The organism is Brevundimonas sp. GW821-FHT10A07 (assembly GCF_059415785.1).
In genome coordinates this window covers 1-112,452 of record NZ_JBWKNX010000003.1, presented here as the reverse complement: position 1 = coordinate 112,452, position 112,452 = coordinate 1, and the positions used below count along the sequence as shown (strand labels likewise).

General features: G+C 66.7%; 109 protein-coding genes and 2 pseudogenes (1 of these 111 only partly in view). 65 read left to right on the top strand and 46 right to left on the bottom strand.

Translation table 11 applies throughout. The annotated features are described in order from the left end of the window. A protein-coding gene (ilvA, locus tag AC07NC_RS03490; protein WP_494568598.1) for a threonine ammonia-lyase, biosynthetic crosses the window boundary here: on the top strand, window positions 1-978 show its 3' portion. The gene continues 537 nt to the left of window position 1, outside the view; the window shows 978 of its 1,515 coding nt (coding positions 538-1,515); its start codon lies beyond the left edge, outside the window; the stop codon is at window positions 976-978. Window positions 979-1,036: 58 nt separating this feature from the next. Here ilvA and AC07NC_RS03485 read toward each other — a convergent pair whose 3' ends face one another. From AC07NC_RS03485 to AC07NC_RS03460, 6 genes are all read right to left on the bottom strand, one after another. Continuing rightward, window positions 1,037-1,435 (bottom strand): baeRF12 domain-containing protein, encoded by a 399-nt coding sequence (locus AC07NC_RS03485; protein WP_494568597.1) that lies wholly within the window; start codon window positions 1,433-1,435, stop codon window positions 1,037-1,039. Window positions 1,436-1,500: 65 nt separating this feature from the next. Next, the gene (locus tag AC07NC_RS03480) at window positions 1,501-2,031 is read right to left on the bottom strand and encodes a methylated-DNA--[protein]-cysteine S-methyltransferase (protein WP_494568596.1); all 531 of its coding nucleotides are present in this window, start codon (window positions 2,029-2,031) and stop codon (window positions 1,501-1,503) included. Then, the gene (locus AC07NC_RS03475) at window positions 2,024-3,094 is read right to left on the bottom strand and encodes a bifunctional transcriptional activator/DNA repair enzyme AdaA (protein ID WP_494568595.1); all 1,071 of its coding nucleotides are present in this window, start codon (window positions 3,092-3,094) and stop codon (window positions 2,024-2,026) included. The genes AC07NC_RS03480 and AC07NC_RS03475 overlap by 8 nt, the downstream gene beginning before the upstream one ends. A 69-nt stretch (window positions 3,095-3,163) precedes the next feature. Then, window positions 3,164-3,373, bottom strand: coding sequence for a helix-turn-helix transcriptional regulator (locus tag AC07NC_RS03470; protein ID WP_494568594.1), 210 nt, complete (start codon window positions 3,371-3,373; stop codon window positions 3,164-3,166). Continuing rightward, window positions 3,363-4,046, bottom strand: a complete 684-nt coding sequence (locus AC07NC_RS03465; protein ID WP_494568593.1) for a hypothetical protein — start codon at window positions 4,044-4,046, stop codon at window positions 3,363-3,365. The genes AC07NC_RS03470 and AC07NC_RS03465 overlap by 11 nt, the downstream gene beginning before the upstream one ends. Window positions 4,047-4,090: 44 nt before the next feature. Beyond that, window positions 4,091-4,792 (bottom strand): hypothetical protein, encoded by a 702-nt coding sequence (locus AC07NC_RS03460; protein ID WP_494568592.1) that lies wholly within the window; start codon window positions 4,790-4,792, stop codon window positions 4,091-4,093. Window positions 4,793-4,904: 112 nt separating this feature from the next. Between AC07NC_RS03460 and AC07NC_RS03455 the strand changes: the two genes are divergently transcribed. Beyond that, complete coding sequence (locus tag AC07NC_RS03455) at window positions 4,905-7,535, top strand: M14 family metallopeptidase (protein ID WP_494568591.1); 2,631 nt, start codon at window positions 4,905-4,907, stop codon at window positions 7,533-7,535. A 103-nt stretch (window positions 7,536-7,638) separates the two neighbouring features. Continuing rightward, window positions 7,639-7,968, top strand: a complete 330-nt coding sequence (locus AC07NC_RS03450) for a hypothetical protein (protein ID WP_008261145.1) — start codon at window positions 7,639-7,641, stop codon at window positions 7,966-7,968. Between the two features lie 39 nt (window positions 7,969-8,007). Here AC07NC_RS03450 and AC07NC_RS03445 read toward each other — a convergent pair whose 3' ends face one another. The 5 genes from AC07NC_RS03445 to AC07NC_RS03425 all read right to left on the bottom strand — a co-directional run bounded on the left by AC07NC_RS03445 (window position 8,008) and on the right by AC07NC_RS03425 (window position 17,880). Further along, window positions 8,008-9,783: an SLC13 family permease gene (locus AC07NC_RS03445; RefSeq protein WP_494568590.1), complete on the bottom strand. Its 1,776-nt coding sequence runs from the start codon at window positions 9,781-9,783 to the stop codon at window positions 8,008-8,010. An 88-nt stretch (window positions 9,784-9,871) separates the two neighbouring features. Next, entirely contained in the window at window positions 9,872-10,984 is a 1,113-nt protein-coding gene (locus AC07NC_RS03440) for an HAAS signaling domain-containing protein (RefSeq protein WP_494568589.1), read from the bottom strand. A gap of 26 nt (window positions 10,985-11,010) precedes the next feature. Continuing rightward, window positions 11,011-11,370, bottom strand: coding sequence for a PadR family transcriptional regulator (locus AC07NC_RS03435; protein WP_494568588.1), 360 nt, complete (start codon window positions 11,368-11,370; stop codon window positions 11,011-11,013). Window positions 11,371-11,513: 143 nt separating this feature from the next. Continuing rightward, the gene (locus AC07NC_RS03430) at window positions 11,514-14,543 is read right to left on the bottom strand and encodes a TonB-dependent receptor domain-containing protein (protein WP_494568587.1); all 3,030 of its coding nucleotides are present in this window, start codon (window positions 14,541-14,543) and stop codon (window positions 11,514-11,516) included. 427 nt (window positions 14,544-14,970) lie between these two features. Beyond that, entirely contained in the window at window positions 14,971-17,880 is a 2,910-nt protein-coding gene (locus tag AC07NC_RS03425) for a TonB-dependent receptor domain-containing protein (RefSeq protein ID WP_494568586.1), read from the bottom strand. A 404-nt stretch (window positions 17,881-18,284) separates the two neighbouring features. On the opposite strand from AC07NC_RS03425, the gene uvrB reads away from it, so the two are divergent. From uvrB to AC07NC_RS03405, 4 genes and pseudogenes are all read left to right on the top strand, one after another. Next, window positions 18,285-20,624 carry an excinuclease ABC subunit UvrB gene (gene uvrB / locus AC07NC_RS03420; RefSeq protein ID WP_494568585.1) on the top strand — a complete coding sequence of 780 codons (2,340 nt, stop codon included), beginning with the start codon at window positions 18,285-18,287 and terminating at the stop codon, window positions 20,622-20,624. Between the two features lie 342 nt (window positions 20,625-20,966). Then, on the top strand, window positions 20,967-22,295 hold the full coding sequence (locus tag AC07NC_RS03415; RefSeq protein WP_291548177.1) for a DNA cytosine methyltransferase: 1,329 nt from the start codon (window positions 20,967-20,969) through the stop codon (window positions 22,293-22,295). Next, complete coding sequence (locus AC07NC_RS03410) at window positions 22,288-23,085, top strand: endonuclease (RefSeq protein WP_291548178.1); 798 nt, start codon at window positions 22,288-22,290, stop codon at window positions 23,083-23,085. Before AC07NC_RS03415 ends, AC07NC_RS03410 begins: the two co-directional genes overlap by 8 nt. Before the next feature lie 151 nt (window positions 23,086-23,236). Beyond that, window positions 23,237-23,453: pseudogene (locus tag AC07NC_RS03405) on the top strand (DUF559 domain-containing protein); the annotation flags it as partial. Between the two features lie 223 nt (window positions 23,454-23,676). Here the strand turns inward: AC07NC_RS03405 and AC07NC_RS03400 are convergent. Together AC07NC_RS03400 and lepA are read right to left on the bottom strand one after the other, a co-directional pair. Further along, window positions 23,677-24,450, bottom strand: coding sequence for a hypothetical protein (locus AC07NC_RS03400; RefSeq protein ID WP_292149274.1), 774 nt, complete (start codon window positions 24,448-24,450; stop codon window positions 23,677-23,679). 328 nt (window positions 24,451-24,778) lie between these two features. Further along, entirely contained in the window at window positions 24,779-26,587 is a 1,809-nt protein-coding gene (gene lepA / locus AC07NC_RS03395) for a translation elongation factor 4 (protein WP_040349737.1), read from the bottom strand. A 185-nt stretch (window positions 26,588-26,772) separates the two neighbouring features. On the opposite strand from lepA, the gene AC07NC_RS03390 reads away from it, so the two are divergent. The 3 genes from AC07NC_RS03390 (at window position 26,773) to AC07NC_RS03380 (ending at window position 31,743) form a co-directional block, all read left to right on the top strand. After that, a complete protein-coding gene (locus AC07NC_RS03390) occupies window positions 26,773-27,915 on the top strand; it encodes an efflux RND transporter periplasmic adaptor subunit (RefSeq protein ID WP_494568584.1) in 1,143 nt (380 codons plus the stop codon). A gap of 9 nt (window positions 27,916-27,924) precedes the next feature. Next, a complete protein-coding gene (locus tag AC07NC_RS03385) occupies window positions 27,925-31,017 on the top strand; it encodes an efflux RND transporter permease subunit (RefSeq protein ID WP_494568583.1) in 3,093 nt (1,030 codons plus the stop codon). A gap of 90 nt (window positions 31,018-31,107) precedes the next feature. Beyond that, window positions 31,108-31,743, top strand: a complete 636-nt coding sequence (locus AC07NC_RS03380; protein ID WP_494568582.1) for a class I SAM-dependent methyltransferase — start codon at window positions 31,108-31,110, stop codon at window positions 31,741-31,743. A 75-nt stretch (window positions 31,744-31,818) separates the two neighbouring features. Here the strand turns inward: AC07NC_RS03380 and AC07NC_RS03375 are convergent, their stop codons facing one another. The 3 genes from AC07NC_RS03375 to nhaA form a co-directional block, all read right to left on the bottom strand. Beyond that, entirely contained in the window at window positions 31,819-32,304 is a 486-nt protein-coding gene (locus AC07NC_RS03375) for a hypothetical protein (RefSeq protein ID WP_494568581.1), read from the bottom strand. A 539-nt stretch (window positions 32,305-32,843) separates the two neighbouring features. Continuing rightward, the gene (locus AC07NC_RS03370; RefSeq protein ID WP_494568580.1) at window positions 32,844-35,480 is read right to left on the bottom strand and encodes a TonB-dependent receptor; all 2,637 of its coding nucleotides are present in this window, start codon (window positions 35,478-35,480) and stop codon (window positions 32,844-32,846) included. Between the two features lie 264 nt (window positions 35,481-35,744). After that, entirely contained in the window at window positions 35,745-36,938 is a 1,194-nt protein-coding gene (nhaA, locus tag AC07NC_RS03365) for a Na+/H+ antiporter NhaA (RefSeq protein ID WP_494568579.1), read from the bottom strand. A 216-nt stretch (window positions 36,939-37,154) separates the two neighbouring features. Here nhaA and AC07NC_RS03360 point away from each other — a divergent pair, with 216 nt between their 5' ends. The 10 genes from AC07NC_RS03360 to AC07NC_RS03315 all read left to right on the top strand — a co-directional run bounded on the left by AC07NC_RS03360 (window position 37,155) and on the right by AC07NC_RS03315 (window position 46,769). Beyond that, window positions 37,155-38,612, top strand: coding sequence for a protein adenylyltransferase SelO family protein (locus AC07NC_RS03360; RefSeq protein ID WP_494568578.1), 1,458 nt, complete (start codon window positions 37,155-37,157; stop codon window positions 38,610-38,612). Window positions 38,613-38,729: 117 nt separating this feature from the next. Then, a complete protein-coding gene (locus tag AC07NC_RS03355) occupies window positions 38,730-39,248 on the top strand; it encodes a DUF2975 domain-containing protein (RefSeq protein ID WP_035310772.1) in 519 nt (172 codons plus the stop codon). A gap of 10 nt (window positions 39,249-39,258) precedes the next feature. Further along, on the top strand, window positions 39,259-39,480 hold the full coding sequence (locus AC07NC_RS03350) for a helix-turn-helix domain-containing protein (protein ID WP_008264105.1): 222 nt from the start codon (window positions 39,259-39,261) through the stop codon (window positions 39,478-39,480). A 203-nt stretch (window positions 39,481-39,683) separates the two neighbouring features. Beyond that, window positions 39,684-40,100 (top strand): DoxX family protein, encoded by a 417-nt coding sequence (locus tag AC07NC_RS03345; RefSeq protein ID WP_372705105.1) that lies wholly within the window; start codon window positions 39,684-39,686, stop codon window positions 40,098-40,100. Window positions 40,101-40,281: 181 nt separating this feature from the next. After that, the gene (locus AC07NC_RS03340) at window positions 40,282-40,761 is read left to right on the top strand and encodes a MerR family transcriptional regulator (protein ID WP_008261152.1); all 480 of its coding nucleotides are present in this window, start codon (window positions 40,282-40,284) and stop codon (window positions 40,759-40,761) included. A gap of 3 nt (window positions 40,762-40,764) precedes the next feature. Next, window positions 40,765-42,549: an acyl-CoA dehydrogenase C-terminal domain-containing protein gene (locus AC07NC_RS03335; protein WP_008264142.1), complete on the top strand. Its 1,785-nt coding sequence runs from the start codon at window positions 40,765-40,767 to the stop codon at window positions 42,547-42,549. Between the two features lie 171 nt (window positions 42,550-42,720). Continuing rightward, window positions 42,721-43,884 (top strand): acyl-CoA dehydrogenase family protein, encoded by a 1,164-nt coding sequence (locus tag AC07NC_RS03330; RefSeq protein ID WP_494568577.1) that lies wholly within the window; start codon window positions 42,721-42,723, stop codon window positions 43,882-43,884. Window positions 43,885-44,123: 239 nt separating this feature from the next. After that, complete coding sequence (locus AC07NC_RS03325; RefSeq protein ID WP_494568576.1) at window positions 44,124-44,408, top strand: GIY-YIG nuclease family protein; 285 nt, start codon at window positions 44,124-44,126, stop codon at window positions 44,406-44,408. Between the two features lie 45 nt (window positions 44,409-44,453). Then, window positions 44,454-45,314, top strand: a complete 861-nt coding sequence (locus tag AC07NC_RS03320) for a 16S rRNA (uracil(1498)-N(3))-methyltransferase (RefSeq protein WP_494568575.1) — start codon at window positions 44,454-44,456, stop codon at window positions 45,312-45,314. 93 nt (window positions 45,315-45,407) lie between these two features. Next, complete coding sequence (locus AC07NC_RS03315) at window positions 45,408-46,769, top strand: glutamate--cysteine ligase (RefSeq protein WP_494568574.1); 1,362 nt, start codon at window positions 45,408-45,410, stop codon at window positions 46,767-46,769. Between the two features lie 2 nt (window positions 46,770-46,771). Here the strand turns inward: AC07NC_RS03315 and AC07NC_RS03310 are convergent, their stop codons facing one another. Next, window positions 46,772-47,533 (bottom strand): hypothetical protein, encoded by a 762-nt coding sequence (locus AC07NC_RS03310; RefSeq protein ID WP_494568573.1) that lies wholly within the window; start codon window positions 47,531-47,533, stop codon window positions 46,772-46,774. A gap of 115 nt (window positions 47,534-47,648) precedes the next feature. On the opposite strand from AC07NC_RS03310, the gene AC07NC_RS03305 reads away from it, so the two are divergent. Continuing rightward, the gene (locus AC07NC_RS03305) at window positions 47,649-49,220 is read left to right on the top strand and encodes an ATP-binding protein (protein WP_494568572.1); all 1,572 of its coding nucleotides are present in this window, start codon (window positions 47,649-47,651) and stop codon (window positions 49,218-49,220) included. A 37-nt stretch (window positions 49,221-49,257) separates the two neighbouring features. Here AC07NC_RS03305 and AC07NC_RS03300 read toward each other — a convergent pair whose 3' ends face one another. The 4 genes from AC07NC_RS03300 to AC07NC_RS03285 form a co-directional block, all read right to left on the bottom strand. Then, complete coding sequence (locus AC07NC_RS03300) at window positions 49,258-50,709, bottom strand: hybrid sensor histidine kinase/response regulator (RefSeq protein ID WP_494568571.1); 1,452 nt, start codon at window positions 50,707-50,709, stop codon at window positions 49,258-49,260. A 123-nt stretch (window positions 50,710-50,832) separates the two neighbouring features. Then, window positions 50,833-51,381: a hypothetical protein gene (locus AC07NC_RS03295; protein ID WP_494568570.1), complete on the bottom strand. Its 549-nt coding sequence runs from the start codon at window positions 51,379-51,381 to the stop codon at window positions 50,833-50,835. Between the two features lie 12 nt (window positions 51,382-51,393). Next, entirely contained in the window at window positions 51,394-52,242 is an 849-nt protein-coding gene (locus AC07NC_RS03290) for an aspartyl protease family protein (protein ID WP_494568569.1), read from the bottom strand. 84 nt (window positions 52,243-52,326) lie between these two features. Next, window positions 52,327-52,557 (bottom strand): hypothetical protein, encoded by a 231-nt coding sequence (locus tag AC07NC_RS03285; RefSeq protein ID WP_494568568.1) that lies wholly within the window; start codon window positions 52,555-52,557, stop codon window positions 52,327-52,329. Window positions 52,558-52,657: 100 nt separating this feature from the next. On the opposite strand from AC07NC_RS03285, the gene AC07NC_RS03280 reads away from it, so the two are divergent. From AC07NC_RS03280 to AC07NC_RS03230, 11 genes are all read left to right on the top strand, one after another. Then, on the top strand, window positions 52,658-53,641 hold the full coding sequence (locus AC07NC_RS03280) for a glycosyltransferase family 9 protein (RefSeq protein ID WP_494568567.1): 984 nt from the start codon (window positions 52,658-52,660) through the stop codon (window positions 53,639-53,641). Between the two features lie 102 nt (window positions 53,642-53,743). Next, window positions 53,744-55,075, top strand: coding sequence for a dihydroorotase (locus tag AC07NC_RS03275; RefSeq protein ID WP_494568566.1), 1,332 nt, complete (start codon window positions 53,744-53,746; stop codon window positions 55,073-55,075). 145 nt (window positions 55,076-55,220) lie between these two features. Beyond that, a complete protein-coding gene (locus AC07NC_RS03270; protein WP_494568565.1) occupies window positions 55,221-55,970 on the top strand; it encodes a prephenate dehydrogenase/arogenate dehydrogenase family protein in 750 nt (249 codons plus the stop codon). Window positions 55,971-56,236: 266 nt separating this feature from the next. Continuing rightward, complete coding sequence (locus AC07NC_RS03265) at window positions 56,237-56,857, top strand: DJ-1/PfpI family protein (protein WP_494568564.1); 621 nt, start codon at window positions 56,237-56,239, stop codon at window positions 56,855-56,857. 141 nt (window positions 56,858-56,998) lie between these two features. Then, window positions 56,999-57,430: a hypothetical protein gene (locus AC07NC_RS03260; RefSeq protein ID WP_494568563.1), complete on the top strand. Its 432-nt coding sequence runs from the start codon at window positions 56,999-57,001 to the stop codon at window positions 57,428-57,430. A 297-nt stretch (window positions 57,431-57,727) separates the two neighbouring features. Further along, a complete protein-coding gene (locus AC07NC_RS03255; protein WP_492071417.1) occupies window positions 57,728-58,021 on the top strand; it encodes a type II toxin-antitoxin system ParD family antitoxin in 294 nt (97 codons plus the stop codon). Next, entirely contained in the window at window positions 58,018-58,326 is a 309-nt protein-coding gene (locus tag AC07NC_RS03250) for a type II toxin-antitoxin system RelE/ParE family toxin (RefSeq protein ID WP_008263996.1), read from the top strand. The genes AC07NC_RS03255 and AC07NC_RS03250 overlap by 4 nt, the downstream gene beginning before the upstream one ends. Next, window positions 58,323-59,072: a DUF72 domain-containing protein gene (locus AC07NC_RS03245; RefSeq protein ID WP_494568562.1), complete on the top strand. Its 750-nt coding sequence runs from the start codon at window positions 58,323-58,325 to the stop codon at window positions 59,070-59,072. The genes AC07NC_RS03250 and AC07NC_RS03245 overlap by 4 nt, the downstream gene beginning before the upstream one ends. Window positions 59,073-59,157: 85 nt before the next feature. Further along, a complete protein-coding gene (locus AC07NC_RS03240) occupies window positions 59,158-60,219 on the top strand; it encodes an NAD(P)-dependent alcohol dehydrogenase (RefSeq protein ID WP_494568561.1) in 1,062 nt (353 codons plus the stop codon). Window positions 60,220-60,337: 118 nt separating this feature from the next. Then, window positions 60,338-61,063, top strand: a complete 726-nt coding sequence (gene phbB, locus AC07NC_RS03235) for an acetoacetyl-CoA reductase (RefSeq protein WP_035310400.1) — start codon at window positions 60,338-60,340, stop codon at window positions 61,061-61,063. A 99-nt stretch (window positions 61,064-61,162) separates the two neighbouring features. Then, a complete protein-coding gene (locus AC07NC_RS03230) occupies window positions 61,163-61,882 on the top strand; it encodes a DUF4908 domain-containing protein (protein WP_230307690.1) in 720 nt (239 codons plus the stop codon). Here AC07NC_RS03230 and gloB read toward each other — a convergent pair. Beyond that, window positions 61,872-62,600 carry a hydroxyacylglutathione hydrolase gene (gene gloB, locus AC07NC_RS03225; protein WP_494568560.1) on the bottom strand — a complete coding sequence of 243 codons (729 nt, stop codon included), beginning with the start codon at window positions 62,598-62,600 and terminating at the stop codon, window positions 61,872-61,874. The genes AC07NC_RS03230 and gloB overlap by 11 nt on opposite strands. Before the next feature lie 46 nt (window positions 62,601-62,646). On the opposite strand from gloB, the gene AC07NC_RS03220 reads away from it, so the two are divergent. The 5 genes from AC07NC_RS03220 (at window position 62,647) to AC07NC_RS03200 (ending at window position 67,329) form a co-directional block, all read left to right on the top strand. Next, window positions 62,647-63,396, top strand: coding sequence for a methyltransferase domain-containing protein (locus tag AC07NC_RS03220; protein ID WP_154726577.1), 750 nt, complete (start codon window positions 62,647-62,649; stop codon window positions 63,394-63,396). A 59-nt stretch (window positions 63,397-63,455) separates the two neighbouring features. After that, window positions 63,456-63,959, top strand: coding sequence for a SixA phosphatase family protein (locus AC07NC_RS03215; RefSeq protein WP_372705120.1), 504 nt, complete (start codon window positions 63,456-63,458; stop codon window positions 63,957-63,959). Next, complete coding sequence (locus AC07NC_RS03210) at window positions 63,956-64,300, top strand: DUF952 domain-containing protein (RefSeq protein WP_494568559.1); 345 nt, start codon at window positions 63,956-63,958, stop codon at window positions 64,298-64,300. Before AC07NC_RS03215 ends, AC07NC_RS03210 begins: the two co-directional genes overlap by 4 nt. Beyond that, on the top strand, window positions 64,297-65,364 hold the full coding sequence (locus AC07NC_RS03205) for a quinone-dependent dihydroorotate dehydrogenase (protein WP_494568558.1): 1,068 nt from the start codon (window positions 64,297-64,299) through the stop codon (window positions 65,362-65,364). The genes AC07NC_RS03210 and AC07NC_RS03205 overlap by 4 nt, the downstream gene beginning before the upstream one ends. A 72-nt stretch (window positions 65,365-65,436) precedes the next feature. Continuing rightward, window positions 65,437-67,329, top strand: coding sequence for an ATP-binding protein (locus AC07NC_RS03200; protein ID WP_494568557.1), 1,893 nt, complete (start codon window positions 65,437-65,439; stop codon window positions 67,327-67,329). On the opposite strand, the gene AC07NC_RS03195 is transcribed toward AC07NC_RS03200, so the two are convergent. Next, window positions 67,302-67,736: a very short patch repair endonuclease gene (locus AC07NC_RS03195; RefSeq protein WP_494568556.1), complete on the bottom strand. Its 435-nt coding sequence runs from the start codon at window positions 67,734-67,736 to the stop codon at window positions 67,302-67,304. The genes AC07NC_RS03200 and AC07NC_RS03195 overlap by 28 nt on opposite strands. Window positions 67,737-67,799: 63 nt before the next feature. Beyond that, window positions 67,800-68,285, bottom strand: coding sequence for a peroxiredoxin (locus AC07NC_RS03190; RefSeq protein ID WP_494568555.1), 486 nt, complete (start codon window positions 68,283-68,285; stop codon window positions 67,800-67,802). Window positions 68,286-68,401: 116 nt separating this feature from the next. Here AC07NC_RS03190 and AC07NC_RS03185 point away from each other — a divergent pair, with 116 nt between their 5' ends. Next, window positions 68,402-68,971: a YqgE/AlgH family protein gene (locus tag AC07NC_RS03185; protein ID WP_494568554.1), complete on the top strand. Its 570-nt coding sequence runs from the start codon at window positions 68,402-68,404 to the stop codon at window positions 68,969-68,971. 125 nt (window positions 68,972-69,096) lie between these two features. Next, entirely contained in the window at window positions 69,097-69,549 is a 453-nt protein-coding gene (locus tag AC07NC_RS03180; protein ID WP_035309906.1) for a chemotaxis protein CheW, read from the top strand. A gap of 64 nt (window positions 69,550-69,613) precedes the next feature. Here AC07NC_RS03180 and AC07NC_RS03175 read toward each other — a convergent pair whose 3' ends face one another. Beyond that, window positions 69,614-71,335, bottom strand: a complete 1,722-nt coding sequence (locus AC07NC_RS03175; protein ID WP_494568553.1) for a bifunctional protein-serine/threonine kinase/phosphatase — start codon at window positions 71,333-71,335, stop codon at window positions 69,614-69,616. A 134-nt stretch (window positions 71,336-71,469) separates the two neighbouring features. Here AC07NC_RS03175 and AC07NC_RS03170 point away from each other — a divergent pair, with 134 nt between their 5' ends. After that, a complete protein-coding gene (locus AC07NC_RS03170; RefSeq protein ID WP_292149643.1) occupies window positions 71,470-71,751 on the top strand; it encodes a hypothetical protein in 282 nt (93 codons plus the stop codon). A gap of 6 nt (window positions 71,752-71,757) precedes the next feature. Here AC07NC_RS03170 and AC07NC_RS03165 read toward each other — a convergent pair whose 3' ends face one another. Both AC07NC_RS03165 and AC07NC_RS03160 read right to left on the bottom strand, forming a co-directional pair. After that, complete coding sequence (locus AC07NC_RS03165; RefSeq protein ID WP_494568552.1) at window positions 71,758-73,425, bottom strand: putative bifunctional diguanylate cyclase/phosphodiesterase; 1,668 nt, start codon at window positions 73,423-73,425, stop codon at window positions 71,758-71,760. 13 nt (window positions 73,426-73,438) lie between these two features. Then, window positions 73,439-74,041: a GNAT family N-acetyltransferase gene (locus AC07NC_RS03160; protein WP_494568551.1), complete on the bottom strand. Its 603-nt coding sequence runs from the start codon at window positions 74,039-74,041 to the stop codon at window positions 73,439-73,441. 115 nt (window positions 74,042-74,156) lie between these two features. Here AC07NC_RS03160 and AC07NC_RS03155 point away from each other — a divergent pair, with 115 nt between their 5' ends. Further along, a complete protein-coding gene (locus tag AC07NC_RS03155; protein ID WP_494568550.1) occupies window positions 74,157-75,572 on the top strand; it encodes a DUF1800 domain-containing protein in 1,416 nt (471 codons plus the stop codon). Beyond that, entirely contained in the window at window positions 75,569-76,747 is a 1,179-nt protein-coding gene (locus AC07NC_RS03150) for a DUF1501 domain-containing protein (protein ID WP_494568549.1), read from the top strand. Before AC07NC_RS03155 ends, AC07NC_RS03150 begins: the two co-directional genes overlap by 4 nt. 25 nt (window positions 76,748-76,772) lie before the next feature. Here the strand turns inward: AC07NC_RS03150 and AC07NC_RS03145 are convergent, their stop codons facing one another. Further along, entirely contained in the window at window positions 76,773-76,967 is a 195-nt protein-coding gene (locus tag AC07NC_RS03145; RefSeq protein WP_008262034.1) for a hypothetical protein, read from the bottom strand. A gap of 237 nt (window positions 76,968-77,204) precedes the next feature. Between AC07NC_RS03145 and AC07NC_RS03140 the strand changes: the two genes are divergently transcribed. Further along, window positions 77,205-77,417: a cold-shock protein gene (locus AC07NC_RS03140; RefSeq protein ID WP_008260410.1), complete on the top strand. Its 213-nt coding sequence runs from the start codon at window positions 77,205-77,207 to the stop codon at window positions 77,415-77,417. Between the two features lie 115 nt (window positions 77,418-77,532). Here the strand turns inward: AC07NC_RS03140 and AC07NC_RS03135 are convergent, their stop codons facing one another. The 12 genes from AC07NC_RS03135 to coxB all read right to left on the bottom strand — a co-directional run bounded on the left by AC07NC_RS03135 (window position 77,533) and on the right by coxB (window position 87,348). Continuing rightward, window positions 77,533-77,994 carry a hypothetical protein gene (locus AC07NC_RS03135; RefSeq protein WP_426024812.1) on the bottom strand — a complete coding sequence of 154 codons (462 nt, stop codon included), beginning with the start codon at window positions 77,992-77,994 and terminating at the stop codon, window positions 77,533-77,535. Between the two features lie 106 nt (window positions 77,995-78,100). After that, the gene (locus AC07NC_RS03130) at window positions 78,101-78,658 is read right to left on the bottom strand and encodes an NADPH-dependent FMN reductase (RefSeq protein WP_292149653.1); all 558 of its coding nucleotides are present in this window, start codon (window positions 78,656-78,658) and stop codon (window positions 78,101-78,103) included. 121 nt (window positions 78,659-78,779) lie between these two features. Next, a complete protein-coding gene (locus tag AC07NC_RS03125; RefSeq protein WP_494568548.1) occupies window positions 78,780-79,994 on the bottom strand; it encodes a M16 family metallopeptidase in 1,215 nt (404 codons plus the stop codon). 50 nt (window positions 79,995-80,044) lie between these two features. Further along, window positions 80,045-80,758 (bottom strand): SURF1 family protein, encoded by a 714-nt coding sequence (locus AC07NC_RS03120; protein ID WP_494568547.1) that lies wholly within the window; start codon window positions 80,756-80,758, stop codon window positions 80,045-80,047. Then, window positions 80,755-81,213 (bottom strand): DUF983 domain-containing protein, encoded by a 459-nt coding sequence (locus tag AC07NC_RS03115; protein ID WP_494568546.1) that lies wholly within the window; start codon window positions 81,211-81,213, stop codon window positions 80,755-80,757. Before AC07NC_RS03115 ends, AC07NC_RS03120 begins: the two co-directional genes overlap by 4 nt. Beyond that, the gene (locus AC07NC_RS03110; protein WP_494568545.1) at window positions 81,210-82,118 is read right to left on the bottom strand and encodes a cytochrome c oxidase subunit 3; all 909 of its coding nucleotides are present in this window, start codon (window positions 82,116-82,118) and stop codon (window positions 81,210-81,212) included. Before AC07NC_RS03110 ends, AC07NC_RS03115 begins: the two co-directional genes overlap by 4 nt. A gap of 265 nt (window positions 82,119-82,383) precedes the next feature. Continuing rightward, a complete protein-coding gene (locus AC07NC_RS03105) occupies window positions 82,384-82,803 on the bottom strand; it encodes an NUDIX domain-containing protein (RefSeq protein ID WP_494568544.1) in 420 nt (139 codons plus the stop codon). Window positions 82,804-82,807: 4 nt separating this feature from the next. Beyond that, window positions 82,808-83,356, bottom strand: coding sequence for a cytochrome c oxidase assembly protein (locus AC07NC_RS03100; protein ID WP_494568543.1), 549 nt, complete (start codon window positions 83,354-83,356; stop codon window positions 82,808-82,810). Then, complete coding sequence (locus tag AC07NC_RS03095; RefSeq protein WP_494568542.1) at window positions 83,353-83,532, bottom strand: cytochrome c oxidase system small membrane protein; 180 nt, start codon at window positions 83,530-83,532, stop codon at window positions 83,353-83,355. The genes AC07NC_RS03100 and AC07NC_RS03095 overlap by 4 nt, the downstream gene beginning before the upstream one ends. A 3-nt stretch (window positions 83,533-83,535) precedes the next feature. Then, window positions 83,536-84,519: a heme o synthase gene (cyoE, locus tag AC07NC_RS03090; RefSeq protein WP_494568541.1), complete on the bottom strand. Its 984-nt coding sequence runs from the start codon at window positions 84,517-84,519 to the stop codon at window positions 83,536-83,538. Between the two features lie 87 nt (window positions 84,520-84,606). Continuing rightward, window positions 84,607-86,286 (bottom strand): cytochrome c oxidase subunit I, encoded by a 1,680-nt coding sequence (gene ctaD / locus AC07NC_RS03085; protein ID WP_292149667.1) that lies wholly within the window; start codon window positions 86,284-86,286, stop codon window positions 84,607-84,609. A gap of 15 nt (window positions 86,287-86,301) precedes the next feature. After that, window positions 86,302-87,348: a cytochrome c oxidase subunit II gene (gene coxB, locus AC07NC_RS03080; protein ID WP_494568657.1), complete on the bottom strand. Its 1,047-nt coding sequence runs from the start codon at window positions 87,346-87,348 to the stop codon at window positions 86,302-86,304. Window positions 87,349-87,620: 272 nt separating this feature from the next. Here coxB and AC07NC_RS03075 point away from each other — a divergent pair, with 272 nt between their 5' ends. From AC07NC_RS03075 to AC07NC_RS03055, 5 genes are all read left to right on the top strand, one after another. Continuing rightward, complete coding sequence (locus AC07NC_RS03075; protein ID WP_035309943.1) at window positions 87,621-88,007, top strand: PadR family transcriptional regulator; 387 nt, start codon at window positions 87,621-87,623, stop codon at window positions 88,005-88,007. Continuing rightward, window positions 88,004-88,609, top strand: coding sequence for a DUF1700 domain-containing protein (locus AC07NC_RS03070; protein ID WP_035309940.1), 606 nt, complete (start codon window positions 88,004-88,006; stop codon window positions 88,607-88,609). The genes AC07NC_RS03075 and AC07NC_RS03070 overlap by 4 nt, the downstream gene beginning before the upstream one ends. Further along, window positions 88,606-89,388 carry a GIN domain-containing protein gene (locus AC07NC_RS03065; protein ID WP_372705141.1) on the top strand — a complete coding sequence of 261 codons (783 nt, stop codon included), beginning with the start codon at window positions 88,606-88,608 and terminating at the stop codon, window positions 89,386-89,388. Before AC07NC_RS03070 ends, AC07NC_RS03065 begins: the two co-directional genes overlap by 4 nt. Before the next feature lie 727 nt (window positions 89,389-90,115). Then, window positions 90,116-91,147, top strand: a complete 1,032-nt coding sequence (locus AC07NC_RS03060) for a UbiA family prenyltransferase (RefSeq protein WP_494568540.1) — start codon at window positions 90,116-90,118, stop codon at window positions 91,145-91,147. A gap of 11 nt (window positions 91,148-91,158) precedes the next feature. Further along, the gene (locus AC07NC_RS03055) at window positions 91,159-91,992 is read left to right on the top strand and encodes an RsiV family protein (RefSeq protein WP_494568539.1); all 834 of its coding nucleotides are present in this window, start codon (window positions 91,159-91,161) and stop codon (window positions 91,990-91,992) included. Here AC07NC_RS03055 and AC07NC_RS03050 read toward each other — a convergent pair whose 3' ends face one another. From AC07NC_RS03050 to AC07NC_RS03040, 3 genes are read right to left on the bottom strand one after another with little or no spacing between them, the layout of a single operon-like run. Next, window positions 91,993-92,925, bottom strand: a complete 933-nt coding sequence (locus AC07NC_RS03050; protein WP_494568538.1) for an alpha/beta fold hydrolase — start codon at window positions 92,923-92,925, stop codon at window positions 91,993-91,995. Window positions 92,926-92,964: 39 nt separating this feature from the next. Then, window positions 92,965-93,162, bottom strand: a complete 198-nt coding sequence (locus tag AC07NC_RS03045) for a helix-turn-helix transcriptional regulator (protein WP_372705145.1) — start codon at window positions 93,160-93,162, stop codon at window positions 92,965-92,967. Continuing rightward, the gene (locus AC07NC_RS03040) at window positions 93,159-93,566 is read right to left on the bottom strand and encodes a hypothetical protein (protein ID WP_494568537.1); all 408 of its coding nucleotides are present in this window, start codon (window positions 93,564-93,566) and stop codon (window positions 93,159-93,161) included. The genes AC07NC_RS03045 and AC07NC_RS03040 overlap by 4 nt, the downstream gene beginning before the upstream one ends. A gap of 127 nt (window positions 93,567-93,693) precedes the next feature. On the opposite strand from AC07NC_RS03040, the gene AC07NC_RS03035 reads away from it, so the two are divergent. The 7 genes from AC07NC_RS03035 to AC07NC_RS03005 all read left to right on the top strand — a co-directional run bounded on the left by AC07NC_RS03035 (window position 93,694) and on the right by AC07NC_RS03005 (window position 100,735). Continuing rightward, window positions 93,694-94,671, top strand: a complete 978-nt coding sequence (locus tag AC07NC_RS03035; RefSeq protein WP_494568536.1) for a fatty acid desaturase family protein — start codon at window positions 93,694-93,696, stop codon at window positions 94,669-94,671. A 206-nt stretch (window positions 94,672-94,877) separates the two neighbouring features. Beyond that, the gene (locus tag AC07NC_RS03030) at window positions 94,878-95,198 is read left to right on the top strand and encodes a hypothetical protein (RefSeq protein WP_494568535.1); all 321 of its coding nucleotides are present in this window, start codon (window positions 94,878-94,880) and stop codon (window positions 95,196-95,198) included. Window positions 95,199-95,202: 4 nt separating this feature from the next. After that, window positions 95,203-95,853 (top strand): class I SAM-dependent methyltransferase, encoded by a 651-nt coding sequence (locus AC07NC_RS03025; RefSeq protein ID WP_494568534.1) that lies wholly within the window; start codon window positions 95,203-95,205, stop codon window positions 95,851-95,853. A gap of 55 nt (window positions 95,854-95,908) precedes the next feature. Beyond that, window positions 95,909-96,307, top strand: coding sequence for a hypothetical protein (locus AC07NC_RS03020; RefSeq protein ID WP_494568533.1), 399 nt, complete (start codon window positions 95,909-95,911; stop codon window positions 96,305-96,307). Between the two features lie 66 nt (window positions 96,308-96,373). Then, a complete protein-coding gene (gene ypfJ, locus AC07NC_RS03015) occupies window positions 96,374-97,228 on the top strand; it encodes a KPN_02809 family neutral zinc metallopeptidase (RefSeq protein ID WP_494568532.1) in 855 nt (284 codons plus the stop codon). A gap of 103 nt (window positions 97,229-97,331) precedes the next feature. Beyond that, the gene (pgm, locus tag AC07NC_RS03010; protein WP_494568531.1) at window positions 97,332-98,969 is read left to right on the top strand and encodes a phosphoglucomutase (alpha-D-glucose-1,6-bisphosphate-dependent); all 1,638 of its coding nucleotides are present in this window, start codon (window positions 97,332-97,334) and stop codon (window positions 98,967-98,969) included. 233 nt (window positions 98,970-99,202) lie between these two features. After that, complete coding sequence (locus AC07NC_RS03005) at window positions 99,203-100,735, top strand: DEAD/DEAH box helicase (RefSeq protein WP_494568530.1); 1,533 nt, start codon at window positions 99,203-99,205, stop codon at window positions 100,733-100,735. Window positions 100,736-100,850: 115 nt separating this feature from the next. On the opposite strand, the gene AC07NC_RS03000 is transcribed toward AC07NC_RS03005, so the two are convergent. Further along, window positions 100,851-102,197: an OmpP1/FadL family transporter gene (locus AC07NC_RS03000; RefSeq protein ID WP_494568529.1), complete on the bottom strand. Its 1,347-nt coding sequence runs from the start codon at window positions 102,195-102,197 to the stop codon at window positions 100,851-100,853. A 325-nt stretch (window positions 102,198-102,522) separates the two neighbouring features. Between AC07NC_RS03000 and map the strand changes: the two genes are divergently transcribed. Both map and AC07NC_RS02990 read left to right on the top strand, forming a co-directional pair. After that, window positions 102,523-103,341 (top strand): type I methionyl aminopeptidase, encoded by an 819-nt coding sequence (gene map / locus AC07NC_RS02995; protein ID WP_492071477.1) that lies wholly within the window; start codon window positions 102,523-102,525, stop codon window positions 103,339-103,341. Window positions 103,342-103,395: 54 nt separating this feature from the next. Further along, window positions 103,396-103,848, top strand: a pseudogene (locus AC07NC_RS02990) (JAB domain-containing protein); the annotation flags it as partial. A gap of 105 nt (window positions 103,849-103,953) precedes the next feature. On the opposite strand, the gene AC07NC_RS02985 reads toward AC07NC_RS02990, so the two are convergent. Then, window positions 103,954-104,553 carry a hypothetical protein gene (locus AC07NC_RS02985; protein ID WP_494568528.1) on the bottom strand — a complete coding sequence of 200 codons (600 nt, stop codon included), beginning with the start codon at window positions 104,551-104,553 and terminating at the stop codon, window positions 103,954-103,956. Between the two features lie 1,309 nt (window positions 104,554-105,862). On the opposite strand from AC07NC_RS02985, the gene AC07NC_RS02980 reads away from it, so the two are divergent. The 3 genes from AC07NC_RS02980 to AC07NC_RS02970 all read left to right on the top strand — a co-directional run bounded on the left by AC07NC_RS02980 (window position 105,863) and on the right by AC07NC_RS02970 (window position 107,572). Next, window positions 105,863-106,414: an SOS response-associated peptidase family protein gene (locus tag AC07NC_RS02980; protein ID WP_494568527.1), complete on the top strand. Its 552-nt coding sequence runs from the start codon at window positions 105,863-105,865 to the stop codon at window positions 106,412-106,414. Between the two features lie 136 nt (window positions 106,415-106,550). Further along, window positions 106,551-106,694: a hypothetical protein gene (locus AC07NC_RS02975; RefSeq protein ID WP_494568526.1), complete on the top strand. Its 144-nt coding sequence runs from the start codon at window positions 106,551-106,553 to the stop codon at window positions 106,692-106,694. Between the two features lie 482 nt (window positions 106,695-107,176). Next, the gene (locus tag AC07NC_RS02970) at window positions 107,177-107,572 is read left to right on the top strand and encodes a cupin domain-containing protein (protein ID WP_494568525.1); all 396 of its coding nucleotides are present in this window, start codon (window positions 107,177-107,179) and stop codon (window positions 107,570-107,572) included. A gap of 395 nt (window positions 107,573-107,967) precedes the next feature. Here AC07NC_RS02970 and AC07NC_RS02965 read toward each other — a convergent pair whose 3' ends face one another. After that, window positions 107,968-108,405 carry a hypothetical protein gene (locus AC07NC_RS02965; protein ID WP_494568524.1) on the bottom strand — a complete coding sequence of 146 codons (438 nt, stop codon included), beginning with the start codon at window positions 108,403-108,405 and terminating at the stop codon, window positions 107,968-107,970. Window positions 108,406-108,430: 25 nt separating this feature from the next. Between AC07NC_RS02965 and AC07NC_RS02960 the strand changes: the two genes are divergently transcribed. The 5 genes from AC07NC_RS02960 to AC07NC_RS02940 all read left to right on the top strand — a co-directional run bounded on the left by AC07NC_RS02960 (window position 108,431) and on the right by AC07NC_RS02940 (window position 112,392). Next, window positions 108,431-109,423, top strand: coding sequence for a hypothetical protein (locus AC07NC_RS02960; RefSeq protein WP_494568523.1), 993 nt, complete (start codon window positions 108,431-108,433; stop codon window positions 109,421-109,423). Continuing rightward, window positions 109,414-109,650: a hypothetical protein gene (locus AC07NC_RS02955; RefSeq protein ID WP_494568522.1), complete on the top strand. Its 237-nt coding sequence runs from the start codon at window positions 109,414-109,416 to the stop codon at window positions 109,648-109,650. The genes AC07NC_RS02960 and AC07NC_RS02955 overlap by 10 nt, the downstream gene beginning before the upstream one ends. 80 nt (window positions 109,651-109,730) lie before the next feature. Further along, window positions 109,731-110,990: a DNA (cytosine-5-)-methyltransferase gene (dcm, locus tag AC07NC_RS02950; protein WP_494568521.1), complete on the top strand. Its 1,260-nt coding sequence runs from the start codon at window positions 109,731-109,733 to the stop codon at window positions 110,988-110,990. Window positions 110,991-110,994: 4 nt separating this feature from the next. Further along, window positions 110,995-111,471, top strand: a complete 477-nt coding sequence (locus AC07NC_RS02945) for a very short patch repair endonuclease (protein ID WP_494568520.1) — start codon at window positions 110,995-110,997, stop codon at window positions 111,469-111,471. 108 nt (window positions 111,472-111,579) lie between these two features. After that, window positions 111,580-112,392, top strand: coding sequence for a hypothetical protein (locus AC07NC_RS02940; protein ID WP_494568519.1), 813 nt, complete (start codon window positions 111,580-111,582; stop codon window positions 112,390-112,392). Window positions 112,393-112,452 lie beyond the last annotated feature (60 nt).

Below are 112,452 nucleotides of genomic sequence, written 5' to 3'. Positions count from 1 at the left end.
GGCCTGGCCGCCGGCGTCGCGTCCATCATCAAATTCCTGCGCCCCGACACCCGCGTCATCGGCGTGGAACCGGTCGACGCCCCCACCATGAAGGCCGCCATCGACGCCGGCGAGGTCGTGACCCTGAACGAGGTCGGCCTGTTCGCCGACGGGGTCGCCGTGCGCCGCGCGGGGACGGAGACCTTCCGCCTGTGCAAGGACCTGCTGGACGAGATCGTCCTGGTGGACACCGACGCCATCTGCGCCGCCATCAAGGACATCTTCGACGACAGCCGCGCAATCGCCGAACCCTCGGGCGCCGTGGCCCTGGCCGGGCTCAAGGCCTGGGCGGCCGCCCACCCTGGCGCAGGCACGCTGATCGCCATCAACTCGGGCGCCAACCTCAACTTCGACCGGCTGCGCCATGTCGCCGAACGGGCCGAGATCGGCGAGGGCGCCGAGGCCCTGCTGGCCGTGGCGATGAAGGACGACCGCGACGACTACCGCCGCTTCCTCGACAGTCTCGACGGCCGCTCGGTCACTGAATTCAACTATCGCTGGTCCGGCGACGGCCACGCCCAGATCTTCGTCGGCGTCGCCCTGCGGAACGGCCCGCACGAGCGCGACGACCTGATCGCGACCCTCCGTTCCGGCGGCTACGCCGTCGAGGACATGAGCGACAACGAGACCGCCAAACTGCACGTCCGCTACATGGTCGGCGGCCGCACCGTCGGCCTGCCCCACGAACGCATCCTGCGCTTCCAGTTCCCCGAACGGCCCGGCGCCTTCCTGCGCTTCCTCAACAGCCTCCAGCCCGCCTGGGCCCTGACCCTGTTCCACTACCGCAACCACGGCGACGACGTCGGCCGGGTGCTGGCCGGCGTCAGCGTCCCGCCCGAAGAACAGGCCCAACTGTTCGCCGCCCTCGCCGACCTGGGCTACCCCTATGTCGACGAAACCGCCAACCCCGCCTGCCGCCTGTTCCTGGACGGCGTCTAGACACGCCGAGGGCGGCGACCGTCTCCGGTCGCCGCCCTCAAACCCGCCCTGATTCAGCTCAGGCCTTTTCGATCGCCGCCGCGATCTGGTCGCTGGAGTGGCCGGTCAGGTCCTTGGCGATCTCGCCGGCCAGCTTGGATTCCAGATCCTTGTGCCAGTGCTTGCGCAGCTCCCCCAGAGTCTTGGGCGCCGCGATCACCAGCAGTTCGTCGATCTTGTTCGTGACCGACCATTTGTTCAGCACCTCGGCCACGCCCATGGCGAAACCGTCCTCGGCCTGGGTGTCGTTGTCCGGGTTGGCCTCGCTGGAACGGCGGCCGGACGAGCCGGAAACCCGATCCTCCATCGCCGGAATCTCCAGCGGCGACAGCCGGATTTCCTCGGCGTTCGTGTTCTTGAACAGGACCAGCTTCTCGCCGTCGACCACCGCCACCAGGGCGCCATTGGATAGTTTCATCGTCGATACTCTTTCGGTCTGTGGACTTGGGTAACGGTCGGGGACCGATGCCGTTGCCTCGCCGATCAGAGCAGCCGGCCGCCGGCCTCGTGCGCCAGCAGCCAGCGCTTCCGCTCCAGCCCGCCCGCATAGCCGGTCAGGGTCCCGTTCGCCCCGATCACCCGATGGCAGGGCACGATCACCCCCACCGGGTTGGAGCCGTTGGCCAGACCCACCGCCCGCACCGCCCTGGGCGACCCGATCGCCGCCGCCAGCTGCCCGTAGCTGCGCGTCTCGCCCGCCGGAATGGCCCGCAGCGCGGCCCACACCGCCTGCTGGAACACGGTCCCGCCGGTCTTGACCACCACCGCATCGAACGCCGCCAGATCACCTTTGAAATAGGCCTCGACCGCCCGACGCACCGCCTCCGGCGCCCGCCCCTCGACCAGTTCGACCGGGCCGTAGTGGCGGTGCAGCAGCCGGCGCATCCGGTCTTCGTAATCATGGAAATCCAGCGCCCGCACCGCCCCCTCGGCGTCGGTCGCCACCAGCACCTCGCCCACCGGCGAGGCGATCCGATCCAGGGTCAGGGTCATCGGCGTTGATTGTCTAGGCATCGGCCGTCTCCGTCACACGGTTCCAGTACAGGGCGCCATAGGCGCGCCAGGGGCGCCAGGCTTCGGCCCGCGCCGCCAGGGCCGTATCCACGGTCGCAAGCCGGTCGCTGGGCGCATCCTCTCCGGCGTCGATCCAGTCCCCCGCCGGCCTCAGCCCCGGCCAGGCCTCAAGCGCCGCACGCAGGTCCGGATCCGCCGACAGGTCCCGCCGGATCGCCCTGGGATCAGCCGCCAGATCGAACACCCGCCGCACCCGCGCCAGCACGCCGGGCAGGGCTTTCAGTTCGTCCACCCGCGCCTCGACCGCCGCCTTGCCCTCAGACCCCAACCGCACGGAGACCTCGCCGTCCGTCCCGTCCGTCGCCGCCCGCAGCCTGCGCCGCCAGACCCCGTCGGCCACCGCTTCGTCCGGGGCGGCCCGCGCCGCCAGGGCCGACATCATCGCGCTCCAGTCATAGGGCGGGCGATAGGCCAGGCCCAGCTTCACCGGGCCTCCGCCCTCGCCTTCCGCCTTGCGCCGCCGCAGTTCCGACGGCGGACGGCCATACAGGGCCTGGAAGGTCTCGTTGAACCGCCGCACGCTGCCGAAGCCCGACGCCATCGCCACCTCGGCCATCGACAGGTCGCTCTCGTGGATCAGCTGTTTGGCCAGCAGCACGCGCCGCGTCTGGGCCACGCTGACCGGCGCCGCGCCCAGGTGCTGGCGGAACAGCCGCCGCAGATGCCGCTCGCCCACCCCCAGCCGCGCCGCCAGGGCGTCTGCATCGCCCCCGTCCAGCGCCCCCGCCTCGATCAGGGCCAGGGCCCGGCTGACGGTGTTCGACGTGCCGCGCCACGCCCCCATCTCGGGCGCCGTCTCGGGCCGACACCGCAGGCAGGCGCGAAACCCCGCCGCCTCCGCCGAGGCCGCCGTGGGATGAAACACCACATTCTCGCGCCGGGGCGTTCGCGCCGGACAGACCGGCCGGCAGTAGATCCCCGTCGAGGTCACGCCGGTAAAGAACCGCCCGTCGAACCGGGCGTCCCGCGCCCCCAAGGCCCGCCAACAGGCCTCCTGATCCAACGACTGTTCCATAACCCGCAGGATGGCGGCTCAGCCCGGCGATGTCTCGCGGTTTTCGGACATGGATGCTCAGTCCTTCAGATAGAAGATCGCCTCGACCGTCGTGTTCAGCGCCCGCGCCAAATCCAGGGCCACAATGGTCGAGGGGATGAAGACCCCGTTCTCCACCGTATTGATCGTCTTGCGCGACACCCTGGCGGCGTCGGCCAGTTGAGCCTGGGTCAGGCCGGCCGCCGTGCGGACCTCCTTCAGCCTCAACCCCAGCCGACTACTCCCCATCGCCGGACGCCTCTCGATCCAGAAGCGCGAACCGCAAGGCCGCCGCCCCCGCCGAAGCCAGCAGCGAGAAGGCCAGCACCAGCGGCGTCCAGTTCGGCGCCCACACGCTGGCGGCCAGCGCCAGGGTGGCGCCCGCCATCAGGACGATGAAGGCCAGGCCCGTCGCGCGCGCCCGGATATGACGGGACAGTTCGTCGTCGAGGAATTTCTTCACTTTCCGCGAACCGCCGTCCCACTCCATCACCGTCATAACAATGATCCAGCTAACTGTGACGGCCATCAGCAATGGAACCACAGCCTCACTGACACGCCCGGCGAGCAGATTGTCCGAGAAGCCAATGATCATGATCACGTCGATCAGAACCACCAGGCTCATGGTGAACAATTGGATGGTTCGATTCCGTTGAACGCGATCCCGATACGTCATGATCGCATCCAGGCGTCGCCGATCTTCGCCGGGCTTGCTGATCCAGGCCAGGATCGCCCCGACCAGCATGGCGACGCCGCCCGCCGCCGCGACCGCCGTGGCCCATTGCGCATCACCACTATCTTCGCTGGCGGCCAGCGCGCCGATCCCGACGATGCCCAGCGTGAAGACCACCAGGGCGAACCCGTACCGCCGGCGGCGGCGACGCTCACGCGCCAGGGCCGCCTCCTTCTCATGCTCATCCATAGGCGACGCTCCTCAAGACTCTCCGCCCGCACTCCGATTGCAAATCAGCCATCGCGCCCGGCCTCCCGATCCAGCCAGGCGAACCGCAGCCCCGCCGAGGCCCCGCCCAGAGCCAGGACATAGGGCAAGGCCATGACCCCGTACTGGGGACGCCACAGCCCCAGGCCCAGCGCCACGGTCAGGCCCGCCATCAGCACGACGAAGGCCAGGATCATAGATCTGGCCCGCATGAGCTGGGTCAGCTCGTCTTCCAGGAACCGGCGGTTCTTGCGTGTGTGTGCGTCCCAGCCCATGACGATAAGCGGGATCAGCCAGCCGTAAAGAACCGGCAGAAGAACCTGCACATAGGCGCCCAGATTATGGTCTCCACCCAGGATCCGCTCCATCGCCCGATGCGCCTGAGCCATGAAGAGAAGTAGCACCACGGGCAGCATCACCAGCTGTTGGGTGCGCGCCCGCTCCAACTTGTCACGCCGCGCCCCTTCTCCGCTCGCCGCCACGATGATTGACTGGCCTGGACGCGCGCTCCACGCCCAGATCGCCCCGATGAGCGTCAGAGCAAATCCGATCCCTGTCGCCACGCCCGCCGCCGTCGCCTCATCGCCTTCTACGCCGGAAACCATCGCGAACCCCGCGCCGCCGACCATGGCTACGGCGCCGACGACGGCCAGGGCGAGCGCCGTCCACCAGCACCGTCTTCTTTCCAGTTTCACGCGCTGGATCGCTTGATCGTCGCTGTTGCTCATGTCGCCCTCCTGACGTAACCTTGAGGTGACATATCACCTATAGGTTACACGTCAAGACCGTTTTCTTTTTCCGTGCCCCGACTAAGGTGTCCGCCTCCCGGGGGGTCAGTTCATGTCCAGTCATCGTCGTTCCGTGCGTCCGCTCGCCTTCAGCCTGGCCGGCGCCTGCGCCGCCGCCTTGCTCGCGGTCCAGCCCGTCTCGGCGCGCCAGACCGCCGCCGACATCCCCACCGTCCGCCAGACCCTGGGCTATGACAGCGGTCAGGAGATCACGCGCGCCGCCGACGTCCGTCGCTATTTCGAAGCGCTGAAGACCGCAGCCCCCGACCAGGTCGCCATCGGCGACTATGCGACGAGTTGGGAGGGCCGCCCCCTGTTCTGGGCCGCCGTCGGCTCGCCCGCCAACATCGCCCGGCTGGACCAGATCAAGGCCGACGCCCGCGCCCTGGCCGATCCGCGCCGCACCTCGCCCCAGCAGGCCGCCGCCCTGATCGCGGATCAGCCGGTCCTGGTCTGGATGGCCTATTCGGTCCACGGCAATGAGATCAGCCCCGCCGACGCCGCCATGCAGGCCGCCCGTCGCCTGCTGACCGACCCGACCGCCCAGGCCTGGCTGGCCAACACCGTCGTCGTCTTCGTCCCGACCCAGAACCCGGACGGGCGCGAGCGTTTCCTCAACAGCTTCGCCTCGGGCCGCGGCTCCCTGCCCAATCCCGACCCCGCCTCGGCCGAGCGGGACGAGCCCTGGCCCAGCGGCCGCTACAACCATTATCTGTTCGACCTGAACCGCGACTGGTTCATCCAGACCCAGCCCGAAACCCAGGGTCACGCCGCCCTGGTCCGCGACTGGCGGCCCCAGGTGGTCGTCGACAGCCACGAGATGGGCTCGGACGAGACCTTCTTCTTCCCGCCCGAGGCCGAGCCGCTGAACCCGTGGATCTGGCCGCGCACCCTGGAGAACCGCGCCCTGTTCGGCCGCAACACCGGCGCCCGGTTCGATGCGGCGGGTCTGGCCTATTTCAACCGCAAGGTCTTTGACGCCTTCTATCCCGGCTATGGCGACGGCTGGCCGGGTTATCTGGGCGCCGTCTCCATGACCTACGAGGTCGGGTCGGCCCGGGGCCTGGCGGCCCGCCGCAGCTCGGGCGAGGTCTTCACCTACGCCGACACGGTGCGCGCCCACCTGACCGCCACCCTGGCCACCATCGAGACGGCCTCGCGCAATCACGACCGGCTGCTGAACGACTTCTACGCCTATCACCGCGACGGCGTGGCGGGACGGGGCGCCTATGTTCTGTCGCGTGCGTCGGATCCGGCGGCGGCGGACCGTCTGGCGGGCCTGCTGGTCCGTTCGGGCATCGAGGTCTGGGTCGCGCGCCAGGCCTTCGCCTGCGCCGGCCAACACCGCGCGGGCGACTATGTGATCAACCTTGCCCAGCCCCAGCGCCGGATGGCCGAGGTGCTGCTGACCCGCGACGTGCCTGTCCCCCCCGACTTCCTGGCCGAGCAGGAGCGCCGTCGCGCCCGCGGCCTGGGCGACGAGATCTATGACGTCACAGCCTGGTCTCTGCCCTTGATGTTCGGCGTCGATGCGACCCGCTGCGACAGCGCGCCGAGCGTCGCCGTCGAGGCGCGCGGCCCCGAACTGGTCACCCCCGCCGCCGTCCGGAACGCCGAGGCCCGCTACGGTTTCCTGGTCGCGCCCGGATCGGCCCAGCCCCGTTTCCTCGCCGCCGCCTTGCAGGCCGGGCTGACGATCAGCTCCGCCGACCAGCCCTTCACCCAGAACGGCCGCGACTGGCCCGCCGGAACCCTGATCCTGCCGAAGGCGGGCGCGCCCGCCGACCTGATCGCCACCCTGAACCGCCTCGCCGCCGACACGGGCGCCGAAGTCGTGGGCGTAGACGAATCCTGGGTCGAGCGCGGCGCCGGCTTCGGCTCCAGCGACGTGGTGCGGCTCCGCGCGCCCCGCATCGCCCTGGCCTGGGACAGTCCGACCGCCCCCGACGCCGCGGGCGCGACCCGCTGGCTGCTGGAACGCGACCTGGGCTATCCCGTCACCGCCATCCGCACCGCCAGCTTGGGCGAGGCCGACCTGGCCCATTATCAGGTCCTGATCCTGCCCGAGGGTCGCGACTACGCCTCCGTCCTGGGCGAGGCCGGGGTCAAGGCGTTGCACGACTGGGTCTCGCGCGGCGGCACCCTGATCAGCCTGGGAACCGCAACCCGCCTGCTGGCCGACGCCGACAGCGACATGCTGGCCTCGCGCCGCGAGGACGGCGCCTTGGACAAGGACGAGGACAAGCCCGCCGCCCCCGCCCGGATCGCCAACCAGACCGACTACGCCGCCCTGCTGGCCCACAGCGACCACGGCCCCGACTCGGTCGCCGGCGTCCTGGCCCGGGCCCATGTCGATCCCGACCACTGGATCGGCGCCGGCCTGCCGTCCGAGTTGAACGTCCTGGTGCGCGGCGCCGACATCTACGCCCCCCTGAAGCGTGGCGAAGGGACCAACGCCGTGCGGTTCGAAGGCTCGGACCGCCTGCTGGCCTCGGGCCAGCTGTGGGCTGAGAACCAGGCCCAGCTGGGCTACAAGCCCGTGGTCATGGTCGAGTCCCTGGGGTCGGGCCAGATGATCGCCTTCACCCAGGATCCGACGGTGCGCGGCTATCTCGAAGGCCTGAAGCCCCTGTTCGCCAATGCGGTGTTCAAGGGGCCGGCCCATGTCTCGCCGCGCTGGTGAAGTCCCTGACGCCTGATCGCGATCAGGACTGGACACAGGCTCAGACGCGCATAACCTCGTTTTTCGCCCGCAGAGGCGCAAATAGAAAAATGGGAGTTACGCCTTGGTTCGTCTGTCTGTTTCCAAACTCGTCTCGATCGGCGCCTCGGTCGGGGCCGCCGCCGCCCTGTTCGCCGTGGGCGCCGTCGCTGTCGCCCAAACTCGTCCCGATCCCCAGCCGGCCGTTTCCGGCCGCGCCCTGCCGGTCGGCAGCTATCGCGAGACCTGCCGCAACATCTCGCTGAACGGGGATCGGCTGCGCGCACGCTGCATCGCCAAGGACGGCCAGTCGGTGGCCTCGACCCTCAGCGTCCGCGCCTGCCGCGGCGCCCAGGTCCGCAACGACAACGGCCGCCTGACGTGCGACGCGGCGCCCGCCGCCCGCACACGCTGACGCCCGCCCCGGCCCCGGATACGCCGGGGCCGGGCCCGATCACATGGGCCAGAACAGCAGGATCGCCGGCGGCCCAATCACCAGCACCAGCAGGCTCAGCGGCGCTCCCAGCTTGGGATAGTCCGAGAACTTGTACCCGCCCGGCCCCATGACCAGCGTATTGCACTGGTGCCCGATGGGGGTCAGGAAGTCACACGCCGCCCCGACCGCCACGGCCATCAGGAAGGGGTCGGGCCGATAGCCCAGTTGCTGGGCCAGGGTCGCCGCGATGGGCGCCACCACCAGAACCGTCGCCGCATTGTTCAGGAAGGGCGTCACCGCCATCGCCGCGAACATCATGCCGGCCACCGCCACCACGGGCGGTATGCCCTGGAAGATCGACTTCAGCCCCCCGGCGATCAGATCCGCCCCGCCCGTCTGCTGGATGGCGTCCGACACCGGGATCAGGGCGGCGATCAGCACCAGCAGCGGCCCGTCCAGCGCGGCGTAGGCCTCGCGCATCTTCAGCCCGCCCAGGGCCACGATCACCACCGCTGCGCCGAAGAAGGCGATGGCCACGGGGATCAGGCCGAACCCCACCATCACCATGGCGACAGCCAGAACCACGGCGGGCAGGAACTTCCGCCGCTGGCCGCCCAGCCGCATGTCCCTTTCCGCCAGGGGCAGCAGGCCCAGGGTCGCCAGCCGCCCCGGCAGGCCGGCCTCGGACCCCTGCAGCAACAGCACATCCCCCGCCTGCAGCTTGGCCGTCCGCAGATGCTGCGTCAGCTCATAGCCGCTGCGCGACACCCCCAGCAAGTTCAGCCCGTATTGGCCGTACAGGTCCAGCGACCGCACCGACTGTCCGGTCAGGGACGAGTCCGCCCCGATCACCGCCTCGACCAGATGGACCTCGTCCTTGGCCTCCTCCAGCAGCACCGGCCGGTCGCCGCGCACCAGCTTCAGCTTGGTGGCGACGATGAATTCCTCCAGCGCCTCCTGGTCGCCCTTGATCAGCAGGGTGTCCCCGGCCCGGATCAGGGTGTTGCCGCGCGGCCGGGCCTTGCGCTTGCCGTCGCGGATCAGGGCCATCACCTGGATCTCGTCCGGCGCCATGGCCTTCAGGGCGCTGATGGGCTTGGTCGCCAGCGTCCAGTCGTCGGGCACGCGCGCCTCGGTCAGATAGGCGTTGGCCGACAGGGCCGCCGACAGACCTATGGTCCCCGTCCGGTCCTTGGGCAGCAGCCGATAGCCGAACGTCAGGAACACCAGGGCGGCCCCCGTCAGGATCAGGCCCACCGGCGCATAGTCGAACATCTGGAACGGCGCCCCGACCATGTCCTGACGCACCTCGGCGACCAGGATGTTGGGCGCGGTCCCGACCAGGGTCACCATCCCCCCCGCCATGGCCCCAAACGCCATGGGCATCAGCAGCCGCGACTGTTTGGTCCCGGTGCGCCGGCTGACCTGCAACGCGACCGGCATCATGATGGCCAGGGCGCCGACGTTCTTGGTCACCATCGACAACAGGGTCACGGCCGCCGTCAGCACCGGCACCTGGCTGCGTTCGGTCTTCAGGTGCGGCAGGATCCGCTTCAGGGCCAGTTCGACGATGCCCGACTTGGCGAAGGCCGCCGACACCACCAGGGCGCAGGCGATGATCACCGTCACATCGTTGGAAAAGCCCTCGAACGCCGCCTCGGCCGGGATCACCCCGATGGCCAGACCCGCCACCAGGGCCGCCACCGCGACTAGGTCATACCGGAACCGGCCCCAGATGAAGGCCGCCACCGTCAGGCCGACCAGGCCGAAGGCCAAACCCTGTTGTAGTGTCACTCAGTTGCTCTCGCCCCCGGCCGCCCAGCGCCGCCGACGGACAGCAACGGCGGAAACGGCCGGAGGTTCAACACATCGCCGGCGTCCGCTATCGGCCGACGACCAGCCGCCCCGCCGCCCGCAGGATCCGCCAGATCTCGGCCAGGAAGGCCCAGACCACGATGATCATCAGGATCGCCGCCAGACCGCCCGCGTCGTCCGCCGTGGGATGGAACAGCGCCCGCGCCCGTTCGGCGAACTCCGTCACCGTCCCGACCCAGATCACCGGGCTCAGCGGCGACCAGAACCACAGCCACGCCACGCCCCAGGCCGCCGCGGCGCCGAAGGTCATGTCGCCCAGGGCCGTCAGCCGCACATTCCCCCCCGACGCCGCCCGCGTCAGGTCGAACAGGATTCGCGCCACGACGAACAGGGTCACGGGCCAGTAGGCCGCGTCGACGACCTGGACCAGGACCCGGCCATAGTCGACGCCGTCCACAACGCCGGCCAGTTCCTCCGGCCGGATCGAGGCCATCGGCAACAGGCCTGTCCACCACAGCAGCAGCACGCCCCAGGCGATGGCGCTGGACACCGCCCGCGCGGCCGGCGACATCTCGGCGCTCTTGCGCACCGCCGGCCCCGACTTGGCGGCCGCGTCTTCGCGCAGCGTCGCCCCGCCGCGCGCCAACCGCTCGCCCCAGGTCTCGGCGTCGATGTCGCCGCCCAGTTCGAACAGGCCCAGATCCTTGACCCGCCATTTGGCGATGAAGTCGGGCTTCTTCTCCTGCCGCTCCAGCACGAAGCCGATCAGGGTCACCACCCCGATCACCGACACCGCCCCGCTGAACAGGCTGGCGAAGGCCTGGCCTATCGCCTGACCCGCGTAGATGTCGCCGGCCAGCACCCGCGCCGCCAGTCCGATCAGGGTGACGCAAACCATCACCAGCAGCGCCGTCTTCACCGCGAACAGCCACCACGGATACAGCTCCGGCCCGATCAGCGCCTGCGGCCCCGACCGATACCGCGCCGCCACCGTCAGCGGATGGCCGACCTCGCGTAGCAGGGCCTCGACCTCGTCGTCGCTCGGCGCCCGGCCCAGCCGCGCCTCCAGCGCCTCGAGCCGCCCCATGATCTCGTCGCGCAGCTCGGCGACGATGTCCTCGCGCGTCGCCTTCGGCAGCTGGGCCGCCACCGCCTTCAGATAGGATTCAACCAGGTCCATCCCACGCTCTCCCTCTTTCCCGATGTTCACAGCATCTTCTCCAGCGAGGCCGACAGGCCCCGCCATTCGGCCGCCAGCCGCGCCAGCATGGCCTCGCCGCGCGGCGACAGACGGTAGAACCGCTTCCTGCGCCGCTCCTCCTCGCGCCACTCGCTGTCCAGCAGCCCCTGGCTCTCCAGCCGGCGCAGCAGCGGATACAGGGTGCTCTCCTCCATCTCGACCCCGACCTCGCCCAGGGCGACCCGCAGCGAATAGCCGTATTGCTCGCGCCGCAAGCTCGCCAGCACGGCCAGGATCAACGACCCCCGCCGCAGCTCCAGCCGCAGACTCTCGAACAGCAGTTCCTCATCCTGACTCACCCGCCTGCTCCAACCGACGCGCCACATAGTGTGTGATACACAGTGTATGAGACATACTGTGCGAGAGTGTCAAGCGGCGGCGGGGGGCTCTCTAACGTCATGGGCACAAAAAAGGGCGGCGGACCGAAGTCCGCCGCCCCTATTTCAGCCCGGGAAAAAGGGCGTTCGACTTAGAACGACTTCGTCAGGTTGATGAAGGCCGAGCGGCCAAAGTAGTCGTAGCTCGAAGACAACGGCACATTACCGACGCGGCTCGCGTACCCGGTCGTGATATAGGGCGGATCTTCGTTAAGCAGGTTGCGGACACCCGCCGTCACAGACCATTCTTCAGTGCGGTACTGTATGGATGCACTGTGCAGGTAGTAGTCGTCAACTTCAGTATCGATCCCGTAGTCATTGATCAGGGATGCGCCGTAACGGTTCTGGTAGTAGTCTTCGTAGCCGGACGCTGCGATCCACTCAAGCCCGTAACGAACGCGCCAGTTATCCCACGAATAGGTGGCGTCGAAGGTGGCCGAAAACTCGGGCGTGCCGATGGTGCCGACATCATCATAGATGGGGTCGTCGGCAAACAGCGTGCTGTAGCGCTCGGTCATCTGAGTTACGTTCAGATTGAACAGGGCGGTGCCCGGTCCGAAATCACGGCGATACCGAGCCGTGTAATCCAGGCCCTTCACCACATCCGTCGCGACGTTGACGTAGCTGTCATAGACGGTGAGAGAGTTGGTGCTGGCATTGCGATCAACCAGGGCGCAATAGCCCGAGTCCGAAGCGAAATCAGACGCCGACGAGTTATAGCAGAAGCTCATGATCGCGCCGGAGCCGATCCGAGACACGCCATTGTCGATCTGGATTTCATAATAGTCGACTGCGAACGACAGATCGCCCCATCCCGACGGCAGGGTCGGCTGGAAGATGGCGCCAACAGTCATGTTGTCGGAGGTTTCCGCCTCAAGACCGGCAGCCGCGCCGCCCGAGGTGACCACGCGAACGCTGCTGGTTTGAACGAAAGTCGACCCCAGACCTTCGGCGGCGCAGTTAGCGACAACAGCGGCAGGATCGTTCGGCGTCAGTTCCGAACAGGGATCGTTCGCCCCAGAGATAAAGCCACTGGTGGCGCCGACAAACTGTTCGAACAGCGCAGGCGCGCGATACGACGTGCCGTAGGTGCCGCGCAGCGAAAGCCAGTTCACCGGCGTATAGACCAGACCGACCTTGTAGGTCGTGTCTTCGCCATACGATTCATAGTCGGTGTAGCGGGCCGAAGCGCTCAGGGTCAGGGCCTGAGCGAAGGGCAGGTTGGCCAGAAGCGGCGCCTCCAACTCACCGAACACTTCCCAAACCTGATCCGAACCGCGCGTGATGCCTGCGGTCGAGAAGCCATAGATATTGGAATTCTGCATATCCAGGGCGGGCGTGTCGTCGATTGAGGCTTCACGCCATTCTGCACCGATGAAGGCCGAAACCTCACCAGCAGGCAGGGTGAAGAGCGGACCATCCAGACCGACGCTGACGACCTTCTCAGTATATTCCGTGGTGCCGGTGATCGGGCGGAAGACATAGTTCTTCCAATCCTCCGGCAAATCGCCGCCGACCGTGGCCGACGTCAGGAAGGGCGCCGGAATACAGCCCGCCGTCGGATCGGTGATGTTGACCCGGCAGGTCACGGTCCCGGTCACGCCGGTGGACAGAACGCCCGTGCGCGTCAAGCTCGCCGGGGTGCCGGCCGGCGCGATGACCACGTCCAGCGAGTTCTGCAGCAGGTCCGTGATGAACTGCTCGTACATGTACTCCGACTTGGACTTCGTATAGCTGGCATAAGCATCATATCGCCAGTTGGGCACGATGAAGTCGCCACGAATGCCCACGACTTCCTTATTGAAATCGACGGTCTGTTCGCTGTCGTACGTGCCATAACCGATGAAGGCGCGAACGCCGACGCGGGCGTTGGCCGCCGGACCTGTGGTTGGGCTCAGGCCCTGATTGGCAGAGAAGTTCGAAGCCGTCAGGCTGGACGGGATCAACAGGTTACCGCGGTAGTAGTCGAGAGCGAGTTGACGATAGCCGACTTGCGACGACTCACGGCGGTTGAACAGGACTTCGCCATACAGCTCCGCATTGCCCAGAGCCTGCAAATCATAGGCGCCTTCGGTGTACAGCGTCGTCACCGTAACCGGCGACATCAGCGACTCCTTCAGCATGTCCTCTTCGAAGCTGTCGCGGTCGTAATAGCCCACGCCTTCGAACCCGACGAGGCCCGTCGTTACAGCCGAGTTCGGCCGCCAGCGCGTGAAAGTACTGGCTGTCGAGGTATTGCCCGGACCAGCGACGCCGGCCAATGCACTGGTGCCGATGGTGTTGATGGTGACGCCGCCACCGTCGATCGTGTAGCATTTCGGCTTGCCGGTCATCGGATCGATGAAGTCCGAACCGTCAGCGTAGCCATCGACCGCGCAACGCGCCCAGTCGCGCGCGCCCAAGGTCATTTCCTCGCGGTTCATATACTCGGCCGAACCGGCGACGTGCCAACGATCACCGTTGGTGCCGGCGACGATCGATACGCGACCTTGCTGGCCTTCGCCATCTGCGTCGAGCGGGGCGTTATACTGCGCCTCAAGGTTGATCCCGTCGATGTTGTTGCGGGTTATGATGTTGACGACACCGGCGACGGCGTCGGAACCATAGATCGACGAGGCACCGTCCTTCAGGACTTCGATACGCTCGACCATGGCCGAGGGCAGCACGTTCAGGTCGGCCGAACCCACCGAACCGCGCGAACCCGCCGGCGCAACGCGACGGCCGTTCAGCAGGATCAGGGTGCGGGTGGCGCCCAGGCCGCGCAGCGACAGGGTGTTGGCACCCGGACCGCCGTTGGTGACATAGCCGCCGTAGGCGTTGTTGATCTGGTCCGTACCGCCGGAGATGGCGGTGCCCTGCAGGACATCCGTGGTCGAGGCGAAACCAGCCAGCGTAGTTTCGTCGCGCGTCACCACCTGAACCGGCGAGGGCGAGTTATAGTTGTCGCGGCGCAGGCGCGAGCCGACGACCACCACTTCTTCGACAGTGGCGGCTTCATCCACCTCATCTGTGGTGGTTGGCGTCGACTGTGCGAACGCCGTCGGCGCGAAGCCGATCACAGCCGCAGCCGCTAGGCCCGCGACCATGGTCGAACCCAGCAATTGGTTCTTGAATTTCAGCATACTCAGTGCGCCCCTCTTTCAAATCATCACGCGTCGCCTCGTCGAAACGGGCAGACCGATGACGCTCTTATAGGGCGGCCGACACAATGCGACAGAGATATGGTCGCCTTCTCGCCACTTTCCACGCAACAAAGTTACATTTTCGCCACACAATCGTGACAGAAGCGTGTTGAAAATTTGACGTCAAATCAGGCCATTCATCGAACGTCATTGCTTGCCAGCTGGCCAAGTTAGAAAATTAATCCGATTAGTGAGACAATGTTGGACTTCTTCTCATCTTCAGCGAGACGGATTCCGGCGTTCATGACAGCGACGAAATTGTTTTCGCCACAATCGAAACGCAAGTTTGTCGGCAGGCGTCGAGATCAACGAAATAAGGGCGACGGACCGTAGGTCCGCCGCCCCATTTGTTTCAGTCTGGTCGTCCTTAGAAGGACTTGGTCAGGTTCACGAAGGCCGTGCGGCCCAGGTAGTCATAGCCCGAGTACAGCGGGGCGTTGCCGACCCGGTTGTACACGCCCGACGAGATGGTCGGCGGGTTGTCGTTGAACAGGTTGCGAACGCCGAGCGTGGCGGTCCAACCATCGGACGCATACTGGACCGAAGTGTTGTGCAGCCAGTAGTCATCGGTCGCGAGGTCGTAGTCCGACGTAGCCGGATCTTCCCCGTAGTAGGCGTAGCTGTCGGCACCCTGGATCCATTCGACACCGTAGCGCACGCGCCACTTGTCCCAAGCGTAGGAGACGTCGGCCGTTCCGGTGAACTCCGGATTGTCGATCATGCCGGTGTAGTCTTCCAGCGGATCTTCGGCGAACAGCTTGTTCGAGATTTCCGTGTACTGGGTGATCGCCAGGTTGAACAACGCCGTGCCGGGGCCGACGTCCTTGCGATAACGGACCGTGTAATCCAGGCCTTTCACATTGTCCGTCGCCAGGTTGACGTAGCTGTCGCGGACCGTGAGGCTGTTGTCCGCCGCATCGCGCGTGACCAGTCGGCAGAAGCCGGCGTCGGCCGCGAAGTCGGCCGGGTTGGAGTCATAGCAGCGGGTCAGGATCTGGGCTGCACCGGTGCGCGACACGCCGTTCTCGACCTCGATCTCGTAATAATCGACGGCGAAGGCCAGATCGCCCCAGCCCGAGGGCAGCGGCGGCTGGACGACTAGGCCGACGGTCATGTTGGTCGAGGTTTCGGCCGCCAGGCCGGCGTCTGCGCCGCCTGCGGTGATCACCGTGACGCTGTTGGTCGACTGGAAGTCGCCCGCCAGGCCTTCGGCCGTGCAGTTGGCGACGCGGTTCGGGTTCACGCCCGGCGCGCCGTAGTTGTTGCAGCGGTCGTTGGTGTTCGACAGGAAGCCGGTGGTGGCGCCGACGAACTGTTCGAACAGCGCCGGGGCGCGGTACGAGGTGCCGTAGGTGCCGCGAACCGTGACCCAGTCGATCGGACGATAGACCAGACCGACCTTGTAGGTCGTGTCGTCGCCGTACGAGTCATAGTCGGTGTAGCGGAACGACCCGTTCAGGGTCAGTTCGCGCACGCCCGGCAGGTCGACCAGGATCGGCGCTTCGATTTCGCCGAACACTTCCTTCACCGAATCCGAGCCGCGCGTGATGGCCGAGGTCGAGAAGTTGTAGGTGTTGCCCAGCTGGCTATCCAGGCCCGGCGTGTCGTCGATTTCGGACTCACGCCATTCGGCGCCGAAGAAGCCCATGACGCGGCCGGCAGGCAGGCTGAACAGCGGGCCGTCGATGCCGATGCTGACCACTTTTTCGGTGAACTCGGTCGTGCCGGTCACCGGACGGAAGACATAGTCGACCCAGTCCTGCGGCAAGGCGCCACGGATGGTCTGGGCGTTCAGGGCGGGTGCGGCGACGCAGCCGGGGTTCGAAGCCAGTTGGGCGCACTGGAACTGGCCGGGCGCCGTTTCCACCACGTCCAGCGACTCGATCATGCGATCGGTCAGGAACTGTTCGCTGGTGTAGGTCGACTTGGACCGCGAATAGCTGACGTAGGCGTCATAGCGCCATTCCGGCAGGAACAGGTCGCCCTTGATGCCGGCGACATAGCGGCCGAAGTCCACTTCCTGTTCGGAATGGTCGTTGCCGAAGCCGATGAAGGCGCGGGCGCCGACATCCTGGCCCTTGTTCAGGCCCTGATCGCCCGAGATCGTGCTGAACGCCAGGCTATCCGGGATCAGCGGGCTGCCCTTGGCGTAGTCCAGCGAGAGCTGGCGATAGCCGGTCTGCGACGACTTGCGCTGGTTGAACAGGGCTTCGCCATAGACCTCGGCGTTGCCCAGGGCGTGAAGGTCATAGCCGACTTCGCCGTACAGGGTGGTGATGTCCACCGGCGAGATCAGCGACTCGTTCAGCATCCGGTCTTCGAAGGTGTCGCGGACGTTGAGGTCGTTGCCGGGGCCGCCCACGCCTTCAAACCCGGGCACGCCGCCGGCGACGCCCGCGTTCGGACGCCAGCGATTGAACACCGTCCCGACGGAACCGGGCGCGCCGACGCCCGCCGTGCCGATGAACGTCCGGGCGCCGCTGGCGCTGGGCGGACCCTCCACGCCCAGGGCGACGGTGTTGATCGTCACGCCGTTCGAGCCGGTCGTGGTGATCGGATAGCATTTCGACTGGCCGGTCAGCGGGTCGATATAGTCCTGGCCGTTGCGGAAGCCGTCGGTCTGGCAGCGCGTGAACTCGCGGTCGCGCAGGGTCAGTTCGTCACGCTCGTAGCGTTCGACCGAACCGGCGGCGCGCCAGCGGTCTGCACGGACGCCCGCCGTCAGCGACAGACGGGTCGAACCGCCCGCGCCATTGGCTTCCAACGGCTCGTTGCGCTGGCCTTCAAAGGTGACGCCTTCGAAGTTGTTGCGGGTCTGGATGTTGACCACGCCGGCGACGGCGTCCGAACCATAGACCGACGAGGCGCCGTCACGCAGCACTTCGACGCGGTCGATGATGGCGGTCGGCAGCACGTTCAGGTCGGCCGCGCCGACCGAACCGCGCGAACCGGCCGGCGAAACGCGACGGCCGTTCAGCAGCACCAGGGTGCGGCTCGGGCTCATGCCGCGCAGGCCGATGGTGTTGGCGCCGGGGCCGCCGTTGGTGACGTAGCCGCCGTACGAGTTGTTGATCTGCGAGGTGCCGCCGGTGACGGCCGTGCTCTGCAGCGCCTCCGTGGTCGAGGCGAAGCCCTGCAGGGTCGCCTCTTCGCGCGTCACGACCTGGGTCGGCGACGGGGCGTTATAGTTGTCACGGCGAATACGGGAGCCGATGACGACGATGTCTTCGACGCTTGCGGACTCATCAGCCTGAGTAACGGTGGCGTCTTGAGCCATCGCGACAGGCGCTGAAAACATGGACAGCGAAGCCGCCACAATTCCGCCGACCACAGTCGACGACAGAAGGTAATTTTTACGAGTACGCATACGCCTCATTCACAAACAGTATTGAACAATACTTAGGGAAACAGCTAGATATCGCGGATATATACCGACGGTATATTAAATACATCCGTTATATGACCTTGTTAGGCACACGTTTTACACTCCGCAACCAAAAAGTCGCATAATTGTACGAAAAATGGAGAAATTGGGCGCGACAGGTCACATGTTGCGGCGTATTGAAGCATTTTACTTCCACATCACGCCGCTTTGTCGCCATTTTTAGGCCTTGAACCGGCCAGTCACCGCCGCAAGCCCCCTCTCTGGCGCCGCCCCTTCCTGCGCACTAAGTTCTGTTCATGAACCGTTCTTCGACGCCGAAGCCCGCCGCCAAACCCGCCAAGCCCGTGCACACGCCTGACCCCGGCGTGCGCGAGGCCGCCGCCGCCTTCAAGCGGGATACGGGCAAGATGCCGATGTTCGCTCCCGTCACCGGCCCGCGCCTGACGCCGGAGGAGCCGGTCGCCGCGCCCGCCGACTGGGTGCCCCACCGCCCCTCGCACGAGGGCAAGAAGAAGGGCGGCCGCTTCCGGCTGGAGACCCAATACACCCCCGCCGGCGACCAGCCCTCCGCCATCGCCGAACTGGTCGCCCAGGCCGAGGCGGGCGACCGCGATCAGGTGCTGCTGGGCGTCACCGGCTCGGGCAAGACCTTCACCATGGCCAAGGTCATCGAACAGACCCAGCGCCCGGCCCTGATCCTGGCCCCCAACAAGACCCTGGCCGCCCAGCTCTATTCCGAGTTCAAGTCATTCTTCCCGGACAACGCCGTCGAATATTTCGTCAGCTACTACGATTACTACCAGCCGGAAGCATATGTACCAAGAACTGATACATATATCGAGAAAGACTCGTCCATAAATGAGCAGATCGACCGGATGCGGCACTCGGCGACGCGGGCGATCCTGGAGCGGGAGGATGTGATCGTCGTCGCCTCCGTCTCCTGCATCTACGGCATCGGGTCGGTGGAGACCTATACGGCCATGACCTTCACCCTGAAGGTCGGGGACCAGATCGACGAGGGGAAGCTGCGGGCCGATCTGATCGCGCTGCAGTACAAGCGCAACGACCTGAACTTCGACCGCGGCATGTTCCGCAAGCGCGGCGACGTCATCGAGATCTTCCCGGTCCACCTTGAGGACCGCGCCTGGCGCATCAGCCTGTTCGGCGACGAACTGGAGGCGATCCAGGAGTTCGACCCCCTGACCGGCAAGAAGACCGCCGACCTGACCGAGATCACCGTCTACGCCGCCAGCCACTATGTGACCCCGCGCCCCACGCTGAACCAGGCCACCCAGGGCATCAAGGCCGAGCTGAAGGAGACGCTGGACTGGATGATCGAGAACGGCAAACTGCTCGAAGCCCAGCGGCTGGAGCAACGCACCCGTTTCGACCTGGAGATGATGGAGGCCACCGGCAGCTGCGCCGGCATCGAGAACTATTCCCGCTGGCTGACCGGCCGCGCCCCCGGCGAGCCCCCGCCCACCTTCTTCGAATACATCCCCGACAACGCCCTGCTGTTCGTGGACGAGAGCCACGTCACCATCGGCCAGATCAACGGCATGTTCCGCGGCGACTACCGCCGCAAATCCACCCTGGCCGAATACGGCTTCCGCCTGCCCTCCTGCATCGACAACCGCCCGCTGAAGTTCGAGGAATGGGAGGCCATGCGCCCCCAGACGGTGCACGTCAGCGCCACCCCCGGCGCCTGGGAGATGGACCAGGCCGGCGGCGTCTTCGTCGAACAGGTCATCCGCCCCACCGGCCTGATCGACCCCCCCGTCGAGATCCGCCCGGTCTCGGGCCAGACCCGCAACCAGGTCGACGACGTCATCGACGAGGTCAAGGCCACCACCCGCGCCGGCTACCGCAGCCTGGTCACCACCCTGACCAAGAAGATGGCCGAGGACCTGACCGAATACATGCATGAACAGGGGATCCGCGTCCGCTACATGCACTCCGACGTCGATACGCTGGAGCGGATCGAGATCCTGCGCAACCTGCGTCTGGGATCCTTCGACTGCCTGATCGGCATCAACCTGCTGCGCGAGGGGCTGGACATCCCCGAGTGCGGCCTGGTCGCCATCCTGGACGCGGACAAGGAGGGCTTCCTGCGCTCCGAGACGTCGCTGATCCAGACCATCGGCCGCGCCGCGCGCAACATCGACGGCCGCGTCATCCTGTACGCCGACCGCATGACCGGCAGTATGGAGCGCGCCATCGCCGAGACCGACCGCCGCCGCGAACGCCAGATGGCCTACAACACCGAACACGGCATCACGCCCGAAAGCGTCAAGCGCGACATCAAGGAGCTGATGGACAGCCCCTATGAGTCCCGCGAAATGGACCGCCTGACCCGCCCCGGCGTCGCCGAAGCCTCCAAACCCTTCGTCGGCTCAAACTTCCAGGCCGCGCTCAAGGACCTGGAAGGCCGCATGCGCGAAGCCGCCTCCAACCTGGAGTTCGAGGAAGCCGGCCGCCTGCGCGACGAGATCAAGCGCATGAAACTGCTGGACCTGGAATTCGCCAACGAGGCCCTGACGGGGGCGGGGGAAGAGGTGGACCGGTCGGCGCCGAAGAAGTGGCGCGCGGAAGCGGCGGCGGAGAAGGCGGAGGCGTTTAGGAAGGGGCGGTTGTAGGGGGCGCTCCCGCTTCCTTCTCCCCTTGCGGGAGAAGGTGGCCGAGCGAAGCGAGGTCGGATGAGGGGTTTTCACCGCTCCTCACGATCCACGCCAAACCGACCCCTCATCCGGCCCTGCGGGCCACCTTCTCCCGCAAGGGGAGAAGGAAGCAGGAGGCTAAGCTTCGGATCAATCTGCGCCTCGTCGTCGCCTAATGATTGCCTCTGTTGCACTGGCTCAACTTCAGGTTTGCGTAACCCGTATGCGCCGCCCCACCGGAAATCGATCTGAAGAACAAAAGGCGATCGACAGCGCCGACAATGGTGTTAAGCTGGCTGAATCACGCTGCAAGGAGCCCCTATGAATCGTCCGATCGGAGTCGATCTGTTCGCCGGAGTTGGCGGGATGAGCCTGGGCTTCGAACAGGCAGGTTTCGACGTCGTCGCAGCGGTGGAAATTGATCCGATCCACGCTGCCGCCCACGCGTTCAACTTCCCAGATGCGGCAGTTATCGCCCGGTCTGTACAAGACCTGACCGGGCAGGATATTCGCAAGCTCGCCAACCTAGGCGACCGCAAGGTCGATGTGGTTTTCGGCGGCGCGCCTTGTCAGGGCTTCTCGATGATCGGCAAGCGCGCACTCGACGACCCAAGGAATGCGCTCGTCCGGGATTTCGTCCGGATCGTCCGCGAGTTGGACGCCTCCTACTTCGTATTCGAGAACGTCAAGGGGATCACGGTCGGTCGTCATCGCGCGTTTCTCGAAGAACTGATCGCCGAGTTCGTCGACGCCGGCTACGCGGTGGAGAAACGTTGGAAGGTTCTCAACGCCGCCCAATATGGTGTTCCGCAAAATCGCGAACGCCTGATCCTGATGGGTGCCAAGAAGGGGCTTCCGCTTCCCCGCTATCCTGAAGCCACGACTCGCCCGGCAGGGTCCAAAACTTCAAAACTGCCGGAAGGACCCAGCTGCAAGGACGCATTGGGCGACCTTCCCGACGCGGAAAAATTCGAACGCCTGATGGCGACGGACAGCGTCGCGACGAGTTCGTGGAGCACGCCAAGCGAATACGCGACCGAGATGCGCTGCAGAACCAGCGACAGCTGGCACTATGGATATGTGCGATGCTGGGAACCGAATGTCCTAACATCCAGCGCACGGACTGAGCACACCGAAATCTCTCGGCGGCGCTTCTCGAATACGGTTCCTGGCGAAGTCGAACCCATCTCTCGCTTCTTCCGCCTTCCGCCGGATGGCGTCTCCAATACCTTGCGAGCAGGCACCGACGCCGCGCGTGGAGCCTTCACCAGCCCTCGGCCTATCCACTACAAGCACGACCGCTGCGTCACCGTTCGCGAGATGGCTCGCCTACACGGTTTCCCAGACTGGTTCCGATTACACGAGACCAAATGGCATGGAGCGAGGCAGGTCGGGAATGCGGTGCCGCCTCCTCTCGCACGCGCGGTAGCCAGTTCGCTGATCGCAGCCATGGACATCGAAGCTCAACGTCCCGAACACTCGGTCAAGCTTGGTGATCCGATGCTGGTCTCGGTCAGCATGAAGGACGCTTCCGCACTGTTCGGCAAGACCTTCACACCTCAGCGGCGCGATCAGAAAAGCGGCGCTCGGAAACGGAAGCAGAGCGAGATAGAAGAGGCGAACACCCTCGCACGGATTTCGCATGGCTAAGGTTCCGCCCCGAGAGAACAGATACAAGCTCCTGATCGAGAAGATATTCTTCGATCATTTCGAGCCGGGAACGACGGCGTTCGAATTTGCGCGCAAGGAAATTGAGACCGTCGCCGCGGCGCTGGACATCAAGCTGCCCAAAAACCTGGGCGACGTCATCTATGCGCTGAGGTATCGAATAGATTACCCAGACAGTATCAAGGCCACTCAGCCCGAAGGCCGGAACTGGATCATCGAAGGGGCCGGTCGAGCCGGATATCGCTTCCGACTTGTCAAAACCCAACGCATCCTGCCACGGCCCGATCTCGTTCGGGTATTGATCCCGGACGCGACACCAGAACTCATCCGCGCCTATGCGCTGGACGACGAACAGGCCCTGTTGGCCATAGTGCGCTACAATCGTCTGATCGACACCTTCCTCGGACTGACGACCTACAGTCTGCAAAACCACCTCCGCACGACGGTCAACGGCATCGGCCAGATCGAGATAGACGAACTCTACGTCGGAATTGACAAGCGAGGCTGTCACTACGTCATTCCGGTTCAGGCGAAGGGCGGCAAGGACCAGATCGGCATCGTCCAGACCACTCAGGACATTCGCTTCGTCGAGCAGAAATTCTCCGGCCTACGCTGTCGGGCCATCTCGGCGCAGTTCATGGAAGAGGGCGTTGTCGCCTTGTTCGAGCTGACACTCCAGGACGACGAAATCCGAATAATCGACGAGCGGCACTATAAGCTGGTGTCCGCAGACCAGATCGATCAGACGGCGATCCGTCGCTACACGGACTAAGATAACGCCTCTTGCCTAGCCGTTCCGACCACCTTCTCCCGCAAGGGGAAAAGGAAGGAGTGCAATCTTGGCGAGCGTTTCGCACAATCTGAATATGGACGACTGGCTGCAATCCCGCGCCAAACAGATGCGCCGCGAGCCCGTCCATTATGAGCGGCGGCTGTGGGGGCTGTTGCGGGATCGGCGGCTGGCGGGGCTGAAGTTTCGGCGTCAGATGGTGATCGGGCGCTATATCGTCGACTTCGTCTGTCTGAGGCATCGGCTGATCGTCGAGGCGGACGGGCCGCAGCATGACGACCGGATCGAGGACGCCGAGCGGGACGCCTGGCTGCGCGAACAGGGGTTCCGGGTGCTGCGGTTTGCGAATGGGATGATCGGGAACCAGCGGGAAGCGGTGCTGTCGGCCATTGTGGCGGCGACGGAGGAAGGCCTGACGCGCGATTAAGGCGTCCTTCTCCCCTTGCGGGAGAAGGTGGCAGCCGAAGGCTGACGGATGAGGGGTTTCACCGGCCCTGACGGTTCACGCCGAACCGACCCCTCATCCGGCCCTGCGGGCCACCTTCTCCCGCAAGGGGAGAAGGAAGACGCCGCTCACAACCCGTCCAGTGTCTTGTCCCAGTCCTTCGCGGACATGACCTTGCCGCAGCAGTCGATGACCATATCGACCCCGGTGCGGATGCGTCGGTCGCTTTCCGTCTCGGCGACCGGCTCCATCCCGGCCGCCTTCAGCTGGTCCTCCAGGGCGGCGACCCGACGGTCCAGCGCCGCGCGCCGGTGCAGCTGGGCGTGCCGAAACTCCTGGTTCTTCTGACCCAGGGTCTGCTGCTGGGTCCAGTAGGCTTCTTTCAGCGCCAGATGGGTGTCGGCGGCGCCGGGGCGGATGGCCAATCGGTCGCTCGCCGCCAGAGGGTTCATCAATATGTCGTACACCAGTTGCAGCGGCGCGTTCTCGACCGTCATGGCCCCGTGCGCCGTCTCGCCCCGCGCCTCCAGCTTGCGATAGGTGGCGGCCAGCCCCGCCAGGGCGCGCGCCTCCAACAGCCGGCCGGCGCGCATGGCCCGGCCCGAGGCCTGGGCGGCGGCCTCGGCCAGGACGGCCGGGTCCCCGCCGGCCGCATCGTCGGATGATACGTCGAACAGGCTCGGCGGCGGGGGCGGCGGATCGACCGGCTCGGCCGGAGCGTGCAGATAGCGGGACCAGCCGTCGCGCGTGGCGCGGGCGCGCAGGGCGTGGGCGGTCACGTCATATTTGGCCGCGACCTCTTCGGCGCCCAGTCCGGCCAGATAGTCCTGGCGCACCTTGTCCCAGACTTCGGCGGGTTGAATCTTGTATTTGCGTCTTTCCATGCCGCCAGTATGGGCCATGGAGATGCTCAGGCTGGAAAGTCGATGATTTTCGGGGTTAAGCGCCTGAAATCACACAAATCGATATGTCAGTTCAAACCCGCCAGCGCTCCTAATTCCTCTCCCTCCCCGTTCCGGGGAGGGGGGTCGAGCCGGAGGCGAGACCGGGTGGGAACGGCAGGGCTGGAAAGACCCTCTCCCGCTTGCGGGAGAGGTGGCCCGGCGTTCGGCGCAGCCGAACCAGGGTCGGAGAGGGAAGTCTTCTTAAAGAAGCAAAACTCCCCCCATCGTCAGGCGTGTCGCTACGCGCCACGACCTGACACTTCCCCCGCAAGCGGGGGAAGGTCTTTTAGTCCTCGTCCATCTTCAGGGCGGCGATGAAGGCTTCCTGCGGGATTTCGACCTTGCCGAACTGACGCATCTTCTTCTTGCCGGCCTTCTGCTTCTCCAGCAGCTTCTTCTTCCGCGTGGCGTCGCCGCCGTAGCATTTGGACGTCACGTCCTTGCGCAGCGCCCTGACAGTCTCGCGGGCGATGATCTTGCCGCCGATGGCCGCCTGGATCGGGATGACGAACAGGTGGGGCGGGATCAGTTCCTTCATCTTCTCGACCATGCCCCGGCCGCGCGTCTCGGCGCGGGCGCGGTGGACCAGCATGGACAGGGCGTCCACCGGCTCGGCGTTGACCAGGATGTTCATCTTCACCAGGTCGCCGACCTTGTATTCGGTGATCTCGTAGTCGAACGAGGCATAGCCCTTCGAGATCGACTTCAGCCGGTCGTAGAAGTCGAACACCACCTCGTTCAGCGGCAGCTCATAGACCACCATGGCGCGGGCGCCGACGTAGGACAGTTCGATCTGCTGGCCGCGGCGGTCCTGGCACAGCTTGATGACGCTGCCGAGGTATTCGTCGGGGGTCAGGATGGTGGCCTTGATCCAGGGCTCGGAAATGGTCTCGATCTGCATCACGTCGGGCAGGTCGGCCGGGTTGTGCAGGTCGATCTCGGAGCCGTCGCGCAGGCCGATCTTGTAGACCACCGAGGGGGCGGTCGCGATCAGGTCCAGGTTGAACTCGCGGCTCAGCCGTTCCTGGATGATCTCGAGGTGCAGCAGGCCCAGGAAGCCGCAGCGGAAGCCGAAGCCCAGGGCGGCGCTGGATTCCATCTCGTAGGTGAATGACGCATCATTCAGCCGCAGCTTGCCGATGGCGGCGCGCAGGTCCTCGAAGTCGGCGGCGTCGACCGGGAACAGGCCGCAGAAGACCACCGACTGGACCTCCTTGAACCCCTTCAGCGGTTCGGCGGTCGGCTTCTTCTCGTCGGTGATGGTGTCGCCGACGGCGGCGTGGGCGACTTCCTTGATCTGGGCGGTGATGAAGCCGACCTCGCCGGGGCCCAGCTGGTCCACCGGGGTGTTCTTGGGCAGGAAGACGCCGACGCGGTCGATCAGGTGGGTCGAGCCGTTGCGCATCATCTTGACCCGCATGCCGGTCTTCAGCACCCCGTCGAAGACGCGGACCAGGACGACGACGCCGAGGTAGGGGTCGTACCAGGCGTCGACCAGCATGGCCTTCAGCGGGGCGTCGGGGTCGCCCTTGGGGGCAGGGAGTTTGGTGACGATGGCTTCGAGGACATCCTCGATGCCGATGCCGGACTTGGCGCTGCACAGCACGGCCTCGGAGGCGTCGATGCCGATGACGTCCTCGATCTGGGCCCGGACCCGCTCGGGCTCGGCGGCCGGCAGATCGACCTTGTTCAGGACGGGGACGATCTCGTGGTTGTTATCAATGGCCTGATAGACGTTGGCCAGCGTCTGCGCCTCGACCCCCTGCGACGCATCCACGACCAGCAGCGACCCCTCGCACGCCGCCAGGCTGCGCGAGACCTCATAGGCGAAGTCCACGTGCCCCGGCGTGTCCATCAGGTTCAGGACATAGTCCTGCCCGTCCTTGGCGCGGTAGTTCAGGCGCACCGTCTGCGCCTTGATCGTAATGCCCCGCTCCTTCTCGATATCCATATTGTCGAGCACCTGCTCGGACATCTCGCGCGCGGTCAGGCCGCCGGTGAACTGGATCAGTCGGTCGGACAGGGTGGATTTGCCGTGGTCGATGTGCGCGACCACGCTGAAGTTCCGAATGTTCGAGATAGGGGGAGTCGTCATCCGCGCGGCCCTATCACGCGTAGAGGTCCGGGACCAGCGGGCGCGGCGATCCGCGCCCGCTGGCCGTGCTAGATTAAGGCTTTGCAACAATATGTATCCGCGTTTGAGAACGGCTCGCGGACGCGGTATGGGTCGCGCCTCCCGATAACCGGCGCGAGCCGGGGCCTGCAACCGAGGAACTCCCCGTGTCCAAGACGACCCGAAACGCTCTCAACCTCGGCGCCATGGCCCTGTCGGCCTTCCTGCTGGCCAGTTGCGGCGGACATGGCGATGAGAAGACCGAGGAGAAGGCCGCCGGCGGCTCGCGCCAGACCGTCACCGCCGCCACCGTGACCCTGACCAATCTGCGGCGCACCGTCACCGCCTCGGGCACCGTCTCGGCCTGGGAGGAAGTGCCGGTCGCGGCCGAGACCGGCGGCCTGACCGCCGTCGCCGTCTATGTCGATGAGGGCTCCTACGTGCGTCAGGGCCAGGTCCTGGTGCAGATGAACGACGTCCTGCTTCGCGCCCAACTGCGCCAGCAGCAGGCCCAGGTGCAGCTGGGCGAGGCCAATGTGGCGCGCGACGACGCGGCGCTGGAGCGGGCGCAGCAGCTGAAGGCGCGCGGCTTCCTGTCTCAGGCCTCGCTGGACACCGCCCTGGCCAATCAGCGCGCGTCGAACGCCAATCTGGCCGCCGCCCGCGCCACCCTGGCCCAGACCCAGACCCATCTGGCCCAGGCCACCATCCGCGCCCCCGTCGCCGGCCTGATCATCAGCCGCAGCGTGACCAAGGGCCAGATCATCTCGGCCGGGACCGAACTGTTCCGCATGGTCCGCGACGGCCGGCTGGAGCTGGACGCCCAGGTGCCCGAGACCGAGCTGGCCCAGGTCCGCGCCGGCCAGTCGGCGACCGTGACCTCCAGCGAGGCGGGAACCACCGCGGGCACGGTCCGGATCGTCACGCCCGAGGTCAACGCCAGCACCCGCCTGGGCCTGGCCCGCATCTCGCTGTCGCCCGGCGCCCAGCTGCGGCCGGGCATGTTCGCCCGCGCCGACATCGACGTCGGCGACCAGCCCGCCACCACCGTGCCCACCGGCGCGGTCCTGTATCGCGACAACAAGCCGGGGGTCTTCACCCTGGTCGCCGACGGCCGGGTTCACTTCCAGCCGGTCGTCATCCTGTCGCGGACCGACACCCAGACGGCCGTCACCGGCGTCAATGTCGGCGCCCAGGTCATCGTCAGCGGCGCGGGCTTCCTGAACGAGGGCGACCGCGTCAACGTCGCCCAGGCCCCCGGCGGCGCCCGTTCTGCTGGCCCCGCCGCCGCCCAGCCCGCGGCCAAGTAGGACCGACCCATGAACCAGATCTCGTCCTGGGCGATCAAGAACCCGATTCCGATCATCCTGCTGTTCCTGCTGCTGACCCTCGGCGGCGTGGTCGGCTTCATGGGGATGCGGATCAACTCCAACCCCGACATCGACTTCCCGCTGGTCAATGTCACCGCCGCCCGCCCCGGCTCCGCCCCGGCGGAAATGGAGGTCCAGGTCACGCGGCTGATCGAGGACTCGCTGGCCGGCCTGTCGGGCGTGCGCCACATCACCTCGAACATCAGCGACGGCGTCTCGACGACGGTGATCGAGTTCGAACTGGGCACGGACACCGACCGGGCCACCAACGACGTGCGCAACGCCATGACCGGCCTGCGCGCCAGCCTGCCCCAGGACATGCAGGAGCCGGGGGTCCAGCGCATCGACATCACCGGCGACGCCCTGATCACCTATGTGGTCCGCTCGCCGACCATGACGCCGGAACAGATCAGCTGGTTCATCGACAACGAGATGAGCCGCGCCCTGCTGGCCCTGGGCGGCGTGGGCCAGGTCAACCGCTCGGGCGGCGTGGACCGCGAAATGCGGGTCGAGCTGGATCCGCAGCGGCTGGCCGCCTATGGCGTCACGGCGGCCGAGGTCAGCCAGGCCCTGACCAACGTCAACAACAACCTGCCCGGCGGCCGCGTCACCATCGCCGGGTCCGAGCGCGCCGTCCGCACCCTGGGCGCCGCCACCTCGGTGGCGCAGCTGCGCGAGACCCTGGTGCCGCTGGGCGAGGGCAAGACCGTGCGCCTGGATAATCTGGGCACGGTCGAGGACAAGTGGAGCGAACCGCGCCGCCTGGCCCGCTACAACGGCCAGGAGGCCGTCACCTTCAACTTCCTGCGCTCGCGCACCGCGTCCGAGGTCAAGGTCGCCGAAAAGGTCCGCGAAGAGGTCAAGAAGATCGACGAGGCCCATCCCGAGCTGACCATCAGCCAGGTCACGGCCAGCGTCGAGGAGATCGAAGAGAGCTATCTGGCCTCGCTGGAGGCCCTGCTGCTGGGCGCCGTCCTGGCCGTCATCATCGTCTTCATCTTCCTGCGCGACTGGCGCGCCACCCTGATCGCGGCGACGGCCATGCCGATGTCGCTGATCCCGACCTTCGCCATCCTGGGCCCGCTGGACCAGTCGCTGAACGTCGTCACCCTGCTGGCCCTGTCCCTGACCATCGGCATTCTGGTCGACGACGCCATCGTGGAGATCGAGAACATCGTCCGCCACATGCGCGACGGCAAACCGCCCTATGACGCCTCGCTGGAGGCGGCGGACGAGATCGGTCTGGCGGTCGTGGCCACCACCGCCACCATCATCGCCGTCTTCGCGCCGGTCGGCTTCATGCCCGGCATCATCGGCCAGTTCTTCAAGGCCTTCGCGCTTGCGGCCTGTGTCTCCGTGGCCTTCTCGCTGCTGGTGGCGCGGACCCTGACGCCGCTGATGGCGGCCTTCATCCTGAAACACTCCCACCACGAGGATCGCGACCCGTTCTGGATGGGCGGCTATCTGAAGGCCCTGCACTGGTGCCTGGGCAACCGCTGGAAGGTCTTCATCATCGGCATCCTGTTCCTGGTCGGGTCGATCGCGACCTCGATCGTGGCCAAGATGTCGTTCGAGTTCATGTCGCCCGGCGACACGGCGCGCGCGGCCTTCCAGGTGGAACTGCCGCCGGGCTCGACCCTGCGCCAGACCGACGCCGTGGTGCAGCAGATCACCCGCAAGCTGGAGGCCCGCCCCGAGGTCACCTCGGTCTATGCCGCCGTCGGCGGCCAGGACGTGACCCAGGCCAATATCTACGCCGACATGGTGCCCAAGGGCGACCGCGAGCTGAGCCAGCAGGCCTTCGCGCGGGTCATGGTCGACGAGATGAAACAGATCCCCGGCGCCCGCATCCGCGCCGGCATAAGCCAGCAGGGCGGCGGTCCCGGCGACGGCACCACCTACACCTTCTCGATCCTGAGCGACGATCCCGTCGCCCTGAACGCCGCGGCGCGCAAGGTGGAGGAAGAGATGCGCGGCGTGTCGGGTCTGGCCAATGTCGTCAACTCGGCCGCCATCGCGCGTCCCGAAATCCTGGTCACGCCGCGTCCGGACGAGGCCGCCCTGGCGGGCGTGTCGGCCGGCGCCATCTCCCAGGCGGTGCGGGTCGCCACCATCGGCGACGTCGACCAGAACCTGCCCAAGTACAATCTGGGCGACCGCCAGGTCCCGATCCGGCTGCAGCTGACCGAAGCGGCGCGCGAGGACCTGAGCGTGCTGGAGAACCTGCGGGTGCCGGCGACGGGCGGGGCTTCGGTGCCGCTGAGCGCCGTCGCCGACATCCAGTTCGGCGCCGGTCCGGCCACCGTCACCCGTCAGGACCGGTCGCGCATCGCCTCGATCAGCGCCGAACTGGACGGCATCACCACCGGCGCGGCGAGCGTGGCGGTCAACCGCCTGCCCTCGGTCCAGAACCTGCCCGCCGGCGTGCGGCAGGTGCCGGCCGGCGACGAGGAGTTCATCCAGGAGATGCTGACCGGCTTCGGCATCGCCTTCGCCTCGGGCATTCTGCTGATGTATGCGGTGCTGACCCTGCTGTTCAAAAGCTTCGCCTATCCGATCACCATCATGGCGGCCCTGCCCCTGGCCATCGGCGGCGCCTTCATCGCCCTGGCCATCGGCGGCGCCAACTTCTCCATGTCGGCCCTGATCGGGGTGCTGATGCTGATGGGGATCGCGGCCAAGAACTCCATCCTGCTGGTCGACTATGTCATCATGGCCGAAAAGGACGGGATGCCGCGCCGTGAGGCCATCATGGACGCCGCGCACAAGCGCGCGCGCCCCATCCTGATGACCACCTTCGCCATGGGCGCCGGCATGGTGCCGATCGCCATGGGCATCGGGGCCGACGTGCAGTTCCGCTCGCCCATGGCCATCGCCGTGCTGGGCGGGCTGATCTCCTCGACCTTCCTGTCCCTGCTCTACATCCCCGCCATCTTCACCATCGTCGACGACGTGGCCCAGTGGGCGCGGCGCATCCTGCGCCGGTCGACGGCGGGGCAGCGGGAACTGGCGAAACCGCGGCAGGCGCCGTTGGTGGAGTGAGGTCGATCGGCTTTGCGGACCCTCATTGGGTCCGCAAAGGGTGGATTGGGGTCATCGCCCCAGGGAGCAATCAAAGCGTAAACGTCGAGCATGGAAGCGCTTGGGACCACATCGTCCGATCACGCCGCCCGCGATCAGGCGACGCTTGGCTTTTACGCCGATGCGTCGCCAGTGTACGTAGCCAGCGGACCGGGCGGCGCAAGCCGACACTTGGACGCATTTCTTCGGCTTCTCGCGCCAGGAGCTCGCATTCTTGAACTCGGTTGCGGCGGCGGTCGAGATAGCGAAGAAATGCTGGCCCGAGGCTTCAAACTCGACGCCACCGATGGCGTCCCAGAGATCGCCCGCAAGGCTGAAGAGCGAATAGGTCGCCCGGTCCGAGTGATGCGGTTCGATGAACTCGATGCGGTGGATGAGTACGACGGCGTCTGGGCGCATGCCAGCCTGCTGCACGTCCCCCGTCCTGCGCTTCCGGGCGTTCTGGCTCTCGTATTTCGCGCCTTGAAGCCTGGTGGAACCCATTTCGCCAATTTCAAAGGTGGCGGCTGCGAAGGGCGTGACGCCTTCGGGCGCTACTTCAACTATCTAACGGCTGACGAAGTCCGCGCCGCCTATGGGCGCTCGGCCGAATGGGACATTCAATCCCTCACTGAATATTTGGGCGGCGGTTATGATGGCGTCCAAGGCCCATGGGTCGGCATCACGGCACGCAAACCAGTCAAGTGACCGCCGCTCTAAGGTGTGGCTACGGCCCGTCCGTAAGCAGACTTTCCGAATGACCGCAACGGGTGGGAAGCGGACCTAGAGTGCATCGTATCGCCAAGCCGTGGCGCCCGTTTGATCCAGGACTCCGAACGCGACAAGACGACCATCATGAAAAGTTGCGAAATCGCCTGCAGCGTCGCCGGGCACGTCGGATACAATGACAGTCTCAGCATCGAGCCGACGGACATAGCCACCTGCAACTAGGCGGGTCTCGGCAGGCTCTTGTTCATCCGTTTTGCAAATGGCGATGAGCTTGGACCAGTGGCATTGAAAAGCTCCTGTATCCTCGAAAGTCATTGGCTCGACTAAAACAGCGTGTCCCGGTTCAGGCGGGCCATCGAAGGTAAGGCTGGCGTCGTGAGCGGGAAGCGGCTGCTCCATGATCACCGTAGCGATGACTTGCCCCTTTTCGTCGCGAGCGACAAACCGTTGCTGTTCACTCATGGGCTCGCCGGAGCCTCCGCTCAAGACCAGCGTTGCGGCGACAAACAGCCCAGCAGGCAGCAGATTGAACAACGTCATCTAGACATATGAGCGAACGCATTGAATGTCCGCAACGGGTGGGGAGCGGACGTTCAGCCTTTCACCCGGCAGGGGTGGTCTGGATTGTCGCGGATAAAACCCTCTACCTCCTTCAGCCGCTCTGGATAGGGCACCGCCTCCCTCCAGCCTTCATGGTTGATGAAGCGATACCCGGCACTCCACAACGAGCTAACCTTATTCCACTGCTCCTTGTCGGTCTTCCTCGGCGCTTTGAAAGCGCGACCCATCCAGTGCAACGGATCTCCACATTCCGGGCACTTTGCGTTGGAGCGCTCAGCGAGCTTCCAAGACTTGCGGCACGCAAAACAAGCATGGGGCCAGTGGCACGGGGCAGACATAGGACGAGTATGTCGGCCGTAGAGAATGTCCGCAACGGGTCGAAAGCCGAACTAGGGGCCACGTCTGAGACCAGACATTCCCGCCCTCCCGCCATCACCCAAGAAAAAGGCCCGACCGGTTTCCCGGACGGGCCTTCGTCGTTCCGCCCTGTCAGCCCTGGGGCCGCGGCGGCTGGACGATCAGTATTTGACCTTCAGCGTCACGCCCCAGGTGCGCGGGGCGCCCAGGTAGGCGTTGTAGGTCGCCGTGTCGGTGGCGGGGTTGTAGTAGGTGCCGTTCGCCTGGGGCGTGGTGGTGTTGGTGAAGGCCGTGCCCTGCAGCGGAGCGGCGAAGCCGACCTGGGTGTATTCTTCCTGCAGCAGGTTCTGGCCCCAGACATCGATGGTCCAGCGTTCGTCTTCCGAACCTATGGTGATGCGGCCGTTGACGACGGTGAAGGCCTCCTGGTCCTTGTACGGCAGCAGGTCCGAACCGGTGTTGTAGTCGGTCGAATATTTGGCCGACAGGTTGAAGCCGCCGCGCAGGCCGCCGCCCAGCGAGCGGTCGAAGGCCAGGGCGCCGGTCAGCGACCATTCCGGAGCGAACGAGGCGCGGGCGCCCGGCAGCAGGGACAGGGCGGGGAAGCGCGCCGGGTTCGACAGGTCGGCGGCGGTGAAGTCGTTGTATTTGGCGTCCGTATAGGTGACGCCGCCCTGGAACATCAGGCCCTCGACCGGGGTGAACCAGACCATGTCGGCGTCAACGCCGCGCGAGGTCAGTTCCGGGATGGATTCCACCACGAAGGCGGTGCCCAGGAAGGTGTTGAGCTGGAAGTTCTCGAACTTCTGATCGAAGTAGGTGAGGTTCAGCAGCATCGAGCGGTTGAACAGGGTCGTCTTCACCCCCAGTTCGTAGCTGTCCACCGTCTCGGCGTCGAAGAACAGCGAGGCGTCCGGCGTCACCCCCGTCTGCACCCGGTCCATGTTGTAGCCCGCGCCCTTGTAGCCCCGCGCATAGGAGGCGTAGGCCATGACGGCGTCGTTGAACCGGTAGGAGCCCTTGAACGTGCCGCTGATGTCGGTGTCGCTGAACTTCTCCTGGATCCGGCGATTGTCATAGAGCGGGTTCGACCAGGGCAGGCACAGCAGGCCCACAGCCGCGGCCGGGGTCCCCACATTGACGGTGCCGGGGATGGCCGACGGCGCGCGGTTGGCCGGATTCTGGTTCGCCAGGGCGCCGCCGCAGGCCGCGCCATTGCTTCCCAGATTGTCCTGAACCCCCAGCAGACGCTTGCTGTCATAGGTGTAGCGCAGGCCCAGGTTCAGGTCGAAGGCCTCGGTCACCCGCCAGGTGTTGTTGGTGAACAGGGCCACCGATTCCGACCGCTGGGAATAGTGGTCCTCATAGGCCTTGCCCGCCGCGAAGGTCGGGGCGGCGGCGCTGGGCGCCACGGCGCCGACGACGCAGAGCGGGGTGTTCGGCGCGGCGGCGGTGACCAGGAAGCCCTGCGGATTGGTGAAACAGCCCAGGCGGCTGGGGCTCGGTCCCCCCACGGCGGCCGGCAGGGTCGCCGTCAGCAGGAAGGAGGCGAAGCCGTTGTAGTCCGCGCCGTAGGAATAGGAGTCGTCGCGATAGACGCCTTCCTTGGTGGCGAACAGGCCGACCAGCCAGTCGAACTTGTCCGTCGCGCCGGCCAGACGGAATTCCTGGGTCAGGTTGTCGACGCCGTAGCCGTTGGACCCGTCATTCTCGCGGTGAAGGATGTCGGCGCCCGTATAGTCCAGGTCCATCCCCTGCTGGAACGACCAGTCGCGCCACGAGGTCTGCGACGTCAGGGTGGCGTTCAGGCTGGGCAGGTCGATGGTGGCTTCCGCCGACAGGCCCATGTCCTCGATCTCTTGAGGCGTCTCGCGGTTCGAATAGGCGGTGCGGCTGAAGGGCACCGTGCCGAAGCCGGCGACGGGCGGCCGCTGGCCGGGGCCGTTGGGCGCGGCCAGGGCGGCGATGAAGGCCTGGGTCGGGCCGACGCGGGTCTGAACCGCCGAGCAGCAGAATTCGTCGCGCTTGGTGTAGTCGGCGATCAGGCGGATCGACACCTCGTCGCTGGGCAGGATCAGCAGCTGGCCGCGACCGGTCCAGTAGTCCTGGGTGTTGTCCTCGGTCAGGGTGCGCGGGCCGTCGCCGACGTTGACGTCATAGAAGCCGTCGCGCTCGCGATGCGCCACGAAGATGCGGCCGGCGATGATGTCGCTGAGCGGGCCGGTCGCCGAGACCGAGCCGCCCATGGCGCCGTAGTTGCCGGCGGTCAGTTCGGCCGAAACCGACGGGTCGAACGACGGGCGTTCGGTGATGATGTTGATGACCCCGGCCGAGGTGTTCTTGCCGAACAGGGTCCCCTGCGGTCCCTTCAGCACCTCGATGCGGCTCAGTTCGCCCAGGTCGCCGAAGCCGACCGAGTTGCGCGAGCGATAGACGCCGTCGATCACGACGCCGACCGAGGATTCCAGACCGGGGTTGTCGCCGACGGTGCCGGCGCCGCGGATACGGACCGTGGTCGAGGCTTCGGACTGGGTCGAGGTCACGGTCATGCCCGGCGTCAGGATCTGCAGATCCTTGATGTCCTGCACCCCGGCGCCGTCCAGCACTTCCTGCGACAGGGTCGTGACCACGATCGGCACGTCCTGCAGGCTCTGTTCGCGCTTCTGGGCGGTGACGATGATGTCGTCCACGCTGGTGGGCGCCTCCTGGGCGGCGGCGATCCCGGCGAAGCCGAACACGGCGGCGCCGACGACGGCGGCGGACACGGTGGTCCGGAGATAGCGGTTAGTGTGGCGCATGAAAGCGTCCTCCCGGCTCTGAAGCCCGGTCACGCGGAGCGAGACCGCAGCGTTTCCTAGTTCCCAATCGACGCGCCTCTGCGTGGAGACGCGTTCAGTACCGCAGAGGCTAAGCCCGCTTGGGCGTGAGCTACAAGCGAGCGTTGTTACCCGCGACGATTTTTCGCCGCAGTTCGACCTTCCTGTGACAAGGAAGAGACAGAAAACGCTTACGCTAGGTCAGTTTTTGCACCGCAGTCGCGGCTTTCGCGGCGAAATCGGGGGCTATTCGCCCCTGACCTTCGACCGGGTCCGGCCCGCCAGACCCAGCACGACAGCCGCCGCCACGGCCGACAGGATCGAGCCGCCGATGACGCCCAGCTTGACCTCGACCTGTTCGGGCGAATCGACCGCGCCGGGGAAGGCCAGGACGCCGATGAACAGGCTCATCGTGAAGCCCACGCCGCACAGCAGCGACACCCCATAGACCTGCAGCCAGGTGGCGTCGGTCGGCCGGGCGCCGATCCTCAGGGCCGAGGCCAGCCAGGCCATGCCCAGCACGCCGATCTGCTTGCCGAAGAACAGGCCCAGGGCGATGGCGACGACCAGGGGCGCAAAGGCCTGGTCCATCGTCAGGCCGGCGAAGGAGACCCCGGCCTTGGCGAAGGCGAACAGCGGCAGGACCAGGAAGGCGTTCCACGGATGCAGGTCGTGCATCGCCTCCTTCAGCGGGCTCTGGTGATCCTCCTTGCGCGCCGCGATCGGCACGATCATGGCGAAGGCCACGGCGGTCAGAGAGGTGCTCAGCCCCGACAGGACCGTCAGATACCAGACGGCCGCAAAGCCCAGCACCCAGAAGGGCGTCGGGATCCGGATCCGGTGCGCCACCAGGCCGCCCACGGCGATCAGGCCCAGGGCCCAGAACAGCGGCGCCCAGTTGGCCCCCTCGCTGAACAGGACCGCGATCAGGGCGATGGCCCCCAGGTCGTCGACGATGGCCAGGGTCAGCAGGAAGACCCGCAGCGACGACGGCAGGCCCTTGCCGACGAAGCCGAAGATGGCCAGGGCGAAGGCGATGTCGGTGGCCAGAGGAATGGGCCAGCCCGCATGGGGCGCCCCCATCGTCGCCGACAGCAGCAGATAGACGGCGGCCGGCCCGGCCATGCCGCCCAGGGCCGCCAGCACCGGCGTCGCCAGCTTGCGCGGGTCGCTCAGTTCGCCGCGCACGATCTCGTATTTGATCTCCAGCCCCACGACGAGGAAGAAGATCGCCATCAGGCCTTCCTTGATCCAGTCGGAGATCGACTCCTCCAGCCGGATCGGACCGATCTGAAGCACATGATAGCTCTTCAGCCAGGTGAAATAGTCCGCCGACCAGGGCGAGTTGGCCACCAGCACCGCCGCGATGGCCGCCAGGGCCAGGGCCGAGCCGGACGCGGCCTCGGTCTTGAGGAAGTCGAGAGTCAGTTTGCGCGCCACGGCGGCCTCCGATCGAAAGGATGAGCTGTCGTGACGCCAGGTTATCGACGGGCGTCGGACCGGGTTCGCCGCTTCATCGTGTGAAGACGGCGCCGGCCTGGCCGCAAGCGCAGCCTGATGTCTGCCCACAAGAATACGGCATGGGCCCAGAGGTTCAACCGAAACCGTCACCATAGGCGACTTGCGAAACAGATGCGGCGGTCGCACCTAGCCCCCATGCCCCCCTCCCCCGCCTATCGCCCCGAAGCGCGCGTCTTCGATCTGGGCCCCGATTTCGCCGACGCCGTCCAGGCGGCCGATTTTCCCCAGGCCGTGCTGCGGTTCCGCAACGACCGCGCCGCTGCGGATGTGGGGCTGGAGGGGCTGAGCGACGCCGAATGGATCGCCGCCTTCGGCCGGTTCGCGCCCCTGCCGGGTCAGCCCGGCCCCCTGGCCATGCGCTATCACGGGCACCAGTTCCGCCAGTACAATCCCGACCTGGGCGATGGGCGCGGCTTCCTGGCGGCGCAGATGCGCGAAACGCCGCGCGCTCAAGCAACGAGCGACCGCGTCGGGAGTGATAGCGCCCCAGGTCGACTTCTCGACCTGGGAACAAAAGGCTCGGGTCAGACGCCCTGGTCGCGCGGCGGCGATGGGCGGCTGACGCTGAAGGGCGGGATGCGCGAGGTGCTGGCGGCCGCGATGCTGGAGGCCCAGGGCGTCCCCACCAGCCGGGCCTTCTCCCTGATCGAGACCGGCGAGGCGCTGGAGCGGGGGGACGAGCCGTCGCCGACCCGCTCAGCCGTGCTGGTGCGCCTATCGCATTCGCATATCCGCTTCGGCACCTTCCAGCGCGCCGCCTATCTGGCTCACGCCGATCAGATCGAGACCCTGATCGAACACGTCCGCACTCTTTATCACCCGACGGTCGCCGCCGGGGACGCGCCCGGCCTGCTGCGCGCCGTCGTCGAGGCCTCGGCCCGACTGACCGCCCGCTGGATCGCGGCCGGCTTCGTCCATGGCGTGCTGAACACCGACAATCTGAACGTCACGGGCGAGAGTTTCGACTATGGCCCCTGGCGCTTCCTGCCCGAATACGACCCGGCCTTCACCGCCGCCTATTTCGACCAGACCGGCCTCTACGCCTTCGCGCGCCAGCCCGAGGCGGTGTTCTGGAACCTGACCCAACTGGCCGGCTGTCTGAAACTGGTGGCCGGGGCCGAGCCCCTGACCGACGCCCTGAACAGCTTCGGCCCCGCCTATATCCGCGAACTGCGCGCCGCCTTCCTGATGCGGCTGGGCGTGCTCAGCCTGGGGGAGGCGGCGGACCAGAGGCTGGTCGATGCGACCCTGGCCCTGTTGCGGGAGGGCGGCGAGGCCCTGCGGTGGGAGCCCCTGTTCTTCGACTGGTTCGGCGGCTTCGCCTCCTCGGCCCGCGCCCTGTCGGGGCCGCGCGCCAGACTGTACCAGGGCGAGGCCTTCGACGTCTTCCGCTTCGCCCTGATGGAACATGAGCCCGACCGGATCGAACGGCTGGAGCATCCCATGTTCGCCGCCCGCGAGCCGGAGGAGATGCTGATCGACGAGGTCGAGACGATCTGGGCCGCTATCGACGCCGCCGACGACTGGGGGCCGTTCCAGGCCAAGCTGGCGCGGCTGGAGGCGGCCCGCGCCGCCTGGGGTTTCACCGCCTGAGCCGAACCTTACGAAAGCTTCATCTCGTTTATCGATAATGTTCTTGCCCGTTTATCGATAAATCCATATCGATAGTCGCCAAGTGTCGCGGAGGGCGACCCAATGGAGGGCTATCGGATGAAACTCGTGGGCAAATATTCGGCCGCCAGCGCACTGCGTTGGCTGTTGGGTTTCTTCAACGTCTTCGTCATGATCGGAGCAGTCGCTGCGGGCGTCCTCCTAGTCGCCAGCATGATCATCGGCGTCGACTGGATGGACGCGCTGCGCGATGGGGCGACGGATCCTGACGGAAACTACGAGCTGACCGGCCGCCTGACCCTGCTGGGCGCCTTCCTGGCCTGCGGCTTCACCTGGTGGATCATCAACCGGCTGCGGCGCATCCTGCTTTCGGTGAACCAGGGCGACGCCTTCGAGTTCGCCAATGTCAAACGGCTCCAGGCCGTCGGTTTCGGCCTGCTGGGTATTCAGCTGACCGCCCTGATGCTGTCCATCGTCGCACCCCAGGCCATCGGCCAGTCGGCCTCGGACTATGACTTCGACCTCGGATCCTGGCTGGGCATACTGGTGGTCTTCATCCTGGCCGAGGTCTTCCGTCAGGGGTCGGCCATGCGCGACGAACAGCTGACCACGGTCTGAGAGGCGCGCCATGATCATGATCCAGCTGGACCGGCTGCTGCTCGAACGCCGCATGTCCCTGACCGAACTGTCCGACCGCGTCGGCGTCACCCTGGCCAATCTGTCGATCCTCAAGACCGGCAAGGCCCGCGCCGTCCGCTTCTCCACCCTGGACGCCCTGTGTCGCGAACTGGACTGCCAGCCCGGCGACCTGATCGTCCAGACGCCGGGACCCCAATCGGAAGAACCCTGATCGGCTGAAATATCGTCAGAACCCGTTGCAGGGGCGGCGCGAATCGGGCCACTCGCGCCGCCCCTGAAACACAAAGTCATCAGCTGATGTCATCAATTGATGTCATCGCGTGATGACAAATGATGAAAGGGCCTCTAGATACCCCCTTGCGAACGGAGCCGCTCAATCCGATATCGCAACTGTTACCAATCAGGCCCCTCCCGATGACCACAACCCATCTGCCCGTCGCCCAGGCCCGCAGCCGCGCCGCCTACAAGAACATCACCCTGTGGACGCTGCAGGGCTGGATCGCGATGTTCTTCATCGCCGCCGGCTACGCCAAGCTGACGGAGCCGATGACCAACCTCATCACCCTGATGGGCTGGCCCGCCGTCGCGCCCGAGAACATGGTGCGCGGCATGGGCGTGGTCGAGCTGGTGCTGGCGCTGGGCGTTCTGGCCCCGCTGATCTCCTGGCGCGTCGGCCGCCCCCTGCTGCTGACCGCGGCCGCCGGCTTGATCGTGCTGGAATCGACCATGCTGATCATCCACGCCCTCAGCCAGGACATCGGCCTGGCCGTGGTCAACCTCATTCTGCTGGGCTTCACCATCCCGGTTCTGCTGGGTCGCCGCACGGCCTGACCCGCCCCTGAAGATCGATCGCCGGGACCCTCTCCCCCCTCCTGTCCCGGTGTGTCGCGCCCGGAGCCTTCTCCCCCCTGGCTCCGGGCTTTTCTTTGCCTGCCGTCCATCTCGGCGAAAGCTTACCCTTACGCGCACGTAAAGCCTTTCCTTTACGCGCACGTAAAGTTATGGTGCCCGCATGGCCACCGCCGACGATCACCGCACCTATTCCATTCGCCAGCTGTGCCGCGAGTTCGACGCCACGGCCCGCGCCCTCAGATTCTACGAGGACAAGGGTCTGCTGACGCCGGCCCGCAAGGGACAGACGCGCGTCTATGATTCCCGCGACCGCGCGCGGCTGAAACTGATCCTGAGAGGCCGCCGCATCGGCTTCACCCTGCAGGAAATCCAGGAGATGCTGGACCTGTATGACCGCAAGGATCACAACGTCCACCAGATGGCGGTGGCCCTGAGACGCCACCGCGCCCAGATCGCCGCCCTGAAGCAGCAATTGGAAGACATCGAAGGCGCCATCCAGACGGCGGAAGACGCCTGCGCCTGGATGGAGTCCAAGCTGGGCGAACACCGGCCGGACCTGCTGCCCGGCGCGGAAGACTATGAGAAGCTGCTGCGCGCACGCCTCAACCACGACCATCACCCCTTCAAAGCGAGAGCCTGACCCATGGCCTACAAGTCGCCCGTCCGCGATTTCACCTTCATCCTGAATGAAGTGCTGGAGATCGACCGCTACACCAACCAGCCCGGCTTCCAGGACGTGTCTTCGGACCTGGTCGGCCAGATCCTGGAAGAAGGCGGCAAGTTCGCCGACGAGGTCATCGCCCCGATCAACAATCCGGGCGACAAGGAAGGCTGCCACTGGTCCGAGGGCGGCGTCGTCACCGGTCCCAAGGGCTGGAAGGAAGCCTACAAGGCCATGTCTGAAGCCGGCTGGATGGCGCTGGCCGCCGACCCGGCCTACGGCGGCCAGGGCATGCCCAGCATCGTCGCCTCGGCCTTCGGTCAGATGACCGCCGGCGCCTCGGCGGCCTTCTCCATGTATCCGGGCCTGACGTCGTCCGCCTATGCCGGCATCCACGCCAGCGCCTCGGATGAAATCAAGGCCAAATACCTGCCCAAGATGGTGTCGGGCGAATGGTCCGGCACCATGAACCTGACCGAGCCCCAGTGCGGCACGGACCTGGGCATGGTCCGCACCAAGGCCGTGCCGAACGGCGACGGCTCCTATTCGATCACCGGCCAGAAGATCTGGATCTCGGCCGGCGAGCACGATTTCTCGGACAATATCATCCACACGGTTCTGGCCCGCATCGAAGGCGCGGTCCCGGGCATCAAGGGCCTGTCCCTGTTCGTCGTGCCCAAATATCTGGTCAACGAGGACGGCTCGCTGGGCGAGCGCAACACCCTCGAATGCGCCGGCCTCGAGCACAAGATGGGCATCCACGGCAACGCCACCTGCGTCATGCAGTATGACGGCGCCAAGGGCTGGCTGCTGGGCGAGGAAGGCCGCGGCATGAACAACATGTTCGTGGTGATGAACGAGGCCCGCCTGGGCACCGGCCTGCAGGGCCTGGCCATCGGCACCGCCGCCTATCAGGCCGCCGCCGAGTTCGCCAAGGACCGCCTGCAGGGCCGCAGCCTGACCGGACCCAAGAACCCCGAAGGCCCGGCCGACCCGATCATCGTCCACCCCGACGTGCGCCGCATGCTGTTGGAGGCCCGCGCCTTCGTCGAAGGCGGCCAGGCCTTCATCCTGTGGACCGCCCTGCACGCCGATCTGGAGAAGTCGGAAGACGAGGCCGTCGCGACCAAGGCCAAGGACTACATGGGCCTGCTGACGCCCGTGCTGAAGGCCTATCTGACCGACAAGGGCTTCCACGTCGCCTCGCTGGCCATGCAGGTCCACGGCGGTTCGGGCTATACCGAACACTTCCCGGCCAGCCAGTATCTGCGTGATGCCCGCATCACCATGATCTACGAGGGCACGAACGGCATCCAGGCGCTGGACCTGGTCGGCCGCAAGCTGCCGGCCCACGGCGGCCGCGCCATCATGACCTGGTTCGGCGAGATCGACGCCTTCGTGGCCGAGAACGGCGCGAACGAGGCGATCAAGCCCTTCGTCGACGGCTTGGCCGACGCCAAGAAGAAGCTGCAGGAAGGCACCATGTGGCTGATGCAGAACGGCATGGCCAACCCGGACAACGCCGGCGCCGCCTCGACCGACTATCTGAACGTCTTCGGCCTGACGGCCCTGGCCTATATGTGGGCCCAGATGGCCAAGGTCGCCCAGGCCCAGGTCGAGGCCGGCTCGACCGACCCCTACTACGCCACCAAGCTCCAGACCGGCCGCTACTTCGTCGAGCGCATCCTGCCCGACGCCGGCGCCCATCTGGCCAAGCTGAAGACCGGCGCGGACGTGCTGATGGCCATGCCGGCCGAAGCGTTCTGAGCCGGCGCTAACCTCTCCCTCCCCCTCGGGGGAGGGCGGTCGATGCGCAGCGACGACCGGGTGGGGAGGGCTCGGCGACACAAAGACCGAGCCCGCTCACCCTGCCGTCCCCACCCGGCCGCTTCGCGGCCCCCCTCCCCGGACGGGGAGGGAGACGTCCAGGAAACGCTCATGAACATCCTCAACAGCCCCGACCCCGATTTCATGCGTGAAGAGGAGATTGTCCTCTTCTCCGACAGCGTCGGCAAATGGATCGACGAGCACGCGCCGCCGGAAAAGGTCCAGTCCTGGATCGCCAACTCGTCCGTGCCGCGCGACCTGTGGAGCCAGGCCGGCGCCGACGGCCTGCTGGGCCTGTCCATGCCGGAAGAAGACGGCGGCATGGGCGGCGACTATCGGCACGAGGTGGTGCTGATGCGCCAGCTGGGCTGGAAGGGCGCGGACCATTTCGGCATCAGCCTGCACAACGCCATCGTCGCCCCCTACATCTGGCATTACGGCACCGAGGAGCAGAAGGCGCGCTGGCTGCCCCGGCTCCAGTCCGGCGAACTGGTCGGCGCCATCGCCATGACCGAACCGGGCGCGGGCTCCGACCTGCAAGGCGTCAAGACCACGGCGGTCAAGTCCGGCAACGGCTATGTCGTCAACGGCTCCAAGACCTTCATCACCAACGGCCAACTGGCCAACTTCATCATCGTGGTCGCCAAGACCGACCCGGCCGAGGGCGCCAAGGGCACCTCCCTGATCGTGGTCGAAACGGACGGGGCGAAAGGCTTCGAACGCGGCCGGAACCTGCACAAGATCGGCATGGAGGGGAACGACACCTCCGAGCTGTTCTTCAACGACGTGAAGGTCCCCGGCGACAACATCATCGGCGGCGCCGAGGGCCAGGGCTTCGTCCAGCTGATGCAGCAACTGCCCCAGGAACGTCTGAACATCGCCGTCCAGGGCGTCGCCGCCGCCGAGCGCGGGCTGGAGGCGACCCTCGCCTACGTGAAGGAACGCAAGGCCTTCGGCAAGCGGGTCATCGACTTCCAGAACACCCAGTTCAAACTGGCCGAGGTCAAGACGAAACTCACGGTCGCCAAGGTCTTCGTCGACCACTGTATCGGCCTGCACCTCCAGGGCCAGCTCGACGCCGCCACGGCCTCCATGGCCAAATACTGGGTCACGGACATCCAGGGCGAGACCATCGACGAGATGCTGCAACTGCACGGCGGCTACGGCTACATGAACGAATACGCCATCGCCCAGCTGTACAAGGACGCGCGGGTGCAGCGGATCTACGGCGGCACGAACGAGATCATGAAGCTGCTGATCGCGCGGACGTTGTAAAGGCAGGCGACACACGGCGAACAATGATTTATGGTTGCGGGGTGGCAACCGTAAAGAAGGACATTCTCACGCCTCCGAACGAATGGTGGAAACACCTTCGATGGGCCAAGCGCGCCTTCTGGAAAGGTGAGCGCAAGGCCGCAAAGGCCCTAGCCTCGGCCCAGGCTGACGATAGCTGACGCCCTCCTTCCGCTCATCCCCGCGAAAGCGGGGACCCAGTGCTTTCGGGATGCACGCCGTTGGCCTTCTTCACCTACATCGTCGCCAGCCGCCGCAACGGAACCCTCTACACCGGCTCGACCGAGGACATCATCCTGCGCACCGCCCAGCATCGGGACAAACTGTTCAAAGGCTTTTCCGCCAAGTATGGCTGCGCCAATCTGGTCTGGTTCGAAGCGCATCCGACACGCCACGCGGCGTTCGTGCGCGAGCGCCGGATCAAGAAATGGAACCGCGTCTGGAAACTGGAGCTGATCGAACGGTCGAACCCAGGCTGGCGCGATCTGTTCGATGACCTGTTCTGAGGCTCTCACTGGGTCCCCGCTTTCGCGGGGATGAGCGGATTTGAGATGATACGTTTGCACGTGAAGGCCGCATTGGCGGCAGGATCCCCCGTCGCTCCCACCCTCGACCAATCCCGCTATCTGACCCAGGTCATGCGGCTGAAGCTCGGGGACGAACTGCTGGTGTTCAACGGCCGCGATGGCGAATGGCGCTGCACCATCGCCGAGGTGCTGAAGAAGGGCGTCATCCTGCGCGCCGAGGAACAGGCGCGGCCCCAGACCTATGGCCCCGATCTGGAGCTGATCGTCGCGGTGGTGAAGAAGGCCCGGGTCGAGACCATCGTCGAGAAGGCCGCAGAGTTGGGGGCGCGCCGGGTGCGGCTGGTCCTGACCAAGCGGACCAACGCCGACCGCATCCGCCTGGACCGGCTGGACGCCATCGCCGAGGAGGCCGCCGAACAGACCGGGCGGCTGGACGTGCCCCCGGTCGATGATCCGGTGAAACTGGACGCCCTGCTGGACGGGTGGGAGGCGGGACGCCGGCTGATGTTCTGCGACGAGACCGGCGGCGCCCCGGCGATGCGGGCGCTCGCACCCTATTCTCCCTCCCCCCTCAGGGGAGGGGCGTTGGCGCGCAGCGACGACGGGGTGGGGCGGGCCGAGCAACCGGACGCCCTGCCTGGCCCTGCCCACCCGGCTTCGGCTGCGCCTTCGCCCCCCTCCCCGGACGGGGAGGGAGAAGGTCAACCAAAATGGTCCATCCTGATCGGCCCCGAAGGCGGTTTCTCACCGGAAGAACGCGAACGGCTGCGGTCCCTGCCCTTCACCACGGCGGTCTCTCTGGGCCCGCGCATCCTGCGCGCCGACACGGCCGCCATCGCCGCCATGACCCTGTGGCAGGCGGCGGTCGGGGATTGGGAGCGTTAAAACCTCAGCGCATCCCCTTGAGCCGGACCCAAACCTCGCCCATCTAGCCGCGACACACGGTCGCTCAGAGATGCGCCGGAGGGGATCTGACGCATGATCGACAACGCGCCGCTGAGCCGGGACGTCCTCATCGAAGCCATGTCCAAGGGCGCCAAGCCCAAGGACCAGTGGCGGATCGGCGCCGAGCACGAGAAGTTCGGGTTCGACAAGACCACCCTGGCCCGCCCCGCCTACGACGGGCCGAGCGGCATCAAGGCCATGCTGGAAGGCCTGCAACGGTTCGGCTGGTCGCGGGTCGAGGAGAACGGCGTCCTGATCGGGCTGGAGCGTCGCAACGACGAGGGCTTCATCGCCTCGGTCAGCCTGGAGCCCGGCGGCCAGTTCGAACTGTCCGGCGCACCGCTGAAGACCATCCACGACATCTGCAACGAGACCGGCCAGCACCTGATGGAGGTCAAACAGGTGGCCGACCAGTTGGGCGTCGGCTTCCTGGGCGCCGGCTTCGACCCGCTGTGGACCCGCGAACAGGTGCCTGTCATGCCCAAGGGCCGCTACGACATCATGCGCGCCTACATGCCCAAGGTCGGCACCCTGGGCCTGGACATGATGCTGCGCACCTGCACCATCCAGGCCAACCTGGACTTCGATTCCGAAGCCGACATGGTCGCAAAGTTCCGCACCTCGCTGGCGCTGCAGCCGATCGCCACCGCCCTGTTCGCCTGTTCGCCCTTCACCGAGGGCCGCCCGAACGGTTTCCTGTCGGCCCGCGCCAATGTCTGGACCGACACCGACGCCGATCGCACCGGCATGCTGGGCTTTGTGTTCGAGGACGGCTTCGGCTTCGAACGCTATGCCGATTATGCGCTGGACACCCCGATGTATTTCGCCAAGCGCGACGGCAAATATGTCGACGCCTCGGGCCAGTCGTTCCGCGACTTCCAGGCCGGCAAACTGCCCGCCCTGCCGGGTGAATATCCGACGATCAAGGACTGGAACGACCATCTGACCACCCTCTTCCCCGAGGTGCGGCTGAAGGCCTATCTGGAGATGCGCGGCGCCGACGGCGGCCCGTGGAGCCGGATCTGCGCCCTGCCCGCCCTGTGGGCCGGGGTCCTGTACGACGCCCCGTCGCTGGCGGCCGCCTGGGATCTGGTCAAGGACTGGGACATCGCCGACCATGAGCGCCTGCGCCGCGACGTGACCCGTCTGGGCCTGAAGGCCGAGGTGGCGGGCCGCAGCGTGCGCGACATCGCCGTCGATCTGGTCAATATCGCCAAACAGGGTCTCAAAAACCGCGCCCGCTTCTCGGGCGGCATGGTGGACGAGCGCGGCTATCTGTCGGAACTGGAAGACATCGCCGACAGCGGGATCACCCCGGCCGAACGCCTGCTGGACCTGTATCACGGGGCCTGGCAGGGCGACGTGAAACGGATCTACGCCGACTTCGCCTACTGAACCTACGGGACCGTATAGTCCGAACAGTCCGGCAGCGGCTGGTCCGGGCGATAGGCGCCCGCCGCAGCGTCGAAGACGAAACGCCGCTGGTAGCTGCATTTCGGATCCCGTTCCGCCACCAGATCGGCCTTGGTCAGGGGAGCCTTCTCCAGCGAGTCCTCGGACCGCGAGACCCCGCGCGGAAAGGCGGTGGCGACGGTCTCATAATCCAGCATGGGCAGGGCGTCCGAGCCGCCCGCCGTCTTCAGCCTGGCGTCGAAACTGTACTCGTCATGGCAGGCGCCTGCGCGCTGCTTCATGTCCGCATCGCTGAAACAGGCGCGGATCATCAGCGACCCCCGCAGCGGCACGGTCAGGACCGGCGCGGCCCCATACTCCCCGGCTTCAGCCGCCCCGGCTGCATCCAGGCGATACAGCCGCAGTTCCGACGCTTGTCCCCCGCCGCCGGAATACATGCTGCGGGCGACCGCCTCGACCCCGGCCAGGAAACCGCCGTCCGCCAGCCGCACTAGGCCGGTCCACGGCTGATAGGTCTCGATGTCACCCGCCTCTATCTCGCCGCCCGCCGCCGGATCGCCGGCGGCCCGCACGACCGGCGCAACCACGACCTCGCCCTCCCACACCTCCTCAACCAGGCTGACGCACCAGGCGCCGTCGGCCGTGCAGGCCCGGTTGTCGGTCAGGACCAGATCCTCCAACCGATCCTCAGCAGGGACGGCGGGCGAGGTCTGGAGGGCGGCGAACAGAAACAGGGTGGCGATCATGGCTTCACCTTAACAGACGCGACATATGAGCCCAGTTGAAACAACCTCGTGCACGCAAATGCGGCCTTAACCGATCTCGCGTAGAGGCTGAATCACTTCGCGAGGAATTGCTGCAATGATCCGTTCGCCCGCCGAGGCGCTGCGCCCACCGCCGACCGATGTGGATCTGGACACCTTCTTCGACGTGTCGCTGGATCTTCTGGTCGTGCGTGAACTGGACGGGCCGGTGGTCAAGGCCAGCGCCTCCTGGTTCTCGGTCCTGGGGTATCGGCCCGATGAACTGGTCGGTCAGCTTCTGCCCAGTCTCGTGCATCCCGACGACCAGCCCGCCACACAGACGGCCATCCTGGAGGTCACGAACCGCCGCCCCGGCGACCCGGTTCTGGGTCAGACCAATCGCTATCGGCACAGGGACGGTCACTACGTCACCCTGGAATGGCGCGCCCAGAGGTTCGGCGACCGGATCTATGCGGTCGCGCGCGACGTGACGGCCAAGGTCGCCGCCGAAAGGGCCCTGATCGAGGCCAAGGCCGCCGCCGAGGCCGCCAGCCGCGCCAAGTCCGACTTCCTGGCCAATATGAGCCACGAGGTGCGAACGCCCCTGAACGGGGTGATCGGCATCGTCGATGCACTGTCCCGCACCGCCCTGGATCCCGCCCAGACCGAGATGGTCAATCTGATCCGGGCGTCCGGCGTCACCCTGGAACGGCTGGTGTCCGACATCCTCGACGTCTCCAAGATCGAGGCGGGCGAGCTGACGCTGGAGACCCGCCCCTTCGACCTCGACGAGGCCCTGGACGCGCCGCTGGACGTCATGCGTGTCCGCGCCGACGAAAAGGGTCTGAGATTCGACGTCATCCGCGACGATGAGGCGCGCGGCGTCTTCGTCGGCGACAGCACCCGCATCCGCCAGGTGATCGGCAACCTCCTGTCCAACGCGGTGAAATTCACCCACCAGGGCGGCGTCTCCGTCCGCATCGCCCTGGACGAAGACCACGACAGCCTGACCCATCTGATCGTGGACATCCAGGACACCGGCGTCGGCTTCAACGCCGAACACGCCCCCCGCCTGTTCGACCGCTTCAGCCAGGCCGACGCCACCATCACCCGGCGCTTCGGCGGCACGGGCCTGGGCCTGTCGATCTGCCGCGCCCTGGTGGAGATGATGGGGGGGCGGATCACGGCCGAATCGACGCCCGGACAGGGCAGCCGCTTCAGGATCGAGATCCCTTTGGCCCGCAGCACCTCCCTGTCCGACTATGTCGCCGGCGAACGCGCCCGGGCGGCCGAGGTCCCGGCGCCGATGCACACGATCCGGGTCCTGCTGGCGGAAGATCATCCGACCAACCAGCGCGTGGTTCAGCTGATCCTGGCCGGACACCCCGTCGAACTGATCACGGTCGAGGACGGCGCCCAGGCCGTCGCCGCCTTCCAGGCCGGCAGCTTCGACGTGATCCTGATGGACATGCAGATGCCCGGCATGGACGGGCTGACGGCGACCCGCACGATCCGCGAACTGGAAGCGACGCGCGCCGCCAACATCCACACGCCGATCATCATGCTGAGCGCCAACGCCATGGCCCAGCACCGCGAGCAGGCGATCCAGGCCGGCGCCGACATCCATGTGCCCAAGCCCATCACCGCCGCCAGTCTGCTGGCGGGCATCCAGTCCGTCCTGCCGGCCTGAAGACCGCCTGAAACAAGCGCGCCTTGCGGCGCGCGTCTCAGGCGACGGCGGCGATCAGCGGCGGCCCGCTTCGGCGCCAGTCGCTGCTGGTCCAGCTCAGGACCATGTGGGTCAGCTCGACGATGTTGATCGGCTTGGCCATGCAATCGTCCATGCCGGCGGCGAAATACTCGGCCTTCTGTTCCGCCAGGGTGTTGGCGGTCAGGGCGACGATGGGGGTGGCGCCGCGATGGCCCGGCAGGGCGCGGATGGCGCGGGTGGCGGCGACCCCGTCCATGACCGGCATCTGGATATCCATCAGGATCAGGTCCCAGTCGCCGGTGCGGGCGGCTTCCAGCCCCTGGGCGCCGTCCTCGGCCGTGGTGCAGGCGATGCCCTGGACCTCCAGCACCGCGACCACCAGGGCCCGGTTGCAGTCGTGATCATCGACATACAGGATCCTGGGCGTCCGCCCCGACCCTTCCGTCTCGATGGCTTCGCAGGCCCCAGAAACCTCGGCCGGAACCTCGGCCGGAGCCTTCGCCCCGACCTCTGACTCGACGACGGTCAGACCGGTCGCTGCGGGCGCGGCGTCGCCTTCCGAGGCGTCCCTGCCCGACTGGTCGATCATCTCGTTGACGACCGACAGCAGGCGCTGACCGGCGTTGTTGATCCGCCCCACATGGTCGGCCTGTTCGACATTCAGACTGGACGTCGCCAACAGGTCCGAGAAGCCGATCACCGTATTCAGCGGCGTGCGCAGCTCGTGCGACATTTCGGTCAGGAAGGCCTGGCGCGCCTCGGCCATGGCGGCCTTCTGCTCGGCCGCCGCGCGGGCGTTCTGGGCCTGGACCCGCGCGGTCACGTCGCGTTCGTCCAGCAGCACGCTCATCTGGCCGGTCGCCGGGTCCGTGACCGGCCGCACGTCGAGCTGATGCCAGCGCAGCCCGTCACGCGTGACGACCTGGCAGACGTCGGTGACGGCGTTTCCGGCCAGGGCGGCGGCCAGCAGCGGCGGCGCGCGCTCCGGCTCGGCGAACCGCGCCTCGAACCCGTCGGTCGCCGTGCCGTAGGCGGCGAAGGCCGCCGGATTGGAGAAGATCGGCCGCCCCTCGGGATCGAACAGGCTGATCAGGGTCGAGGTATGGCGCAGGGCCTCGGCCGCGCGGTTCTCGTCGCCGTCCGCCGCGATGGGCGAGGCCTCGACCAGCAGCACCGGCGTCCCGTCTTCCAGAAGATAGGTCGAGATCACCGCCGCCACCGTCACCGGGTGGCCGTTGGGGTAGAAGGTCCACTGGTCGCAGACGACCGACCCGTCGGCGGTCTCGCGCGCCAGCCGTTCGACGCGCGCCACGGCCGCCGGCGACAACTGGCCGAAGCCACGGGCCAGCAGGGCCTCCAGACTGTCCGCCTCCCATAGCTCCAGCGCCGCCGGATTGGCGTAGACGCCGCGCCGGTTGACCGGATCGAACAACCAGATCGGGCGACGCAGGGCGTCCCATTCGTGCATAGCTGCGGCGCCCTTTCTGGACGACGGTTATTGTAGGACGATCACTGACGGAACGCTGTTAAGAACCGGCTAAGTCGAACCTGCGGAAACCCCGTATGCGCCGCGCGTCCCAAAGCCGTCAGCTCAGGCCACGGCGTAGCGCGCCACGACCCCGTCCGGCTGGAAATCATGCTCCGCCAGCTTGTCCAGCGACCGCAGCACCCGCGCCAGGAAGGCGGCGGGATCGCCCGCCTCCACCGCCGGCCGCAGCCAGTCGGTGACGACGGCGCGGGCGGGGTAGGTCCCGACCGGGCCGGGAAGGCTCAGCGCCACCTCGACCCCTTCGGCGATCCAGCCGGCCACTGTGGCGAAGAAGTCCGGCGAGGCCAGGAAGTCAGACGGCCGGATGACATACAGGGTGATGACCCCGTCCTCGATTCCGTCGGGGCGCACGATCACCCCGCTGCGGTCCGGCCGCCAGTCGTCCGACAGCTCGACCACCCGCCACAGGCAGAACCAGACCCGGCAGGTCTGGGGCCGGATCGCATGGACGGAACAACCGGCGGCCTCGACGCAATAGGCGCACAGTTCGCCGGTCGGCTTGGCCAGTTCGGGCAGGTCCAGCGGAATGGCGCGACAACATTCGACGCAAGCCCCGCAGGTCCGGTCGGGCAGAAGGGGAAGTGAGGTCATCGCGCCGGGATCTCAGTCCGGCGTCTGCCAGACCTTTTGTGCTCCATAGTCGATGGCGAAGCCTCTGTCGCCCAACCAGTCGATACCCAGCACGGCCAGCGGTGCGTCTAGCGGACCGAGGCGATCGAACACGGGCAGAGCGCCGACCTTGACCGGGATCATTCGCCAGCGCCAGCGCCCGACCTGCGCCGCCTCGATCCGGGTCTGGCCCAGGTCCAGCGGCGCGCCGTCGATGCCGGTGATCTGTCCGCCTGACGGCAGGGTGGCGGGTTTCAGGCCCAGGGCGGCGGCGAAGGCCGGGTTGAGGGTGGTGTGCTGGGCGCCGGTGTCCAACAGGGCCCAGCCCGTGACGTCGCCGATGCGGATCGGCAGCAGGATGCGCCACGGCCGCTGCCAGTCCGTTTCGACCGGGGTCCAGTCCGTCTCGGCGGCGCCGCTGGGACGGACGGACACGCAGGCTTCGCCCGGACGCCAAACGGCCATGGCCTCGCCGAACAGATCGACGCCTGCCAGGCCCGCGATGTCATGACTTTCAAAAGCGGGCGGCGTGATTTCGGGCGAGACGAAATCACGCATCCGGACGGGTCCGGCGTCGAAGGCGGCGATGCGATAGAGGTCGACCTGCATCGCGCCGCCCATGCCCTGGGCCTGCTCCGGCGCAGGTTCGCGCGGCGGATGGAGCAGGGCGATGCGCGGGGCGTCCAGGGTGGTGCCGCTGGAGGCCGTGTCCAGCACGAAGGCGAACGGTCCGCGTCCGTTGACGTGCGCTTGAATGACGGGACTGCCGCCGTCGCCGCGCTCCAGCGCGAGGCAGGACGGGTCTGAGGCGGCGAACATCAGGGCTGTGGCGAGTGCGAACATGGGCGTCCTCCGAGGTCAGGAGGGCCACGACGGGACGCGAGCGGCAAGTTAAGCCTTGGTCATGTCTCCACCAGCAACGGGCGTCTATCCTGCGGTGCGCTCCAGCCGGGCGATGCGACGATCCATGTCGGCGACGACGGCCTCCAGCCGCGTCTTCTCCGACGCCATGTCCACCGGCGTCCCGTCCTCATAGGCGATGGTCGCGCCTTGAGCGATCAGATCGAGGCGGTAGATGGCCGTCACGCGCTGGGCCTTGAACCGTTCCAGGGCGGCCTGGGCGGCGGGATCGGGGGCCGAATTCGGGGTCTTGCTCATGGCCGTGGCTCTAGCCCATCGCGTCTTCAGGGGAAACCAGCCTGTGGATACGGGCGTTTGACGCTGAACCCCGGCCAGAATCCCTGTATGAGGTCCACGGATGATCGGGCGTTTCCCCATCCTCTATATCGCCGAGGCCGACGCCGAGGACGCCGTGCTGTCCTCGGGCGTTCTGGCGCATCTGGTCGACAGCCTGCCGGAGGCCGGCTTCACCGTCGTCGGCTCGGCCGCCAGCGCCCCCCTGTTCGCCGACACCCCGCGCCTGGAACGGCTGCTGGTGCTGGAGCGCGAAGGCCGTTTCGACTGGATCGCCCTGTGGAACCAGGTGCGCGGGACCAAGTGGGGCCTGATCGTGGACATGCGCGGCTCGGACCTGTCGGGCAAGCTGCGCCGTGTGAAGCGGGCGGTGCGCGACAAGACCCCGCCGCCTGGCCTGCACGCGGTCCAGGCGGCGGCTGCGGTGCTGAAGCTGGAGCCGCATGAGGTTCCGGCCCCTCGCCTCCATGTCTCCGATCAGACGCGCGCCCAGGTCGAGGCCCTGATCCCCGCATCGGGCGGCGCCAATTCTGAAAAGGATCGGCCCATCCTGGCGATCGGCCCCGGCGTCGAATGGATGGGCCGCCGCTGGCCCGCCGAACGCTACGCCAAGGTGGCGACCAAACTGCTGGCCGACGACGGCCCCCTGGCGGGCGGCCGGCTGATGCTCGTCGGCGAGGAGATCGACCGCGAGGCGGCCCACACCATCCGCTACGCCGTGCCCCGCGCCCGCGTCATCGAACTCCAGGGCAAGTTGACCCGGCTCCAGACCGTCGCGGCCCTGTCGAAAGCCAGCCTCTACGTCGGCGCGGACTCGATCTGGACCCATCTGGCCGTCGCCTCGGGCGTCCCCGTCGTGGCCGCCTTCGGCCCCTCCGACGAGGCGAGCCGCGGCCCCTGGAACGGCGTCGCCGTGCGCGGCCCCCGCAGCTTCGAGGAGTTCAAGGCGCTGGACCCCCGGCTGAACCAGGCGATCCAGCACATGATGGACTTGCCGTGGGAACGGGTGTTGAAGGCCGCGGTGCGGCTTCTGAAGGAACGGGGCTGACGACAATCTCCCTCCCCGTCCGGGGAGGGAGAGGTTTAGCCGTTTCGCGACCCGTGCCGCATCCGCTAGAAGCTCGCATAACCAGCCTCAGGAGCCGCCCCCATGACCCAGATCTATGACCTGATCGTCCGTGGCGGCGAGGTGGCCAATCACGCCGGGCGCGGCCGGGCCGACGTCGGGGTGATCGACGGCAAGATCGCCTTGATCGGCGACCTGTCCCAGGCCTCGGCGGGCGAGACCTTCGATGCGACCGGCCTGACCGTCCTGCCCGGCGTCATCGACACCCAGGTCCATTTCCGCGAACCCGGCCTGGAGTGGAAGGAAGACCTGGAGACCGGCTCGCGCGCGGCGGCCCTGGGCGGCGTCGTCGCCGTGTTCGAAATGCCGAACACCAATCCCAACACCACAGACCCGGACACCATGGCCGACAAGCTGGCGCGGGCGAAGGACCGGATGTGGACCGACCACGCCTTCTACGTCGGCGGCACGCACGAGAACGCCGACTATCTGGGCGAGCTGGAGCGGCTGCCCGGCTGCTGCGGGGTCAAGGTCTTCATGGGCGCCTCGACCGGCGACCTGCTGATCGCCGACGACGAGGGGGTGCGCAAGGTTCTGTCGAACGTGCGCCGCCGCGCCACCTTCCATTCCGAGGACGAATACCGCCTGGTCGAACGGCGGGGTCTCGCCCGCACCGGCGACTGGACTAGCCACCCCGAGGTCCGCGACGCCGAGAGCGCCATCCGCTCGACCCGCCGCCTGGTCGGCTTGGCCCAGGAGACGGGCGCCCGCATCCACGTGCTGCACGTCACGACGAAGGACGAGATGGAGTTCCTGCGCTTCCACAAGGATGTCGCCACCGTCGAGATCACGCCGCAACACCTGACCCTGGCCGCGCCCGAGGCCTATGAGCGACTGGGCGCCTATGCCCAGATGAACCCGCCGATCCGGTCGCAGGAGCATGTGGACGCCCTGTGGCTGTGGGGCATGCAGCAGGGCGTCGCCGACGTGCTGGGCTCCGACCATGCGCCGCACACGAAGGAGGAAAAGGCCAAACCCTATCCGGCCTCGCCGTCGGGCATGCCGGGGGTGCAGACCCTGGTGCCGCTGATGCTGACCCATGTGGCCCAGGGCCGGCTCAGCCTGGAGCGGTTCATCGACCTGACCTCGGCCGGGGCCCAGCGGGTGTTCGGCACGGCCAACAAGGGGCGGATGGCCGTCAGCTATGACGCCGACCTGACCATCGTCGACCTGAAGGCGAAGCGCGTGATCACCCATGACCAGCAGGTGTCGCGCTGCGGCTGGACCCCGTTCGACGGGTTTGAGGCCACCGGCTGGCCCATGGCCACCATCGTGCGCGGCCGGGTGGTGATGCAGGACGGCGAACTGATCGGCGCGGCCCATGGACGGCCGGTGCGGTTCATGGAGACGCTGTGAGGTCGGCCTCTACACAATCCGTCACCCGCTCCACCCCCACCCCCGTCATCCTCGGGCTTGACCCGAGGACCGGGCGCGGATCGGGCTGTGCGCCCGCCGCTGACGCAATGCGGCGGCCCCTCCGGTCCTCGGGTCAAGCCCGAGGATGACGGGGGAGAAGGAAAAACTCGGCCTGATCGGCTTCGGCGCCTTCGGGCGGCTGACGGCGCGGCATCTGTCGCCCTGGTTCGACATCCAGGCCCATGATCCGGCCGCCACGGACACAGACGACCACGCGACCCTGACCGACCTGGCCGCCGCCGCCGCCTGTCCCACGATCATTCTGGCCGTCCCGGTCGAGGCCCTGGCCGCCTCGCTGACCGAGATCCGCTCCCACCTGCGCCCCGACGCCCTGGTGATCGACGTCGGCTCGGTGAAGGTCAAACCCGCCCGGCTGATGGCCGAGCTCCTGCCCCCCGGCGTGCGGATCGTCGGCACCCACCCCCTGTTCGGCCCCCAGAGCGGCAAGGCCGGCATCGCCGGCCTGCGCCTCGCCGTCTGCGAAGTGCGCGACGCCCCCGATGCGCGCAGAGACGCCCGCCGCGTCGCCGCCTTCTGCCGCCGCGCCCTGGCCCTGAAGGTGTTCCAGGTCAGCCCCGAGGACCACGACCGCGAGGCCGCCACGGTCCAGGGCCTGACCCATCTGATCGCCCGCCTGCTGCTGGCCATGGAGCCCCTGCCGACCCGTATGACCACCGCCAGTTTCGACCGCCTGATGCAGGCCGTCGACATGGTCCGCCACGACAGCCCCGCCGTCTTCCGCGCCATCGAACGCGACAACCCCTTCGCCGCCGAAGTCCGCAACCGCTTCTTCGCCCTGGCGGACGCGGCAAGGGGGGATCTGGACGCGGGGTGAGCGAGGAAGCATCCGACCACGCCGTGCCTCACATCGGTTGACGAGGCGTCTAGGTTCGCTGAACCTGGGCCTGGGATGGTGTAATCGAACATACCGGTCACAACCGGAGCAGCGGGTGAGAGCCCTGCTCCCAAGTCTGCTTTGCGAACCGGCGGCGATTTCGCAAGACGACCCGAACCGTGCAATCAGAATGTCCGCTCTTGCGGCGGCCCTATAACTCGGCGACCCTGCCGTCTTCCTCATCATCTCCTAGCGCCGTGCCCGTCATGCAGATCGCCATCCTAACCCTTGATGGTTTCAACGAGCTGGATTCCTTCATCGCAGCAGGCATCTTAAACCGGATGAAATCACAGGGCTGGGCGGCCCACATCACCTGCCCCACGCCGGAGGTCACCTCGATGGCCGGGGTGACGATTCAGCGCCAGAAGCCGCTGGAGTTCTTGGCCGACGCCGACGCGGTGCTGATTGGCAGCGGGATCAAGACCCGCGATTACGCCGCCGATCCCACGTTCCTGTCGCGCCTCCCGCTGGACCCGTCACGCCAGCTAATCGGCGCTCAGTGCTCCGGCACGCTTCTACTGGCCAAGCTGGGGCTGATCGGCGACCTGCCCGCCTGCACCGACCTGACGACCAAGCCTTGGGTTATCGAGGCGGGCGTAAATGTCGTTGATGCGCCGTTCGCCGCGCACGGCAATGTCGCAACCGCCGGCGGTTGCCTAGCCTCGCAATACCTTGCCGCTTGGATGATTGCGCGCTTGGCGACCTTGCGTGACGCAGAAGAAGCCATTCACTACGTCGCGCCCGTCGGCGAGAAGGCTGAATACGTCCAGCGCGCGATGGCGGCGGTGACGCCGTTTTTGAACGTCGGAGAAACACGGGCTGCATAATCCATGGTCGTCCGCTTCTCACCCCTTTCACCCCTTTAAGACCTCCGCACAGTCCGCTGATCCCCAACCTTTCCAATAATTCACGCGGCAATCCAGCATCATCGACCTACCCTACTCCAGGCTGAACCTTCGGAGGCGGGCATGGCGAAGCGGCGAGCGTTCCTGGCGGGCGGCCTGGCGGCCTGCGCCCTTTGCGGAACGGCCCTGGCTCAGGCCGCGCCGCCCATCACCGGTGGCGAGTTGGCCGGCGACTGGATGCTGAAGATCACGCCGGCTGAGCGGCAGGACCTCAACATCTCCTTCAAGTCCAAGAGCGGAAACCAGCTGGATTTCCCATTGACGGTCACGCCCCAGCCGCGCGGCCGGCTTTCGTGCGTCCTCGACGGGGATCCGGCGGACTGCCGCATAAGGGACGGCAAGCTGATTGTGGTCATGGCCTCGGGCGGGGTGCGCATGACCTTCACCCTGACGGGCCGGTCGCGCGGCGGGTTCCAGGGCGATGCGAGCCTCAGAGTCCGTCTGCTCCCCATCGGCGGTCATATCGGCGCCGTGACCATGGCGCGCCGTTCGTAAGGGCCGGCGCGCGGACGGTCGGCGCAGGCGCCACCTATCCTAATTCCGCAGACATTCTGTCGGCGAAACAACCGCCTGACTGAAAAATCCCGTCGCCACCCCCCGCTCTTCCCTGCGGGCCTATACTCCCGTCGTCGGCATTGGAAGGGAGGCTCATTCAGTTGCAGACTCTGGCGCCTCGCCCTGGGTTCGAGGGTCCCCGCAATTTCGTCCCACCCCGATTTCAGACAATTCAGACGATTCAGACACTGTTTTTTCGCCGCACCGTCTGAAATCCCCTGCGACAATTGACAAAGATTGCCAAACCCCCATTCTGACCGGACAGGAGCAGACCCCATGGCGACGATGAACATCTCCCTGCCCGACCCGATGAAGGCCTGGGTCGAGGAACAGGCCAAATCAGGCCGCTACGCCAACGCCTCGGACGTCGTCCGTGACCTGATCCGCCGCGAACAGGTCAAGGCCGAGAAGATCGCCCATATGCAGCGATTGGTGGACGAGGCGCGCGCCGGCGGGATCAGCGAAAAGACCCCACGTGAGATCTTCGAGGAAGTCCGCGCCGAATTCGAAAGACGCAAGGGCGCGGCGTGACCCGCCTGCGGCTGAGCGAAGACGCCGAAGCGGATCTGCGCCTGATTTTCTGGCAGGGCCTGGAAATGTTCGGCGCCCGCCAGACCGAAACCTATATTTCAGGCTTGGAAGACCAGTTGCAGCAGTTGCTCCTGTTCCCCGATACGGGCCGGTTGCACACGGATATCCAGCCGCCCGTCAGGGTTCAGCCCTATGGCGCTCACGTCATCATCTACGAACACATCGACGACATCGTCGCAGTCCTCCGCATCCGCAGCGCACGCGAGGACTGGACGGCCTCACCTCTGGGAAGCGACTGGCCATGACCCACCCCATCCACATCGGCGTCGGCGGCTGGACCTTCGAACCTTGGCGCGGGGTCTTCTATCCCGAGGGCCTGGTGCAGAAGCGCGAGCTGGAATACGCGGCGTCGAAACTGACCAGTATCGAGATCAACGGCACCTATTATTCGACCTTCAAGCCCGACTCCTGGCGCAAATGGCGCGACGAGACGCCGGACGGTTTCGTCTTCTCGGTCAAGGCCAGCCGCTACTGCACCAATCGCAAGATCCTGTCGGACGGCGGCGAGAGCTTCGAGAAATTCCTCTCCCAGGGCCTGACCGAACTGGGCGACAAGCTGGGCCCGATCAACTGGCAGTTCATGGGGACCAAGAAGTTCGACCCCGAGGATTTCGAGGGCTTCCTGAAACTACTGCCCCCGGAGAAGGACGGCCTGCGCCTGCGCCACGCCCTGGAAGTCCGCAACCCGACCTTCGCCACCGAACAGTTCTACGACCTGGCCCGCAAATACGGCGTCGCCATCGTCTACGCCGTCGATGACGAGGAGCCGACCTGGCCCCAGATCGACGAGGCGACCGCCGACTTTACCTATGCCCGGCTGATGTCCAGCCGCGAGGACGAGCCCACCGGCATGACCGCCGCCGAACTGTCCGCCGTCGCCGACCAGGCCCGCGCCTGGGCCGAACGCGGCGAGGTCTTCGCCTATTTCATCTCGGGGGCCAAGGTACGGAACCCGGCGGCCGCCCAGGCGCTGATCGCCCAGTTGAAATGACGTGCGCCGCCTTGCGACCGGTCACGCCGGGCCACATCTGCCGCCCACGCCCCACCGCCTGCCCGAAAGCCTGAAGGACTTCCCCATGCCGATCGCCACACGCGCCTTCGCCGCGACCGCCGCCGACAAGCCCCTGACCCCCTACAGCTTCGAACGGCGCGATCCCGGCCCCGACGACGTGCTGATCGACATCAAATACTGCGGCATCTGCCATTCCGACCTGCACATGGCCCGCAGCGAGACCGGCCAGGCCCAGTACCCGCTGGTGCCCGGTCACGAGATCGCCGGCGTGGTGGCGGCCGTCGGCTCGAACGTCACCCGCTTCAAGCAAGGCGACCGCGTCGGCGTCGGCTGCATGGTCGACAGCTGCCGCGAATGTTCGTCGTGCCAGGAAGGGCTGGAGCAGTATTGCGTGCCCGGCTTCACCGGCACCTACGGCGGCAAGGACCGGAAGGGCGGCACGGCCGAGACCATCACCCAGGGCGGCTATTCCGACCACATCACCGTCGACCAGCATTTCGTCCTGTCCATCCCCGACAGCCTGCCGCTGGACGTCGCCGCCCCCCTGCTGTGCGCCGGCGTCACCACCTATTCGCCGCTGAAGACCTGGGGCGTCGGACCGGGCTCGAAGGTCGCGGTCATCGGCCTGGGCGGCCTGGGCCATATGGCGGTCAAGCTGGCGGCGGCCATGGGCGCCGAGGTCACGGTCCTGTCCACCTCGGACCGCAAGAAGGCCGACGCCGAACGGATGGGCGCCAAGCATTTCCTGATCAACTCGGACAAGGCGGCGATGAAGGCCGCGGCCGAGAGCTTCGACCTGATCATCAACACCGTCTCGGCCACGCACGAGATCTCCAGCCAGGTCCAGCTGCTGGCCCGCGACGGGACCATGGTCATGCTGGGCCTGACCACCGAGGGCCTGCCGGTCTACGCCGTGCCCCTGCTGTGGCGTCGTCGCCGCATCGCCGGCTCGCTGATCGGCGGCGTCGCCGAGACCCAGGAGATGCTGAACTTCTGCGCCGAACACGGCATCGCCTGCGACATCGAGACCATCGCCCCCGACCAGATCAACGAGGCCTATGAGCGGATGCTGAAATCCGACGTCCGCTACCGCTTCGTCATCGACATGGAGAAGCTGGCGGCCTGATCCGTGCGACATCAAGCCCGGTTTCCCCCGCGGAAATCGGGCTTGCCTGCGGCCGAGGCGTCGCTACACCTTTAACCACGGTCCGCAGCAGACGGACCAAAGGGACAAGGAAACGATCATGGCGCGTGTGGCATTCGTGACCGGCGGCACCCGAGGCATCGGCAGGGCGATCGTCCAGCGCCTCAGCGAGGACGGCGTCCGCGTCGCCGCCGGCTATTCCGGCAATGACGAAGCCGCCCAGGCCACGGCCAGGGCCACCGGCTGTTTCGTGGTGAAGGGCAATGTCGGCAGCTTCGAAGACTGCGCGCGCGCGGTGCAGGAGGTCGAAGCCGAGCTGGGTCCGGTCGACATCCTGGTCAACAACGCCGGCATCACCCGCGACGGCTTCTTCCACAAGATGAGCCATGACCAGTGGTCCGACGTGATCCGGGTGAACATGGACAGCGTCTTCAACACCACCCGCCAGGTCATCAACGGCATGCGCGACCGCGGCCACGGCCGGATCGTCAACATCTCCTCGATCAACGGCCAGAAGGGCCAGGTGGGCCAGACCAACTATTCCGCCGCCAAGGCCGGGATGATCGGCTTCACCAAGGCCCTGGCCCTGGAGAACGCCCGCAAGGGCGTGACCGTCAACTGCATCGCCCCCGGCTATATCGACACCGAGATGGTCGGCGCCATGGACCCCAAGGTGCTGGAATCCATCGTGGCCCAGATCCCCGTGGGCCGCCTGGGCAAGGGCGAGGAGATCGCCGACATGGTGTCCTGGCTGGTGGGCGAGCGTGCTGGATATGTCACAGGCTGCACCCTGTCTCTGAACGGCGGTCAGTACCTGGTCGGGTGAAGCGGCTTCGCCCAAAATCCGCCGCGTGACGGTTTCATCCACAGTCTCATGAAGTTGACGGAAACGGACTGGGCGAAAAAGTCGCCTCGCGTGACCGCGATGGCCCTGGCGGCCGTCGTGACCGTGGGTCTGTCCGTGGCTGCGCCTGCGGTCCTGCCCTCGGACTGCCACGCCCAGTCGCGCCGCAACCTGCCGCCCTCGGCCCGCTACGTGGCCGGCACGGGACAGGGGTTCGTGCTGGACGTGACCGGGTCGCGCCCCCTGCTGCGGTTCGACCGTTCGACCGAGATCTGGGTGCTGCGTCCCGCCCCCGCGCCGCGCGGCGACATCGTCTATCGCAACGACAACGGCGACCAGGTGCTGCGCGTCACGGCCGACGGCGGCATGACCCTGTACACCACCACGGCGCCCCAGGGCTCGCCCGTCTCGCCGTCGGGCGAGGCCGCGCCCCTGCTGGCCCCGGCCCTGACGGCCGTCCAGCTGTGGAACTACATCATCCGCCAGAGCGACCGGGCCAGCCGCGCCCTGGGCCGACTGGTGGTCGTGGACGTGGACATTCAGCCGGGCTCGGAAGCCGTGGCCGCCGACGCCCTGTCGACCGCCGTGGACGCCATCGCCCGCATGGCCCGATCGCCGGCCCTGCGCCGCGAGGCGGACAAGATCCGCCGTATCGAGATCGTCGATCAGGGCCGGGGCCCGCAGGCGACCTTCTCTCGCGGCGTCCTGCGCATCGTGATCATGCCGCGCGCCGGCGTGGCCGGCCGGCCGTCCTCGGCCCTGATCGTCCGCGTGGTCGCGGACGACGTCCTCAGCCGCTGAAGCCGTCCTTCGCGGCCCGCCGCGCGGCGAACTGGGCCGCATCGCCCGCCGTCAGAAACGGATTGAACCGCCGCTCCGTCCCGATCGTCGTCGGCACGGTGGGCTCGCCCCGCGCCCGCGCCGCAAAGATCGCCTCGGCATGGGCCCGGGTCTCGGGCCGGTCGTCCAGGGTCAGGGTGAAGCGCGCGTTCGAGGCCGTATATTCGTGGGCGCACCAGACGACGGTCGCCTCGGGCCAGGCGGCCAGGGTCTGAAGACTGGCCCACATCTGCTCCGGCGTCCCCTCGAACAACCGGCCGCAGCCCAGGGCGAACAGGGTGTCGCCGACGAAAGCCAACTGGTTCTCGACCGAGCGGAACACCACATGGCCCAGCGTATGGCCGGGCGTGGCCGTGACCTCGAACCGCGTCTCGCCGACCATCACCTCGTCGCCGTCCGCGACCACCCGGTCCAGCGGCGCGACGCGGCGCACCTCCTCCGGCCCCACGATCTCGCAGCCCGTCTCGGCCTTCAGCCGTTTGTCGCCCTCGGTGTGGTCCGGGTGCCAGTGGGTGTTCAGGATCAGGTCCAGCCGCCCCCAGCCCAGGGCCTCCAGCTCTTGCAGGATTCGCTCCGCATCCGGCGTGTCCACCGCCGCGACCACGCCGGTCGCCGTATCGCGGATCAGGAAGCCGTAATTGTCGCTGCGGCACGGAAACAGGTGAACATCCAGGGTCATGACGTCATTCTAGCAGGACGGCTCCGGCGGGCCTATGGTGGACCCCATGCGGCGCAGCATCGACGAGCTTCGAACCTTCTACGGCGAGCCGACCGGGGCCCTGGTGCGCCGTCTGCTGGCCCGGCGCCTGGACGACGCCTGGGGCGAGGCCCCCGACTGCGACGTTCTGGGCGTCGGCTACGCCACGCCCTGGCTGGACGCATTCGTCGGCGCCCGCCGCGTGGTCGCCGCCATGCCGAGCGGCCAGGGCGTCGAACACTGGCCCAGCGTGGGGCGCAACCGCACCCTTCTGGTCGACGACCGCCGCCTGCCCTTCGCCGCCGGGTCGTTCGACCGCATCCTGCTGGTCCACGCCCTGGAAGAGGCCGACGATCCCGCCGCCCTGCTGCTGGAGGCGGTGCGCGCCCTGGCCCCCACCGGGCGCATCATCCTGGCGGCGGCGGCGCGCGGCGGCCTGTGGGCGCGGGCCGAGAACACCCCCTTCGGCCACGGCCGCCCCTTCACCCGGGGCCAGTTGGAGCGGCTGGTGCGCGAGGCGGGGCTGGAGCCTGCGGCCTGGTCCCAGACCCTGTATGTCCCGCCCTGGACGCCGCTGCTGCCCCTGGCCGACGGTTTCGAACAGGTCGGGCGGCGCATCGCGCCGAACACCGCGGGCGTGATCCTGCTGGAGGCGTCGCGACAGGCCTATGCGCGCATCCGCCCCAGCGGCCTGGCCCAGCGCGTTCCGGCCCGGCCGGCGCTGACGCCCCAGCCCGTCGCCTCGACCTCCTCCCCGACGCCCCGTCCGCACCCCTGACAGGGAGTTGAGATCGTCCCATCTGTTCGTCGGACGCGAACGGCCTTATGGCGAGCCTCATGCATCGACTGATCCTCATGCGGCACGCCCAGGCGGAGGCCTCCAGCCCGTCCGGCGGCGACGAAGCCCGCCCCCTGTCCAACACCGGGCGCAAGGAGGCCGTGCGGATGGGCCAGACCCTGGCCGAGCGCGGTTTGAAGCCCGACCTGGCCCTGGTCTCGTCCGCCGTCCGCACGCGCCAGACCTGGGACCAGATGCATGACGCCTTCGGCGACGTCGAAGTCCGCGACGAACCGCGCCTGTACAATGCGCCGTCCGACGTGCTGCGTCGCTTCGTCGAGTCCTGTGAGGACGAGGCCGGCTGCCTGATGCTGCTGGCCCATAATCCCGGCGTCCATGTGCTGGCCACCGAATACCTGTCCGAAAGCGCGGCCTCGCCGGCCATTCTGGACCGTCTGGCCGGGGGTTTCCCGACCGCCGCCGCCGCCCTGTTCACCGTCGATGTCGCGGGGCGCTGCGTCTTCGAAGGCTTCCTGACTCCGCGCGACCTGGGGGTCGCATGACCGGGACCGCCTACAAGATCCTCGCCGCCGAGGAATGGCGCGCGGCCCTGGCCGAGGGCCGTTACGAAGGCTCCGCCGTCGATCTGGCGGACGGCTACATCCACATGTCCACCGGCGAACAGCTGGTCGAGACCGTGCGCCGCCATTACGCGGGCCGCGACGATCTGATGCTGCTGACGGTCGATCTGGCCCGGTTCGGCGCGGATCTGGTGTGGGAGCCGTCGCGCGGCGGCGACCTGTTTCCGCATCTGTATGCGCCCCTGCCCGTCGCCGCCGTCACCGCCCTGCGCGCCCTCTCGGTCGCCGAGGACGGAGCCATGCTGTTCGAGGATCCGGCATGAGCCTGCTGGCCGACTGGGGCGCCGCCGCCCTTCGCCGCCTCGATCCCGAGACCGCCCACCAGGTGGCGATCAAGGGCCTGGCCCTCGCCCCCCTTCCCGCCCCGGCGGCCGACGATCCGAGCCTGCATACGACGCTGGCGGGGCTCGCCCTGCCCAATCCCGTCGGCCTGGCCGCCGGCCTGGACAAGAACGGCGAGGCCCTGCGCGGCCTGTCGCGGCTGGGCTTCGGCTTCGTCGAATGCGGCTCGGTCACGCCCCGCCCGCAGCCCGGCAATCCCAAGCCCCGCCTGTTTCGCCTGACCGAGGACCGGGCGATCATCAACCGGATGGGCTTCAACAATGAAGGCCTGGAGGCCTTCGCCGCCCGTCTGGATCACCGTCCCACGGACGTGGTCGTCGGCGCCAACCTGGGCGCCAACAAGGATACGGAGGACAAGGCGGCGGACTATGTCGCCGGCCTGCAACGCCTAGCTGGCCGCGCCTCCTATTTCACCGTCAACATCTCCTCGCCCAACACCCCCGGTCTGCGCGCCCTGCAAGGGCGTGAACAGCTGGACGATCTGCTGGGCCGGATCGACGCCGCCCGCCCCGCCGCCCCCGCCGCCCCCGCCGCCCCCGCCGCCCGCGTGCCGGTCTTCCTGAAGATCGCGCCCGACCTGATCGCCGACGAGATCGGCATGATCGTCGAGGCCTCGCTGGCGCACCGGATCGACGGCCTGATCGTCTCCAACACCACCCTGGAACGGCCCGAGACCCTGCGATCCCCCGATGCGCATGAGACAGGCGGCCTGTCGGGCGCCCCGATCCGCCCGTTCGCGGAAAAGGCTCTGCGCGCCGCCGCCGAAGCCGCCCAGGGGCGCCTGCCCCTGATCGCGGTCGGCGGGATCGACAGCGGGGCCGAGGCCTATGCCCGCATCCGTCTGGGGGCCAGCGCCGTTCAGGTCTATTCCGCCTTGATCTACGACGGGCCCGGTTTGATCACCCGCATCAAGCGTGATCTGGCGGCGCGACTGCGCGCCGATGGTTTTTCCTCAATTTCGGCCGCTATCGGGGCCTCGCGTTGACAGAGCGTTAGCCTCGATCTGCGTCTAGTACCGCCAAGCGAACGACCACGGTTCGTATTGCCGGGAAGCTGGATGTCCAAGACGACCGCAGTCGACACCGCCGCAAGCGGCTGGACAGTGGCCGCCCGCCATCGCCGCAGCAATCTGCTGCAGCGTTTGGGACTGGGGGCCGCCGTCGCCCTTGTCGTGACGCCCATGATCGGCTGGCGGATCTGCCTGGCCTGGTTCGCGGCCTATGGCCTGATGCAGGGTCTGGAACTGCTCGCCTTCGCGCGCGTGAATCGTGACGGCGACGGGAAGATCCCCCTCTGGGGCCAGGTGACGGCCTGCCTGAGCCTGTTCGCCAGCGCCTCGCTGTTCGGCAGTCTGTCGATTCCGATGTGGCTGATCGGCGGTCCGCTGGGCGGGGTCTGCGCGGCCCTGATGCTGCCGGCCCTGATGCTCTTCTCGATGATCAATTCGCCGCGCTCGAAATCGATACTGGTCTCCTCCCTGACGCCGCCGATGCTGTATCTGCTGGCGGTTCCCTTCCTGGCCGCCTGGTTCGGAGCGCCGCCGCCCCTGGTGATGACGGCCGCCGCAGCCGTGGTCCTGGTCATCTTCTTCACCATCATCAGCTGGCAGAAGATGAGCGAGGCGACCGAGAACCAGATGCGCGCCCACGCCGAGGCCGAGCGCCTGCGTGTGAAGGCCGAAGAGAGCCTGGTCGCTCACACCGCCTTCCTCGCCGCCATCGGTCATGATCTGCGCACCCCGATCGGCGCCATACTGACCGGCGCCGCAGAGCTTCAGGCGCTGGACGCGAACTCGCGGTCAAACGCCCATCTGATCACCGACGCCGGGCTGATGATGAAGGCCCTGCTGGACGACCTGCTGGATCACTCCAAGATCGGCGCCGGCCGGATGACGGTCGAGGCCGTCGACTTCGACCTGCGCGCCACGCTGGCCCAGACCTTGCGCCTGTGGCGCGGACCGATCGAGGCCAAGGGCCTGAAGCTGCGCGTCGAGGGCGCCGCGCGCATGCCCCGCAGCGTCAAGGGCGACGCCATGCGGATCCGGCAGGTGATGAACAACCTGATGTCCAATGCGGTGAAGTTCACGCCCCAGGGCCGGATCACCCTGCGCCTGGACGCCTGGGCCGAAGAGCCCTCCGGCTATTGTGTTCTGCTTGAGGTTCAGGACACCGGCCCCGGCATGACCGGCGATCAGCTGGCGCGGCTGTTCAACCCGTTCGACCAGACGGCCGAAGGCGTCAGCGCCCGGTACGGCGGTTCGGGCCTGGGTCTGGCGATCAGCCGCGACCTGGTCGAGTTGATGGGCGGCCGCCTGACGGCGCGCAGCGCGCCGGGCCAGGGCGCCAGCTTCACCGTCTCCCTGAGCCTGCCCTTCGGCGAGAACGCCGCGCCGATCCTGGTTCCCGGCGACGACAGCCGCCTGGACATCGCCCTGGCCCTGGCGGCCCGGCCGCTGGCCGCGGGGCCGGACGCGGGAACGCCGCAGGCCGTCCCACGGGACGCCGACGTCTCCCCGACGGCCGAAACCGCCGACCAGACCGACGACGACCGTCCGCTGCGCCTGCTGGTGGTCGACGACCACGACATCAACCGTCGCGCCGTCCAACTGATCCTGCAGCCTCTCGGCTGCGACATCGTCACGGCCGCCGACGGCATGATCGCGTTGGAGCGCTGCGCCGAAACGGTCTTCGACGTCATCTTCATGGATGTCCGCATGCCGGAGCTGGACGGGCGCGAGACCACCCGCCGCCTGCGCGCCGAGGGCGGCCCCAACGCCCGGACGCCCGTCGTCGCCGTCACCGCCGACACCGCCCCCGAAGACGTCGCCGCCTGTCAGGCCGCAGGCATGGCCTATTTCGTGTCGAAACCCCTGACGCCCCCGGCCTTGCTGGGCGCGCTGCAGCATGTGCTGGACGACTCCGCTCAGGCGGCCGAGATCGCCGCCGCCTGATCCCGGACATCCGCGACCAGCCGTTCGGCGAAGCCCGGCGTGCGCAGGTCGCACTCCCACACCGTCAGAACCCGCCAGCCGTCATCCCGCAATTGGGCCGTCACCCGCACGTCGCGGGCGCGGTTGCGGTCGATCTTGGCGCTCCAGTATTCGGCGTTGGCCTTGGGCTTGCGCGCCCCCCGCGCGCAGTCGTGCCCATGCCAGAAACAGCCGTGGACGAAGACGGCGACCTTGCGCCCCTTCATCGTCACATCCGGCCGACCGACCAGGCCCTGGCCGCCCAGCCGATACCCGATCCCGGCCGCGCGCAGGATCCTGCGCACGGCCAGTTCCGGCGACGTGTCGCGCCCCTTCACGCGCCGCATCACCGCGCTGCGCTGTTCAGGACTGAAGACGTCGGTGCTCATGATCGGTCCAGAACTCAAGTCACGAAGCTCAAGTCGCGAAGCGGCAGCCTGGACCAACCCCTATCAGAGCTGCGCCAGCAGGTGCTCGGCCGAAGACACCTTGAACTCGCCGCCCTGTTCGATGTTCAGCTGGGTGACCGTGCCGTCCTTGACCAGCATGGAATAGCGCTGCGACCGCTGACCCAGGCCGAAGCCCGAGCCGTCCAGCACCAGACCCAGTTCGCGGGTCAGGTCGCCGTTGCCGTCGGCCAGCATGACGATGGACTCGTCGTCGATGCCCTGGCTTTCGGCCCAGGCCTTCATGACGAAGGCGTCGTTGACGGAGATGCAGGCGACCACGTCCACGCCCTTGGCCTTGATGGCCTCCAGATTGTCCTTGAAGCCCGGCAGGTGGCGGGCCGAGCAGGTGGGGGTGAAGGCGCCCGGCACGGCGAACAGGGCCACGGTCTTGCCGGCGAAGATGTCGGCCGTATTGACGGGTTTGGGGCCTTCGGCCGTCGCCCGGGCGAAGCTCGCGTTCGGAATCCGGTCGCCGATCTGGATGGTCATGGGGCTCTCTCCGCGCGGGTTGGTTGGGTGCGCCCGCGACAGATAGACGTCGCCGCCGTCATCGCAAGCGGCAACGCCTTGCGCCCGCCCGTTTCACGCCCGATGATAGGATCATCATGACCGACGCCTCATCCCTGACGGGCCGTCTCCTGGTCGCCATGCCCGGCATCGGCGACCCCCGGTTCGAACACGCCGTCATCCTGATCTGCGCGCACGGGCCGGATCACGCCATGGGGCTGCGGATCGACCGCCCGGCGCCCGGCGTCGATCTGAAGACTGTTCTGGACAAGCTGGACGCGCCGGCGCCGGAGGATTCGGTCGGTCGGGTCGTCCTGATGGGCGGACCTGTCGAACGTGAACGGGGCTTCGTGCTGCACACCGACGACTGGAGCACGGGCGACGACACCCTGCCCTTCGGCGACGGCCTGGCCATGACCGGGACGCGCGAGGCCCTGGCCGCCATGACCGACGCCGTGGCCGGCCCGCGCCGGTCGGCCCTGCTGCTCGGCTACGCCGGCTGGGGCGAGGGCCAGTTGGAGGACGAACTGGCCGAAAACGTCTGGCTGACCACCGACGCCGACCTGGATCTGATTTTCGACGGCGACCACGAGTCCAAATGGACCCGCGCCCTGGCCCGCATGGGCGTCGATGCGGGCCGGCTTTCCAGCCAGGGCGGGCGGGCCTGAACCCGGCTTCGGCCGCGCCATCCGAAACTCCGTCCGCATTAACGAAATCGCTAGGCTGGTGCGCGAGACTGGGGTCTGCCTCGGGATCAGCCAATCGGTTTGGCCTGGGTCGGGAGGAATTTGTGATGCTGATTTCCAAGGGTGATCGTCGCGAACTGGTCGGCTTCCGCGTCGGCGAGCAAGCCTTCTGCATCGACATCACCTCGGTGCTGGAAATCCGCGGCTGGACGCCCACCACGCCCCTGCCCCGTGCGCCGGACTATATGAAGGGCGTCGTGAATCTTCGCGGCGTCGTCCTGCCCATCATCGACCTGGCGGCGCGCCTCGGCCTGCCGACCAAGGAACCCTCGGCCCGTCACGCCATCATGGTGGTGAAATGCGGCTCGCGCACGGTCGGTCTTCTGGTCGAGGCGGTGTCGGACATCGTCGAACTGGACGACGGGATGCGCCAACAGACCCCTGACATGGGCGACGACGGCGGCCCCGGCGTGATCGCCGGCATATTCGCCGTCGACGGCGAGATGATCAGCCTGCTGGACCTGGACAATGTGCTGCCGCCGCTGGCCGAGGCCGCCTGAGTCCTGACCCGACCGGAATCCTGACCCGACGACGATATTGCCGAACGGCGTGTCATAGCCGCGCCTATCGCGTCGCCAGCGACACCATCAGCAGCACGACCAGGACCAGACACAGCCCCTGCCAGAACCGCACCGGATCGCGCTCGATCAGCGACAGGGGGCGGGGCGCGGGCGCGGCGGCGGCGCTGCCCGTCTCCAGCACATGGATCAGCTCCTCCACGTCCTCGAACCGGTCATCCGGATCGACGGCGACGGCGCGCATGACGGCGGCCTCCAGCCAGGCGGGCATGTCCGGCCGCCGACGGCCCAAGGATACGGGCGCACGATCGAAGCGCGGCGCGTCCGACGGATCCACCTCGCCCCACGGATAGGCGCCGGTGAACAGCCGGTACAGGGTCACGCCCAGGGCGAACTGGTCGGTGGCCGCGTTCCCGCTCTCGCCGTCGTACATTTCGGGCGCCTTGTAGCCGGGGGTGCCGGGCGCCTCGGCCTCGGCGAACTCCTCGGCCCGCTTCAGCCGCGCCACGCCCAGATCGACCAGCTTCAGCCCCCCGTTCGTCTCCAGGATCACATTGTCCGGCTTGATGTCGCGGTGCGTCACCCCCGCCCGGTGCAGGGCCGCCACGCCCCGCGCCAGCTTCAGGGCCACGCCGATCCCTTCGGCGATCTCGAACGGCCCGTCCTCGGCCAGCCGCGCATGCAGGGTCTGGCCCGGATAGAAGGGCTGGACGATATAGAGCCGGCTCTGGCGCCCCGCATCCAGGCTCAGCACCTTGCCGACGAAGGGGCTGTCGATCCGCCGGCCGATGAAGGCCTCGCGCAGGAAGGCGGTCCGCGCCCCCCGCTCCGACACCGCCGCAGGCTTGGGAAACTTCAGGACGACCCTTTCGTCGCTGGATCGGGCGTCGCCGGACCGGGCGTCGCCGGACCGCGCCAGGAACAGACGCGTATAGCGGCCGTCCGCCACCAGCCGCTCCAGATGGAACCCGTCGACCGTCTCGCCCTGTTTCGGCGGCGGCAGTATGGCCAGCCCCTCGGCCTCGGCGGTGATCGCCTCCCAGTCGGGCGCCCCGATCCCCATGACGTCGATGACCAGGACGGTCGCGTTGTCGCGCGCGCCCGCCTCGGCCACCTCGGCCAGAATGGCCTGGGCGTCGGCGTCGGGCGATCCGCGCCGCCCCAGCAGCCGCGCCAGGGCCTCGTCCGTCAGCACCCCGTGAACCCCGTCCGTGGTCAGCAGCAGCCGGTCGTGCGGCGCCAGGCCGACATGACGCACGTCCAGCTTGACGTCCGCCTCGATCCCGACAGCGCGGTACAGCACATGGCTCAGCCCCTGCTGCGCCCGGGTGTGATCCTCGGTCAGGCGCGTCAGCACCCCGTCGCGAAAATGATACGCCCGGCTGTCCCCCACATGCAGGGCCACCGCCTCCCGCCCGCGCAGGATCAGGGCGGTGAAGGTGGTCGCCGCCGCCTCCATGGCCGGATCGATCCTGCCCCGCGCATGGAGCCAGCGATTGAAGCCCCGCAGCGCCTTGATCCCGTTGGCGGCGATGCCGTTCAGCGGGTTCTGGTCCAGATAGCCGTCGATGAAGCTGCGCGTCGTCAGCTCGGCCGCCATCCGCCCGGCCTTCGAGCCCGACACCCCGTCGGCGATGACCGCCACGACCCCATGCTCGCGCTGCTCGGCCGGGGTGCCCAGATGCACCCCGCCGAAATCCTGATTGTCCGCCTTCGGCCCCTGTGCGGTGGCGAAGCCGGCGGCGATCTCCAGTCTGGCGTCGGTCACGATCCCCTCCCCGAGCCGCCATCCTAGGCACAAGGCCCAGGATGGCGAAACGAGAAACAAGTCCCTCTGGGCCAGCCCATTCTGGACAAGACGGTCATCGCTCTTATCTCAGCATCGCACCTCTGGAGCCGATCATGTCCCCGACATCCGATGACGCCATAATGACCGCCTGTCTGACCCGGTTCGGCGCGCTCAAGCTGGAACAGCAGACCGACCCCCAGGCCCTGCTTGAAATCCTGTATTTGGCCGAACGTTTCGAGGCCGGGGACGACCTTCAGCAGGCCAAGGCCGTCTATGATCCCGCTGTCTGGAAAGGCGTCGAACCCAGCGATATGAAGCGCCGCCTGATCGCGTTGGACAGCTTTATGCAGACGCTCGCCGAGCGTCGTCTGACCGCCTGGGGCGTGCCCCACTAGCCTGTATTAGGCCGACCGCTGCTTCAGCGGCGCCGTGCCGTCCGCTAGGCTCTCGGCCAGATAGACCTCGGCCTCCTGCGCCGGGAGCGCCGGCGCATAGCCGAAGCCCTGGCCGTAGTGGCACTGGGCCTCCAGCAGCAGGGCGGCCAGTTCGCCGTTCTCCACCCCTTCGGCGACGACCTCCAGCGACAGGTCGCGGCCAAGGTTGACCACCGACTTGACGATCTTGGCCGAGCCCTCGTCCTTGTTCATCGTCAGGACGAAATAGCGGTCGATCTTCAGCGTATCGAACGGCAGGCGCGCCAGATACGACAGCGACGAGAAGCCGGTGCCGAAGTCGTCCAGCGCCAGCGACGCCCCGACATCCTTCAGCGACTGCAACACCTCGGCGGCGTGCGCGGTGTCGCGCATGATGTCGCCCTCGGTCACTTCCAGCTTCAGCGCCCCCTTGGGCAGGCCGCTTTCCTTGATGATCCGGGCCACGTCCTCGCACAGGTGCGGCCGCTCGATCTCGCCGACCGACAGGTTGACGCTGCAGAACAGCTTGCCGGCCAGGGGGTGGCGCTGGATCCATTCGGCCAGTTGCCGCGCCGACTGGGTCATCATCAGCAGGCCCAGGTCGTTCATCATGCCCAGGTCGGCGGTCAGGCCCAGGAATTCGTCCGGCGGGACCAGGCCGCGCTTGGGGTGACGCCAGCGCGCCAGGGCCTCGAAGCCCGCCACCGCCCCGGTCTTCAGGTTCACGATGGGCTGGAAGAAGGGCACGATCTCGCCGCGCACGAAGGCGTTCCTCAGATCCGCCTCCAGCGCCAGACGGCTCAGGCTGTCGCTCTCCAGCGCCCGGCCATAGGCGGCCGATCCGCCGCGCCCGGCGCCCTTGGCCGATTCGACCGCCAGTTCGACCCGGCGCAGCAGTTCGGAGGCGTCCGGCGCGTCCGGCCCGCCCTCGACGACCACGGCCCCGATGGAGACGGTCGGATAGATGTCGAAGCCCGCCACCCGCAGCGGCTGCTCCAGCGCCTCGCGCAGGCGAAAGCTGGCGTGTGAGGCGGTCTTCTGCACGATGACGGCGAACTCGTCCTCGCCGATCCGCGCAGGCGAGGCCTCCTTGGAGAAGGCCGCCGCCAGGCGCGACCCCAGGGCCGACAGCACCAGATCCGTCCGTTCGTGGCCCAGGGCCTCGTTCAGCCGCCTCAGACGGTCGACGTCGCCGACCACGATCTCGTATTCGCCGGCCTGGGTCAGGACCTCGCCGACCCGCGTGATGAAGGCCCGGCGATCCAGCAGGCCGGTCAGCGCATCCCGGTCCGACCCGGCGAACTTGGTCTCCAGCGCCACCACCCCGGCGGCGCGCAGCCCGTCCTCCAGCCAGACCCCACGCCACATGCAGGTGTCGGATCCGCGCATGCGCAGGCGCACCGCGACCTCGGTCCCTTCATCCTGGGGCTTCAGCATCTTCTCGGCCAGCGACCGGTCCTGCGGCAGGGTCGAGGCGACGAAGCCGGCGCCCGAACATTCCGGCGCCAGCGGCCCCAGGCCCAGGACGCGCGTCGCGCCGGTGAACCGCAGTTGATCCAGCGACGGCGTCCAGACCCACAGGGCCGTATCGGCGGCCGCCAGCGCCTCGATGGCGCTCGTGGCGTCCCAGGCCAGGGATCGGGGTCGCGCGTTCAAAGCTGTCGCCCTCTCAAGACGGCGTCCGGCCGCCGCGATCGATCTCGTCCTCGACGAGGCCGAACAGCAGATGATCTGCCCACTCGCCGTTAATTTTCAAATAAGCCCGCGCCAAACCCTCGTTTCGAAAGCCGGATTTCTCCAGCACCCGCCGCGAGGCCTGGTTGGTCGGCAGGCATGCCGCCTCCAGCCGGTGCAGTTTCAGCCGGTCGAAGGCGTAGGCGACCACCGCCCGCATCGCCGCCGTGGCGTAGCCGCGCCCGGCGTAGGGTTGACCGATCCAGTAGCCCAGCGTCCCCGTCTCGGCGACGCCGCGCCGCACGTTCGACAGGGTGACGGCGCCGACCAGGGTCTTACCCCCATCGACGAAGACGAAAAACGGCCAGGCGTTGCCCAGCTCCATCTCCCGCCCATAGATCGACAGCCGGCGCCGGAACGCGCCCTTGCTCAGATCGTCGTCCGGCCAGGCCGGCTCCCACGGTTGAAGATAGTCGCGCGACCCGTCGCGCAGGGCGGACCAGGCTGCATAATCGGACGCCCGCGGCGGCCTCAACAGCACGCCGTCGCCCCGGACCACGGGTCCGGCTACATCGCTCATCCAGTCCAGGAGGGCCATCGAAACACAACCTAGCGCGCCGCCGCCCGCTTGGCGACAGATGCACGCGAATCTGATCCGCGACGGAGTTTTGTTTCCGAGGCGTTATACTCGGACCGACGATCAGGAGCCCTTCATGGCCGCATCTTCGACCGACGCCGCCATCGCCCTGACCCGACTGGGCCTCGGCGCCCGCCCCGGCGAGATCGCGCGCGTCGCGGCCGATCCGCGCGCCTGGGCCCTGGCCCAGATCCGCCCCGAAGGCGCGCCTCAACCGGCCGGGACGTTCGCCAGCGCCGACCAAAGGATGGCGGCCTTTCTCGACTACCAGGCTGACCGGGGCCAGCCGGCGACCGCAGACGCCGAAGCGGTGCGCCTGGCGCGGCAGGCGGCCCGCCGCGCCCTGGTCGAGGACACCGCCCAGGCCTTTCTGGCGCGCGCCCAGCTAGGGGCCACGACGGCGGACGGATTCGCCGAGCGTTGGGTCCTGTTCTGGGCCAACGCCCTGACGGTGTCGGCGGTAAAATTCGACAGCGGCGCCTTCATTGACCTGTATGAGCGCGAGGCCATCCGCCCCAACGTCTTCGGCCGGTTCGAGGATCTGGTGGTCGCCGCCGAACAGCATCCGGCCATGCTTCTGTACCTCGACCAGGCGCGTTCGACCGGGCCGGACAGCCCGGCGGGGACGCGACGCAAGGTCGGACTGAACGAGAATCTGGCCCGCGAGATGCTGGAGCTTCACACCGTGGGCGCCGACGCCGGCTATACCCAGGCCGACGTCACAGAACTGGCCCGCGCCCTGACCGGCTGGTCGATCCCCCGGCCCCAGGATCGCCAGGCCGCGCCCGGCCGGGACCGCGCCCGCCGGGCGGCCCAGGCGGTTGAACCCGGCCCGAACGGCTTCGTCTTCCGCGCCAATATTCATGAACCCGGCCCCCGCACCGTGATGGGCCGGACCTATGCGCAGAGGGGCGCGGCCCAGGGCGAGGCCATCCTGCGGGACCTGGCCCGGCATCCGGCCACGGCCCGGCGTCTGTCGCGACGGATCGCGGCCCATTTCGTCGCGGACACGCCGCCTGAACCCCTCGTGGCGCGGCTGGAGCAGGCCTGGCGCCGGTCCGACGGCGACCTGGCCCAGGTCGCGCGCGCCCTGGTCGAGGCCCCCGAGACCTGGACGCCCCAGCCGACCAAGATCAAGACGCCCTACGAGTTCATCGTCTCGACCCATCGGGCCCTGGACGTCCCGCCCCAGCGAATCCAGCCCCTGCGTCAGGCCCTGATTGAAATGGGCCAGCCCCCCTTCGCCGCGCCGTCGCCCGAGGGCTGGCCCGACACGGCGGCCGACTGGGCCGGTCCCGACGCCCTGGTCAAACGCCTGAACTGGGCGCGGACCGCCGCCGAAACCGCCCGGACCGCCGACATCGCCGCCGCGGCGCGCGACGCCCTGGGCGACCGGCTGTCCGAACGCACCCGCCTCGCCGTCGCCCGCGCCGAAAGCCGGACCGAGGCCCTCACCCTTCTCCTGATGTCGCCGGAGTTCCAGCGCCGATGACCCGTCTCACCCTCGACCGCCGCACCCTGCTGGGCGCCGCGACCGCCGGCATGGGCCTGGCCTTCGCCGGGCGTGTCGCCGCCCAGACCGATGCCTCCCGCCCCAAACTGGTGGTGGTCATCGCCCGGGGTGCCATGGATGGCCTGTCCGTCACCATTCCCTACGCCGATCCCGACTATGTCCCCTTGCGCGGCGGCCTGGCGCTGGCGGCGCCGGGCGAACCGAACGGGGCGTTGGATATCGCCGAGGGGTTCGGCCTGCACCCCGCCCTCGCCGGGCTGCACCGCCTGCACGATCAGGGCCAGATGCGGTTCGCCCCCGCCGTGGCCCTGCCGGTGCGGATCCGCTCGCATTTCGAGGCCCAGGACGTCCTGGAGAACGGCGGCGAGGCGCTGCGCCAACGCGAGGACGGCTGGCTGAACCGCGCCATCGTCGCGGCGGGCGGTGCGCGGCTGCAGGGCCTGTCGATCGGCGCCCAGACGCCCTTGATCCTGCGCGGCGACGCCCCCGTCTCCAGCTGGGCGCCGGGCGGCCGCGTCACGGGCGAGGACCGGATCGCCGCCCTGCTGCAGGACCTCTATGTCGACGATCCGATGCTGGGCCAGAACCTGGCGCGCGGTCTGGCGACCGAGGCCCTGGTCGCCGACGGTTCGGGCCAGACCGTCCGCCGCAACGACGTCGAGGCCCTGGGTCGCGCCGTCGCCAGGTTGATGACGGGGGCCGAGGGGGCCGACATCGTCGCCGTCTCCCTGGACGGCTGGGACACCCACGCGGGTCAGCGCGGCCAGCTCCAGACGCGGCTGACCGGTCTGGATCAGTTGATTTCAGGCTTGAAGGACGGCCTGGCCGACCAGTGGTCCCGCACCGTCGTGGTGGTCGCCACCGAGTTCGGCCGCACCGCCCGCGCCAACGGCACCCAGGGCACCGACCACGGCACGGGCTCGTCCCTGCTGCTGGCGGGGGGCGGTCTCAAGCCCGGCGGCCTAATCGGCGACTGGCCGACCCTGGCGGACAATCGCCTGTTCGAAGGGCGCGACCTGGCCCCGACCCTGGACATCAGATCCGTGTTCAAGGGCGTGTTGCGCGATCATATGGGCCTTGATCGCGCGGCCTTGGACACCCGCGTCTTCCCCGACAGCGCGGCCGAGGCGCCGACCCTGGCCGGCCTGGTCTGATCTCCAGGCCGGGCCAAGGGCCGTATCAGGCGACTTCGGTCTCGACCGGGATCTTGCAGATGCGGTTCAGATCGGCGCGGATCGAGCTGCCCTGGAAATGGGACATCTCGGCGCCGGAATAGCCTTCGGCAGACAGGGCCTTGACGACGTCGCCGGTGTTCAGACAGTCAGGAGTGCGGGCGAGCTGGTAGGCGCGCTCCACAACGTGGATGCGGTTCATGGTAGAGCCTTTGCGTGTACCAATCTAACGCGCTCCAAGCTGGACCGTTCCACCGACTGTAAAATCCTTGTTGCGGCCGCGCTTGCATTTGTCACGAAGACCTGAGTACATAGACTTCGTCGATCTCTCTGCGTAACGCCCACTCTCTCTGCGAACGCACGAGTCAAGGCCGCTCCCATTCAGACCCGACAGGCCGAAGGGGCGTTCCCTCGGTCAACTTCTAACGGAGGTCTCAAAATGGCTACCGGCACTGTCAAATGGTTCAACCCGACCAAGGGTTACGGCTTCATCCAACCCGACGACGGCGGCAAGGACGTCTTCGTCCACATCTCCGCCGTTGAAGGCGCTGGCCTGCGCGGCCTGGATGAAAACCAGAAGGTTTCCTACGAGCTGGAACGCGACAAGCGTTCGGGCAAGGAATCCGCTGGCCAGCTGCAAACCATCGGCTGATTTCAGCTTCACGGCTGATATGGCGACGGCGGCTCCGAAAGGAGCCGCCGTTTTCAATTGGGGCGTCGATTGATGCCGAACGAAAATGTATCGGGCGGCCGGATCACGAAAGTGGCTACCAGGCCTTGGCGAGACCAGAAGTTTCAGGTCCGCCATACTCCCAGACGAACCCCCTCGCGCCCACCGTGCAGCAAGCCGTTTCCGCGTCTCGGGCAAGGGCGCGAAGAAGATCAGACCGGCGGGCCTTCGTCTTTGCGAACATGCCGACGTCAAGGCCGATAACGATACGCCAACGATCATCTGGAGCGCGATCATTCGGCTCGACCGTTTCAACCTCGGGGCTCGTCACGAAAGAGGCGACGATGGTTTTGCCCTCATCAATGACGGCAGCCTCTGAGTGCCACCCGTGGTCTTCAGGCCATGCTTCCTCGAAGTTCCAGCCCGATTGGGCGAGAAGTGGCCTCACCTTTCTTTGAAGGTCAGCGCCGATAAGACCGTTAAGCGAAGCCGCCACGTCCTCCGGGGCGTCACGAAGGTTGGGCAGCGCAAACACCGCCGTCCAAGTCACCAGGCCCATATCCACTCCCCCTGAGTTGAGACGGTCCTACCTGGACGGGTTTAAAGAAGCCTGTACGGGAAGTCCGAAGAAGGACCAGGTCACGAGCGCCTCTCGATTGGCAGCCTCACCCCTTCGTCCTCTCGATCCACCCCGCGAACGCATCGAGGAACCCCTTCAGGAACTCCCGCGTCCCCTCGTTCTTCAGCGTCCCATCCTCTTCGTTCAGCAGACCGGCGACATTGCCGATATAGGCTTCGGGCTGCTGCATGGTCGGCATGTTCAGGAAGACCAGGGGCTGGCGCAGGTGGTGGTTGGCGCCGAAGGCGGCCAGGGCGCCGGGCGAGACGCTGACGATGGCGGCGGGCTTGGCCGCCCAGACGCTTTGGCCGTAGGGGCGCGAGCCGACGTCCAGGGCGTTCTTCAGGGCGCCGGGGATGGAGCGATTGTATTCCGGCGTCACGAACAGCACGGCCTGGGTCGTCGCCAACTCCTCTCGGAACCGCGACCAGGCCGCCGGCGGCGTCTCCGTATCCAGGTCGGGATTATACAGCGGCAGGTCGCCGATCTCGATCAGGTCCAGCTCCAGCTCGGGCGCGGCCAGGGCCTTCATCTCGAGCCCGATGGCGCGGGAATAGGAGCCCTCGCGCAGGCTGCCGACGATCAGGGCGACGCGGACGGACATGGAGGCGCTCCGGGTTTGGATGTTTCAAGCGTCAGCATAACAGATCGCGGCGCTCAAACGTTCCCGTCAGATACAACTCCGTCCCCCTCGGGCTTGTCCCGAGGGGGACGGAGATATGGAGCTACCCCCCGAACAGGGCCGCCGCGAACGCCTCCCCCGCCGGCGCCGCCGACTTCGGCCCCAGCACGGCGCTGGCCGCCTGTCCCCCCGCCAGCATCCGACCGCCGACCGCCCGCACGTCCTCGACCGTCTGGGCCTCCAGCTGTTCGGTCATCGACAGGCTGGACCGGGGCGCGCCGAAGATCAGGGTCTGGGCCGCGTTGCGTCCGGCCCGGCTCATCGGGTTCTCGTCCGACATCCACAGCCCGGCCTTCATCACCGCCTTGGCCCGCGACAGCTCCTTTTCGGTCGGCCCGGTCTCGGCCAGGGCCCGCACCTCGGCCGCCGCCACCTGGGCCAGTTCCCTGGCCCGATCCGCCGCCGCCCCGGCGTAGATCCCCAGCACCCCGGTGTCCTCGTAAGGCTCCTGATAGGCGTCGATGGCGTAGGCCAGGCCCCGCTCCTCGCGCGCGCTCTGGAACAGGCGCGAGGCCATGCCCCCGCCCAGTATCTCGCCGAACAGCCGCATCGACGACAGGGCCGGATCAGTCGCCGACAGCGCCGGCAGCTGGAACACCAGATTGGCCTGTTCGATCTTGCGCGTCAGGGTCGCATGCCCGCCGACGAAGGCCGCCGGCGCCGGGGCCGGAACCGGGGTCGCGACCGCGTCGCCGAACCAGCGCTCGGCCAGGGCCAGCAGCTCGCCCTCCTCCACCGCGCCGGACGCCGACACCACCATCCGGTCGGGCGAATACAGCCGCGCGCGCCAGGCCTCGACGCTGGCCTTGTCCGCCGGCTTCAGGCTGTCGACCGAGCCCAGGATCGGCCGGCCCAGCGGCTGGCCGGTGAAGGCGCGCGTCTGCACCATCTCGAACACATGGTCGTCGGGCGTGTCGAAGGCCTCGGCGATCTCCTGGGCCACCACGTCCTTTTCGCGCTCGATCTCGGCGGGGTCGAGGGCAGGCCGGAACACCAGGTCCGACAGCACCTGCATGTTCAGCGCCAGGGTGCCTTCCAGCCCCCGCACCTCGAAACTGGTCCGCTCATAGCCGGTGGAGGCGTTGATCGTGCCGCCCTCGGCCTCGATCCGCTCGACGATCTCGCGCGCGGCCATGTCGCCGGCGCCCTTGAACACCAGATGCTCCAGCAGGTGCGACCAGCCGGAGCGATCCTCCGCCTCCCACCGCGCCCCGCCCTTGACGGTGACGACGACGGCCAGGGTCTTCAGGCCGGGCATGGGGTCGCAGATGACGCGGACGCCGTTGGACAGGGTGTGCAGGGTGGCGGTCAGGGGGTGTCTTTCTTCAGGCGTCTTCGAAGCAGGGCCACATAGAAGCCCGCCAGCACAATCGCCAGCCCGAACCAGGTCAGGGCGTAACCGAAATGATTGTTGGAAAAGGCCGCCGGTGGGGCGGACGGTTTCAGGGCGCCGAACTCGGGATTGGTCGGGCTGACGGCGAACACCGCCTCGGGCCGCACCGGGCCCTGGACCTTCAGGGCCCTGGCCATGGCCGCCGTGTCGCGGCCATAGAAGCGGCCGTTCGTCGGGGACGGCGTCATGCCGCCCGGCGGATCGAAGCGGCGGAACTCGCCGATCAGCACCAGCGGCAGGGTGGACTCCGCCACGCGCGGCCGGCCTGAAATCTCGTCGGCGACGAAGCCCCGGTCGATCAGCAGGCTGAAATCCGCATCGACGGGCCGGCAGGCCGAGATCAGCCGCACCCCCGCCACGCCGTCATGGATGGACTGCAGTTCGACATAGGGCGCGGTCGCCAGACCCGGACAGACGATCAACGCCTTGCGGAACTCCAGATCGCCCCCGTCCGGATCTGCCGCCAGCACCTGATCCAGCGGCGCGGGGGGGTTCGCCGCCGCCGCCTCGGACGCCGCGATCAGCCCCTCTTTCCACTTCAGCCGCTCGACCTGCCACAGGCCCAGCCCGATCAGCAGGACCAGGGCCGCGACCGTCAGCAGGGTCAATATCCAGGGAAACCGCCTCATATATCCTCCCCCGTGGAGCGAAGCGGATCGGGGGAGGGGGACCGCGCAGCGGTGGAGGGGGCGCTTTGGTTCCTGTACTGCAAACCGATCATCAGCCCCCGCCCCGGCCGCATCAGCGCCAGCGACAGGGCCACCACCAACGGCAGCCAGACGATCAGGTGCAGCCACATGGGCGGATGGAATTTGATCTCGACCACCAGGGCCGAAAATCCGACCAGAAAGCCCGCGATCTGCATGATGAAACTGGCCGGCCCGTCGCCGGTCTGGATGGTCGAGAAATCCAGCCCGCAGGCCTCGCACCCCGCCCGCACCTTCAGGAAGCCGGCGAACAGACGCCCCTGGCCGCAGCGCGGGCACCGCCCCTTCAGCCCCGCGCGCACGGCGGAAACGGCGACGGCGGGAGACGATCCCTCGTCCCCCGCCGTCTCGATCTTGTCGGTGGTGTCCGGGATCAACCGAAGACGACGTAGACGAAGGCGAACAGGAACAGCCAGACCACGTCCACGAAATGCCAGTACCAGGCCGCCGCCTCGAAGCCGAAATGCTTCTGCGGGGTGAAGTCGCCGGCCAGCAGACGGATCAGGCAGACCGCCAGGAAGATGGTGCCGATCAGGACGTGGAAGCCGTGGAAGCCCGTCGCCATGAAGAAGATCGACCCATACAGGCCCGAGTTGGCGGCTTCCTCGTTGAAGAACAGGTGCTCGTGCAGGATGTGCTGGTATTCATAGGCCTGAACGCTGGTGAAGAAGACGCCCAGGGCCACGGTGATGATCAGGGCGATCTTGGCGCCCTTGCGGTCGCCGACCTGGATCGCGTGGTGGGCCCAGGTGACGGTGCAGCCGCTCAGCAGCAGGGTCACGGTGTTCAGCAGCGGCAGCTGCCAGGGCGACAGAACCTCGACCCCCTTGGGCGGCCAGGTGGACCAGGCCTTGGCCGTGTCCGCCCAGGTCCCGACTTCCGGCGTCAGGGCCCGCGATTCATGGAACAGGGCCATGTCGAAGAACATCCAGAAGAAGGCGACGAAGAACATCACCTCCGACGCGATGAACAGGATCATGCCGTAGCGCAGGCCGATCGAGACGACCGGCGTATGGTCGCCCGCCTTGGATTCCTTGATCACGTCCGACCACCAGCCGATGGCCGAGATCAGCACCCCGGCCAGACCGGCGAAGAAGACGCCCGGCTTGCCCTCGGCCAGGAAATTGGCCGCGATCAGCCCGTTCTCGGCCGGCGCCAGACCCTTCATCCAGATCACGGCGCCGATGAACATGATGGTCGCCGCAATGGACGACAGCAGCGGCCACGGACTGGGCGGCACGAGGTGATAGTCGTGGTGCGGAGCGGCGTGCGCGTCGGCCATGCGTTTCATCTCTATATTGGGCTGGCGATGAACTCGCCTTATCCCCCAGCTATAACCGCCGCTTTTGCGTCGCGCCAGTGCGCCGCCGTGTTTCCGCCGCGATCTCCGGGCTGCTCCCAAACGCGTCACCCTCGGGCTCGTCCCGAGGGTCCACCTGTCCGCCGCACCTCAGGTCGGGCGAGGGTCCGGTGTCTAAACTCCACAGCTTGTAATCGCATTAGGCGTGGACCCTCGGGACGAGCCCGAGGGTGACGGGGTTGCGGCGCTACACCCGCGCCTTCAGGGCCTCAAAGGCCGTCCTCGAGAACACCGACAAGGGTTGCGGCGGATCGGTCGGATCGAACCAGCCGATCTCCGACAGCTTGTCCGGCTCGGTCAGCTGCGGCTCGCCGGAGAAGTCCCGCGTCACATAGATCAGCGACACCCAGTGCTGGCCGTCCGCCGGAATGATCTCTTCCGACAGGCACAGGAACTCGACCGCGCCGATCGTCAGGCCGCTCTCCTCTTCGGCCTCGCGACGCGCGGCCTCGGCGGAGATTTCCATGTGATCGACCTTGCCGCCGACGATGTTCCAGTGTCCCGCCTCAGGCGCCTTCAGCCGCTTGCACAGCAGCACCCGCCCGTCGGCGCGCTGGATCACCAGCCCGCAGCCGACGCCCGGAAAGTCCACACCCGGTCGGGCCATGGACTCAGGCGTTCGGCCCCGTCGGCGCATCGACCGACGGATAGAAGGTGTAGCTCAGGGTGATTTCGCGCGCGCCCTTGGCTTCGCGGTCCGTGGCCAGTTCGGGGGCGATGAAATACTGGACCGGGAATTGGCGCGTCTCGCCCGCCGCCAGGGTCTGATCCGAGAAGCAGAAGCATTGCAGCTTCTGGAAATAGGGGCCGGTGTATTCCGGCACGACATTGTACCCGGCCCGCACCTGGATCGGCTGGTCCGAGGTGTTGGTGACGTCGAAATAGGCCAGGCCCGTCTCGCCGATCCGCACCCTTTGGGTCGTCTGTTCGGCGCGGAAGGTCATGGGCAGGCCGCGCACGTTTGTGTCGAACCGCACCAGCACTGTCTGGTCCAGCACCGTGTCCGGCGCCTTTTCGGCGCGGCGCACCGTGCCGTCGAAGCCCGTGACCTGGCAGAACATCCGGTACAGGGGCACGGCCGCGAAAGCCGCGCCCGTCATCCCCATCACGCCCAGGACGCAGATAATGGCGATCAGGTTCTTGCGGCCGGGATTGTTCATCGCGGCGCCGCCCCCGCCGGCGTCGAACCTTCCAACAGGGCGCGCTCGGCCGCCTGGTTCTGTTGCAGGCGCAGGACCGTGGTGGTGAAGACCAGGACGATGAAGGCCACCAGGGCCGCCGCGATCCAGACATTGCGGCGCTTGCGGGCGCGCAGTTCCTCAGGGGTCAGACGCATCACTCAGCCTCCCAGGCCGGCCACAGCCTCGACCAGGAAGGCCGAGAACAGGGCGACCAGATACAGGATCGAAAAGGCGAACAGGTCACGCGCCGGTTTGGCCTGGGCCTTCACATCATACAATGCGGCCTCGCGTCCCACCGTATCGGCCTTGTCCGGCTCGTCCCCGGCGCGCGAGCGATACAGCCGCCAGGCCAGACCGAGGAAGCCAAGGCCGCCGGCGACCGACACCACGGCGTAGATCAGTCCGCCCATGCCCACCAGGGCCGGCGCCACGGCCGAGGCGATGAAGACCAGGGAATAGATCAGGATCTGCAACCGCGTGGACTTGGCCCCCCGCGCCACCGGCATCATCGGTATCCCCGCCTTGGCGTAGTCGCCGGCCGAATACAGGGCCAGGGCCCACGAATGCGGCGGGGTCCACAGAAAGATGATCAGGAACAGCAGCCAGGCCTGCCAAGGCGCCTGGCCCGTCGCCGCCGCCCAGCCGATCACCGGCGGAAAGGCGCCCGCCGCCCCGCCGATGACGATGTTCTGCGGCGTCCTGCGCTTCAGCAGCAGGGTGTAGAAGCCGGCGTAATAGACAATGGTCAGGGCCAGCAGCCCAGCGGCGAACCAGTTGGTGTTCATCCCCAACAGCATGACCGAGAACAGGCTGAGGATGACGCCATAGGCCATGGCGTCATTCTTTCTGACCCGGCCCGCCGCCACCGGCCGACCGCGCGTGCGCCGCATCAGGGCGTCGGTCTCGCCCTCCAGCGCCATGTTCAGCGACCCGGCGGCGCCCGCGCCCACGGCGATGCACAGGATGGCGATGGCGGCGACCAGCGGGTTCATCGATCCCGGCGCCATGACCAGCCCGGTCGCGGCGGTGAAGACCACCACCGACATGACGCGCGGCTTCAGCAGCTGGAAGAAGTCTTCCGGCTGGGCGGTCGAGAGCGCGGGGCGGGTCTGGACGTCCTGGGTCATGGGTTCGGGTGTCATGGGTGAGGGCCGCATAGCATACCCCAAAGCAGAAGGCCGCCCCTTCCGTGGAAAGAGCGGCCCGCCGTTCGGGATGTCAGCCCGGGATCAGTGCTCGTCGCCCTTGACCACCGGCAGTTCGTTGAACTGGTGGGTCGGCGGCGGCGAGGACAGGGTCCATTCCAGGGTCGTGGCGCCCTCGCCCCACGGATTGGCGACGCCCGGCCGGCGGCGAATGGCGGCCTCGGCCAGCATGACCAGGAAGACCAGCACCCCCACGGCCGTGATCGCGTAACCGATCGACGAGATCTGGTTCCACAGGGTGAAGGCGTCCGGATAGTCGATATAGCGGCGCGGCATCCCTTGCAGACCCAGGAAATGCTGCGGGAAGAACACCAGGTTCACACCCACGAACATGATCCAGAAATGGGTCGCGCCCAGGAACTCGTTGTACTTCACCCCGAACATCTTCTCGAACCAGTAGTAGAAGCCCGCGAAGATGGCGAAGACGGCGCCCAGCGACAGCACATAGTGGAAGTGGGCCACCACGTAATAGGTGTCGTGCAGGCTGTAATCGATGCCGGCGTTCGACAGGACCACGCCGGTCACCCCGCCGACGGTGAACAGGAAGATGAAGCCGATGGCCCACAGCATGGGCGTCTTGAAGCTGATGGAGCCGCCCCACATGGTGGCGATCCAGCTGAAGATCTTCACCCCGGTCGGCACGGCGATGATCATGGTCGCGGCGATGAAATAGGCGCGCAGGTTCACGCTCATTCCGACCGTGTACATGTGGTGCGCCCAGACCACGAAGCCGACGAAGCCGATGGCCACCATGGCGTAGGCCATGGCCAGGTATCCGAACACCGGCTTGCGGCTGAAGGTCGAGACGATGTGGCTGATGATGCCGAAGCCCGGCAGGATCAGGATGTAGACCTCCGGGTGGCCGAAGAACCAGAACAGGTGCTGGTACATGATCGGGTCGCCGCCGCCGGCCGGGTCGAAGAAGTGGGTGCCGAAGTTGCGGTCGGTCAGCAGCATGGTGATGGCGCCGGCCAGGACGGGCAGCGACAGCAGCAGCAGGAAGGCGGTGATCAGCACCGACCAGGCGAACAGCGGCATCCGGTGCAGGGTCATGCCCGGCGCGCGCATGTTCAGGATGGTGGTGATGAAGTTGATCGCGCCCAGGATGGAGCTGGCGCCCGCGACGTGCAGGGCGAAGATGGCCAGGTCGAAGGCCGGGCCGACGTGGCCCACCGTCGACAGGGGCGGATAGGCCGTCCAGCCCCCGCCGAAGCCCTTGCCCGGCCCGCCGTCGACGAACATCGACAGGATCAACAGGCACCAGGCGGCGACCAGCAGCCAGAAGGAGATGTTGTTCATGCGCGGGAAGGCCATGTCCGGCGCCCCGATCATGATCGGCACGAACCAGTTGCCAAAGCCGCCGATCATGGCGGGCATGACCATGAAGAAGATCATGATCAGGGCGTGGGCGGTGACCACCGCATTATAGCCGTGCTTGGACTGCTCCACGAGACCAAGAAGCTGGATCGACGAGCCTTCCCTGAAGATCTGGATTCCCGGCTCGGCCAGCTCCCAGCGGATCAGGCCCGACAGCGCCCCGCCCACGATGCCCGCCATGATGGCGAACATCAGATACAGGGTGCCGATGTCCTTGTGATTGGTGGACAGGAACCAGCGCGTGAAGAAGCCCACCTTGTGATCGTCGTGGTGGTGGGCGTCGTGGGCGGGAAGGACGTCGCGGGTCGAAACGGTTGCGTCAGCCATGGAACTGCTCGCCTCTTACTGGGCGGCCGGCGCGGCGGAGGCCGCGGCGGGAGCGGGTTGAACGGTCGGCGCGGTCGGCGTCGTCGCCGTCTGGGCGGTGGGTATGCCGGTCTGGGCGCCGGCCTCGGGGCCGGTCGTCGCCGTCCCGACCACGGGGGCGCCGGTCGTGCCGGCCTCGACCTGGGCGGTGGTTCCGCCCGGCGCGGCCTCGGCCGTCTTCGGCGTCATGGAGCCGCCCTTGGAGGCGATCCAGCGTTCGAACTCGGCCTGGGTCACGACATTGATCTGGATCGGCATGAAGGCGTGATCGACGCCGCACAGTTCCGAGCACTGGCCGTAGAAGACGCCGGTGCGCTCGGCCTTGAACCAGGTCTCGTTGACCCGGCCGGGCACGGCGTCGGTCTTCAGCCCGAAGGCCGGCAGGGCCACGGCGTGGATCACGTCCGAGGCGGTGATCAGCAGGCGCACCGTCTTGCCGACCGGCACCACCATCGGCTCGTCCGCCGCCAGGCGATAGACGCTGTGCGACAGACCGCGCTCGGCCAGCTCGTCCTCGGGCACCATGTTGGAGATATATTCGGCCACGCCCTGGTCGGGATATTCATAGGCCCAGTTCCACTGGTTGCCCGTCACCTTCACCGTCAGATCCGGTTCCGGCATGTCGTGATAGGCGAACAGCAGGCGGAAGGAGAACAGCGAAATCCCCACCAGGATCACCACCGGCAGCACGGTCCAGATGATCTCGACCGTGGTGTTGTGGCTCCAGCGCGCGGGGGTCGGATTGGATCTCTTGTTGTAGCGGAACACGATCCAGGCCAGCAGGCCCAGCACCAGCAGGGTGATGCCGGTGATGACAGGCATCAGGACGATGTCATGGAACCAGATGGCGTCGTGCTTCAGCGGCGCGGCGGCCGGCTGAAGATCGATGCCGCCCGGCGTCGGCTGGCCCATCAGATCCTGCGCCCACGTCGGCGCGGCGGAGAACAGTGCGATCCCGACGGCTGTCGTCGCCGCCGTCGCTCCTGCCTTCGCTCTTCCCAGGGCTCGCGTCCCCATTCCCATACGAAGTCCCCACAATATCGTTTTTCAGCAGAGACTTGAGAACGAATCTCAAGTCTTCGCGCGGGCATGTTCTCCACCCGTCACTTCCTTGAGTCCCTATCGGATCGCCCTTCGCTTGCCAAGCGATCCCCGCTCCATCCGCCGCAAACTCGCCTCAAACCGTCCGCCCCCTCATCGAACCCCGTTGGATTAAACCTTCGTCATGTTTAAACAGGTACCTTGCGTCGCAAGGTACCTTGTCGTACTCAATCTCCATCAAAGGAGACATCGAGGTGACCGAAACCATCGAGATACAGCTGAAGAAGGGGGTTCTGGGGCTTTGCGTCCTGGCGCTTCTGAACCGGGCCGACAGCTACGCCTACGAGATCGCCAGCCGCCTGTCGGACGCGATCGATATGGGGGAAGGCACCATCTACCCCCTGATGCGGCGGATGCAGTCGGACGGACAGGTCGAGACCTATCTGGTCGAATCCTCGTCCGGCCCGTCCCGCAAATACTATCGCCTGACCGACGCCGGACGGACGGCCCTCGCCGCCCAGACCGCCGAATGGTCGGCCTTCACCCAAGCCGTCGACGCCGTCCTGGCCAGCGACGCAACCACGATCCAGACGCCGGCGCCCCAGGCGGCCGACGCTCAACCGGAGGGAACGGAACAATGACGCGCGCGGAATTCATCGCCCGTCTCAGAAGCGGCCTGGTCGGATTGCCGACCGCCACGGCGGCCGACATCGTCGCCGACTATGAGACCCATTTCGCCGACGGCCTGGCCGCCGGCCGCACCGAGGCCGAGGTGGCCGCCGCCCTGGGCGATCCGGGCCGGCTGGCCCGCGAACTGAAGGCCGAGGCCGGGATCCAGCGCTGGCGCCAGGAGAAGAACCCCTCCGCCGCCGCCGCCGCCGTCTTCGCGGTCCTGGGCCTGGGGGCAGTCGACATCCTGATCCTCCTGCCCATTCTGATGGGCGTGGTCGGGACCCTCTTCGGCTTCTTCATCGCCGCCATCGCCCTGTTCATCTCGGGCGGCGGCGTCATGGTGGCCGGTCCGTTCGCCGGCTTCCCCGGCGGCCCGTTCGCGGCGGTCTTGATGGGTCTGGGCCTGATGGCCGGGGCCGTCTTCATCGGCGCCCTTCTGACCATCGTCACCATCTGGCTGGTCAACGGGATCGTCTGGTTCGCCCGCCTGCACTACCGGCTGCTCAAGCCGGCGCTTGAACCCCAATCCGACGCCCAGTCTGACGCTACGAGCACGGGAGGCTCGCTATGATCCGCACACTGTTCATCATCGCCGGCGCCGCCCTGGTGCTCTGCATGGTCACCCTGGGCGGGGCCATCGCCCTCGGCGGCCACGACCTGCAACGCCACGGCTGGGCCTGGACCATCAAGGACCGGGACGGCGAGTCGATCCGCTTCGAACGGGTCAGGGGCGGCGGGACCGACGATCTCGGCCCCTTCACCACCCGCACCCTGGCCTGGACCGGCGGCGAGGCCCTGACCATCGATTCCAGCATCGACGTCGAATACGTCCAGGGGCCGGCCAACACCGTGGTCATCACCGGGCCCAAGGGGCTGACCGACCGCGTCACCCTGACGGATGGCCGCCTGTCCATGGGCGACGGCGACGAACGGATCGTGTTCGGCTGGGACAACGGAAACTTCTCCGCCCGGTCGGAACGCGACGAGCTGCGCGTCGTCGTCACGGCGCCCAATGTCCGCCGCTTCGCCTCCAACGGCTCGGGCGACCTGGACATCAGCGGCTATGACCAGCCCTCTATGGCCCTGTCGATCTCGGGTTCGGCCGATGTCACCGCCTCGGGCCGCACCGACGCCCTGGACCTCGACATCGCCGGCTCGGGCGACGCCGATCTTCGGGCTCTGGACGCCAAGGACGCCAAGGTCGACATCGCCGGCTCCGGCGACGCCGACATCGCCCCCACCGGCGACGTCCAGGTCAGCATTGCGGGCTCCGGCGACGTCAGCCTGGCGACCCGCCCCGCCAAGCTGACCAGCGAAATCGCCGGCTCCGGCGACGTCTATCAGAACTGAAAGGACCAGACCCTCCCTCGCTTGCGGGGGAGGGTCCGCGACTGCATGAACGTGGTGCGGGGCTGAACCTTACAGGCCCCCTCCGTCTCGCCGGCTTCGCCGGCGATCCACCTCCCCCAAGGGGGGAGGAATGCGAGCACCGAAATCCTCCCCCCTTGGGGGAGGTGGCGCGGCGCAGAGCGCCGTGACGGAGGGGGCCCGAACGGGTCCAACTGTCACAATGACGCTGGTCCTGCCGTAACGATTCCAACCCCTTGTCAGATTCTCGCCCCGACTTCCCCGCCAGGGTTTCCCCGTCCCCTATAATCACGCCCGGTCTCGTCGCTGGGAGGGCTCGCTTGGCCTGCGACCTTGCGGCGGCGGGAGCGGATGGAACGGGAGCGGGGGTGCAACTCCTCCGCGCCGACGGCGTCTCACGACGTCGTGGGAGGGTCGAGGGGGATACTCGATCGCACTCGGGACGGGGTTTCGCAGACCCTGCCGACCCGTCGCAGGCTTATGGGGTTAGGCGATAAGACCGCCACCGCTCGGCGCCCCGAGCTTGCAGGCCAACCATTCGCGCGGGGCGTCAAACCTTCGTCGAAACGGTATTTCTAGATCAAACTCCGGGCGAAGGCCCGGCGCCCCGCCCAGCCCTCCGCTTCCAAAGGGCCTCCAAACTCCGCCGAACGGACGGAGCGCTTCGTCACGCCTTCACCCTGCCCTTCATTCCCGCTAAGCCATGCCCATGACCTCCGCCCCTCTTCCCGACGCCGGCGCCAACTGGGTGGATCGCCATGCGCCGCAGCCGCTGAAGCCCTGGCTGAAGCTGGGCCGGTTCGACCGGCCCATCGGCATCTGGCTGCTGCTGTTGCCCGGCTGGCAGGGCGTCACCCTCGCCCTGGCCCAGTATCGGCAGGCGCCCGGCCTCTATGACCTGTGGCTGTTCGTCGGTTTCGGCATCGGCGCCTGTCTGATGCGCGCCGCCGGTTGCGCCTTCAACGACATCGTCGATCGCGACTTCGACGCCCAGGTCGCCCGCACCGCCCTACGCCCCATCCCCGCCGGTCTGATCTCCGTCAAACAGGCCTGGGCCTTCGTGATCGGCTGCAGCCTGATCAGCCTGCTGATCCTGCTGACCCTGCCCGTCGTCGCCATCCTGCTGGGCGTCGGCTCCGTGGCCCTGGTCGCCGCCTATCCCTTCATGAAGCGGATCACCTGGTGGCCCCAGGCCTGGCTGGGCCTGACCTTCAACTGGGGCGCCCTGATGGGCTTCGCCGCCGCCCTGCCCCTGGCCGCCGCTGCCCTGCTGCTGCCAGCCGACATCCTGGGCGAGTTCCGCCCCTTCCTCTGGTCCGTCCCCAGCGACAGCGGCCACGCCGTCGCCCTGGTCTGGCAGGCCTATGTCCCCGCCGTCCTCCTCTACCTCGGCGGCGTCTTCTGGACCCTGGGCTACGACACAATCTACGCGCTTCAGGACATCGATGACGACGCCATGGTAGGGGTCAAATCCTCCGCTCGCCGCCTGGCCTCGGCCGTGCGTCCCGGCGTCGCCGTCTTCTATCTCATCAGCCTGATCCTGGCCGCCCTGGCCGGTCTGTCAGCCGGCCTCGGCCCCCTGTTCTGGCTGGGCCTGGCCCTCTACGCCGCCCATCTGGCGCTTCAGGTCGTCCGCCTCGACCGCACCGACGGCGCCCTGGCGCTGAACCTGTTCAAGTCCAACCGAGAGGCCGGCTTCATCCTGCTGGCCGCCCTCGCCCTCGGATCCATCGGCCTGTGAAGGAGTCTCCCATGAACCGTTCCGTTCGCATCCTGCTGCTGTCCGTCGCCGTCGCGGCCACCGTCGCCGCCTGTCAGCGCCGCGATGACAAGGTCGAGGCTCCGGCCCCCGCCCCGGCCGCGCCCGCCCCCGTCAACCCGGCCGCAGCCGGCGCGCCGATGAGTTTCGACTCCAAGACCCAGTACGCCACGGTCAAACTGACCCTGCCGGACGCGATCAAGTCCAAGCCCGACCTGCACGCCCCCCTCTACGCCGCCGCCGTGCGCGACCTGCGCCAGTTCTCCGAAGGCGCCCAGGCCGACCTGTCCGAGGCCGGCGGCGGCCCCGGCGGCTACGAGAAGGCCATCGCCTTCGACCCCGGCGCCGAGACCGGCAAGCTGTTCAGCCTGGCCCGCACCGATTTCGAGTTCACCGGCGGCGCCCACCCCAACACCAGCTTCTCGGCCGTGCTGTGGGACAAGGCGATGAAGAAGCGGCTGGGCTTCGCCGACCTGTTCCGCCCGGGCGCCGATCTGGCGGGCCTGGACAAGGCCCTGTGCGACGCCGCCAACGCCGCCAAACAGGCCCGCTCGCCGGGGTCGGAGACCGCGACCCTGGGCGGCAAGATGTGGACCTGCCCCAAGGCCGTCGCCACCCCCTTCGTCCTGACGCCGGGCACGACGCCGGGCAAGGCGGGCGGGATCACCTTCCTGCTGGGCGCCTATCAGATCGGCCCCTATTCGGACGGCCCCTACCAGATCGCCCTGCCCCAGTCGGTCTTCCGCTCCCTGCTGAACCCCGCCTACGCCGACGAGTTCGCCGGCGCGCCGGTCAAGGCGGGGGACGTGACGCCGAAGAACGGCTGATCAGTCGGCCAGGAACTGATCCACCAGTTCGGCGAACCGCTGGGGCTGGTCGGCCATGATGAAATGCCGGCTGCCGTCGACGCGGATCAGCTTGACGCCGGGCAGGGCCGCATATTCGTGACCCCAGGCCTGATCCGCCTGGGCGGCGGGCGCCCCGCCGTCGGCGTCCGAGGCGTAGAGGGCGGTCACTGGCACGCTCAGGTTCGCAAGACCTGGCCGCGCATCCGTCAGCAGGACATCCCGCATGGCCGCCGCCATGGCCTTGCGGTCCGACCCGGTCGTCCAGTCGACCAGCCTGACCCGCAGCGCGGCGTCCCGCGTCATGCCCTGGGCGCTGCCGACCTGGGCGGCGCGGAACGACTCGTCCGAGAGGGCCAGAAGGGTCTGCGCCGTCTGGTCCGCCGCCGGTCTCATGGCCTCGACCGTCGCCTGCGGCCCCCGCAGCGCGCCGAAGAAGGGCAGGCTGTCCACGCTCATCAACCGGCCGACAGCCTCAGGATGCTGCTGGGCCAGCACCAGTCCCGCCAGGGCGCCCATCGAATGACCGATCACCGCCGGCCGCTCCAACCCTTGGCTGCGGATGTAGCGGTCCAGTTCGTCGACCGCCGGCTGGACGAAGGGACCGTCGCCATGGCTCCAGGCCTCACCCGCGAAGCCCGCCAGCTGCACCAGATGGACCCGGTGCGTCGCCTTCAGCCGATCCGCCGTCGCCCGCCACACCTCCCGCGAACAGCCGAAGCCGGGGATCAGGATCACATCGGGGCCCGCCCCCACCACCTCCACGGACAGGCGGTCCGAGACGAAGGCGGACGCCTGGGCGCTTGGCTGGGCGAAGGCGGCGGTGACGCCGACCACCAGCGACGGGGTGCAGACCGCCAGGCCGAACAGAGCGGCGCGCAGGCGCGGGCGCGCCTTGAAGAAGGCGTTGAACATCGGATGTCTCCCTTGGATTTTAGGTTTGGTCCGCCGCCGTCAGGCGTGCGGGTTCTCGAAGATCTCTTCCACCGGCCGCTCGAAGACCGCCGCGATCCGGTAGGCCAGATCCAGCGACGGATCGTGCCGTTCGGTCTCCAGAGCGATCACCGCCTGTCGCGACACGCCCAGCGCCTGGCCCAGTTGCTCCTGGGTCCAGCCGCGCTCGACGCGCAGCAGTTTCAGCCGGTTCTTCATCGGCTGGTCCGGATGAAGGGCGCGCTGATTCCGTACATGCCCCAGAACAGGGGTACGATCAGCCAGGTCTCGATATGGGGCGCGCCTGCGAAGCTCTCGCCGAAGCCCCAGAAGGTGGCGACCGCCATGGCCAGCCCCGAGGCGACGATGAACTGTTTCGCCGTCACGCCTCGCACGAACTCATCGCTCTCCCGCATCAGCGAAAGCACCGCCCAGATCTGGCCGATCACCGGCGCAGAGACCACCGCCGCCAGCCCCCAGGCCGCCGGCTTTCCCATCACTTCGTCGAAGGCGTCGGTCGTCATCATGGCCACGCAAATGGCCACATAGGGAATGGTGAACGCCATGGTGCGAATGACGTATCGCCGGTGCGCCGGGGTGGTCGATTTTCCGAAAGACAGCATGTCCGCCTCCTTGTGTAAGGCCAACCTTACATCGGTCAAATGTCATGTCAACCTGACTTTTTGTAAGGAACACCACACATCATCGCATTGCTTTGTCCAGACCCGCCTTAGGGACTAGACTGCCGCCATGCCCGCCGCCCCGCGCTTAGCCGCATCCGCCCTGTTCACGCCCGAGGAATGGGCTCCGTTCCAGGCCCGCTCGGCCTGGAACGGGCCGCTGCTGGTCGCCCACTGCTGGGCCGTGATCGCGATTGCGGTCGTCGCGGGGATGCTTATCCCCTGGCTGACCCCGCTGTGCGTCATGGTGATCGGCACGCGCCAGCTGGGCCTGGCGATCCTGATGCACGAGGCGGCGCACGGCGGCCTGTCCCGGAACCTGCGGCTGAACGATTTCCTCGGCCACTGGCTTTGCGCCGTGCCGATCGGCGCCAGCCTGACCGACTATCGCCCCTATCACCTGGCCCACCACCGCTTCGCCCAGCAGCCGGAGGATCCCGACCTGATGCTGTCGGCGCCCTTCCCCGTCTCGCCCGCCTCCCTGCGGCGCAAGCTGATCCGCGACCTGACCGGCCAGACCTTCTTCAAGCAGCGGGTGCTGCTGCCGCTGGCCCAACGGCGCTCAGGCAGCCCGAAGGGCGATGGCGCACAAACAATGAGCGATAGCGCCCACCAATATGAGGCCGTCGTCACCGGCAGGTCGGTCCTGCCCTTCCTCGCCTTCAACGCCCTCCTGCTGGCGGGCTTCGTCGCGGCGGGGGTCTGGTGGGCCTTCTTCGCCTTGTGGCTGCTGCCGATGGCGACCTGGTTCCCGATGGTGACGCGGCTGAGAAACATCGCCGAACACGCCTGCGTCGAGGGCTCGGCCGCCGACGCCTTCCGCGCCGCCCGCACCACCCGCGCCGCCTGGTGGGAGCGCGCCTTCATCGCCCCCTACTGGGTCAATTTCCACGCCGAACATCACCTGTTCATGCATGTGCCGTGCTGGAAGCTGCCGGCCCTGCACCGCGCCGTCCACGCCCGTCCCCTGGCCGCCGGCATGGAGGTCGCGTCAGGCTACATTAGCGTCCTGAAATTGGCCACATCGATTGGAAGTAATAGAAATTGAAATCTTGCGGCCAATGCAACCTTTGCTGCAAAGTTGTAGCAGTTGAATCAATAAATAAGCCTGCTAGCGTTTGGTGTAAGCACGCACGTCCGGGAAACGGGTGCGGAACATATAGTTCTCGACCTTCACAATGCGCTGTTTTTCAATGCTTGTGGCTCGAAGATCCTGACCTTCCAGATAGTTGGAAGCCAAACAAATCGAAAATCGTGGTTCGTGCCGATGGCGAGAATTGCTTAGCGGTCGACGTCGACCCATCAAGTCCAACCGCATGGAAGAAAGAGCCATTCTACAGTCAAATCAAGAAATGGTCCCTACAATCTCGCGGTCATGGCCGTGTTCTTGTTTATATCGGCGACCTTACTTGGGCTATCTTTCCAGAAGAAGACCTATTTATTGGCAGCTTGCAGCCCGGAGAATATCTAGCGACTGGCTACAAAAAGGGCATTGGGTGGACTCAGCCTTTTGGACGAGTACTTGGAGACATTGTGCCGAAAGCAGAAATTCTTGGCAAACAGTATCCCGTATAGCAACGTGACTGTCCTCGACCCCGGTGCCTTCATCCACGCCAACACACGTCTCCAGCCCGTGCCCCATGCGCCGGAAATCTCGCTGTGGCTGGCGGACGAGATAACGCCGATCTGGCGCATGACGGAAGAGGAACTGGGCGAACTGGGCCTGCCGCCGCCCTTCTGGGCCTTCGCCTGGGCCGGCGGCCAGGCGCTGAGCCGCTATCTGCTGGATCACCCGCAAGAGGTCGCCGGCAAGCGGGTGCTGGACTTCGCGACCGGTTCGGGCCTGGTCGGGGTGGCGGTGATGAAGGCGGGCGCGGCCCATGTCCTGTGCGCCGACATCGATCCCTTCTGCCAGGCCGCCGTCGCCGCCAACGCCCAGGCCAACGGCGTGGTCCTGGACTTCACACCGCTCAATCTGCTGGACGCCCCGCCGCCGGCCGTGGACGTCATCTGCGCCGGCGACATCTGCTATGAAAAGCCGATGACCGAGGCCGTGCTGGCCTGGCTGGGCCAGGCCCGCGCCGCCGGAACCCGTGTCCTGATCGGCGATCCCGGCCGCACCTATTTCCCCCGCTCGGGCCTGGATTTCCTGGCGGAATACAGCGTGCCCACGACCAGAGAGCTGGAGGACCTGGAAATCAAGCGGTCCTCCGTCTGGGCCATGCCGTGAGGTCACGGCGCGGCCGCGCTTGCCTCTCGCGCCGTCGCCGCCCATCTTCAAGGACATGAGACCGATCACGATCCTTTCCATAGTGATCGCCGCCATGGCCTCCAGCGCCGTGGCGCAAACCCCGCCCTATGTCCCGCCTTACGCCGCGCCCCACGGCGCCTATCCCGGCGGCGGTCCTGCGGCGATCGCCGACCAGCATCGCTATGAAAACGACCGGCTGCGGCGACAATCCGAGGCCAACGCCGCCCTGGCCCGACAGCAGCAGATCGAAACCCGTCAGCGCCTGATGCAGATCGAGGCCGCGCGCGAGCCGACCGTGTCGCCGGCCGTCCCCGCCCGCCCCCTGTATGACGTCGCCCAGGAGCGCGGCCTGCGCGAAGGCGCCGCCGCTCGTCGCCAACAGACCCGCCAGGGCGTGACCCAGATCGACGACTGGCTGGATCGGCCGAACTGACGCATCCCTTCCCTTTCCTCCGCGTTCCGGCCTAGCTTCAAGACGGATCAGGCGGAGGGAACGGGCATGCGCTGGCAGGGCGGACGGACAGGCGGCGGCGGGGTCGAGGATCGGCGCGGTCTCGGCGGCGGGGCGCTGGCGGGCGGCGGGATCGGCGTCGGGGTCCTGGCGATCATCGGCTATCTCGTGTTCGGCATAGATCCGGCGACCACAACCCAGTTGGCCAGCCAGTTCGGCGGCGTCGGCGCCGAGCAGCAGCAGGGTCAGGTCGGGACGCCTGAAGATCAGGCCGGTCGGTTCGTCGATGTCGTCGGGGGCAATATCAACGACGTCTGGACCCAGAAGCTGAACGGCTACGAACCGCCCAAGGTGGTCATCTATGAACAGGGCACATCGACCGGCTGCGGCTTCGGCCAATCGGCCATGGGCCCCTTCTATTGCCCGACCGACAGGACCGTCTATCTGGACCTGGGCTTCTGGCAGGAGATGGAGACGCAACTGGGCGCCTCGGGCGCCGACTTCGCCCGCGCCTACGTCATCGCCCACGAGTTCGGCCACCACGTCCAGACCCTGACCGGAACCTCGGCCCAGGTCCGTCAGGCCCAGCAGCGCGCGCAGGGGGAAGCCGAAGCCAACCAGTATTCCGTCGCGCTGGAGCTTCAGGCCGATTGCTACGCCGGCGTCTGGGCCAGAAACGCCTCGGCCGTCTCGAACGGCCAGGTCGCCCTGGAGCCCGGCGACATCGAGGAGGGCATGAAGACCGCCCAGGCCATCGGCGACGACACCCTGCAACGCCGGGGCGGCGGGCGCGTTTCGCCAGAGAGCTTCACCCACGGCTCCGCAGCCCAGCGGGTCGAGTGGCTGCAACGCGGCTATCAGTCGGGCGACCCGGCCGTCTGCGACACCTTCAGCGGCGCCTGAACAAGGTTTTCGGTGATGGATTCTGCGGGTTGCGGGTGTGGTCCCGCGCCCCTAACACCGCCTCGCGCGCCTCAACGCCGCACAGACCGACGGATACATTCCCATGCACGCTCGCGCCGGCCGCCAGGCCCTACCGGAAGACCTGATCGACCTCGACGCCCTGATCGGCGCCTATGGATCCGGCCGGCCCGACATGGCCGACCCGGCCCAGCGGGTGGTGTTCGGCACCTCGGGACACCGGGGCTCGGCTCTGGACGGCGCCTTTACCGAGAGCCACATCCTGGCCATCGCCCAGGCGGTCGCCGAATATCGCGCGGCGCAGGGGGTCGACGGCCCGCTGTTCGTCGGGCGCGACACCCACGGCCTGTCCGAACCCGCCTGGCGCACGACGCTGGAGGTGCTGGTCGGCAATGGCGTCGAGGTGCTGATCGACGCCCGTGACGGCTTCACCCCGACCCCGGCCGTGTCCCACGCCATCCTGGCCTACAACCGCGCCAATACGCGCCAGGCCGACGGGATCCTGATCACCCCGTCGCACAATCCGCCCCGCGACGGCGGCATCAAATACAACCCCCCCTCCGGCGGTCCGGCCGGGAGCGACGCCACCGGCGCCATCGCCGCCCGCGCCAATCAGCTGATTGAGGGCGGTCTGGTCGAGGTGAAGCGCGTCCCGTTCGACAGGGCCTACGCCACGGCGGGCCGGTTCGACTTCCTGGGCGCCTATATCGACGACCTGCCCAGCGTGCTGGACATGGACGCCATCCGCGACGCCGGGGTCCGCATGGGGGCCGATCCGCTGGGCGGAGCGGCCGTAGCCTATTGGGGCGAGATCGCCGACCGGCACAGGCTGAACCTGACCGTGGTCAATGACGTCGTCGATCCGCGCTGGGCCTTCATGCCGCTGGACGCCGACGGCAAGATCCGCATGGACTGTTCGTCGCCCAGCGCCATGGCCAATCTGATCCGGATGATGCAGGGCGGATCGGCCTATGATCTGGCCTTCGGCAATGACGCCGACGCGGACCGCCACGGCATCGTCACGCCCGACGGCGGCCTGATGAACCCCAATCATTTCCTGGCGGCGGCCGTCGCCTATCTGTTCGTCAACCGTCCCGGCTGGGGCCCGGACGTGGCGGTGGGCAAGACCCTGGTCTCGTCATCGATGATCGACCGCGTCGTCGCCGGCATGGGCCGCCGCCTGCTGGAGGTTCCGGTCGGGTTCAAGCATTTCGTGCCGGGCCTGCTGGACGGAACCGTCGGCTTCGGCGGCGAGGAATCGGCCGGGGCCACCTTCCTGCGGCGCGACGGCACGGCCTGGTCCACAGACAAGGACGGCCTGCTGCTGTGTCTGCTGGCGGCCGAGATCCAGGCCCGCACGGGTCAGAGCGCCAGCCAGCTCTATGCCGGCCTGACCGAACAATACGGCGCTCCCGCCTATGCCCGGATCGACGCCCCCGCCGATCGGACGCAGAAGGCGCGTCTGGCCGCCTTGAGCTCCGCCGACGTCGCCGCCACCACCCTGGCCGGTCAGCCGATCACCGACATCCTGACCAAGGCCCCCGGCAATGGCGAGGCCATCGGCGGGCTCAAGGTCGTGACCGCCGACGCCTGGTTCGCCGCCCGCCCGTCGGGCACCGAGGACGTCTACAAGATCTACGCAGAGTCCTTCCTGGGAGCGGATCACCTGGCCCAGGTCCAGGCCGAGGCCAGGACGCTCGTGGCCGCCGCCCTGGCGGGCTGAAGGGCTTGAGGCTTGACTTTATGTCCGCGAACCTCCATTTGCGCTGCGTCGCACAATCGCGATCTCCGGCGTCTCCAGCGCGTGTAAGTCCATCTCGGACCTGTCTGTAGAAGCCGCCGGCCCCTCAAGTTCATTCGCTGCCCGGACACGCGGGGCGGCGCCCGATCCACCCCGCAGGCTTCACTCCGAAGCCCGGCCGGGACTGGCGGTGCGCGGCCCTAAGGCGTCATGCCATGGCTGAAAGCGCCCTGCCGCACGCGAAAGACACTGCTGTGAGCACCACATTCGAATCCATGGGCCTGAACAAGGCCCTTCTTCAGGCGCTGGCGTCGGAAGGCTACACCAAGCCGACCCCGATCCAGGAAAAGGCCATCCCCGACGTCATGCAGGGCAAGGACCTGCTGGGCATCGCCCAGACGGGCACCGGCAAGACCGCCGCCTTCGCCCTGCCGATCCTGCATCGCCTGGCCGAGAACCGCATCGCCCCTAAGCCGCGCACGACGCGCGTGCTGGTCCTGTCGCCCACGCGTGAACTGGCCACCCAGATCGGCGACAGCTTCAAGGCTTACGGCGCCCACCTGGGCTTCCGGGTCGCGGTCATCTTCGGCGGCGTGAAATACGGCGCCCAGGAGCGGGCCCTGCAACAGGGTCTGGACATCCTGGTCGCGGCGCCCGGCCGTCTGCTGGACCACATCCAGCAGAAGAACCTGGACCTGTCCTCGACCGAGATCTTCGTCCTGGACGAAGCCGACCAGATGCTGGACCTGGGCTTCATCAAGCCGATCCGCCAGATCGTCAGCCGCATCCCGGCCAAGCGCCAGAACCTGTTCTTCTCGGCGACCATGCCGACCGAGATCGGCAAGCTGGCGGGCGAGCTGCTGAAGGACCCGGTCAAGGTCCAGGTCACGCCGCAATCCACCACCGTCCAGCGCATCAGCCAGTCGGTCGTCCACGTCGAACAGGGCCGCAAGCGCGCCCTGCTGACCGAAATGTTCAGCGATCCCGAGTACACGCGCTGCCTGGTCTTCACCAAGACCAAGCACGGCGCCGACAAGGTTGCGGCCTATCTGGAAGCGGGCGGGGTCGAGGCCGGCGCCATCCACGGCAACAAGTCCCAGCCCCAGCGTGAACGCACGCTGGACGCCTTCAAGAAAGGCAAGCTGCGCGTCCTGGTCGCCACCGACATCGCCGCGCGCGGCATCGATGTGGACGGCGTCTCGCACGTCGTGAACTTCGAGCTGCCCCATGTGCCGGAGGCCTATGTGCACCGCATCGGCCGGACGGCCCGCGCGGGCGCCGACGGCACCGCCATCAGCTTCGTCGCGGGCGACGAGATGAAGCTGCTGAAGGATATCGAGAAGGTCACGCGCCAGAAGATCCCGGCCATCGACCGCCGCAACGACAAGGCCCTGGGCCAGCTGGACGCCACCATCATGGCGACCGGCGTCGGCAAGAAGGCGACCATGCCGGAACGCGAGGGCGGCGACCGCAACGAAGGCGGCCGGGGTGGTCGTGGACGCAGCCGCGTGCCGCACCGCGACGGCGTGCGCCCGGAAGGCGGCGGTCAGCCGCATCGTCAGCGCCGCGCCCGTCCCGGCGAGACTCCGGCGGCTCCGCGTCCCGAGCGCCCCTACAACCCCCTGGCCGGTGAGCGCGTGCCCTCGATCAACGACAACGCCAAGCCCGCGGAAGGCGAAATGAAGCGCCGTCCCCGTCGCCGTCCGTCGAACGGCGGCAAGGGCTACGGCGGCGCGGCCAAGGCCTGATCCCCACTCGCCACCCTCGGGCTTGCCCCGAGGGTGGCGGACCGGAATCGGCGATAAAAAACGGCGGCTCCTTTGCAGGAGCCGCCGTTCTTGTTTCAGCCGATGGCTGTGGACCTTAGAAGTTCCAGGTCGCGCCCATCGAGAAGCCGACGCCGTGGCCCTTGGCCTCGCCGCGCAGGGTGGAGACGACCAGGCCGTTGCCATACACGTCGCGGGTGTCGTTGATCGTGGCCGTATCGATGTCGATATAGGTCACGGCGCCGTCGAAGGTCATGGAGCCCACACTCTTCGACAGACCGGCGGTGTAGAGGAACCGGTCGCCGTCCGGGATACGGGCGGTGCGGTGATCGTCCGGCGTCGGGGTCGGGTCGTAGCCCAGGCCGGCGCGCACGGTCATGGTCGGATCGATCTTGTAGTCGAAGCCGATCGCGCCGGAGGTGACGTCGTCATAGTCCTGAACGATGGTCGAGGAACCGGACGTTCCATAGGTCACGCGGATAGCGTCGAACTCGCTCCAGCCGATCTGGTTGACCTGGGCGTTCAGCGTCAGACGGTCGTTGACGGCGTAACGGGCCGAGACGGTAGCGTACCAGGGGGTGGTGAAGCTGGCGACGCCGTCAGCCGAGACGTTGGCGGCAGCCAGAACGCCGGTCAGGCCCGAGAGGTTCACGGTGCCTTCCAGCTCGTGCTCGATCTTGGAGCGATAGGACAGACCCAGGTCCAGCTTGCCGAAATGCATCTGGGCGCCGGCGTTCCAGCCGTAATCCCAGCCGTCGCCTTCAAGCTGGTTGCGGCCGTCGGTGCTGGGCGAGACGGCATAGGTCGGAGCAAAGACGCCGGGGATGGCCACGTTCGGCAGGGCCGAGCTCAGGGTCGCCTTGGCGTACTGGGCGTCAAAGCCGGCGCCGATGTCCAGCCAGTCCGTGACCGTCATGGCGGCCACCAGGCTGACGTTGGCCGAGCGCAGTTCCGACGTCAGGGCGTCGTAGCGGGCGAAATCGGTCGGCTCGTACTTGGTGGTGAAGTTGAACGGCGCCTGGACGGCCATGCCGACGTTGAAGCGCTCGCCGATCGGCATGGAGACGGCGAAGTTCGGGATGATGCCGCTTTCGACCACGTCATGGACGTGCGGATCGCCGTTGACCGGCGCAGTCCGGCTGACGATGGCCGGGGTGGGGACGTTGTAGGTCAGGCTGGAGCCGCGATCATTGACGTCGGAGTCCAGGATCAGGCCGTGCATGCCGGTGTAGACTTGGCGCTGGGTTCCGGCGATCGCGGCGGGGTTCCACCACAGCGACTGCACGCCCTTGTCGGCGCCTTCGCCCGAGTTGGCGCGGCCCTGGCCGCGGGTCGATTGTTCCTGCACGTAGAACGAACCGGCCATGGCAGGCGCGGCGACGCCGGCCAGCAGGACGGTGGTCAGGGCGATGCCGCCCATACGAGCGAGATTCCTGGGAGTCATTAAGCCATTCCTATAGTGTTGCCCCCGCCATCAAACGCGGCGGTGGGTATCGGGGAGGGTTGTGCACGGCAGCGCTTTCGTCAGGAAAACGTTGCATGCGTGGCGGGTCTCGGCCGGGAAACGGGCGAAACTGTGTCGGAAAAATCGCACACGATCACACCGGCGAGAGGTTACGCGGCGGCAGGTTCATTCCGTCAGGCGACAGTGTCGTGCAACACACAGTCTGGCATGACGTCGGGTAAGGAATCCTTGACCGCCGCACAATCGCCTTGCGTATCCATGATAGGATGGTCATCTGAAAATACCCGCCGCTGCTGATTGAACCATGTACGAAACGCCCGATCTCGAAACCGACGCCCTGGTCCGCACCAGCGCCATCCGCATTCACCAGGCGGAGGACTTCGAGGGGATGCGCAAGGCCGGCCGTCTGGTCGCCGAGGCGCTGGACATGATCACCCCCCATGTTCAGCCGGGCGTGCTGACCAGCACGATCGACGACCTGATCCGCGAGTTCACTCTGGACCACGGCGGCCTGCCGGCGTGCCTGGGCTACAAGGGTTACGAGAAGACCGTCTGCACTTCGATCAACCACGTCGTCTGCCACGGCATTCCCGGCGACCGGGTCCTGAAGGACGGCGACATCGTCAACATCGACCACACGGTCATCGTCGACGGCTGGCACGGCGACTCGAGCCGCATGTATGCGGTCGGCGAGATTAACGCCCGCGCCAAGAAATTGATCGACGTGACCTATCAGTCGCTGGAGCTGGGCCTGGAACAGGTCAAGCCGGGCAATACCTTCGGCGACATCGGTTTCGCCATCCAGAAATTCGTCGAGGCCCAGCGCATGAGCGTGGTGCGCGACTTCTGCGGCCACGGCATCGGCCGGGTCTTCCACGACAGCCCCAATGTCCTGCACTACGGCCGCAAGGGCGAGGGCGCCGTGCTGAAGCCCGGCATGTTCTTCACTGTCGAGCCGATGGTGAACCTGGGCAAGCCGCACGTGAAGGTCCTGTCCGACGGCTGGACCGCCGTGACGCGCGACAAGTCGCTGTCGGCCCAGTGCGAACACACCATCGGGGTGACGGAAGACGGGCTGGAAATCTTCACCGTCAGCCCGGCCGGACTGTTCCGTCCCAACTGAACCCTTGATCCCCCCTCGTCTTCCGCACAGGTTGCGGCAGGAGAGGCAGGGGACATGCTGGACGACCTGACACCCGAACCCAAACCGAAGCCGCGTCACAGCGGCCATCGCGACCGGCTGCGCGAACGGGCCGCCAAGGGCGGGTTGGGCGCCCTGCCCGACTATGAGCTGCTGGAACTGCTGCTGTTCCGCTCCATCCCCTACAAGGACGTCAAGCCGCTGGCCAAGGATCTGCTGGCCCGGTTCGGCGGGCTGGAGGGCATAGGCGCCGCCAGTCACGAGGCCGTCGAGGACCAGGTGGCGCGGACCCTGGCCTATGTGCCCGGCAAGGCGACGCGGGCGGTCGCGCTGGACCTGCAGCTGATTTTCGACGTGACCCGCAGGATCGCGCGCGAGCCGACGGCGAAACGGCCGGTCATCTCGTCTTGGAGCGCTTTGCTGGCCTATGTCCGCGTGGCCCTGCAACATGAGCCGCGCGAACAGTTCCGCGTGCTTTATCTGGACCGATAGTGCGCGTTCAGCAAAACCCTTCCGTTTGACCCACTCCGCCCCCGGTGAAGCCCCCCCCACACTGGCCACATGCTACGCTTCATGTAGTCGAAGCTGGCGAGGTCAGCCGAAAGGATTTCGCGGGTTAGTGCGCTCGCGGGCGACGTTGGCATTATGTCGTGTTTGCGCCCTAGCGAAGCATTCCTGAAGCTTGCTGACAGCCTGCGCGGAACCGGTTAGGTCCACTCTGGCGATGACCGTGAACTCGGGTTCGTCTTCCGTCCCGTCATTGCGGAAGATCGTCGCGTGGTGGCTCTTGGTGAAATATTCCAGAATGTCTTTGTTGTTATTGGACATCAGGCCGTCACGCCCAAAACCAACCCAATTAGCTCCCGAATATTCCGCCGACATTTTGCCATTAGCGTCGAAAAACGTGATGTCGAGATTTTCGTATTCGCGGTCCTTGGTAATGGTCCAGTCGGCATTATTAACCGCTACAAAAACGCCGTCAGTATTCCCGTTCAGCAAGATGTGCGTATAGACACTCGATCTTCCACCTGTCCCTTCGTCTTTGGTTGTCAGTCCGCACGTCGGGCCATCGTCGCTGCTGGAATCATCGACATACCACCAATCATTCGACCAATATTCACCAGCGGTTGCCGTCGTGGCATGGGCGGTCAGCAAAGACAGCGCGGCGAAAGCGAGGCTGATCGGGTGTTTCATACTGCTTCCATGCTGGGGCCGTGCGCGGCGATAGCGGTTTCAATCGGGTTGGTATGCGTGACCATACCCATTCAATTGATTAGGAAATCCAAACGCGCTTGTCAGCGATGTTCAGAAGTTTGAGGGCGGGGCCGTGGGCGAGTTCGCGCCCGCCCCCATTTTGTAGGGTTGCGACCTTCATGTTGATCGGGGCCGCAAGCGCCGCGCGGCAATGGACGCCAGAACCACATGGTTCTGACTGGGGAGAAACGACCCGCTGAAATCTAGTCCCCGTCGAGGCCAATTTCCGAGGGGATATTGTCACGGCCCTTTTCAGCCCATCTTCCAGCCGATGACATCGTGATCCGGCGAGGGCCTTCTTCCGTCCAACATCAAGCCGAGAACTGGGCGTTCATATGCGGCCGAAAGATAGTGAGAGGAAGCAGCCGACCTGCTAGATTGATAAATAGATTAAAGCTCTCTGGTTTGGGTCCAGACGGAAGCAAGTTCTCATGCGGTCTTTTCGGAGACCCTGCGAGCAAGCCTCGGTCGGTGACCCAAACCCGACCGGGGCTTTTCTAATTCCGGCGAGAAGTCAGGCCGACATCTGACAGGCACATAGCACTCGGGGGTATAGAGGCGGGCGACCCCACCCGCACAACTGGAAAAGGCCGGGATACGAGACCGGCGCAGGCGCCTAGAGTGGGCAAATGGACCCCGATCTGTCGGGGCTGTCCATAACCAAGGTCCGAAGGGACCATCGTCCGTTGCCGAGGGCGTAGGCAAAACTGATCTGGGGTCCGTCGTGACAGAGTTGAAGCCCTAGAACCTCACGCACCGTCCCCTCGTATGCGGTCGTGAGAGGCGCCGCCCCGTGTGCGATGGGGCGGTCAACCGTTGTGATTAAATGGAAACGTCAAGGGTCTCACCAAAAGCGGATCGTCCGAAGCGACGACGCGAGATACTACCCCTGCCATGATCAGGATCGGGCGATTTGCTGGCACCGGGCAACCACCAGCGGGGTAACACCCAAACGTCGCCTACGAGGTTCATACCGACTCAGGAATGAATGATCTCTCTGTCTCTCTCATCTCTGCCCCGGCTATGCCGGATTCCAGTGTGTGGGAGGGACGGGGGGATTTGTTCAATTGATCTTGGAATGAGGAAGTATATTTCCTGATATTGTCGTTCGGCTCTTCCCTATCAGTTTCCAAGATTGCTCCGTGCGGCTTGACCGCGAACGCAGTGAGCGAGGCAAACGCGCGAGAGCCGTTCGAGCGTAAGCTCGGACGCCAGACCCTTGAGGTAATGATCATCTGGAATTCTCCGCATGTGTAATCGCTTCCGCAACAACAAGAACTGGGCGGCTGTGGAGCGTGAGTTCTCCGCGACCAAGATTACCCTGATCCCGCCGAAGCGAGCCAAGCCCAATCGCGGAGTGATCGGCGACATCCGCCCCACTGATCCCGCCTATGTCATTCGCCCCGGCGGTGTGACGGAGATTTTGCCGTGGGGTTTTCCCAGTGCCCGTGGTCCAGTGATCAACTTCCGCTCGGAAGGGCGCCGGTTCCCTCTCGTCCAGCGAGGTCTCGTGCCGGTCACCGGCTTTTACGAAACCACGCCTTCCGCCGATCCAAAGCAGAAGCGCAAGGACTGGTGGCTATTTGAGAGCGATCAGCCCATGGCCCTTGCCGCCGTGATCCGCGATGACCGCTTCTCCCTGCTTACCGTCGATGCTGGTCCCGATGTTGTCGCCATTCACGACCGCCAACCGGTCGTCGTGCCCGTCGCCGATTGGTTGGCGTGGCTCGAAGATGAAACCGCGCTGGTGCTGAAGCCGTCGCCGGGCGGCACCCTGATGGTTCGTGTTGCCGAGGGCTAACCACTAGAGACGCGACTAAAGATTACCTTCACCCCGGAAGAAAGTTTATATATCGTCGATCGGTCGTTGGGGGAACGTCATGTCGTTTAATAGTTTGGTCGATAATCTCCGCTCCTTCTCGTGGAAGGATTGGGCCTTGGTCGCCATGGTCGTCGTTGTGTTCGCGGCGATGTTCGGAACGGTCGGTCTGACGATGGGACCGCTAGTCGGCTACCTCATGGTGCTGGGTCTGCGACGCGCCAAAGCTAACCGACAAGCCCGCGCACGCATCGCCCGCTGAACCCGCCACGGTCATTTGCTCGCCCGCGACGATGTGATCTTTAGGGAGAGCAGCATGGCTCAATGGTTGCGGCGGTGACCCAGACTTGTCGGTTACGGCCCCCGCCGAACCAGAACCTGACGACGAGCGCGATCTTCCAGAGCAGCGTTCTTGTCATAGAGGCAGGCTATTCGCAGAAGGCGTAGCCGTGACGCAGCGGATTTCATTTCCAGAGCGTCCTTCCGTGCTCGCTCGGCGCGAAACCGATAGTAGCTCATTGGCGGCCCCAAACGATGTCAGGGCGTTGATTGGAGGGGTAGAAAAGCAACGCTACACACATGGGCGGCTATACGGCTGACCGCCCACAACGGTTCACAGACGGTGACGCTCACGATGTCGCAGAGAGTGTCAGCCGTGGCGAAGCGCGGGGCCTCTGATGTGGATCAATTGTCCCCGACCCTCTGGAATGGTAGCGTTGCTGTGACGCATTAATGGAGAGCGCGATGAAGGGCTTCGTCGATGACATCGACCGGCTGACGGTCGAGAACAAGGATTTCCGCCGGGTGCTCTACACGGGCAAGCACCTCCAGCTGGTGCTGATGGCTCTGCGACCGGGCGAGGAAATCGGCGAGGAAGTCCACGACGACCACGACCAGTTCTTCCGCATCGAGAAGGGCGAGGGCGAAGTCTGGATCGACGGCCAGCGCACGAAGATCAAAGCCGATGACGCGATCATCGTGCCAGCGGGCGCCCGCCACAACGTCATCAACACCGGCGACAAAAAGCTCAAGCTCTACACGGTCTATGGCCCGCCGGATCACAAGGACGGGATCGTGCGCGCCACCAAGGCTGAAGCCGAAGCAACCGAAGAGCACTTCGACGGAGCCACAACGGAATAGGCATCAGCCGACACCGATGTCATCCTCGTCCTATTCGATGGAGTGTAGGAACGTCGATTTTTGAGACTCGCGCGATCAATCGCTTTGTGTCCCAATGTTGACGTTTGGTCACCCCTCACTGGCCAACACGCAGCCCGGCAAGTGGATCAAGTCTGCGCCCCCCCGCCATCGCTTGAACCCAGCCGGGCTGTCCTTTTTTGTGAGGTCAAGCTTGGGGTTTTTGATGGACGGATACACGTTCTACCCGCTGCCAAGTTCTGCGAGTGGACGCCAGTTCAGCCCCGCTATGCTCCCTTCGGATGAGGTCGCCATAGCACGTGCGACGGCGGCCCTACGCGACAGCCCGATCACCCGCGAAGTGGCGATCTGGAAAGGCTATCGGTTCGTGGCGAATGTCAGCAAGGATCGGCGCGCATAGCGTCGGAAAGTCCGTCCGTTTTGGTTGACGGACTCGCCTTCCATGAGACCCTCGAAGCTTCACAGCACATGAGGGTCATTTGCCGGATCAGCCGCTCCGTTGCCTTGCCGTTCGCGTCCTGAAGGATGTCGGGGGCGAGATCGACAACATTGAATTTGAAGCCTTTATGAACGATGTGGCTGGTCGCCATATGTGGATCAGCACCACGGACTGGCTGTTCGTCGAACCGCCCTTGGAAGCTGACGGATTTGAGACCCTCCCGGTCGTCCTCCCGCAAAATATGGCCGTCAAAGCTGTCCTCGCTGACCTGACCAAATTCGAACCGCGTATTCTGACGGATCATCAAGTCACGCCCGCTGAAGGGCGGAAATGGCGGTGGGTGGCGTTCCAAATCGCACCAAATCCGCAGGGTCAAGGCTACTTCCCGTGGGAGCGCATCGATGCTTGAGCCGGGTTTGTTGGGCTGGGTGACCGGCGCCCTTGTGCTGCTGGATGATATTGAAGCGGGTCTTTTGGCGCGCGTGTTGACTGCGGCACCGCAGCGGCGCCAAGCAATTTTTGCGGCAATCGCTACGCGGGAGATTAAAGCAGGTGTTGCCGATGTCGGCTCCGAACTGTTCTCGCCGACGTTCGCCGAAGTCGTTCGCCATGGCCGCGCCATGGACATCCTTCGGCACGCCTATGGCGACATCCCCGCAGGCTTGCCGGGTTTGTTGGAGCGTGTGGGCGAGAAGCCTCTGCCACGCGCGAAGGATTACATCGCGATCTATGATCTGCTGGTCAGCGACGATGCTCGCGGCGCCAACGCGCTGCGCGGGTCTGGTCGGATCACCTGTCGGAAGTTGGAGGTTTTGGCCGCGCTCGATCCGCGCTGGCGGCACGCCAACACGCTGAACAGGATCGACACTGGCGTCGAGGCCATGACGTTCAACTCGGCGGTTAAGTTCGTCCAGTCGGTGAACTCCAAGGCCACCGACGACGTGGTAGCGGGAGCTATCGCGCTCATGCGGCCAACATCGACGCTGCCTCGGCTGCTCGAACGTTTCCTGCGCCGGGCGGATCAGTTGCCGCCCCACCCGCTCGGTGACGGCGACAATGAACTCCGTCCTCTATCCAAGATGCTTGAGCATCTGGCAGCTGCGAGAAAATATCGGAACTGCCTCGCGCATAGGCTTGGTGACATCGCTGCCGGGCGGATGGCTATCGCAGAATTCAGGGGTGTAATCCTGTTGGAGTTCCGACCGCTTACGGCTGGGGCTGGATGGCTGCTGTGGTCTGCCCACGGCCCTCGCAACGGTCATGTCGCCCTTGACCTCAAGGATGCGGCTACCGTCGCCTGTGGGCGATTTGGCGTGCCGAGCGTCCAAGACCGGTCGGTGAACGTAGAGAGAGACAGCTACCGCCGATTCACGCGGGAACTGGAGTGGGGCTGACCAAACTTACTGATGAAGACCGCGCTCTTGAGGCATCACTCACGCGGAGCATCGCCCGCGTGGAACGTGAGTGCGTGCTGCTTGCCGGACAGACTTTTTATCCTGACCTCTGGGAGGATGATTTGAGGCGCATCTATGCGCGCCTTCTTCTCCTCGACGCCCGCCGCGATGCCCTTGTCGAGGATCGCGCTTCGATCCGGCGGAAGCTGTGGGAGGTTGAAGAATGAGCACACAAAGAGAACATTTTGCTGGAATGGGAAAGAGAACGGACATAATGTCCGCTGAATTTCCCAGCGGAGCCCCTTGTATGCGCCAGTCCGATTCCCTCGATATTCTCCGACTGGCCCGCGAACGCTATTCGCAAAAGGAGATCGCAGACCTCATCGGAAAGGACGCGAAGACGATACGGCGCTGGGAAAAGGGAGAGATCGCTTGCCCCGGAATGCTAGAAGCAGCGCTCCGCGAGATCATGCAGAGCCAGCAACCGCATCCCGCGAACGATTCTCGCTTCAATATGATCGATCTCTTCGCTGGCATTGGGGGAATCCGGCTGGGCTTCGAAGCCCATGGCGGTCGGTGCGTCTTCACTAGTGAATGGAACGACTTCTCCAAGAAGACCTATCTTGCGAACCACGGTGACGGTCACCAGTTCATCGGTGACATCGTGCCAGTCGAAGCCGCCGACGTGCCCGATCACGACGTTCTCCTCGCTGGGTTCCCTTGCCAGCCCTTCAGTATCGCGGGTGTGAGCAAGAAAAATTCGCTTGGACGACCCCATGGATTTGAATGCACGACGCAAGGCACGCTGTTCTTCGATGTTGCGCGCATCATCGCAGCAAAGCGACCCGCAGCGTTCCTGCTTGAGAACGTGAAAAACCTCATTTCACATGATAGCGGCAACACGTTCAGGGTCATCGTTCAAACGCTCCGCGAGGAGTTGGGCTACGATGTTCATACCAAGGTGATCGACGGCCAGCATTTCACCCCCCAGCATCGCGAACGGATCATCATCGTCGGCTTCAAGCGGAAGACCGGCTTCTCTTGGGACGATCTCAAGCTGCCTTCACCCGGCCCGCGTTTGGGATCGATTCTTCACAAGACCGATGGAAGCGAGCCGGTGTTGCCTTGGGATGGAGACCGGTATTTCGATTACGAGCAGAACGTGGTCCAGCCGAAATTCACCCTCACACCCAAGCTTTGGGAATATCTCCAGCGATATGCAGAGAAACACCGCGCCGCAGGCAACGGCTTCGGATTTGGCCTCGCGAACGCGGAGAGCGTCACGCGCACCCTCTCGGCTCGCTACTACAAGGATGGTTCCGAAATTCTGGTAGATCAGGGCAGCAAGAAGCGGCCACGGCGCCTGACCCCGCGCGAGTGCGCGCGCCTTATGGGCTTTCCCGACACTTTCAGAATTCCTGTCAGCGATACGCAAGCCTACCGCCAGTTCGGCAACAGCGTCGTCATGCCCGTGATGCAGGAAGTGGCGCGCATCATGGCGCCCCACGTTGAGGCCATCTTGGAGCAGGACGAGTCTGGCGTGGTGCAGGAGCCGCTGTTCGGATGATCTGATGGGGGACATCGTTGATGCAGCGACCCGAAGCCGAATGATGTCGGGCATTCGGGGAAAGGACACGAAGCCGGAACATCTCGTTAGACGCGGCCTCCACGCGCGAGGGTTCCGTTTTCGACTGCATGGATCAAAGCTGCCCGGGCGCCCTGACCTCGTGCTTCCCAAATACTCGGCTGCGATTCTGGTCCACGGCTGCTTCTGGCATGCACATGGCTGCTCGCTGACGAAGATGCCGAAAACCCGTTCAGAATTCTGGAAGCAGAAGCTTGAGGGTAATCAGGTCCGAGACGCGCGGCAGCTTGCAGAACTTCGTATCATGGGCTGGAGGACTTTGGTTATTTGGGAATGCGCTCTGCGTGGACCCAAGGATTTGGTCGAGTTCACCCTCCACAACGCAGCCAACTGGCTTCGAACTGGCGACGCGGCGGCAGAGATCGCCCGTTCCGATTGGCCTTTGCCTCCGGCCGCTTCTTGAACGTCGCGAACGCAGATGGCGATTCGGTCGCTTTGTCGTTTACCATGCCTCCTGAAGGCCGGAACCACCGAGCGAACTCCGGGCAGACCTTGGGCGGGAAACAAGCCAGTGAAGCACGGCTATCTGTCGCAATATTTCCAGAGCGTCGGGGTCAAGAGACTCAGCGGCGTGGAAGCCGACGTGATCAAGTCAAACCAGCACGAATTTAACGGCGTCGAGGGGTTTCGCGCCATGTTCGGGGAGCCGGAAGGCAAGGTTCGCTATCCAGCCCGGTTCCTCTATCTGACCGATCAGGAAGACCAGCCCGTGTCCGATGAGGGCTTTCTCACTTGGTATGACGCTCGTGCGAAAGCCCGACTGGAACGGGGTGTAATGAGGACTGAATACAGGCTCTACTTCCCTACCAATCTCGTCTCGATGTGCGCGGCCGAAGGCGATCTCCTCCTCATAGCCCGCCTTTCCACGGGCAGTGTTCTGGCTATCGTTGCCGAGTCGGGGACAACCATCGAGCGGCAGATTCAGTGGCTGTTCGGATTCGGCGAAGGTGCCCATCCGGGCTTCTCTGTAAAGTCTGAACTTGAGACCGAGCAGGACCGGATTGGCTTCGCCGCCCGAACAGTTCTGGAAGCCATTGGTATCGAAATCGAGGATGAGGCACCGAACTATCTCGATCAGATGATGGATCGGTTTGGCGGGGCTTTCCCAAAGACCATCGACTTCTCTGCTTATGCGCGCGGCACACTGAACGACGTGCACGCGCGGGACGACCCGGACGCGGCCCTCGTTGCGTGGATGGAGCGGGAGGAAATCCTCTTCCGAACCCTCGAAAAGCACCTGCTCGGCGAGCAGCTACAGCGACTGACAGCGGCCGGGGACACAGAGCCGGATGCTTTCATCAAGCTCGTGTCAATCGGCGTCTAAAAGGGACCCCCTATCGGCGTGCAATAGGGACCCCCTTTTGAGGTTCGGGATGGACGTCAC

Excerpts from the sequence above, each read along its gene's own strand:
- AC07NC_RS03485 (WP_494568597.1), bottom strand. The coding sequence starts at position 1,435 with ATGAAACTATCCAATGGCGCCCTGGTGGCGGTGGTCGACGGCGAGAAG.
- AC07NC_RS03480 (WP_494568596.1), bottom strand. The coding sequence starts at position 2,031 with ATGCCTAGACAATCAACGCCGATGACCCTGACCCTGGATCGGATCGCC.
- AC07NC_RS03470 (WP_494568594.1), bottom strand. The coding sequence starts at position 3,373 with ATGGGGAGTAGTCGGCTGGGGTTGAGGCTGAAGGAGGTCCGCACGGCG.
- AC07NC_RS03465 (WP_494568593.1), bottom strand. The coding sequence starts at position 4,046 with ATGGATGAGCATGAGAAGGAGGCGGCCCTGGCGCGTGAGCGTCGCCGC.
- AC07NC_RS03460 (WP_494568592.1), bottom strand. The coding sequence starts at position 4,792 with ATGAGCAACAGCGACGATCAAGCGATCCAGCGCGTGAAACTGGAAAGA.
- AC07NC_RS03455 (WP_494568591.1), top strand. The coding sequence starts at position 4,905 with ATGTCCAGTCATCGTCGTTCCGTGCGTCCGCTCGCCTTCAGCCTGGCC.
- AC07NC_RS03440 (WP_494568589.1), bottom strand. The coding sequence starts at position 10,984 with ATGGACCTGGTTGAATCCTATCTGAAGGCGGTGGCGGCCCAGCTGCCG.
- AC07NC_RS03435 (WP_494568588.1), bottom strand. The coding sequence starts at position 11,370 with ATGTGGCGCGTCGGTTGGAGCAGGCGGGTGAGTCAGGATGAGGAACTG.
- AC07NC_RS03430 (WP_494568587.1), bottom strand. The coding sequence starts at position 14,543 with ATGCTGAAATTCAAGAACCAATTGCTGGGTTCGACCATGGTCGCGGGC.
- AC07NC_RS03425 (WP_494568586.1), bottom strand. The coding sequence starts at position 17,880 with ATGGCTCAAGACGCCACCGTTACTCAGGCTGATGAGTCCGCAAGCGTC.
- uvrB (WP_494568585.1), top strand. The coding sequence starts at position 18,285 with ATGAACCGTTCTTCGACGCCGAAGCCCGCCGCCAAACCCGCCAAGCCC.
- AC07NC_RS03415 (WP_291548177.1), top strand. The coding sequence starts at position 20,967 with ATGAATCGTCCGATCGGAGTCGATCTGTTCGCCGGAGTTGGCGGGATG.
- AC07NC_RS03410 (WP_291548178.1), top strand. The coding sequence starts at position 22,288 with ATGGCTAAGGTTCCGCCCCGAGAGAACAGATACAAGCTCCTGATCGAG.
- AC07NC_RS03400 (WP_292149274.1), bottom strand. The coding sequence starts at position 24,450 with ATGGCCCATACTGGCGGCATGGAAAGACGCAAATACAAGATTCAACCC.
- lepA (WP_040349737.1), bottom strand. The coding sequence starts at position 26,587 with ATGACGACTCCCCCTATCTCGAACATTCGGAACTTCAGCGTGGTCGCG.
- AC07NC_RS03385 (WP_494568583.1), top strand. The coding sequence starts at position 27,925 with ATGAACCAGATCTCGTCCTGGGCGATCAAGAACCCGATTCCGATCATC.
- AC07NC_RS03380 (WP_494568582.1), top strand. The coding sequence starts at position 31,108 with ATGGAAGCGCTTGGGACCACATCGTCCGATCACGCCGCCCGCGATCAG.
- AC07NC_RS03375 (WP_494568581.1), bottom strand. The coding sequence starts at position 32,304 with ATGACGTTGTTCAATCTGCTGCCTGCTGGGCTGTTTGTCGCCGCAACG.
- AC07NC_RS03370 (WP_494568580.1), bottom strand. The coding sequence starts at position 35,480 with ATGCGCCACACTAACCGCTATCTCCGGACCACCGTGTCCGCCGCCGTC.
- AC07NC_RS03360 (WP_494568578.1), top strand. The coding sequence starts at position 37,155 with ATGCCCCCCTCCCCCGCCTATCGCCCCGAAGCGCGCGTCTTCGATCTG.
- AC07NC_RS03355 (WP_035310772.1), top strand. The coding sequence starts at position 38,730 with ATGAAACTCGTGGGCAAATATTCGGCCGCCAGCGCACTGCGTTGGCTG.
- AC07NC_RS03350 (WP_008264105.1), top strand. The coding sequence starts at position 39,259 with ATGATCATGATCCAGCTGGACCGGCTGCTGCTCGAACGCCGCATGTCC.
- AC07NC_RS03345 (WP_372705105.1), top strand. The coding sequence starts at position 39,684 with ATGACCACAACCCATCTGCCCGTCGCCCAGGCCCGCAGCCGCGCCGCC.
- AC07NC_RS03340 (WP_008261152.1), top strand. The coding sequence starts at position 40,282 with ATGGCCACCGCCGACGATCACCGCACCTATTCCATTCGCCAGCTGTGC.
- AC07NC_RS03335 (WP_008264142.1), top strand. The coding sequence starts at position 40,765 with ATGGCCTACAAGTCGCCCGTCCGCGATTTCACCTTCATCCTGAATGAA.
- AC07NC_RS03330 (WP_494568577.1), top strand. The coding sequence starts at position 42,721 with ATGAACATCCTCAACAGCCCCGACCCCGATTTCATGCGTGAAGAGGAG.
- AC07NC_RS03320 (WP_494568575.1), top strand. The coding sequence starts at position 44,454 with ATGATACGTTTGCACGTGAAGGCCGCATTGGCGGCAGGATCCCCCGTC.
- AC07NC_RS03315 (WP_494568574.1), top strand. The coding sequence starts at position 45,408 with ATGATCGACAACGCGCCGCTGAGCCGGGACGTCCTCATCGAAGCCATG.
- AC07NC_RS03310 (WP_494568573.1), bottom strand. The coding sequence starts at position 47,533 with ATGATCGCCACCCTGTTTCTGTTCGCCGCCCTCCAGACCTCGCCCGCC.
- AC07NC_RS03305 (WP_494568572.1), top strand. The coding sequence starts at position 47,649 with ATGATCCGTTCGCCCGCCGAGGCGCTGCGCCCACCGCCGACCGATGTG.
- AC07NC_RS03300 (WP_494568571.1), bottom strand. The coding sequence starts at position 50,709 with ATGCACGAATGGGACGCCCTGCGTCGCCCGATCTGGTTGTTCGATCCG.
- AC07NC_RS03295 (WP_494568570.1), bottom strand. The coding sequence starts at position 51,381 with ATGACCTCACTTCCCCTTCTGCCCGACCGGACCTGCGGGGCTTGCGTC.
- AC07NC_RS03290 (WP_494568569.1), bottom strand. The coding sequence starts at position 52,242 with ATGTTCGCACTCGCCACAGCCCTGATGTTCGCCGCCTCAGACCCGTCC.
- AC07NC_RS03285 (WP_494568568.1), bottom strand. The coding sequence starts at position 52,557 with ATGAGCAAGACCCCGAATTCGGCCCCCGATCCCGCCGCCCAGGCCGCC.
- AC07NC_RS03280 (WP_494568567.1), top strand. The coding sequence starts at position 52,658 with ATGATCGGGCGTTTCCCCATCCTCTATATCGCCGAGGCCGACGCCGAG.
- AC07NC_RS03275 (WP_494568566.1), top strand. The coding sequence starts at position 53,744 with ATGACCCAGATCTATGACCTGATCGTCCGTGGCGGCGAGGTGGCCAAT.
- AC07NC_RS03270 (WP_494568565.1), top strand. The coding sequence starts at position 55,221 with ATGACGGGGGAGAAGGAAAAACTCGGCCTGATCGGCTTCGGCGCCTTC.
- AC07NC_RS03265 (WP_494568564.1), top strand. The coding sequence starts at position 56,237 with ATGCAGATCGCCATCCTAACCCTTGATGGTTTCAACGAGCTGGATTCC.
- AC07NC_RS03260 (WP_494568563.1), top strand. The coding sequence starts at position 56,999 with ATGGCGAAGCGGCGAGCGTTCCTGGCGGGCGGCCTGGCGGCCTGCGCC.
- AC07NC_RS03245 (WP_494568562.1), top strand. The coding sequence starts at position 58,323 with ATGACCCACCCCATCCACATCGGCGTCGGCGGCTGGACCTTCGAACCT.
- AC07NC_RS03240 (WP_494568561.1), top strand. The coding sequence starts at position 59,158 with ATGCCGATCGCCACACGCGCCTTCGCCGCGACCGCCGCCGACAAGCCC.
- phbB (WP_035310400.1), top strand. The coding sequence starts at position 60,338 with ATGGCGCGTGTGGCATTCGTGACCGGCGGCACCCGAGGCATCGGCAGG.
- AC07NC_RS03230 (WP_230307690.1), top strand. The coding sequence starts at position 61,163 with ATGGCCCTGGCGGCCGTCGTGACCGTGGGTCTGTCCGTGGCTGCGCCT.
- gloB (WP_494568560.1), bottom strand. The coding sequence starts at position 62,600 with ATGACCCTGGATGTTCACCTGTTTCCGTGCCGCAGCGACAATTACGGC.
- AC07NC_RS03220 (WP_154726577.1), top strand. The coding sequence starts at position 62,647 with ATGCGGCGCAGCATCGACGAGCTTCGAACCTTCTACGGCGAGCCGACC.
- AC07NC_RS03215 (WP_372705120.1), top strand. The coding sequence starts at position 63,456 with ATGCATCGACTGATCCTCATGCGGCACGCCCAGGCGGAGGCCTCCAGC.
- AC07NC_RS03210 (WP_494568559.1), top strand. The coding sequence starts at position 63,956 with ATGACCGGGACCGCCTACAAGATCCTCGCCGCCGAGGAATGGCGCGCG.
- AC07NC_RS03205 (WP_494568558.1), top strand. The coding sequence starts at position 64,297 with ATGAGCCTGCTGGCCGACTGGGGCGCCGCCGCCCTTCGCCGCCTCGAT.
- AC07NC_RS03200 (WP_494568557.1), top strand. The coding sequence starts at position 65,437 with ATGTCCAAGACGACCGCAGTCGACACCGCCGCAAGCGGCTGGACAGTG.
- AC07NC_RS03195 (WP_494568556.1), bottom strand. The coding sequence starts at position 67,736 with ATGAGCACCGACGTCTTCAGTCCTGAACAGCGCAGCGCGGTGATGCGG.
- AC07NC_RS03190 (WP_494568555.1), bottom strand. The coding sequence starts at position 68,285 with ATGACCATCCAGATCGGCGACCGGATTCCGAACGCGAGCTTCGCCCGG.
- AC07NC_RS03185 (WP_494568554.1), top strand. The coding sequence starts at position 68,402 with ATGACCGACGCCTCATCCCTGACGGGCCGTCTCCTGGTCGCCATGCCC.
- AC07NC_RS03180 (WP_035309906.1), top strand. The coding sequence starts at position 69,097 with ATGCTGATTTCCAAGGGTGATCGTCGCGAACTGGTCGGCTTCCGCGTC.
- AC07NC_RS03170 (WP_292149643.1), top strand. The coding sequence starts at position 71,470 with ATGTCCCCGACATCCGATGACGCCATAATGACCGCCTGTCTGACCCGG.
- AC07NC_RS03160 (WP_494568551.1), bottom strand. The coding sequence starts at position 74,041 with ATGGCCCTCCTGGACTGGATGAGCGATGTAGCCGGACCCGTGGTCCGG.
- AC07NC_RS03155 (WP_494568550.1), top strand. The coding sequence starts at position 74,157 with ATGGCCGCATCTTCGACCGACGCCGCCATCGCCCTGACCCGACTGGGC.
- AC07NC_RS03150 (WP_494568549.1), top strand. The coding sequence starts at position 75,569 with ATGACCCGTCTCACCCTCGACCGCCGCACCCTGCTGGGCGCCGCGACC.
- AC07NC_RS03145 (WP_008262034.1), bottom strand. The coding sequence starts at position 76,967 with ATGAACCGCATCCACGTTGTGGAGCGCGCCTACCAGCTCGCCCGCACT.
- AC07NC_RS03140 (WP_008260410.1), top strand. The coding sequence starts at position 77,205 with ATGGCTACCGGCACTGTCAAATGGTTCAACCCGACCAAGGGTTACGGC.
- AC07NC_RS03135 (WP_426024812.1), bottom strand. The coding sequence starts at position 77,994 with ATGGGCCTGGTGACTTGGACGGCGGTGTTTGCGCTGCCCAACCTTCGT.
- AC07NC_RS03130 (WP_292149653.1), bottom strand. The coding sequence starts at position 78,658 with ATGTCCGTCCGCGTCGCCCTGATCGTCGGCAGCCTGCGCGAGGGCTCC.
- AC07NC_RS03125 (WP_494568548.1), bottom strand. The coding sequence starts at position 79,994 with ATGCCCGGCCTGAAGACCCTGGCCGTCGTCGTCACCGTCAAGGGCGGG.
- AC07NC_RS03120 (WP_494568547.1), bottom strand. The coding sequence starts at position 80,758 with ATGAGGCGGTTTCCCTGGATATTGACCCTGCTGACGGTCGCGGCCCTG.
- AC07NC_RS03110 (WP_494568545.1), bottom strand. The coding sequence starts at position 82,118 with ATGGCCGACGCGCACGCCGCTCCGCACCACGACTATCACCTCGTGCCG.
- AC07NC_RS03105 (WP_494568544.1), bottom strand. The coding sequence starts at position 82,803 with ATGGCCCGACCGGGTGTGGACTTTCCGGGCGTCGGCTGCGGGCTGGTG.
- AC07NC_RS03100 (WP_494568543.1), bottom strand. The coding sequence starts at position 83,356 with ATGAACAATCCCGGCCGCAAGAACCTGATCGCCATTATCTGCGTCCTG.
- AC07NC_RS03095 (WP_494568542.1), bottom strand. The coding sequence starts at position 83,532 with ATGCGTCTGACCCCTGAGGAACTGCGCGCCCGCAAGCGCCGCAATGTC.
- cyoE (WP_494568541.1), bottom strand. The coding sequence starts at position 84,519 with ATGACACCCGAACCCATGACCCAGGACGTCCAGACCCGCCCCGCGCTC.
- ctaD (WP_292149667.1), bottom strand. The coding sequence starts at position 86,286 with ATGGCTGACGCAACCGTTTCGACCCGCGACGTCCTTCCCGCCCACGAC.
- coxB (WP_494568657.1), bottom strand. The coding sequence starts at position 87,348 with ATGGGAATGGGGACGCGAGCCCTGGGAAGAGCGAAGGCAGGAGCGACG.
- AC07NC_RS03070 (WP_035309940.1), top strand. The coding sequence starts at position 88,004 with ATGACGCGCGCGGAATTCATCGCCCGTCTCAGAAGCGGCCTGGTCGGA.
- AC07NC_RS03065 (WP_372705141.1), top strand. The coding sequence starts at position 88,606 with ATGATCCGCACACTGTTCATCATCGCCGGCGCCGCCCTGGTGCTCTGC.
- AC07NC_RS03060 (WP_494568540.1), top strand. The coding sequence starts at position 90,116 with ATGACCTCCGCCCCTCTTCCCGACGCCGGCGCCAACTGGGTGGATCGC.
- AC07NC_RS03055 (WP_494568539.1), top strand. The coding sequence starts at position 91,159 with ATGAACCGTTCCGTTCGCATCCTGCTGCTGTCCGTCGCCGTCGCGGCC.
- AC07NC_RS03050 (WP_494568538.1), bottom strand. The coding sequence starts at position 92,925 with ATGTTCAACGCCTTCTTCAAGGCGCGCCCGCGCCTGCGCGCCGCTCTG.
- AC07NC_RS03045 (WP_372705145.1), bottom strand. The coding sequence starts at position 93,162 with ATGAAGAACCGGCTGAAACTGCTGCGCGTCGAGCGCGGCTGGACCCAG.
- AC07NC_RS03040 (WP_494568537.1), bottom strand. The coding sequence starts at position 93,566 with ATGCTGTCTTTCGGAAAATCGACCACCCCGGCGCACCGGCGATACGTC.
- AC07NC_RS03035 (WP_494568536.1), top strand. The coding sequence starts at position 93,694 with ATGCCCGCCGCCCCGCGCTTAGCCGCATCCGCCCTGTTCACGCCCGAG.
- AC07NC_RS03020 (WP_494568533.1), top strand. The coding sequence starts at position 95,909 with ATGAGACCGATCACGATCCTTTCCATAGTGATCGCCGCCATGGCCTCC.
- ypfJ (WP_494568532.1), top strand. The coding sequence starts at position 96,374 with ATGCGCTGGCAGGGCGGACGGACAGGCGGCGGCGGGGTCGAGGATCGG.
- pgm (WP_494568531.1), top strand. The coding sequence starts at position 97,332 with ATGCACGCTCGCGCCGGCCGCCAGGCCCTACCGGAAGACCTGATCGAC.
- AC07NC_RS03005 (WP_494568530.1), top strand. The coding sequence starts at position 99,203 with ATGGCTGAAAGCGCCCTGCCGCACGCGAAAGACACTGCTGTGAGCACC.
- AC07NC_RS03000 (WP_494568529.1), bottom strand. The coding sequence starts at position 102,197 with ATGACTCCCAGGAATCTCGCTCGTATGGGCGGCATCGCCCTGACCACC.
- map (WP_492071477.1), top strand. The coding sequence starts at position 102,523 with ATGTACGAAACGCCCGATCTCGAAACCGACGCCCTGGTCCGCACCAGC.
- AC07NC_RS02985 (WP_494568528.1), bottom strand. The coding sequence starts at position 104,553 with ATGAAACACCCGATCAGCCTCGCTTTCGCCGCGCTGTCTTTGCTGACC.
- AC07NC_RS02980 (WP_494568527.1), top strand. The coding sequence starts at position 105,863 with ATGTGTAATCGCTTCCGCAACAACAAGAACTGGGCGGCTGTGGAGCGT.
- AC07NC_RS02970 (WP_494568525.1), top strand. The coding sequence starts at position 107,177 with ATGAAGGGCTTCGTCGATGACATCGACCGGCTGACGGTCGAGAACAAG.
- AC07NC_RS02960 (WP_494568523.1), top strand. The coding sequence starts at position 108,431 with ATGCTTGAGCCGGGTTTGTTGGGCTGGGTGACCGGCGCCCTTGTGCTG.
- dcm (WP_494568521.1), top strand. The coding sequence starts at position 109,731 with ATGCGCCAGTCCGATTCCCTCGATATTCTCCGACTGGCCCGCGAACGC.
- AC07NC_RS02945 (WP_494568520.1), top strand. The coding sequence starts at position 110,995 with ATGGGGGACATCGTTGATGCAGCGACCCGAAGCCGAATGATGTCGGGC.